This is a genomic window from Brevibacterium sp. LS14, assembly GCF_012027885.1.
In the GTDB taxonomy this organism is placed as follows: domain Bacteria; phylum Actinomycetota; class Actinomycetes; order Actinomycetales; family Brevibacteriaceae; genus Brevibacterium; species Brevibacterium casei.
Genome location: NZ_SJXG01000053.1, coordinates 1 through 115,343 on the forward strand (window position 1 = coordinate 1; position 115,343 = coordinate 115,343).

At 69.2% G+C, this 115,343-nt stretch carries 94 protein-coding genes and 1 pseudogene; 43 read left to right on the forward strand and 52 right to left on the reverse strand.

Annotated features, from left to right (window positions below; translation table 11 throughout):
- Together EZE58_RS11810 and EZE58_RS11815 are read left to right on the forward strand one after the other, a co-directional pair.
- A partial coding sequence (locus tag EZE58_RS11810; RefSeq protein WP_240941127.1) for an IS30 family transposase occupies nt 1–1,077 on the forward strand: 1,077 nt, incomplete at its 5' end.
- Nucleotides 1,078–1,095: 18 nt separating this feature from the next.
- Nucleotides 1,096–1,767 (forward strand): annotated as a pseudogene (locus EZE58_RS11815) (alanine:cation symporter family protein); the annotation flags it as partial.
- A 426-nt stretch (nt 1,768–2,193) separates the two neighbouring features.
- Here the strand turns inward: EZE58_RS11815 and fbaA are convergent.
- Both fbaA and EZE58_RS11825 read right to left on the reverse strand, forming a co-directional pair.
- Nucleotides 2,194–3,216 carry a class II fructose-bisphosphate aldolase gene (fbaA, locus tag EZE58_RS11820; RefSeq protein ID WP_009378811.1) on the reverse strand — a complete coding sequence of 341 codons (1,023 nt, stop codon included), beginning with the start codon at nt 3,214–3,216 and terminating at the stop codon, nt 2,194–2,196.
- A gap of 366 nt (nt 3,217–3,582) precedes the next feature.
- Complete coding sequence (locus EZE58_RS11825; RefSeq protein WP_167560620.1) at nt 3,583–5,577, reverse strand: BCCT family transporter; 1,995 nt, start codon at nt 5,575–5,577, stop codon at nt 3,583–3,585.
- A 121-nt stretch (nt 5,578–5,698) separates the two neighbouring features.
- Here EZE58_RS11825 and EZE58_RS11830 point away from each other — a divergent pair, with 121 nt between their 5' ends.
- The gene (locus tag EZE58_RS11830) at nt 5,699–7,018 is read left to right on the forward strand and encodes an MFS transporter (RefSeq protein ID WP_040341884.1); all 1,320 of its coding nucleotides are present in this window, start codon (nt 5,699–5,701) and stop codon (nt 7,016–7,018) included.
- 78 nt (nt 7,019–7,096) lie between these two features.
- Here the strand turns inward: EZE58_RS11830 and EZE58_RS11835 are convergent, their stop codons facing one another.
- Both EZE58_RS11835 and EZE58_RS11840 read right to left on the reverse strand, forming a co-directional pair.
- Nucleotides 7,097–7,585, reverse strand: coding sequence for an SRPBCC domain-containing protein (locus tag EZE58_RS11835; RefSeq protein WP_063249638.1), 489 nt, complete (start codon nt 7,583–7,585; stop codon nt 7,097–7,099).
- 71 nt (nt 7,586–7,656) lie between these two features.
- The gene (locus EZE58_RS11840; protein ID WP_063249636.1) at nt 7,657–7,998 is read right to left on the reverse strand and encodes a metalloregulator ArsR/SmtB family transcription factor; all 342 of its coding nucleotides are present in this window, start codon (nt 7,996–7,998) and stop codon (nt 7,657–7,659) included.
- A gap of 124 nt (nt 7,999–8,122) precedes the next feature.
- Between EZE58_RS11840 and EZE58_RS11845 the strand changes: the two genes are divergently transcribed.
- The 3 genes from EZE58_RS11845 to EZE58_RS11855 are packed head-to-tail and all read left to right on the forward strand — an operon-like array spanning nt 8,123 to nt 11,414.
- The gene (locus EZE58_RS11845) at nt 8,123–8,779 is read left to right on the forward strand and encodes a TetR/AcrR family transcriptional regulator (RefSeq protein WP_063249634.1); all 657 of its coding nucleotides are present in this window, start codon (nt 8,123–8,125) and stop codon (nt 8,777–8,779) included.
- Complete coding sequence (locus tag EZE58_RS11850; protein WP_063249632.1) at nt 8,776–9,711, forward strand: ABC transporter ATP-binding protein; 936 nt, start codon at nt 8,776–8,778, stop codon at nt 9,709–9,711. Before EZE58_RS11845 ends, EZE58_RS11850 begins: the two co-directional genes overlap by 4 nt.
- On the forward strand, nt 9,708–11,414 hold the full coding sequence (locus EZE58_RS11855) for an ABC transporter permease (protein ID WP_082834895.1): 1,707 nt from the start codon (nt 9,708–9,710) through the stop codon (nt 11,412–11,414). Before EZE58_RS11850 ends, EZE58_RS11855 begins: the two co-directional genes overlap by 4 nt.
- A 147-nt stretch (nt 11,415–11,561) precedes the next feature.
- On the opposite strand, the gene EZE58_RS11860 is transcribed toward EZE58_RS11855, so the two are convergent.
- Nucleotides 11,562–13,877, reverse strand: a complete 2,316-nt coding sequence (locus EZE58_RS11860) for a helix-turn-helix transcriptional regulator (protein ID WP_240941292.1) — start codon at nt 13,875–13,877, stop codon at nt 11,562–11,564.
- Between the two features lie 229 nt (nt 13,878–14,106).
- Between EZE58_RS11860 and EZE58_RS11865 the strand changes: the two genes are divergently transcribed.
- The 3 genes from EZE58_RS11865 to EZE58_RS11875 all read left to right on the forward strand — a co-directional run bounded on the left by EZE58_RS11865 (nt 14,107) and on the right by EZE58_RS11875 (nt 17,705).
- Nucleotides 14,107–15,309 carry a peptidoglycan bridge formation glycyltransferase FemA/FemB family protein gene (locus EZE58_RS11865; RefSeq protein ID WP_063249628.1) on the forward strand — a complete coding sequence of 401 codons (1,203 nt, stop codon included), beginning with the start codon at nt 14,107–14,109 and terminating at the stop codon, nt 15,307–15,309.
- 117 nt (nt 15,310–15,426) lie between these two features.
- Nucleotides 15,427–16,662 (forward strand): hypothetical protein, encoded by a 1,236-nt coding sequence (locus EZE58_RS11870; RefSeq protein ID WP_063249626.1) that lies wholly within the window; start codon nt 15,427–15,429, stop codon nt 16,660–16,662.
- Entirely contained in the window at nt 16,659–17,705 is a 1,047-nt protein-coding gene (locus tag EZE58_RS11875) for a polysaccharide pyruvyl transferase family protein (protein ID WP_063249624.1), read from the forward strand. The genes EZE58_RS11870 and EZE58_RS11875 overlap by 4 nt, the downstream gene beginning before the upstream one ends.
- Nucleotides 17,706–17,721: 16 nt before the next feature.
- On the opposite strand, the gene EZE58_RS11880 is transcribed toward EZE58_RS11875, so the two are convergent.
- The 13 genes from EZE58_RS11880 to EZE58_RS11940 form a co-directional block, all read right to left on the reverse strand.
- A complete protein-coding gene (locus EZE58_RS11880; RefSeq protein WP_063249622.1) occupies nt 17,722–18,819 on the reverse strand; it encodes an EpsG family protein in 1,098 nt (365 codons plus the stop codon).
- A gap of 3 nt (nt 18,820–18,822) precedes the next feature.
- Entirely contained in the window at nt 18,823–19,425 is a 603-nt protein-coding gene (locus EZE58_RS11885; protein ID WP_063249620.1) for a low molecular weight phosphatase family protein, read from the reverse strand.
- The gene (locus EZE58_RS11890) at nt 19,422–20,441 is read right to left on the reverse strand and encodes a glycosyltransferase (protein WP_082834894.1); all 1,020 of its coding nucleotides are present in this window, start codon (nt 20,439–20,441) and stop codon (nt 19,422–19,424) included. Before EZE58_RS11890 ends, EZE58_RS11885 begins: the two co-directional genes overlap by 4 nt.
- Entirely contained in the window at nt 20,438–21,502 is a 1,065-nt protein-coding gene (locus tag EZE58_RS11895; protein ID WP_063249618.1) for a glycosyltransferase, read from the reverse strand. The genes EZE58_RS11890 and EZE58_RS11895 overlap by 4 nt, the downstream gene beginning before the upstream one ends.
- Nucleotides 21,499–23,094: a polysaccharide biosynthesis tyrosine autokinase gene (locus tag EZE58_RS11900; RefSeq protein ID WP_063249616.1), complete on the reverse strand. Its 1,596-nt coding sequence runs from the start codon at nt 23,092–23,094 to the stop codon at nt 21,499–21,501. Before EZE58_RS11900 ends, EZE58_RS11895 begins: the two co-directional genes overlap by 4 nt.
- Before the next feature lie 136 nt (nt 23,095–23,230).
- Entirely contained in the window at nt 23,231–24,415 is a 1,185-nt protein-coding gene (locus EZE58_RS11905) for an aminotransferase class I/II-fold pyridoxal phosphate-dependent enzyme (RefSeq protein ID WP_063249615.1), read from the reverse strand.
- Nucleotides 24,412–25,452 carry a sugar transferase gene (locus EZE58_RS17590; protein WP_082834893.1) on the reverse strand — a complete coding sequence of 347 codons (1,041 nt, stop codon included), beginning with the start codon at nt 25,450–25,452 and terminating at the stop codon, nt 24,412–24,414. Before EZE58_RS17590 ends, EZE58_RS11905 begins: the two co-directional genes overlap by 4 nt.
- 1 nt (nt 25,453) lies before the next feature.
- On the reverse strand, nt 25,454–26,593 hold the full coding sequence (locus EZE58_RS11915; RefSeq protein ID WP_131248285.1) for a GNAT family N-acetyltransferase: 1,140 nt from the start codon (nt 26,591–26,593) through the stop codon (nt 25,454–25,456).
- A complete protein-coding gene (locus tag EZE58_RS11920) occupies nt 26,590–27,732 on the reverse strand; it encodes a GNAT family N-acetyltransferase (protein WP_063249612.1) in 1,143 nt (380 codons plus the stop codon). Before EZE58_RS11920 ends, EZE58_RS11915 begins: the two co-directional genes overlap by 4 nt.
- 16 nt (nt 27,733–27,748) lie before the next feature.
- A complete protein-coding gene (locus EZE58_RS11925) occupies nt 27,749–29,743 on the reverse strand; it encodes a nucleoside-diphosphate sugar epimerase/dehydratase (RefSeq protein WP_231882210.1) in 1,995 nt (664 codons plus the stop codon).
- 214 nt (nt 29,744–29,957) lie between these two features.
- On the reverse strand, nt 29,958–32,495 hold the full coding sequence (locus tag EZE58_RS17720) for a LuxR family transcriptional regulator (protein ID WP_167560624.1): 2,538 nt from the start codon (nt 32,493–32,495) through the stop codon (nt 29,958–29,960).
- Nucleotides 32,496–32,942: 447 nt separating this feature from the next.
- Nucleotides 32,943–35,501: a LuxR C-terminal-related transcriptional regulator gene (locus EZE58_RS11935; protein WP_009378780.1), complete on the reverse strand. Its 2,559-nt coding sequence runs from the start codon at nt 35,499–35,501 to the stop codon at nt 32,943–32,945.
- Complete coding sequence (locus EZE58_RS11940) at nt 35,494–38,019, reverse strand: LuxR C-terminal-related transcriptional regulator (protein ID WP_009378779.1); 2,526 nt, start codon at nt 38,017–38,019, stop codon at nt 35,494–35,496. The genes EZE58_RS11935 and EZE58_RS11940 overlap by 8 nt, the downstream gene beginning before the upstream one ends.
- 304 nt (nt 38,020–38,323) lie before the next feature.
- On the opposite strand from EZE58_RS11940, the gene EZE58_RS11945 reads away from it, so the two are divergent.
- Complete coding sequence (locus EZE58_RS11945) at nt 38,324–39,517, forward strand: acyl-CoA dehydrogenase family protein (protein ID WP_063249610.1); 1,194 nt, start codon at nt 38,324–38,326, stop codon at nt 39,515–39,517.
- 24 nt (nt 39,518–39,541) lie between these two features.
- Nucleotides 39,542–40,687, forward strand: a complete 1,146-nt coding sequence (locus tag EZE58_RS11950; protein WP_009378777.1) for an acyl-CoA dehydrogenase family protein — start codon at nt 39,542–39,544, stop codon at nt 40,685–40,687.
- A 245-nt stretch (nt 40,688–40,932) separates the two neighbouring features.
- Here EZE58_RS11950 and EZE58_RS11955 read toward each other — a convergent pair whose 3' ends face one another.
- From EZE58_RS11955 to EZE58_RS11985, 7 genes are all read right to left on the reverse strand, one after another.
- Nucleotides 40,933–41,565, reverse strand: coding sequence for a TrmH family RNA methyltransferase (locus EZE58_RS11955; protein ID WP_009378776.1), 633 nt, complete (start codon nt 41,563–41,565; stop codon nt 40,933–40,935).
- On the reverse strand, nt 41,562–43,322 hold the full coding sequence (locus tag EZE58_RS11960; protein ID WP_009378775.1) for an ABC transporter permease: 1,761 nt from the start codon (nt 43,320–43,322) through the stop codon (nt 41,562–41,564). Before EZE58_RS11960 ends, EZE58_RS11955 begins: the two co-directional genes overlap by 4 nt.
- Entirely contained in the window at nt 43,322–44,194 is an 873-nt protein-coding gene (locus EZE58_RS11965) for an ATP-binding cassette domain-containing protein (protein WP_009378774.1), read from the reverse strand. Before EZE58_RS11965 ends, EZE58_RS11960 begins: the two co-directional genes overlap by 1 nt.
- Nucleotides 44,195–44,347: 153 nt before the next feature.
- On the reverse strand, nt 44,348–44,917 hold the full coding sequence (pyrE, locus tag EZE58_RS11970) for an orotate phosphoribosyltransferase (RefSeq protein ID WP_009378772.1): 570 nt from the start codon (nt 44,915–44,917) through the stop codon (nt 44,348–44,350).
- A gap of 89 nt (nt 44,918–45,006) precedes the next feature.
- Nucleotides 45,007–45,726, reverse strand: coding sequence for a hypothetical protein (locus tag EZE58_RS11975; RefSeq protein WP_063249606.1), 720 nt, complete (start codon nt 45,724–45,726; stop codon nt 45,007–45,009).
- Nucleotides 45,716–46,195, reverse strand: a complete 480-nt coding sequence (locus EZE58_RS11980; protein ID WP_131248283.1) for a hypothetical protein — start codon at nt 46,193–46,195, stop codon at nt 45,716–45,718. Before EZE58_RS11980 ends, EZE58_RS11975 begins: the two co-directional genes overlap by 11 nt.
- Nucleotides 46,192–46,755, reverse strand: coding sequence for an RNA polymerase sigma factor (locus tag EZE58_RS11985; RefSeq protein ID WP_009378766.1), 564 nt, complete (start codon nt 46,753–46,755; stop codon nt 46,192–46,194). The genes EZE58_RS11980 and EZE58_RS11985 overlap by 4 nt, the downstream gene beginning before the upstream one ends.
- 209 nt (nt 46,756–46,964) lie before the next feature.
- Between EZE58_RS11985 and EZE58_RS11990 the strand changes: the two genes are divergently transcribed.
- The 5 genes from EZE58_RS11990 (at nt 46,965) to EZE58_RS12010 (ending at nt 49,240) form a co-directional block, all read left to right on the forward strand.
- Nucleotides 46,965–47,447, forward strand: a complete 483-nt coding sequence (locus EZE58_RS11990; protein ID WP_009378764.1) for an Asp23/Gls24 family envelope stress response protein — start codon at nt 46,965–46,967, stop codon at nt 47,445–47,447.
- A 77-nt stretch (nt 47,448–47,524) separates the two neighbouring features.
- The gene (locus tag EZE58_RS11995; protein ID WP_009378762.1) at nt 47,525–47,707 is read left to right on the forward strand and encodes a hypothetical protein; all 183 of its coding nucleotides are present in this window, start codon (nt 47,525–47,527) and stop codon (nt 47,705–47,707) included.
- A 5-nt stretch (nt 47,708–47,712) separates the two neighbouring features.
- The gene (locus EZE58_RS12000; protein WP_100227478.1) at nt 47,713–48,081 is read left to right on the forward strand and encodes an Asp23/Gls24 family envelope stress response protein; all 369 of its coding nucleotides are present in this window, start codon (nt 47,713–47,715) and stop codon (nt 48,079–48,081) included.
- Complete coding sequence (locus EZE58_RS12005; protein WP_063249604.1) at nt 48,078–48,644, forward strand: DUF6286 domain-containing protein; 567 nt, start codon at nt 48,078–48,080, stop codon at nt 48,642–48,644. The genes EZE58_RS12000 and EZE58_RS12005 overlap by 4 nt, the downstream gene beginning before the upstream one ends.
- The gene (locus EZE58_RS12010) at nt 48,644–49,240 is read left to right on the forward strand and encodes an alkaline shock response membrane anchor protein AmaP (protein ID WP_009378756.1); all 597 of its coding nucleotides are present in this window, start codon (nt 48,644–48,646) and stop codon (nt 49,238–49,240) included. The genes EZE58_RS12005 and EZE58_RS12010 overlap by 1 nt, the downstream gene beginning before the upstream one ends.
- 199 nt (nt 49,241–49,439) lie before the next feature.
- On the opposite strand, the gene EZE58_RS12015 is transcribed toward EZE58_RS12010, so the two are convergent.
- The 3 genes from EZE58_RS12015 to EZE58_RS12025 form a co-directional block, all read right to left on the reverse strand.
- Nucleotides 49,440–50,390 carry an alpha/beta hydrolase gene (locus tag EZE58_RS12015; protein ID WP_063249603.1) on the reverse strand — a complete coding sequence of 317 codons (951 nt, stop codon included), beginning with the start codon at nt 50,388–50,390 and terminating at the stop codon, nt 49,440–49,442.
- A 629-nt stretch (nt 50,391–51,019) separates the two neighbouring features.
- Entirely contained in the window at nt 51,020–51,895 is an 876-nt protein-coding gene (locus tag EZE58_RS12020; RefSeq protein WP_009378752.1) for an SDR family NAD(P)-dependent oxidoreductase, read from the reverse strand.
- Nucleotides 51,892–52,716 (reverse strand): thioesterase family protein, encoded by an 825-nt coding sequence (locus EZE58_RS12025; RefSeq protein WP_063249602.1) that lies wholly within the window; start codon nt 52,714–52,716, stop codon nt 51,892–51,894. Before EZE58_RS12025 ends, EZE58_RS12020 begins: the two co-directional genes overlap by 4 nt.
- 51 nt (nt 52,717–52,767) lie before the next feature.
- On the opposite strand from EZE58_RS12025, the gene EZE58_RS12030 reads away from it, so the two are divergent.
- From EZE58_RS12030 to EZE58_RS12055, 6 genes are all read left to right on the forward strand, one after another.
- Nucleotides 52,768–53,553, forward strand: a complete 786-nt coding sequence (locus EZE58_RS12030) for an exodeoxyribonuclease III (RefSeq protein ID WP_009378748.1) — start codon at nt 52,768–52,770, stop codon at nt 53,551–53,553.
- Nucleotides 53,554–53,645: 92 nt separating this feature from the next.
- Nucleotides 53,646–54,557, forward strand: coding sequence for a RelA/SpoT domain-containing protein (locus tag EZE58_RS12035; protein ID WP_063249692.1), 912 nt, complete (start codon nt 53,646–53,648; stop codon nt 54,555–54,557).
- Between the two features lie 93 nt (nt 54,558–54,650).
- Complete coding sequence (locus EZE58_RS12040) at nt 54,651–55,523, forward strand: DUF5926 family protein (RefSeq protein WP_063249600.1); 873 nt, start codon at nt 54,651–54,653, stop codon at nt 55,521–55,523.
- A gap of 63 nt (nt 55,524–55,586) precedes the next feature.
- Complete coding sequence (locus tag EZE58_RS12045; RefSeq protein ID WP_063249599.1) at nt 55,587–56,327, forward strand: glycosyltransferase family 2 protein; 741 nt, start codon at nt 55,587–55,589, stop codon at nt 56,325–56,327.
- Nucleotides 56,324–57,259 (forward strand): prephenate dehydratase, encoded by a 936-nt coding sequence (gene pheA, locus EZE58_RS12050; protein ID WP_063249598.1) that lies wholly within the window; start codon nt 56,324–56,326, stop codon nt 57,257–57,259. The genes EZE58_RS12045 and pheA overlap by 4 nt, the downstream gene beginning before the upstream one ends.
- Nucleotides 57,260–57,287: 28 nt before the next feature.
- Nucleotides 57,288–58,976, forward strand: a complete 1,689-nt coding sequence (locus tag EZE58_RS12055) for an FAD-binding dehydrogenase (RefSeq protein WP_063249596.1) — start codon at nt 57,288–57,290, stop codon at nt 58,974–58,976.
- A gap of 65 nt (nt 58,977–59,041) precedes the next feature.
- Here the strand turns inward: EZE58_RS12055 and EZE58_RS12060 are convergent, their stop codons facing one another.
- The gene (locus tag EZE58_RS12060) at nt 59,042–60,043 is read right to left on the reverse strand and encodes an NAD(P)-dependent oxidoreductase (protein ID WP_231882208.1); all 1,002 of its coding nucleotides are present in this window, start codon (nt 60,041–60,043) and stop codon (nt 59,042–59,044) included.
- Nucleotides 60,044–60,657: 614 nt separating this feature from the next.
- Here EZE58_RS12060 and clpB point away from each other — a divergent pair.
- Entirely contained in the window at nt 60,658–63,264 is a 2,607-nt protein-coding gene (gene clpB / locus EZE58_RS12065; protein WP_009378729.1) for an ATP-dependent chaperone ClpB, read from the forward strand.
- Between the two features lie 293 nt (nt 63,265–63,557).
- Here clpB and EZE58_RS12070 read toward each other — a convergent pair whose 3' ends face one another.
- The 3 genes from EZE58_RS12070 to EZE58_RS12080 form a co-directional block, all read right to left on the reverse strand.
- The gene (locus tag EZE58_RS12070; protein ID WP_231882206.1) at nt 63,558–64,775 is read right to left on the reverse strand and encodes an HTTM domain-containing protein; all 1,218 of its coding nucleotides are present in this window, start codon (nt 64,773–64,775) and stop codon (nt 63,558–63,560) included.
- Nucleotides 64,765–65,538 (reverse strand): DUF5819 family protein, encoded by a 774-nt coding sequence (locus EZE58_RS12075; RefSeq protein WP_063249591.1) that lies wholly within the window; start codon nt 65,536–65,538, stop codon nt 64,765–64,767. The genes EZE58_RS12070 and EZE58_RS12075 overlap by 11 nt, the downstream gene beginning before the upstream one ends.
- A 145-nt stretch (nt 65,539–65,683) precedes the next feature.
- Nucleotides 65,684–66,871, reverse strand: a complete 1,188-nt coding sequence (locus EZE58_RS12080) for a CoA transferase (RefSeq protein WP_009378725.1) — start codon at nt 66,869–66,871, stop codon at nt 65,684–65,686.
- A gap of 234 nt (nt 66,872–67,105) precedes the next feature.
- Here EZE58_RS12080 and EZE58_RS12085 point away from each other — a divergent pair, with 234 nt between their 5' ends.
- Both EZE58_RS12085 and EZE58_RS12090 read left to right on the forward strand, forming a co-directional pair.
- Complete coding sequence (locus EZE58_RS12085) at nt 67,106–68,125, forward strand: agmatine deiminase family protein (protein ID WP_009378724.1); 1,020 nt, start codon at nt 67,106–67,108, stop codon at nt 68,123–68,125.
- A 254-nt stretch (nt 68,126–68,379) separates the two neighbouring features.
- Nucleotides 68,380–69,042, forward strand: coding sequence for a hypothetical protein (locus tag EZE58_RS12090; protein WP_063249590.1), 663 nt, complete (start codon nt 68,380–68,382; stop codon nt 69,040–69,042).
- Between the two features lie 132 nt (nt 69,043–69,174).
- Here EZE58_RS12090 and cls read toward each other — a convergent pair whose 3' ends face one another.
- Complete coding sequence (gene cls / locus EZE58_RS12095; RefSeq protein WP_100227475.1) at nt 69,175–70,656, reverse strand: cardiolipin synthase; 1,482 nt, start codon at nt 70,654–70,656, stop codon at nt 69,175–69,177.
- 260 nt (nt 70,657–70,916) lie between these two features.
- Between cls and EZE58_RS12100 the strand changes: the two genes are divergently transcribed.
- Nucleotides 70,917–71,543: an NUDIX hydrolase gene (locus tag EZE58_RS12100; protein ID WP_063249588.1), complete on the forward strand. Its 627-nt coding sequence runs from the start codon at nt 70,917–70,919 to the stop codon at nt 71,541–71,543.
- A gap of 9 nt (nt 71,544–71,552) precedes the next feature.
- Here the strand turns inward: EZE58_RS12100 and EZE58_RS12105 are convergent, their stop codons facing one another.
- The 3 genes from EZE58_RS12105 to EZE58_RS12115 form a co-directional block, all read right to left on the reverse strand.
- Entirely contained in the window at nt 71,553–72,356 is an 804-nt protein-coding gene (locus EZE58_RS12105; RefSeq protein ID WP_063249587.1) for an enoyl-CoA hydratase-related protein, read from the reverse strand.
- 15 nt (nt 72,357–72,371) lie between these two features.
- Nucleotides 72,372–73,589: an MFS transporter gene (locus EZE58_RS12110; RefSeq protein WP_063249586.1), complete on the reverse strand. Its 1,218-nt coding sequence runs from the start codon at nt 73,587–73,589 to the stop codon at nt 72,372–72,374.
- Nucleotides 73,590–73,820: 231 nt separating this feature from the next.
- Nucleotides 73,821–75,884, reverse strand: coding sequence for an HNH endonuclease signature motif containing protein (locus tag EZE58_RS12115; protein WP_063249584.1), 2,064 nt, complete (start codon nt 75,882–75,884; stop codon nt 73,821–73,823).
- Nucleotides 75,885–76,351: 467 nt separating this feature from the next.
- Between EZE58_RS12115 and EZE58_RS12120 the strand changes: the two genes are divergently transcribed.
- Entirely contained in the window at nt 76,352–77,938 is a 1,587-nt protein-coding gene (locus EZE58_RS12120) for an FMN-binding glutamate synthase family protein (RefSeq protein ID WP_063249583.1), read from the forward strand.
- Between the two features lie 911 nt (nt 77,939–78,849).
- Here the strand turns inward: EZE58_RS12120 and EZE58_RS12125 are convergent.
- Both EZE58_RS12125 and EZE58_RS12130 read right to left on the reverse strand, forming a co-directional pair.
- Nucleotides 78,850–79,782, reverse strand: a complete 933-nt coding sequence (locus EZE58_RS12125; protein ID WP_009378709.1) for a MurR/RpiR family transcriptional regulator — start codon at nt 79,780–79,782, stop codon at nt 78,850–78,852.
- Between the two features lie 126 nt (nt 79,783–79,908).
- On the reverse strand, nt 79,909–80,712 hold the full coding sequence (locus EZE58_RS12130; protein WP_009378707.1) for a 3-oxoacyl-ACP reductase: 804 nt from the start codon (nt 80,710–80,712) through the stop codon (nt 79,909–79,911).
- Between the two features lie 144 nt (nt 80,713–80,856).
- On the opposite strand from EZE58_RS12130, the gene EZE58_RS12135 reads away from it, so the two are divergent.
- From EZE58_RS12135 to EZE58_RS12155, 5 genes are all read left to right on the forward strand, one after another.
- A complete protein-coding gene (locus tag EZE58_RS12135) occupies nt 80,857–81,858 on the forward strand; it encodes a hypothetical protein (RefSeq protein ID WP_009378706.1) in 1,002 nt (333 codons plus the stop codon).
- A 267-nt stretch (nt 81,859–82,125) separates the two neighbouring features.
- A complete protein-coding gene (locus EZE58_RS12140) occupies nt 82,126–83,154 on the forward strand; it encodes a 3-oxoacyl-ACP synthase III (RefSeq protein WP_009378705.1) in 1,029 nt (342 codons plus the stop codon).
- Nucleotides 83,155–83,162: 8 nt separating this feature from the next.
- Nucleotides 83,163–85,922, forward strand: a complete 2,760-nt coding sequence (locus EZE58_RS12145) for an alpha/beta fold hydrolase (RefSeq protein ID WP_009378703.1) — start codon at nt 83,163–83,165, stop codon at nt 85,920–85,922.
- A gap of 77 nt (nt 85,923–85,999) precedes the next feature.
- Nucleotides 86,000–86,968: an NAD-dependent epimerase/dehydratase family protein gene (locus tag EZE58_RS12150; protein WP_131248282.1), complete on the forward strand. Its 969-nt coding sequence runs from the start codon at nt 86,000–86,002 to the stop codon at nt 86,966–86,968.
- A 93-nt stretch (nt 86,969–87,061) separates the two neighbouring features.
- Entirely contained in the window at nt 87,062–87,622 is a 561-nt protein-coding gene (locus EZE58_RS12155) for an AAA family ATPase (protein WP_167560626.1), read from the forward strand.
- Nucleotides 87,623–87,806: 184 nt separating this feature from the next.
- Here EZE58_RS12155 and EZE58_RS12160 read toward each other — a convergent pair whose 3' ends face one another.
- Nucleotides 87,807–88,727, reverse strand: coding sequence for a hypothetical protein (locus EZE58_RS12160; protein WP_167560628.1), 921 nt, complete (start codon nt 88,725–88,727; stop codon nt 87,807–87,809).
- Between the two features lie 103 nt (nt 88,728–88,830).
- Here EZE58_RS12160 and EZE58_RS12165 point away from each other — a divergent pair, with 103 nt between their 5' ends.
- A complete protein-coding gene (locus EZE58_RS12165; protein WP_167560630.1) occupies nt 88,831–90,753 on the forward strand; it encodes an acetate--CoA ligase in 1,923 nt (640 codons plus the stop codon).
- Between the two features lie 123 nt (nt 90,754–90,876).
- On the opposite strand, the gene EZE58_RS12170 is transcribed toward EZE58_RS12165, so the two are convergent.
- Complete coding sequence (locus EZE58_RS12170) at nt 90,877–91,989, reverse strand: hypothetical protein (protein ID WP_063249574.1); 1,113 nt, start codon at nt 91,987–91,989, stop codon at nt 90,877–90,879.
- 85 nt (nt 91,990–92,074) lie between these two features.
- Between EZE58_RS12170 and EZE58_RS17475 the strand changes: the two genes are divergently transcribed.
- On the forward strand, nt 92,075–92,713 hold the full coding sequence (locus tag EZE58_RS17475; protein WP_167560632.1) for a MarR family winged helix-turn-helix transcriptional regulator: 639 nt from the start codon (nt 92,075–92,077) through the stop codon (nt 92,711–92,713).
- Between the two features lie 31 nt (nt 92,714–92,744).
- Here EZE58_RS17475 and EZE58_RS12180 read toward each other — a convergent pair whose 3' ends face one another.
- The 4 genes from EZE58_RS12180 to EZE58_RS12195 all read right to left on the reverse strand — a co-directional run bounded on the left by EZE58_RS12180 (nt 92,745) and on the right by EZE58_RS12195 (nt 97,002).
- Nucleotides 92,745–93,236, reverse strand: a complete 492-nt coding sequence (locus tag EZE58_RS12180) for an SRPBCC family protein (RefSeq protein WP_205772257.1) — start codon at nt 93,234–93,236, stop codon at nt 92,745–92,747.
- 95 nt (nt 93,237–93,331) lie between these two features.
- Entirely contained in the window at nt 93,332–94,801 is a 1,470-nt protein-coding gene (locus tag EZE58_RS12185) for an LssY C-terminal domain-containing protein (RefSeq protein WP_131248278.1), read from the reverse strand.
- 9 nt (nt 94,802–94,810) lie between these two features.
- On the reverse strand, nt 94,811–96,034 hold the full coding sequence (locus tag EZE58_RS12190; RefSeq protein WP_205772258.1) for a MerR family transcriptional regulator: 1,224 nt from the start codon (nt 96,032–96,034) through the stop codon (nt 94,811–94,813).
- A 260-nt stretch (nt 96,035–96,294) separates the two neighbouring features.
- Complete coding sequence (locus tag EZE58_RS12195) at nt 96,295–97,002, reverse strand: HEAT repeat domain-containing protein (RefSeq protein WP_227007222.1); 708 nt, start codon at nt 97,000–97,002, stop codon at nt 96,295–96,297.
- 220 nt (nt 97,003–97,222) lie between these two features.
- Here EZE58_RS12195 and EZE58_RS12200 point away from each other — a divergent pair, with 220 nt between their 5' ends.
- Nucleotides 97,223–97,849, forward strand: a complete 627-nt coding sequence (locus tag EZE58_RS12200; protein ID WP_101623409.1) for a GyrI-like domain-containing protein — start codon at nt 97,223–97,225, stop codon at nt 97,847–97,849.
- Between the two features lie 9 nt (nt 97,850–97,858).
- Here the strand turns inward: EZE58_RS12200 and EZE58_RS12205 are convergent, their stop codons facing one another.
- Nucleotides 97,859–98,074, reverse strand: a complete 216-nt coding sequence (locus tag EZE58_RS12205; RefSeq protein ID WP_101623408.1) for a hypothetical protein — start codon at nt 98,072–98,074, stop codon at nt 97,859–97,861.
- A 168-nt stretch (nt 98,075–98,242) separates the two neighbouring features.
- Here EZE58_RS12205 and EZE58_RS12210 point away from each other — a divergent pair, with 168 nt between their 5' ends.
- The 3 genes from EZE58_RS12210 to EZE58_RS12220 all read left to right on the forward strand — a co-directional run bounded on the left by EZE58_RS12210 (nt 98,243) and on the right by EZE58_RS12220 (nt 100,251).
- Complete coding sequence (locus EZE58_RS12210; protein ID WP_205772259.1) at nt 98,243–98,830, forward strand: peptidoglycan-binding protein; 588 nt, start codon at nt 98,243–98,245, stop codon at nt 98,828–98,830.
- 19 nt (nt 98,831–98,849) lie between these two features.
- Nucleotides 98,850–99,830 (forward strand): ABC transporter substrate-binding protein, encoded by a 981-nt coding sequence (locus EZE58_RS12215; RefSeq protein ID WP_167560636.1) that lies wholly within the window; start codon nt 98,850–98,852, stop codon nt 99,828–99,830.
- A 61-nt stretch (nt 99,831–99,891) separates the two neighbouring features.
- Nucleotides 99,892–100,251: a metalloregulator ArsR/SmtB family transcription factor gene (locus EZE58_RS12220; RefSeq protein WP_009378672.1), complete on the forward strand. Its 360-nt coding sequence runs from the start codon at nt 99,892–99,894 to the stop codon at nt 100,249–100,251.
- Nucleotides 100,252–100,373: 122 nt separating this feature from the next.
- On the opposite strand, the gene EZE58_RS12225 is transcribed toward EZE58_RS12220, so the two are convergent.
- Entirely contained in the window at nt 100,374–101,582 is a 1,209-nt protein-coding gene (locus EZE58_RS12225; protein ID WP_167560638.1) for an aminotransferase class I/II-fold pyridoxal phosphate-dependent enzyme, read from the reverse strand.
- A gap of 120 nt (nt 101,583–101,702) precedes the next feature.
- On the opposite strand from EZE58_RS12225, the gene EZE58_RS17235 reads away from it, so the two are divergent.
- A complete protein-coding gene (locus EZE58_RS17235) occupies nt 101,703–102,185 on the forward strand; it encodes a cupin domain-containing protein (protein ID WP_240941291.1) in 483 nt (160 codons plus the stop codon).
- Nucleotides 102,186–102,341: 156 nt separating this feature from the next.
- Here EZE58_RS17235 and EZE58_RS12235 read toward each other — a convergent pair whose 3' ends face one another.
- The gene (locus EZE58_RS12235; protein ID WP_231882202.1) at nt 102,342–103,772 is read right to left on the reverse strand and encodes a glutamate-cysteine ligase family protein; all 1,431 of its coding nucleotides are present in this window, start codon (nt 103,770–103,772) and stop codon (nt 102,342–102,344) included.
- A 185-nt stretch (nt 103,773–103,957) separates the two neighbouring features.
- On the opposite strand from EZE58_RS12235, the gene EZE58_RS12240 reads away from it, so the two are divergent.
- Nucleotides 103,958–105,130, forward strand: a complete 1,173-nt coding sequence (locus EZE58_RS12240) for a M20 family metallopeptidase (RefSeq protein WP_197464176.1) — start codon at nt 103,958–103,960, stop codon at nt 105,128–105,130.
- Between the two features lie 54 nt (nt 105,131–105,184).
- Here EZE58_RS12240 and EZE58_RS12245 read toward each other — a convergent pair whose 3' ends face one another.
- Nucleotides 105,185–106,129, reverse strand: coding sequence for an FkbM family methyltransferase (locus tag EZE58_RS12245; RefSeq protein ID WP_167560639.1), 945 nt, complete (start codon nt 106,127–106,129; stop codon nt 105,185–105,187).
- 134 nt (nt 106,130–106,263) lie between these two features.
- On the opposite strand from EZE58_RS12245, the gene menC reads away from it, so the two are divergent.
- Nucleotides 106,264–107,388 carry an o-succinylbenzoate synthase gene (gene menC, locus EZE58_RS12250; RefSeq protein WP_167560641.1) on the forward strand — a complete coding sequence of 375 codons (1,125 nt, stop codon included), beginning with the start codon at nt 106,264–106,266 and terminating at the stop codon, nt 107,386–107,388.
- A gap of 28 nt (nt 107,389–107,416) precedes the next feature.
- Here menC and EZE58_RS12255 read toward each other — a convergent pair whose 3' ends face one another.
- Nucleotides 107,417–109,048, reverse strand: coding sequence for a DASS family sodium-coupled anion symporter (locus EZE58_RS12255; protein WP_167560644.1), 1,632 nt, complete (start codon nt 109,046–109,048; stop codon nt 107,417–107,419).
- 88 nt (nt 109,049–109,136) lie between these two features.
- Here EZE58_RS12255 and EZE58_RS12260 point away from each other — a divergent pair, with 88 nt between their 5' ends.
- Nucleotides 109,137–110,039, forward strand: a complete 903-nt coding sequence (locus EZE58_RS12260; protein ID WP_009378647.1) for a LysR family transcriptional regulator — start codon at nt 109,137–109,139, stop codon at nt 110,037–110,039.
- Between the two features lie 243 nt (nt 110,040–110,282).
- The gene (locus EZE58_RS12265) at nt 110,283–111,401 is read left to right on the forward strand and encodes a tartrate dehydrogenase (RefSeq protein WP_009378646.1); all 1,119 of its coding nucleotides are present in this window, start codon (nt 110,283–110,285) and stop codon (nt 111,399–111,401) included.
- 93 nt (nt 111,402–111,494) lie between these two features.
- Here the strand turns inward: EZE58_RS12265 and EZE58_RS12270 are convergent, their stop codons facing one another.
- From EZE58_RS12270 to EZE58_RS12280, 3 genes are all read right to left on the reverse strand, one after another.
- Nucleotides 111,495–112,403, reverse strand: coding sequence for a cation diffusion facilitator family transporter (locus tag EZE58_RS12270; RefSeq protein ID WP_009378645.1), 909 nt, complete (start codon nt 112,401–112,403; stop codon nt 111,495–111,497).
- Between the two features lie 263 nt (nt 112,404–112,666).
- Entirely contained in the window at nt 112,667–114,589 is a 1,923-nt protein-coding gene (locus EZE58_RS12275; protein WP_009378644.1) for an SPFH domain-containing protein, read from the reverse strand.
- Nucleotides 114,590–114,775: 186 nt separating this feature from the next.
- On the reverse strand, nt 114,776–115,228 hold the full coding sequence (locus EZE58_RS12280; RefSeq protein WP_009378643.1) for a DUF3817 domain-containing protein: 453 nt from the start codon (nt 115,226–115,228) through the stop codon (nt 114,776–114,778).
- Nucleotides 115,229–115,343 lie beyond the last annotated feature (115 nt).

Sequence of the window (115,343 nt, forward strand, 5' to 3'; positions counted from 1 at the left end):
AACACTCCCGGTCGGCGGGGGTCTGATCGGTGGAGTGTGCAGATGGCGCGGGTGGGGTTGTCGTTCAGCGACAGGTCGGAGATCTCGGCGGCCTCGAAAGCGGGCTGGTCGGTGCGGAGGATCGCCCGTCACCTGGGGCGTTGCCCGTCGGTGATCTCGCGGGAGCTTCACCGGAACTCGACGAAGACCCGCGGCTACCAGGCCGTGACCGCAGACGTCAGAGCGCAGCGTCGGCGAGCTCGCCCGCAGCAGCGGAAGGTCGCGGGGGATCCGGTGCTGCAGGCGAGGGTGGACGCCGACCTGGCCGCGTCCTGGACGCCGAACGAGATAGCGGGCCGGTTGCGTCTGGAGGCGACAGACCCGACCGTTGAACGCATGGCGAACTCTCCTGACGCACGCGGCCGAACCGTCTCCGGTGAGGCTATCTACCAGTACATCTACGCAATCCCGAAGGGTGAGCTCGCCCGCAAGGGCATCTTCCTGCAGTCCAAGCGGACCAAGCGCCGACCACGTACGACCGGGCGGACGCGCGGTGGCCCAATCGTAGGTATGGTCCCGATCGCGGAGCGAGGTGAGGACGCCGCCCAGCGTCGGGTGCCGGGGCACTGGGAGGGTGACCTGATCATCGGGAAGAACGGCACCTCGTGCGCGGCGACGCTGGTGGAGCGGATGAGCGGGTTCACCGGGCTGCTGGCCCTGCCCTCGAAACACGCCGAGCCAACCGCTGACGCGGTCATCGAGTTTTTCAACGACCTGCCCGAGATGATGAAGGCATCGTTGGCGTGGGACCAGGGCAGCGAGATGGCCCAGCACGCGAAGGTCTCCCTGGCCACGGCGATGCCGGTCTACTTCGCCGATCCCCACTCGCCCTGGCAGAGGCCCAGCAACGAGAACACGAACCGGCTCTACCGGGAGTATCTGCCCAAGGGCACGGTGATCCCCGATCACCAGCCCTACCTCACCACCATCGCCGAGGAGATCAACAATCGACCCCGCCGCCGACTGGGCTATCTCACGCCCACCGAGGCATTCGCTCGACTGCTCGCCGGCGAGCCCCATGTTGCTTCGACGCCTTGACATCGCCCCCACGCCGCTGCCGCCGCCGAGGTGTCGCACCCGACCAAGCAGGGCCTCGTCCAGGCCGGCTCGGTCTACATCGACACGCTCTTCGTCTGCTCGGCCACGGCCTTCATGATCCTCTCGACCGGCATGTACCGGGTGCTCAGCCCCGAAGGCGAGATCATCGGCTCCGGTCGCGGGCAACTCGTCGAAGCCCTCGAGACCACCCCGGGCGAGGGCTGGCCGCAGTCGGGTCTCGACACGATGCTTCCGGGCATCGGGGCGAGCTTCATCGCGGTCTCGATCTTCCTCTTCGCGCTCACGACGATCGTCGCGTACTACTACATGGCGGAGACGAACCTCGTCTACCTGCTCGGCAAGCTGAAGAACCCGGTCTTCCTCACGATCGGCACCCGCGCTCTGCAGGTGCTCATCCTCATCGCCGTCGCCATCGGCGTGATGAACGACAACCCCAGCGATGCGTGGGCGCTCGGCGACATCGGCGTCGGCGCCATGGCATGGCTGAACATCGTCGGCATCCTCATCCTCCAGCAGCCGGCGTTCAAGTTGCTGCGCGACTTCGAGCGTCAGCAGAAGCTCGGACTCGATCCTGAGTTCGACCCCCAGGCCGTCGGCATCAAGAATGCGACGTTCTGGGAGGAGCGCTGGGCGAAGATGAAGGCCGGCGAGCACGTGCCGCAGGGCTGATGCACACCGTGCCGGGCGGTCGAGGCGACGATCCTCGGCCGCCCGGCACGGGCTGACCTGCCCCACAGAGCCAGCGAGGTCCGGGACAACGGCGTCCCGGACCTCGTGTCGTCTCCGCGGGCGTGGGTGTCACCCTGGTCGCACCACGCGGACGCAGCCGGTCACGCGAGCTCCGGTGGGCGACGTCCGGGCTGTGAGGCGAGTTGAGGACGCGCAGTGTCGATCTGCGAGGCAGGAATTGACACTGCGCGTCCTCGCCTCGACAGCCGCCGAACTCCCGCGGGCACATCGCCGCGACCACCCGCGCGAGAGCGTCCGAACGCCGACGGGCCCCGCACTGCTCATCTGCAGTGCGGGGCCCGTCCGAGTGTCCGATCACACCGGCGCAGCCTGGAGCTCACACGGTGACCACCAGGAGCGGAGTGCTCACTTCACGCTCGTGCCCGCCGAACCGAGGTTCTCGCAGGCCTCGACGACGCGTGCGGCCATGCCCGCCTCGGCGGCCTTGCCGTAGGAGCGCGGGTCGTACTCCTTCTTGTTGCCGACCTCGCCGTCGACCTTGAGCACGCCGTCGTAGTGACGGAACATGTGGTCGGCGACGGGGCGGGTGAACGCGTACTGGGTGTCGGTGTCGACATTCATCTTCACGACGCCGTGGCGGACCGCCTCGGCGATCTCCTCGGCGCTCGATCCCGAACCGCCGTGGAAGACGAGGTCGAAGGGCTTGTCCTTGCCGACCTCCTTGCCGACGGCGGCCTGGATCTCGCCGAGCAGCTCGGGACGGAGCTTGACGTTGCCGGGCTTGTAGACGCCGTGGACGTTGCCGAAGGTCAGCGCCGTGAGGTAGCGGCCCTTCTCCCCGGTGCCGAGCGCACGGACGGTCGCGAGTCCGTCCTCGACGGTCGTGTAGAGCTGCTCGTTGATCTCGTTCTCGACGCCGTCCTCCTCGCCGCCGACGACGCCGACCTCGATCTCGAGGATCGCGTGCGCGGCGGCTGCGAGCTCGAGGAGCTCCTCGGCGAGGACGAGGTTCTCATCGAGCGGCACGGCCGAACCGTCCCACATGTGCGACTGGAAGTAGGGTTCGCCACCGGACTTCACGCGCTCGGTCGAGGCGGCGAGGAGCGGCTTGACCCACGCTTCGACGGCGTCCTTGGGGGCGTGGTCGGTGTGGAGGGCGATGTTGACGTCGTAACTCTTGGCCACCTCGGTGGCGAAGGCGGAGAACGCGATCGCCCCGCGCACCCGGTCCTTGATCGTCGGGCCGGAGATGTACTCGGCGCCACCCGTCGAGAGCTGGACGATGCCGTCCGACCCCGCCTCGGCGAATCCGCGGATCGCGGCGTTGATCGTCTGCGAGGACGTGCAGTTGATCGCCGGGTAGGCGAAGCCCTGGGACTTCGCCCGGTCGATCATCTCGGCATACACGTCAGGGCTGGCAATGGGCATCTGGGCTCCTTGGTCGTAGCGATCGCGGTCAGGTGCCTCCAGCCTACTCGGTCACTCCCGCCGCGGTCACGACACGACCGCCCATCCCGTGCCTGGCCTTCCCCGGCTCTTCCCCGCCGAGGCGGTCGGCCCGACCAGCCGGGCCTTCCCGAGGAGGATCCGATTCGAAATCGGCGTCAGTATCGGACGGGATCCTCCTCGGGAACGGGGTCGCCGGCAGCGAGAGCGGGGTGCCGCCCCCGGGCGACCAGCCGGCACCGTCCGACCACCGACGCCCGCACCGCCGCCCGCAGACGCCGACACCGTCCGGCCACAGACTGACGGCCCCGTGACGAACCACGGGGCCGTCGTTGCTGCCGGAGCCGGCTACCTGTCCTTGCGGGAGTCGGAATCCTTGCGGGGGTTGAGCTTCCAGGCGGCGTCGCGAAGGCCCTTGCCCTCCTTGCCGTCCCGGCGCGCGGCGGCATCGCGGCCCGATCGACCATCGCGGCCTGCCCCGCCGTCGCGTCCTTCCCGAGCGGCCTTGTCGCGCTGGCGTTCGATGAGACCGCGGCTGCGCGTGATCTGGTAGTCGATGCGCTCGTCGACGATGTCGCCGAGGTACTGGTCGAAGTCATCGGCGAGGTGCTCGCCCACGGCCCGGTAAGCGGCGGCGCGCTCGATCGCAGCCGTGCGCTTCGCCTCCTTGCCGAACGCCTTGAGCGTCGAGACGCAGACGAGGATGAGCACGATACTGAACGGCAGCGCCGTGATGAGCGAGCCCGCCTGGAGGGCCGTGAGCCCACCGGCGGTGAGCAGCGCGATCGCGAGCGCGCCCTCGAGCAGAGCCCAAAGCACACGCGACCAGATCGGCGGATTCGGGTGACCACCCGAGGCGAGCATGTCGACGACGAGCGAACCCGAGTCCGAGGACGTGATGAAGAAGATCGCCACGAGGATGATCGCGATGACCGAGAGCACCGAACCGAGCGGCAGTCCGCCGAGGACGTCGAAGAGGACACGCTCGGCGACGACGCCCTCCTCGGGATCGACGAGGTCGCCCGCGCCGAAGAGCTGCCGGTAGATGCCGGCACCGCCCATGACGGAGAACCAGAAGAACCCGACGAGCGAGGGCACGAGGAGGACACCGGCGATGAACTCACGGACCGTGCGGCCACGCGAGATGCGGGCGATGAAGACGCCGACGAACGGTGCCCACGAGATCCACCAGCCCCAGTAGAAGAGGGTCCACGAGGCGTTCCATGCAGCGCCCTCCTCACCGGTGTAGGCGCCGATGTCGAAGGTCATGCCGAGCACATTGGCGAGGTAGACGCCGAGGGACTCGACGAAGTTCTGGAAGAGGAAGAGCGTGGGTCCGAGCACGAGCACGGTGACGAGCAGGAGGCCCGCCAGCGAGAGGTTGATGTTCGAGAGCCACTTGATGCCCGCGCCCACACCCGAGACCACGGAGAACGTGGCGAGCAGGGTGATGATGACGATGAGGATGACGAGGAAGAAGTTGTCGTACTCGCCGACGAGCCCGATGTGGGCGAGTCCCGCGGAGATCTGCTGCACGCCGAGGCCGAGCGAGGTGGCGATGCCGAAGACCGTGCCGAAGATCGCGATGATGTCGATGAGGTCGCCGGCCCAGCCCTTGACGTAGCGGCCGAGCAGGGGTTCGAGCGCCCAGCGGATGGACAGCGGTCGACCGCGACGGTGGATCGCATAGGCGAGCGCCATGCCGAGCACCGCGTAGAGCGCCCACGGGTGCAGTCCCCAGTGGACGAAGGTCTGGGCCATGCCCAGCTGCGCGTTCTCGACCTCGCCGCCGGGCCAGCCGGGCTTGCCTCCGGTGGTGGCGAAGGTGAGCGGTTCGGCGACGCCGTAGAAGACGAGGCCGATGCCCATGCCCGCGGCGAAGAGCATCGCGAACCAGGAGAGGATGCCGAACTCGGGTTCGTCCTCGTCCTTGCCGAGCTTGATCTTGCCGTACTTGGACACGCCGACGACGATCGCGAACGCGACGAAGGCTCCGACGACGAGCATGTAGTACCAGCCGAGGTCGGCGACGATCCACGACTGGATGCCGAGGATGGTCTCACCGGCACCGGTCGGGAAGACGATCGAGAGCACGGCGACGGCGACGATGACGATGAGCGCGGGCCAGAACACGCGCGGCGCGATCATCCCCTTGCCGATCTTCACGCCCTGTCGGCGCAGCTTCTCCGTGATCGCCTCGTCCGAGTCGTCCTCGCCGATGTGGAGCTTGTCGGGCAGGTGGAGTCTGACGGGATCGGGTGCGCCGAAGAGGTAGTGGTTCTGCTCGTCGTCACCCGGCGGAGTGCCCGCCGAATCTGTCGTGTCCGCCTGGGAATCAGTCATGGAGTCCTTCGTATCGGGTGCCTCTGAACGACTTACCACCTTGCCGTAATCCTGGGCAAACATCAACCGAATTCCCATGTGGCGGACATGAACCGACCGCTCGGTTCAGTACAGTGACGACATGCGCGCACACCCGAGATCCCCGTCCAGCTCACGCCGAAGCGTCTTCAGCTGGGCCCTGTGGGATTGGGGTTCGGCGTCGTTCAATGCCGTGATCATCACATTCGTCTTCACCCCCTATCTGACGAAGGCCGTGGCCTCGAGCGAGGAGGCCGGATCGACTGCGCTCGGGTGGTCGATGGCCGCCGCAGGCCTCGTCATCGCCCTCGTCGCCCCCGCCGTCGGCACCCGCGCCGATGCCGGGGGGCGCCACAAACTCTGGCTCGGCGTCCACACCGCGATCGTCGTCGCGACGATGTTCGGCCTCTTCTTCGTCCGCGACTCCCCCGCCTACCTGTGGCTGGGTCTCCTCCTCATCGCCGTGGGCAGCGTCTTCTTCGAGTTCGCCGAGGTGGCCTACAACGGCATCATGGTCCGCATCAGCACCCCGGAGAACGTCGGGAAGGTCTCCGGATTCGGCTGGGGCATGGGGTACGCGGGCGGACTCGTCCTCCTCGTCCTCCTCCTCGTCCTCGTCATCCAACCCGAGGTCGGACTCTTCGGCGCCACCGACGAGGGCGGGCTGCGCTACCGCGTCGTCGCCGCCCTCTCCGCGGCCTGGTTCGCGATCTTCGCGATCCCCGTCCTCATCACAGCACCCGGGGCGAAGGTCACGGGCACCTCGGCGGGGCACCCTGTCCGGGCGTTCATCGCCGACTACGCCTCCCTCGTCCGCCGCCTCGTGCGGATGTGGCGGACCGAGCATCAGACGCTGCGGTTCTTCATCGCCTCCGCGGTCTTCCGCGACGGGCTCGCCGCGATCTTCGCCTTCGCCGGGGTGCTCGCGGCCGGCAGCTACGGCTTCTCCGCCTCCGAGATCATCGTCCTCGGGGTCGCCGCCAACGTCGCTGCCGGGGCCGGTGCGATGATCGCCGGGTTCCTCGACGACCGGTTCGGTCCCAAACCCGTCATCATCGCAGGCCTCATCGTCATCATCGCAGGCGGCGTCCCCATCCTCTTCTCCGCCGAGGCCGGCGTGTTCTGGGTCTGCGCCCTCGTCCTCAGCTTCTGCGTCGGACCGGTGCAGTCCTCGTCGCGGTCGTTCCTCGCCCGCATCACCCCACCCGAGCGCGCGGGTGAGAACTTCGGCCTCTACGCAACGACCGGCCGGGCCGTGAGCTTCCTCGGCCCGGCCATGTTCGCCCTCTCGATCTCGATCCTCGGCTACCAGCGCGCGGGCACGCTCGGCATCATCGTCGTCCTCGTGCTCGGACTCCTCCTCATCATCCCCGCCCAGCCGGACGCCCCGCAGAGGTCGATGGCGGCGATGAGGGAGGACTGACCCCGCCGAGGCGGGCCCCCGTGCCCGTGGTCCGCTGACCGGGCGTCGGAATCGGCTGAACGGCCGGGGACCGGCTGATCAGCCGCGGGCGAGGAGGTCGTCGATCTGGCCGATCGCCTCCGTCGCGCCTTCGACCACGCCCATCTCGAGGACCGTGCGCAGGCCTTCGACGCTGTCGAAGACCGAGGTGCAGACGGCCTTCGTGCCGTCGCCGTCCGGGGTGAACGTGTAGGTGTTCGTGCTGCCGGGCAGGTTCTCGTCGATCGTGAAGGACTCGTCGGCGAACCAGTCCGTGAACTCGAAGCTGTGGGGCGCGTCGACGGCCGTGACCTCCCACAGCCCGTAGTACCTCTCCCCCTCGGGACTCGTCATGAAGTAGGTGACCCGACCACCGGGTTCGAGCGCGTGGTCGACGACGGTGGCGGGATAGGTCGGCGGTCCCCACACCCGCTCGAGCTGACGGGGGTCGGCGTAGACGTCCCAGACCCTCTCGGGCGGGGCGGCGAAGCGGGCGACCATCGTCAGGGTCTTCGTGTCCTCGTCGTGGCTGGTCTCTGTCACGGGCATGGCGTCTCCTCACTCCTGCGACCGTCTCGGTCGCCTCGACACCGACCCGGTCGGGTCGGCCTGTCCGGGGCTCACGCATCCTCGGCGAGGAGGGCGTCGATGCGCTCGACGCGGCCCCGCCATTGGACCTCGAGTTCGCCGAGGAGGTCGCGCACGGTCCGGATCGCACCGACGTCGGCACGGGTCACCTGCGACCTGCCCACGCGTTCCTTGGTCACCAGTCCCGCGCGCTCGAGCACGGCGACGTGCTTCTGGACCGCGGCGAAGCTCATGTCGTAGGACGACGCGAGCTCGGACACCGACAGCCCCTCGACCGCGACCCGGCGCACGATGTCGCGCCTGGTCCGGTCCGCCAGCGCCTGGAAGACCGCATCGGTGCGATCGTCGATGAGGGCGTCGGCGGAGACTGTCATGACCTCATCCTACAACCGAATGGTTGTACGTCAAGGCCCCGGCCGGGAGCGCGGGAGACTCGCCTGAGAAGAATTCACCGCGACCCTGTTGACAGCATCATTGAACATGCGTTTAATATTAAACATGCGTTCAACCAGCCCGCAGAAGGAGCCCGGCCGCTCCCCCAATTCGTCTCCCGAGACCGCGCAGAGGATCCTCGACGCGGCCGTCAGAGAGTTCGCCGCCCACGGGTTCGCGAAGACGACGGTGCGCGCGATCGCCGCGGCCGCCGGCGTCTCCCCCGGACTCGTCATCCACCACTTCGGATCGAAGGAGGGGCTGCGCACCGCGTGCGACGACCACGTCTTCGCGCTCATCACCGAGAAGAAGGCCGAGAACGCCCAGTACGCGGTGATGGCCATGCAGATGATGTTCGACGACCCGGTGATGACGACCGCCGTCGAATACCTCCTCAAATCGCTCCTCGACCCCAGCCCCCACGGTCAGCGCTACTTCGACCACTACGTCGACCTCGTCGAGTCCTATCTCGCCGACGGCTTCGCCGGCTACAGCTTCCGACGCAGCGACGACCCGCACGGCCAGGCGGCCACCCTCGCCGTCATGGCGCTCGCCCCGGCGATGCTCGCACAGCGCCTCGAGTCCAACCTCGGCACCGGGGACATCGCCGAGACGATGACCCGCATCGCCCCGCACCTGCTCGACCTCTACCAGAACGGCGTCCTCGACTCCGTTCCCGACCAGAACCCCGACACTCCGACCAAGGGAGATGACACACCATGACGATGACGACGACGACCGCGCGCGACCGCTCACCGGGCACCTCCTCGGCGGCCATCGAACTCGACCACGTGGTCAAGAGCTACGGACGCGTGCGCGCCCTCGACGGCCTCGACCTCACCGTCGACCGTGGCGAGGTCCACGGATTCCTCGGCCCCAACGGCGCCGGGAAGTCGACGACGATCCGGATCCTCCTCGGGATCCTCCGCCACGACCGCGGACGGGTCCGCCTCCTCGGCGAGGATCCGTGGTCGCAGGCCGTGTCGCTGCACCGGCGCCTCGCCTACGTTCCCGGCGATGTCGAACTCTGGCCGGGTCTGACCGGCGGGGAGGCGATCGACCTCTTCTCGCGGCTGCGCGGCGGGGTCGACGAGCGCCGGCGCGACGAGCTCATCGAGCGCTTCGACCTCGATCCCAGGAAGAAGGGGCGGACGTATTCGAAGGGCAACCGGCAGAAGGTCGCGCTCATCTCCGCGCTCGCCTCGAACGTCGAGCTCCTCCTCCTCGACGAGCCCACGGCGGGTCTCGACCCGCTCATGGAGGCCGTCTTCCAGGAGTGCATCCGGGAGGCGAAGGAGCAGGGACGCACCGTGCTCCTCTCGAGCCACATCCTCGCCCAGGTCGAGGCGCTCGCGGACCGGGTCTCGATCATCCGGGCGGGCAGGATCGTCGAGAGCGGTTCGCTCGCCGATCTCCGGCACCTCTCGCGCACGACGGTGACCGTGCAGGTCGTCAAGGACATCCCCGAGCTGACGAGGATGTCCGGCGTCCACGACCTCGTCCGCGAGGGACGCCAGCTGCACTTCAGCGCCGACACCGCGCAGCTGCCCGGCATCATGCGGGCACTCGGCGAACACGACATCGAGTCGCTCACGGCCACCCCGCCGACGCTCGAGCAGCTGCTGCTGCGCCACTACGGAACGGAGGAGTCATGACCACCACTCGTCTGCTCGCCGCCGACGACCCTCGTGCGGACAAGCGCACGCCCGCGCACCGCGACCATCCGGCCCACCGGGCCGAATCGGGGTCGAACCTCTCGGGCCTGGGCACGATGCTGCGCTTCATGCTCCGTCGTGACCGCCTCCGGCTTCCCCTGTGGGTGCTCGGTCTCACCGTGATGACCGCGTACTTCGCCAACGCCATCGCCGTCGTCCTCGAGGGCTCCTCCCTCGAGTCGATGATGGTCTTCGCGCAGAACCCCGTCATGGGCATCATCACCGGCCCCGGCTACGGCTTCGACGACATCACGGTGCCGCGGTTCGTCGTCGGCATGTACGGCGTCTTCCTCATGCTCGGCGCGGCCCTCATGGGGATCCTCACGATCTCCCGCCACACCCGCAGCGAAGAGCAGACGGGGCGTGCCGAGCTCATCCGCGCCAACGTCACCGGCCGGCACACGCAGCTCATCGCCGCCCTCGTCCTCGCGGTGCTCATGAGCGCTCTGACGAGCCTCGGCATGGCCGCGGCGTTCTACTTCTCGCAGGCCGAGCCGCGCCCGTTCTCCTCGGCGCTGCTCTTCGGCGTCAGCGTCGGCTCCGTCGGCGTCGTCTTCGCCGGGGTCGCGGCCGTGACCGCGCAGCTCTCCGCGTTCGCCCGGGCCTGTTCGGGTATCGCCGGGGCCGTCCTCGCCGCGTTCTTCATCGTCCGCGGCCTCGGCGACATGTCCGCCGTCCAGGACGGGGACCTCGACTGGCTGTCGTGGCTGTCCCCGCTCGGCTGGGCGCAGCAGACCGCGCCATTCACCCTCGACCGGTGGTGGCCGCTGTGGCTGAGCGCAGGATTCTTCGTCCTCCTCGTCGCCCTCGCGCTCACCCTCCAGTCGCGGCGCGACCTCGCCGCGGGCATCCTTCCCGATCGCCTCGGGCGGCCGGAGGCCTCGAAGGCGCTGAGCTCGCCGTTCGCCCTCGCCCTGCGCCTGCAGCGCTCGAGCCTCATCTGGTGGTCGGTCGGCATCCTCGCCATGGGCGTCGTCTTCGGCTCGTTCACCTCGCCGATGGCCGAGGGCGCCGAGGGCATGCCGCCGGAGATCCTCGCGATCATGGGCGGGGCCGACGGCATCGTCGACGGCTACCTCGGGTACATGGCGCTCTACTTCACGATCATCGTCGCCGTCTTCGCGATCCTCTCCGCCTCCGGGCTGCGGAGCGAGGAGCAGGCCTATCGCACCGAGCCCGTGCTCGCGACCGGCGTCAGCCGTCCCGGTTGGATGCTCGCGTGGGCGGCGGTGACCTTCCTCGGCTCGCTGCTGCTCATGGGCCTCGCCGGCCTCGGTGAGGGTGTCGGGGCCGCGGCCTCGACCGGCGACTGGGACCTCCTCTGGCCGTCGTTCGTCGGCCACGTCGCACAGACCCCGGCCGTGTGGGTGCTGCTCGGGATCGTCTACGCCCTCTACGGTCTCGCGCCGCGGCTGCAGGGCCTCGTGTGGGTCGTCTTCGCCCTCGGTGCCGTGCTCGCGCTCTTCGGCGGGATGCTCGACCTCGACGAGGCGATCCTCGACCTCTCGCTGTTCGTCCACATCGGCCAGTACCCCTCGGTCGATCTCGAACCGCTCGCGATGGCCTGGCTCACCGGGGCCGCCGTCATCCTCACAGTGATCGGGGCGGCGGGCTTCCGCCGCCGCAACCTCATCACGGCGTAGGACTGCGCCGAGCAGAGGCCACGTCAGCGCACGACCTGCCGCGGCACGGGAGTCACTCCCGCGCCGCGGCCGTCTCCGTTCCTGCGGGGTGACCTCGGCTCCCGCCGGGCGGACCGCAGCCGCTGCGAACAGGCGGACTGCCGCGGCTCAGCTCGGGGTGACGAATCCCAGCGAGCTCGCGCGAGCGACGACCTCGGCGCGACTCGAGACCCCGAACTTGCGGTAGAGAGCCGAGAGCCGATTCTTCACCGTTCCGGGCACCTGATGGAGCTCGGTCGAGATCTCCGCGATCGTCAGCCCGGACGCGAGCAGGGTGAGCAGCCGCGTCTCCGGGTCGCTCAGCTGCGGCATCGACGTCTCGCTCACGGTGATCGTCCCGACCTCCCGCAGCCGTGCGAAGAGGGCGTCGCGGGTCGCGAAGTCGCCGGAGAACGTCTCGAGCGCCCCGTCCCACGCAGGGTCGTCGGCGCTGAGGTCGAGGAGCCGGATCCGGTCGTGCCACGGGAGCAGGGCCAGGGGCAGCAGGGAGCTCACCCAGGCCGAGAGCCCGATCGCCGTGCGCAGCTCGGCCACCGCCTCGGCGTCGCGTCCCAGTCGGCTCAGGGCAGCCGCCTTGAGCGCAGCGAGGTCGGCACGGCCCGACGGCGTGAGCATCCGATGGTAGAACCACGTGTCGGCGAGCGCGATCGCGCTCTCGACGCGGCCGGCGACGAGTTCGACCCGCACGCTCTGGACGACGCGGATCGCGGAGTCGGCCGACATCTGGTCGAGTTCGACCTCCGCCCATCGCAACTGGCCGAGGGCGATGAAGATGAGGCTGCGGCTCGCGCAGAGCAGGTCCTTCTCCGTCTCCGAGGGGATCGGGAACTCACCGTGGGTCTCGACCTCGTCGTTGGCGAAGAGCAGCGCCGACTCCGTCGTCGCCGAGAGCACGGCGAGGATCCGCCCGAACACGGGGACGATGGCCTGCAGCCCCCAGCCCTGCGGGGCGGCGGCGAGGTCGTCGATGCTCCTCCGCGCCCCCTCGAGGTCGAGGCGGTCGAGGGCGCGCACCGCCGCGGCCGCGCTCCACGCCGGATGGACCATGTCGTCGACGAGTGTCGGAGGCTGTCCCGCGAGGCGGGCGAGAAGACGGTCGGCGCGTTCGTGGTCGGCGCCCGTGGCCGCGGCGAGCGCCGACCATGCGAGGGCCGCGGGGAGGAGGAAGTCCCCGTCGACGTGGCGGACGCTCGCCTGGCCCTCGACGTCGTGGAGGATCGACAGCGCCTTCGAGAGCCGACTGTCGTGGACGGCGCTGATCGCCGTGAGCAGGCGGATGGTCAGCTGGGCACGCCTGGCGCCCGGGCGCACCCTGGTGGAGAGCCCGAGCTCGACGGCCTCGGCATGCCGCCCGGCCGCCGCGAGCTCGGCTATGGCCCGGATCGTCTCGAGCGGCCCCGCCGCTTCACTCTCTGGCGCCGCGTGGCCGTCCGCCCGTGCCTCCCTGCTCTCCGCCTCACCGTCGGGGCGCACACCTCCCGCCGTCCCGGAGGAGACGAAGAGCTCCCGCATCCGCCCCTGCCGAGTCTCTGCGGCGACGGCCTCGCGCAGCTCCTCCTCCCTGATCGTCCCTTCGCCGACTCCCCCGCCGAGGCGGCCGAGGACGTCCTCGGCCAGCCGTGAGAGGAGTCCGAGCTCGGGTTCCGCACGCAGCGCCTCGGCGGGCAGTCCGGCGAAGGCCATGCACGCCGAGGCGGGGGTGAGGAGGAACATCGGCAGACCGATCGACTCCGAGAGGCGGACGAGGTCGTGCCAGAGTCCGGCCCGGCGGGCGAGGGTGAGGACGTCGGAGAGGATGGCCGGTTCGACCGCCTCGGCGCCTTCGAGATGGTCGTTGAGCACGGCGACGAGCCGGCTGATGAGGCCTTCCTCCGCCGTGGGAGCGACGTCGCGGCGGTAGGCGGCGGCGAGCAGCGACGGCACGCGGAGGTACCGTCTGCCGCCTGACTCCCCGTCGGCGACGATGACCCCGGCCATGCGCAGGCGCATGAGCACCCCCTCGGCGTCCCAGAGCTCCGTCTCGACGCCGGCGGGGACGGAGGTGAGCGCGAGCAGCGCGGTCTGCTCCGTGAACGAGCTCAGGTGCGCGAGCACTCTCGCAACCCAGACATCGGCCGTGCTCAGCTCGAGCGCCGGGGCGGGAGCGAGCGAGGCGACGTAGTCGGCGAAGCTGCGGGAGCTGAGGTCGACGGCGAAGTCCGCACCGGCAGCCGCTTCGACGGCGGTGCGCCCGAGGACGAGGTCGCCGCCGCTGGCGGAGAGGAGCTCGGCGGCGAACTCCTGGTCGGCGACGCCGAGGGCGTCGGCGAAGTCCGCAGTCGTCCGGTCGGACCCTTCGTCCTGACCGGAGTCGGCAATCGAGACCATCTTCTCCAGACCTCCACCTCGGCGGGGCGAACCAGTGTCGCGCACATCGACGTACATCACGGTCCCTCTCTCCGATCCACAGCACGGACGAGGGCATGCGTCCCCGTCGCGGCTCCGGACCGATCGCTTACCGACCCGGAGCAGTGGAATCATTCTCGGGCAGGCACACGTGCGCGGACGGCGCTTCCGCGACAGCCTGCGGGAAGCCGTCAGGGTTGTGCGGGTCGGCGAAAGGCGGGTGCCCGGGCGTAGAAGCGGCCTCTCAGCCGGCCGTACGCTGAAGACCATGCACACCGTTCGCACGATCCGCCCTGACGAGTTCCGCGGATTCCTCGATCGCACCGACGGCGCCAGCTACCAGCAGACCTCGGAATGGAGCCGGGTCCGCAGCGCCGACTGGGACCACGAACTCGTCGGCTGGTTCGACTCCGGGAACCAGCCGGTCGCCGCCGCCGTCATCCGGTACCGTCGCCTGCCCGGGGTCGATCTGCGCTTCGCCTACATCCCGCAGGGACCGCTCATCGACTGGTCTGCACCGGAGGCTCTCGACCTCCTCACCGCTCTCGAGGCCCATCTGCGCACCCGGCGCGTCTTCGGCCTGCGCATCTCCCCCGCCCTGACCCTGCGGCGGTGGGACGCCGAGACCGTGCGGGCCGGCGCCGCCGACCCGGGGATCACCCGGTTCTCCCAGCTGCCGCCCGACGACGTCTCCCGGAGCGCGCTCGATCTCGCGGCCGCGCTGCGGGAGGCCGGATGGCGTGAGGTCATCGACGACGCCGAGGCGGACGCCAGCCAGCCGCACCTGAACTTCCACCTCCGCCTCGACGGGCTCACCGAGGAGGCCGTGCAGGCAAGGATGACGAAGGCCTGGCGGAAGAACATCCGCCGGTCGGCGCGGGAGGGGGTCGAGGTGACCCCGGGAGGGCGCGACGACCTCGGCGACGTCCACCGTCTCTTCGTCGAAACGGCCGAGCGGAACGGGTTCGCCCCGCAGCCGCGCAGCCACATCGATGCGATCTGGGAGGCGATGAGCCGGGACTTCCCCGGCGGCTTCGCCCTCGACATCGCCCGCCACGAGGGCACCGCGATCGCCGCGAACGCCACGGCGCGCATCGGGCGGCGGGTGCAGGGCGTGCTCGCGGCGACGAGCGCGGCGAAGCCGGAGACGCGTGCGTCGAACGCCGCCTACTGGACGATCATCCGCCGCGCCATCGCCGACGGGGCTGAGATCCTCGACCTCGGCGGGGTCGAGGACACCCTTGACGAGGACGATCACGCCACCGGTCTCATCCGCTTCAAAGCCGGGATGGGCGCCGACGCCCACGAATGCCTCGGTGTCTGGGACCGTCCGCTGCAGCCGCTCGTCTACGCCGCCTTCGCCCGGCTGCTGCCTCTGCGCGCCCGCCTCCAGGCGCGCCCATGGACGTGGTCGATTCCGACTCCGATCCGCACAGGTGCCGCCGCGGGCGGTCGGAGGTCGGCCGGATGACAGCCGATCCGACGAGCGTATCCGCAGGCAGGGTGCGGGTTTCCGCAACCGGGTCATCGCCGTGCCCGGCGACGAGCGACTTCGGAGGGGAGGGACATGGCCGGTAGGCGCGGATCCATGCTCCTCGTGACCGTGGGCAACATCATGGTCGCCACGGCGCAGTGGTACCTCATCTGGCTCTTCGCCAGGCACGCGGGCCCCCAGGCCGTCGGCGTGTACTCGTCGCTCGTCGCCTTCATGACTCCTCTGTTCGTCATCGCCCAACTGGGTCTGCGGAATCTCTACATCACCCTGCAGACGAGCGTGCGATGGCCGGTCTACCTCGCAGTGCGCACCGCGGGGATGGTCATCGCGAGCGGTCTCGCCGCAGTCGTCCTCTTCGCAGTCGTACCCGAGACCGCGTGGGTGATCGGCACGGCGGTTCTCGTCATCAAGATCGCGAACTCGATCGCCGACCTGTATTTCGCTCGACTCCAGCGCGCCGAACGCCTCCGGACCTTCGGTGTCCTCCTCATCGTCGATGCTCTCGCCACCGCCGCCGTGACGACGGTGATCATGGCTCTGGGGAGTTCGGTCGAAGTCGCCGTCGCCGCGGCGGCTGTAGTCGCCCTTGCCGGTGCGGCGGCGACGGTCCTGCTCGGGCGCCGGCTGACCGCTGCCGTCGACGACACCGGAGGGACGCCGTTGAGCGACGAGTTCCGCTGCATGCTCCGACACGGATCGCCGCTGGCGCTGTCCCAGGGAATCCAATCGATCCTCACGTATCTGCCGATCGCCATCGTCGGCTGGCTCGGCACCACCGCGGACATCGGCGTCTACTCGAGCGCGGCGTACCTCGTCACCTTCGCCAACCTCCTCGGCGCCTCGGTGCAGATCACCCTCCTCGCGGACTTCCGCCGTCGGTTCGAGGCATCGGGCCCTGCCCTGCTCCGTCAGTCGATCCGCCGGAACAGCGTCGTGTCGATGGCCGTCCTCGCACCCCTGGTCGGCCTCGCCGTCGTCATCGGGCCGCAGCTCCTCGCCCTCGTCTACGGGCCCACCTTCGACATCAGCCGCCTCTCGGTGCTCTTCCTCTCACTCGCCGCAGTGATCGTACTGCCGACCTATCTCCTCTCCTCGCTCCACCTCGTGCTCAACCGGTACTGGGTGATGACGATCGTCGGGGCGGGGTCGATCGTCGTCGTCGCGGCGGCTGGTGCCGCCGGAGGGGCCCTCGGGCTCGGTCCCGTCGAAGCCGGAAGCCTGGCAGTACTCGTCGGTGCGACCGCCAGGTACGTCGGCGCCGACGCCCTCTCGCGCCCCGAGCCGTTCGCTCAGGCACCGACGCTCAGACAGAGAGCGGGGATGTCATGACACGCGTCGATGCGCCGGCCAGGGTTCAGCTCCTCGGCTACTTCGGGTGGGGGAACTTCGGCGATGACCTCTTCCGGGAGACCTGCGTGGATCGGGCCTCACTGATGTGGCCCGACAGCAGAGTGCGAGTGTTCGAGGGCCGGCGGGCGAACCTGTCGGAGCCCTCGCCGGCCTCCCGCGTCCGCCGACTGCGCACCGCCGTGCACGGGGCTGTGTGGTCCGATGCCTTCGCCTACTGCGGAGGATCCGTCTTCTCCGACCTCTCGGGCACCGCAGCACTGCGCTCCCGCTTCTTCCCCCGCCATTCCTTCGAGGCGCTGGGGGTGTCGGTCGGTCCGTTCTCCTCGCCCGTCGACGGCCGAGACGTGGTTCGCGCCCTGCGCGGATTCGACAGGGTCGTCGTTCGCGACGAGGAATCGCTGCAGCGACTCGACGGCCGCGCGGAGTTCGGCGGCGACCTCGCAGCCCTCAACCGCCGGTTCGCTCCCGGACGGGGACGGACCGGTCGAACCCAGGAGGGGCGCATCACGATCTGTCCCTCCAGAGCCGCGAACGTGCCGGCTGCCGACCTCGCTGAGGACGTGGCCACAGCGCTCGGCGCGCACGACGGCGAGATCACCGTGCTCGCGCTCAACTCCCACCCCCGCCTCGGCGATCTCGACGCCGCGAATGCCGTCGCCGCGCGCCTGCGCGCCAAGGGAGCGCAGGTCCGCGTCCTCGACTACGGCGACATCGGGATCGAAGGGGTCATCGCCGTGCTCAGGTCATCCGCCCTGGTCTGGACTCAGCGCCTGCACGGAGCGATCGCCGCGTACCTCCTCGGAGTCCCCTTCGCGATCGTCGACCACCACGAGAAGTGCGGTGCGTTCGCCCGCGACATCGGGCTCAGCGACGGCTTCCTCGTCTCGGGCTTCGCCGAGCTCTCGCCGACCCTCGCCGTCGCCGACCACGGTCCCGAACAAGGCCGCGCAGCGGTGTGGAGTCGGACGCCGGCCGAGTACCGCGAGCGCGCGCTGCGCACCTACACACGCGCCGACGGGTGAGAGGTCGCGGAGGCGATCAGCGGTTGAGCAGGGTCCCGAACGATCCGAAGTAGAGTGCCCAGGCTCCGAAGGCGACGAGGAGTGCGAGGCTGAGCACCGTGTGGAACCGCCCCGTGTACCTGAGGACGGGCACCGATACGAGGACGGGGATGAGCGACCACGAGAACGCCGCCAGCCGGTCGCTGAAGTAGACGAAACCCAGCGCGAGGAAGTAGCAGTTGAGGAGGATGAAGGCGTTGAGCAGCTTCGGATACCACTCCGGAAGATGGGCCAGGCGCCTCTTCACGGCGGCGTAGGCAACGAACAGCGGCCCTGCGCTCAGGAGCCAGAAGATGGGCCGGTTCGTGCCGCCGGAATACGACCGCGCGAGCTCGGAGTCGGAGTAGACCTCGATCTGTTCGATGCCCGAGCCCAGAGGACCGGCCAGGCGGGCGTTGAGGCCCGTGAAGTAGGCGATGCTGAAGATCACCCACGCCCCGAGGAGGATGTCCGTGCGCAGGCGCACCAGCCTGACCACGAGGATGACGATCGCAGGCGCGATGGCCGACCAGTGGAAGAGGAGACCGAGTCCGAGGACGACGAGGATCCAGACGACCCTGGCATTGCGGAGGACGAGCGCCAGACCGAGGAAGAGGAACGAGATCGACAGGCCCTGACGGACGAGGAAGCTCGAATAGTCGAGGAAGAATCCGAAGCACACGGTCACGTAGAGGACGACGGCCGTCTGCCACCCGGACCCGAGGATCATCCACAGGGCGATCGTGAGCATGATCGCACAGAAGGCGGCGACGATGAGGAAGTACACGTCCGCGTCATGGGTGAAGGAGCCGATGAGCCAGTTCACGAGCAGAAACGCTGGCTCCCTCCCGTCGGTCACCGTGGTGTCGAAGACCTCTCCGGGTTCGGCGAAGCTCATCGTCTCGAACTCGGCGGCATAGCGGGTCTTGTCGACGACGTCGTAGTTCGCCGGGGCCGCAGCGAGAACGATGATCGTCGCCAGCGAGGCCACCGGAAACACGGCATTGCTCCAATGCCGGAACTTCGAGCCCTCCCCGACGAGACAGAAGCCGACGATCCACAGGGTCACGAGCCCGAACCACGAGACGAGGAACATCGCTCACGCCCCGATCCGGCCGAGGCGGCGTTCCCACTCGATGAGAGTGGTGATCGCCGGCAGCATCTCGTCGAGCATGGTCTGGTGGACGGCCTCGGACCGGCCGATGGGATCGACGACGTCGTCGTCTCCTCCGTCCCCGGGAGCCCGCCGCCGGTAGCGCTGGGCGAGGGCGGCGACGGACTGCCATCGCTCGATCGGCGAGGAGCTGTCCTCGGGCGGCACGAGGGGAAGGATGCGGGCGAACTCTCTGAGGGTGAACGTGCGCTTGAGCGCACCGGGGGCCATCTGGACGACCATCGACCGCTGCGCCCGCTCCATCGTGAGGACGAGGTCGGCGTCGCGGATGTGCCGCGGGTCGAGTCGTTCGGCCCGGAAACCCTCAAGGGTGAACCCGTGCCGGTCGGCGATCCGTGCGATCTCCGGGGGCACGGTGTCATCGGCCATCGCGTTCGTACCGGCGCTCGAGACCGCGAACTGCATCGGCGCGATCTGGTCGAGGCCGCGCTGGAGGAGCTGCTCGACCAACGGCGATCGGCAGATGTTGCCCGTGCACACGGCAAGGATGCGGAACGGTGCGACGTCGATCTCCCAGCTGCCCGTCATCGCAGGCCGCCCACGAGCCCGGTGACGCGGTACATCGTCCGGTAGCCGAGGAGGTTGTAGGCGGAGCTGAGCAGACGCCTGCCCGCGCCCAGGCCGCGCACCCTGACCGAGGGCACCTGCACCCGATACCTCTTCGCGACCGCCAGTCTCTGGTCACGGGGGATCTCGCAGTCGGGGCGATGGAGGTCGCGCATGCACGAGAAGACGTTCTTGGCCCTGATGAATTCGACCGCCGCGATGATGTCGGGGGAGGCCGTGCTCTGCGCCCACTCCTCGAGGCGACGACCGACCTCGGTGAGATCGGCGAACTTGTCCGGCAGATACCGCGCCGTGGCCGAACCGGCGCTGTTCCGGCGGTACCAGTGGCCGAGGATCGGCACCGTGCGCACCACCTCGGCGCGGTCGATGCACGCGAGGTTGAAGAGGAGGTCCTCGCCCATCCTGATGCCGTCGACGAAACGCACGGCTCCCGCCTCGATGACCGTGCGGCGGTAGGCCTTGTCCCAGACGGCGTTCGCCGACTCATCGGCGATCATCTGCGCCACGGTGTGCTCGTCGAGGCGCACGTCGCTGCTCTCGGACAGACTCGCCCGGAGTCGGAGGTCAGTGGTCCGCGTCCCCGCTGCCGCGCCGAGCGCCGGGTCGTCACTCGAGGCGAAGCAGACGATGTCGGCGTCGTCGGCACCGGCGCGGACGACGGCGTCGAAGAGCAGCGGGTCGACGAGCTGATCGTCGGCGTCGAGGAAGACGACCCAGTCGCCTGTCGCCTCCTCGATTCCGCGGTTGCGGGCTGCGGAGACCCCCTGGTTGGGCTGGTGCAGGGCGCGGATCCGGGCATCCGCCTCGGCGAGGTCGTCGATGAGCGCTCCCGAGGAGTCGGTCGAACCGTCGTCGACGAGGATGAGCTCGAAGCTGCAGTAGCGCTGGGCGAGCACCGATGCGACCGTCGACCGCAGATTCGACGCCCCGTTGTAGACGGGGACGATGACCGAGACCATGGCCTCCCTGCCCGTCATCGCACACCCTGACCTGCGGTGCGCCGGTCGGTGAGCCCTTCGAGGAAGGAGCGCACGGCGTCGCCGGTGAGACGGTAGTCGAGGTCGGCCCGATCGAAGTCGAGCGGGGCCGTCATCCGGCCCGAGGCCCAGTCGGCGTGGACGGCGGCGGCGAGCGCACCGGCGTCGCCGTCGGCGGCGAGCACCGCCTCGGGGACGTCCCGGACGCCTTTGACGTCGAAGGCGTACGCGCGCCGCCCCACGGCGACGGCTTCGAGCATGACCCGCGGCAGACCCTCCCACGCGGAGGTGTGGAGGAGGCCATGGCTGTGGGTGAGCGCATCGACCACGGTATCGGGCCCGTCCGCGGTGACGCGTCCGCTGAGTCCGAGCCGCCGGATGCGTTCACGGGTCGCCGACCGCAGGTCGCCGTCTCCGATCATCCGCAGATGCACGTCGACCCCCCGGGACTCCAACCCGAGCACGACGTCGAGGGCGAGGTGCGGACGCTTCCGGGCACTGAACTCCCCGATCCACACGAGTTCGAGTCGGTCGTCCGCGGACTGCGGCAGCGGCTCACCGGAGCGGTACCTCTCGAGGTCGAGGCCGACGCCCGAGCGCAGGCGCAGCAGCCGCTGGGGGTCGAACCGCTGCCCGAACCAGGCATGGTCGTCGGAGTTGATGGCGATGACCCCGGCGGTGCGGCGCAGCAGGGCCCGCTCGACCTGCTGCCACACCCGGTCGCCGAGTTCGGTGCCGGTGTTCCAGTGCAGACCGTGGCAGAAGTAGACGACGGGGACCTCGAGTCGGGCGGTGCGCACCAGCGCCGAGGCGGTCGCCGAGTTGGTCACGACGACGTCGAGGCGTTCGCTGCGAACCCATCTGCGCAGTCCTGCCCACGCGGTCACGGCGCCCGGGCCGGGGCGCCTGCCGAGACCGGAGATGACGACGCTGTCCCCGTCCGCGGTCGGCGTCCCCGCGGCGACGGACACCGAATGCCCTGCGGCCGTCCACGTCTCGATGATCTCGGGGAAGAACGAATCGACCATGTGTCCGACGCTGGCGAGCAGGCCGATCCTCACGACAGCCTTCTTCCCTGCGCGAGGCTCTCGCGCCTCGTCAGGGCGTCGGAGTGGCCGAATCGTGCGGGTTCGGTCGCGTCCTCGGGAAGCGGCCACACGGTCGGGACCGTGGGTCCCGAACCCCGCCGGGGCCGGAGACGATCGGCGGTCGCCTCCGAACCGTCGACGGTGAGGTCGGAGCCTCCGTCGTCGTCGGGCAGAGGTGAGCCGGAGCCGCGGCGGTGCCGCGGCGGCACATCCTGGGACCTGCTCGAGTAGACCTGGTAGTAGCCGCTCGTCTCCGCCGACGACCTCGGCACCCGGTTGAGGACGAGGTTGACCGGAACGTCGAGCACATCGAGACTGCGCAGGGCCTCCTGCAGTTCGCTGATCCTGACCTCTCCGACGCTGGCGACGAGGAGGACCCTGCCGACGTACTTGGAGAGTGTGAGGGAGTCGGCCACGGGAAGGAGCGGCGGGCCGTCGAGGATGACGAAGTCGAACTCGCCGCTCAGGCGGGTGATGAGCGTGCCCATCGCACGCGAGTCGAGGAGCTCTGCGGGATTCGGCGGCATCATGCCGGCGGTGAGGACGTAGAGCTCGTCCTGGCCCCAGGGCTGGAGGAGTTCGGAGACGTCGGCGGACCCGAGCAGGGCGGTGGTCAGGCCCGCGGAGTTCTCGAGTCCGAGCTTGTCGGCCACCGTGGGCTGCCGGAGGTCGACGTCGACGAGGGCGACCCGACTGCCCGCCTGGGCGAGGGAGATGGCGAGGTTGATGCTCGTCGACGACTTGCCCTCCTGGGCCTTGGCCGAGGTGATGAGCACCGCCGGGTTCGTGTCGTCGACCTGGGCGAATCCGAGGTTGGTCCGCAGCCGCCGGAACGCCTCCCCGCGAGCGTTGTCGAGGCCCATGTCGCTGATGAGGGGCTCCTCGGCGATCCGTGCGTCGGCGGGGATCGCGGCGAGCACCGGCGCCGAGGTGATCGGTTCGAGGTCCTCCTTGGCCCGCAGGCGGCCGTCGAGGTTCGTCCGCAGCAGCGCGATGCCGAGCCCGACGGCGAGACCGACGGGCAGTCCGAGTCCGACGCACATCCACAGCGGCAGGCCGTCCGCCTGCGCTGCCGGCACCGCAGGGTTGGAGACCCGCAGCTGGATCTGACCCGTCCCGTCATCGCCCTGGTTCTCGACGTCGTCGATGACCGTGACGAGGCTCTCGGCCACGGCATCGGAGAGTTCGGCGGCGTCCTGCGGCGTGGCCGCTGTCGCCTCGACGGTGATGAGCACCGTGCGCGGGTCGCTGAACGCCGTCACCTGGGAGTCGAGCTCCTCGGGGGTGACGCCGAGGTCGAGTCGGTCGATGACCGGTTCGAGGACGGGGCGGGACCCCGCCATGTCGACATAGGTCTGGATCCGCTCGAGGATGAAGTTCGACGCCATCTGCATCTGATACGGGTCGCCGGACGTCGAGACCGACGCGAACATCTCGGTCTGCGAGGTGTAGGTCGTCGGTCTGAGCAGGGCGTAGGCGAGGCCGGCTGCTCCTCCGAGGAGGGTCACGATGATGATGAGGGCGACGTTGCGCCTCATGATGCGAAGGAATTCCTTGAGTCTCATGTCTCGTTCCACTCGGGTCGGCGACTGCGGATCGGGATCGCAGCGCGGGTGGGGCGTGGTGACTGCCTTCGTTCCAGGCTAGGCACGCGGACCCGGTCGGCACCGCCGACCGGTCCTGAGGGTACGGGCTGCCGCATCACCGGTGCGGCCCTCCGCAGAGGACCTCGGCGATGACGGAGAGGACCCGATCGAGTTGGCTCGGGCTCAGCGCGGAGCCGCTGGGCAGGGTGAGGCCGGTCGCGTAGAGGGCCTCCGCGGTCTCTCCGCCGTGCATGACGCAGCCTGTGAACACCGGCTGGAGGTGCATCGGCTTCCACAGCGGGCGGGTCTCGATGTCATGGTCGGCCAGCCGCTTGCCCAGCTCCTCGGCGCTGAAGCCGGTGACCTCGTCGTCGATGAGCACGGCGGTCAGCCACGCGTTGTCCGGGTGCGGATTGTCCGCACCGAAGAGCGCGATGCCCTCGGTCCCTGCGAAGAGCTCGAGGTAGGCGGCCCGGTTCGCCTGCCTGCGGACGATCATCGATTCGAGACGGGTGAGCTGGGCCCTGCCGATGGCGGCGAGGAGGTTGCTCAGACGGTAGTTGAACCCGACCTCGGTGTGCTCGTAGTGGGCCACCGGCTGCCGCGCCTGGGCGGAGAGGTAGGACGCGTACGCGGCGAGGTCGCCGTCGTCGGTGAGCAGCGCTCCTCCACCTGAGGTCGTCATGATCTTGTTGCCGTTGAAGGACACCGCTGCCGCCTGTCCCATGCTCGCCGTCGCCCGACCGGAGTGGAGCGAGCCCAGCGATTCGGCGGCGTCGACGAGGACGGGGACGCCGAACTCCGCGGCGATCGGCAGGATCCGGTCGTAGTCGGCGGGCCGTCCGAGCAGGTCGACGGGGACGACGGCGGCGGGCAGGCGTCCCCGGCCGGCGGCTGTGCGGAGGGCGTCGTGGAGCAGCGCCGGGTCCATGTTCCCGTCGGATCGGCAGTCGATGAACTCCGGTTCCGCCCCGCAGTAGGTGATCGCGTTCGCCGTCGCGGCGAACGTCATCGTCGAGGTCAGCACCCGGTCGCCCGGTCGGACCCCGAGACCGAGGAGTCCGAGGTGGAGGGCCGCGGTTCCCGACGACAGTCCCACCGCGTGCCGGACGCCGACGGTGGCGGCGAGCTCCGCTTCGAAGGCCGTGAGATCGGGCCCTGTGGGAGCGATCCACCCGCTGCGGAAGGCGCTGAGCAGGTACTCCTCCTCGAGTGCTCCCACGTCGGGGGTGGACAGCGGGATCCGCCCGATCTCGGGTGTCCGGGTCTCGGTGGTCGATTCGGCATCGGAGATCGTCATGACGCCATCCTCAGTTCGGTGGTCGGGTGGGTTTCGGTCCGCAGTGCGCAGCAGAGGTATTCCTCGCCCGCGCGTGCGGGCGACGCGGGGTGCGGAAGCGGCACGGTCCCGCGCGGGTCGGTGATGGGCCGGAAGCCGGAGGCGAGGTAGAGGTGGGGCGCGCCGGCGGCCGTCGAAGCGGGGCAGAAGGCATAGTCGGCGTCGGTCGCCCGGACCCGGTTGAGCAGCAGACGCAGCACTTCGCGGCACAGCGACTCGTGCTCATCGTCCTCGAGCGCGGAATGAGTCGGATCGGGGAGGAAGCGGATGATCCGAGCCGCGTCGCCGGTGCCGACCATCTCGCACAGGCCGACGCGTTCGCCGCTTCGGGTCCGCGCCATCCACTGGGTGAGCTCCCGGGTGCGGGCGATCTGCTCGAACTCGATGAGGTCCGAGCGCATGCTGCCTCCGAAGCTGATCATCGTCGCACTCCCGGGATGGCTGACACCGTCGCGGCGGAAGACCGTGAGCACGGTGCGCACGAGGATCCGCAGATCGGTGCGCAGGCTCATCGTCTCGACGTACTCGACGTCGAGGTCGAACCGCTCGTCCCAGGACAGTGCGTTGCGGCCGCTGACCTGGGCGAGTCCGCTCAGTCCGCCGCGGACGGCGTGCCGTCGGGACTGTTCGGGCGTGTAGAGGGGGAGGTACTCGGTCGTCAGGGGTCGGGGTCCGATGAGGCTCATGTCCCCGACGAGGATGTTCCACAGGCTCGGCAGCTCGTCGAGGCTCGTCGCCCGGATGAAGCGACCGAGAGCCGTGAGTCGAGCCGAGTCGTCCGTCCATCCGCGTCCCGGGTCGAGCGGCCGCATGCTGCGGAACTTCTTCAGGCGGAAGATCCGGTTGCCCTCGGTGACCCGCTCCTGGGTGAAGATCACCGGCGCGCCGTGGGCGACGAGGACGAGACCGGCGACGACGGCGATGACGGGAGCGAGGACGAGGAGCCCGAAGGCCGCTCCGGTGACGTCGATGGCGCGTTTGAGATGAGGGTAGGCCATCTCAGGACCTCGCCTCAGCGGTCTGCCTGACAACCGGTTCCGTCGGGCTCAGCGCCTCGGCACCGCGCCGGTAGGCGGGGAAGAAGTCGCTCGCCTCGTCGAAGTCGAGTCCGTTCGCCGCCAGGCGGCGCCGGTGGGCCTCCAGCAGCTCCTCGTAGCGGCCCGGTGAGAGGATGCGTTCGCCCGTGAAGTAGTCGTACTGCCCATCGAGGGCGAAGCCGCGCTTGTAGCGTTCGAGGCTGTCCTCGGCGGTGACGCCGCCGCCGAGGACGTACCGACGTCGACCCTGCGCCTGGAGCCACTTCATCGACTCCATCTTCACGAGGTCGTTGGGCCGCACGCCGAGCGCCGCCGCCTCGGTGCCGCCGAGGAAGTAGTATCCGTCCTCCCTGCCGAAGAGCAGGAGGTCGACGGAGACGAGGCGGCCTTCGTGCTGGGCGTAGACGTAGGCGAACTGGCCCGGCAGCGCTGCGTGGATCCCCTCGAAGAACGGGCGCTCGAAGCGGTACCAGTCCGCGCTGTCGCGCCTCTCCATGGTCTCGGTGTAGATCCGCACGAAGTCGTCGACGAACTCGCCTTCGGTGTCGATGACCGTGGTGACGCCCTCGCGCAGGGCGCGGCGGACGTTGCTGCGGACCTTCGGGGCGACCTTCTGACCGAGGTCGTCGGCAGGGACGCTGAGGTCGCGGACGTAGTTCGTCTGGCGCCTGCGCGTCGTGCCCTGGTAGGGCAGCATCGTCTCGGTGAAGAGGGTGAGCCGTGAGAACTCGCTGACGACGGAGTTCTCGTCCGCCCAGAGATCGAACATGCGCCAGAACTGCGCGGAGGCCCCGTCGATGTCGCTGATGCCCCAGTGCAGCGGTCCCCCGTAGCCGTAGGGCGAGATGATGTCGAACATCCGTTCGCCGCCCGCCGCTGCCGTGAGCTCCGCATCGATCTCGCGGAGGAAGAAGGGGTAGAGGACGTATCCGTCGCCGACGGTCATGACCGCGGCGGCGAGCTGTCCGCCCCCGGCGCGCAGCAGTGAGCAGACGTCCGGGTGGGCGAAGGGATGTCGCTCCGCCGAGGCGGACCAGAGTCCGATCCATTCCTCCCGGTCCGTCGCCGCCTCGGCCCAGAGGACCTTCCACTGCGCATTCATGCCGACACCTCCGTCGTCCGGCTCTCGGTCTCTCCCTGGTGCGTGCAGCTGTGCTGCGCGGATCGATAGACGGGGAAGAAGCTGTCCGTGGTGTGCGGGCAGCTCAGCTCCGAATAGCGCGCCGGATCGATGACCTGCTGCGCCGTGCGATAGCGTCGGCGCCCGGATTTGGCCATCGACAGCTTGTAGCGCAGGAGGCTGTCGTCCTCGGTGTTCGTCACTCCGCCGGTGAGCACGTAGTCGGCGACTCCACGGGACTGGGCGTAGAGGAACGCCTGCATGACGAGGTAGCTGTTCGCTCCCGACCGCAGGCCCTGCGCATCGGAGGCGCCGAGGAGCGCATAGGCGATGTCGTTGCAGAAGAGGATGAATTCGACCGAGGTCGCTCTGCCGTCCTCAAGCGCGTAGATGTAGGCGAAGCTGCCGGCGAACTCACGATGGAGCATCGCGAAGTAGTCACGGTCGAGGTAGAACCGCTCATCGGCGCCGTTGCGGTCCAGGGTCTCGCGGTGCAGCCGGAGGAAGTCCTCGAGCCGCTCTCCGCTCTCGTCGACGACCACCTGGATTCCGGAGGACTCCGCCTTCCGCAGGGTTCTCCGATAGCTCTTCGAGGCGTCGGCGAGAAGCTCGTCGATGGTGCGGCCCTCGAGGCTCTTCACCGCGTGCGGAGCCTGCTCGATGTGGTCTCCCGGGTAGCCGAGCGAGGAGTCCGCGAGCGGATTCTCCCGATGGAACTCGGTGACGACCCCCTTGTCGAGGGCCCAGTGGCGGAACCGCCGCCAGAACCGATCACTGACCTCGGCGGTGTCCGCCCGATGGCCCAAGCTCAGCAGAGGACCCCCGTAGAGCAGCGGCGCGGCGACGTCGTAGCACTCGCTCGTCACCGGCCGTCCGCAGGCATCGTGGGTGACCTCGCGCAGGAGGAAGGCATAGAGGACGTGGGAGCCGGAGCGGTCGTCGAAGACGGCGGCCAACGGCGTCTCCCCCTCAGCGGCGAGGGTCGCCAGGTAGTCGGGGTGGGAGAAGGCGTCGCCGGCGGCACAGCGGTGCCAGGCGTCCAGCCACGTCTCGTAGCCGTGGGTCGAATCGGTGCCGACGATGTGGAAGGCGGTGTCGGCGAGGTCGTCGTCGATGTGCATGGTGTCCTCACTCGGGTCAGACGGCATTGGGTTCACCCACGAAGCGTCGGCGGACGGCTTCGAGGAGTTCTCGGGTGTCATCGTTCGCTTCGGGCAGACCCTTCTCAGTGGCATCTCCCGCATCTTCGCTCTCAGAGCGCACGCTCACGGACGCAAGCACCGGGGACTGCGTCGGCTCCGCCTCGGTCGGCCGTTCGAGTCCGGTGGTGCAGGTCTGGGCGCAGAAGAGGTCGATGACCTCTCGTGATGCCGACTGCCCCGGCAGGATCCGGTGGTCGAGCGCGGGAGCCTCGACGCGGCTGATCCGCTCGTGGACCCGCACGACCGCACCCTCGTAGTCGCCGAAGAGCTCCTCGTCGAGCTTCTCGCCCTCACGCAGTCCGGTGTAGATGATGTCGGCAGAGCGGTCGGACATGGCGACGAGGCTGCGGGCGATGTCGTCGATGCGCACGGGTTCGCCCATGTCGAGGACCATGATGGTGCCGTCCTCCCCGATCGCAGCGGCCTGGAGGACGAGCTGGCAGGCTTCGGGGATGGTCATGAAGAACCGTCGGACCTCGGGATCGGTCACGGTCACGGGACCGCCTCGGCGGATCTGCTCCTGGAACGAGTGGAGCACGGACCCGCGGGAGCCGAGCACATTGCCGAACCGCACGGACAGGTACGTTCCGGCCGATCGCGCTGCGAAGCCGCTGACCAGCTGCTCGGCCACCCGCTTGCTGCGTCCGAGCTCGCTCGTCGGCGCCGCCGCCTTGTCCGTGGAGATGTTGACGAAGGTCTCGACCTCGGCCGCCGCTGCGGCCTCGAGGACGTTGAGCGTCCCGTGGACGTTGGTCTTCCACGCCTCCTGCGGGAACCGCTGGAGCATCGGCAGGTGCTTGAGGGCCGCGGCGTGGAAGACGATCTGCGGTCTCGTCGCGGCGAAGATCCGGTCGAGGGCCTCCCGGTCCCGGATGTCGGCGAGCACGGTGTTCGGCGAGGTGAGGAGCGCAGAGCCGAAGAGGGTGAGCTCGACCCCGTGGAGCGCGGACTCATCGCGATCGAGGAGGATGAGGGACTCGGGTCCCAGCGAGGACAGCTGCCGGCACAGTTCGCTGCCGATCGAACCGCCCGCACCGGTGACGAGGACGCGCCGTCCGGCGATCGTCTCCGCGATCTCGGTGAGATCGGTGTGGATGGGACTGCGGCCGATGAGGTCCTCGACCCTGAGGTCGCGGATGTCGGCGATCTGCACCCGACGGTCGACGAGTTCGGCCAGCGGCGGGATGGTGCGCAGCCAGCGGCCGGTCATCTGCAGGCTGTTGCGGCACGCGTGGAGGAAGCGCGCATCGGAGTCGGCGATCGCGACGATGACGCCGGAGACGTTGAGCCAGTCGACCACCTCGGCGATGTCGTCGCTCGTGCCCCGCACCCGCACCCCGTGGATGCTCAGGTGCCGTTTGCGCGGATCGTCGTCGATGAGGCCGACGGGCAGGTACGCGCCCTGCGGATCCGAGAGCATCTGCCGGATGAGGGATTCCGCGGCGTCGCCGGCACCGACGACGAGTACCCTCTCCCCCTGCCGGGGCCGCGTCGCGAACTGGTGCACCCAGCGGATGACGTAGCGGGTGCCCGACATGAGGATGAGGGCGGCGAAGACGAAGAGGAGGACGAACGGCGCGTCACCGGCGGTGACGAGCATGAGGGCGCACGCAACCGCGAGGCAGACGAGGACGAGCCCGCCGAACTCGGAGAAGCTGCCGTAATGGTAGCGGCGCCGGTAGAGGCCGAGGCTGAGTCCGACGAGCAGCTGCAGGGCCAGGGCCACGGCGAGGACCATCCCGACGGTCGGCCCGCTGATCCACTCGAAGCCGAGGACCAGCCACGCCAGCCCTCCGGCGAGGACCCAGGCGGAGGCGTCGAAGACGATCTGCAGCCAGGTCTTGTTCTCCCAGATCACCATCGCCAGTCGTGACGACCGACTTCCCGAGAGCGCTCCAGGCGCCGGATCGGGGTGTTCGGATGCTGTCATTGCGAACTCCAATGCACTATGGGACTTGCGGTGCGCTCTCGCCCTCGGGCGGCGTTCTCGCTGCGGCCGGCTGAAGTCGGCGGCAGCGGAACCGTGCCTCTCGGGGGATTCGCGATCGCCTCCACGCTATGGCGGTGTCCGCGCCGCGAACCCGATGCGGGAGCGGTTCTGCGGGCATCCGCGCGGGCTGTGCGGACTGCCGCCAGTCGGGTGCTCAGACGGCGGCGAGCCTGGGATTGCCGGCGAGGAGGGAGACGAGTTCGGTCCGCGACCCCACTCCGAGCTTCCGGTAGGCGGCCGTGAGACGGAGCTCGACGGTGCGCAGGGAGACGAAGACCCGGCCGGCGATGTCCTTGTTCTTCAGCCCCGCCCTGACGAGTTCGACGACCTTGAGCTCCTCCTCGCTGAGCTCGGCGAGCTGCGGGTGGACCGGGGGTTCGGAGGGAGCCGGCGCAGGCGGACCCGGCGACTGCGCGGAGCCCTCGACCCCGAGCTCGGTGAGGATCGCCTCGGCGGCGAGGAACTGCTCCCGGGCACGGGAATCGGACCCGAGCTGCTGCAGGCGCCTGCCGAAGGCGGTGTGGGTGAGCGCCTTCTCGTAGAGGGAGTCCTGGGCGCCCCACGACCGCAGCGCGAGGTTGAAGAGCTCGTTGCCCTTGTCCCCGGAGGCGAGGAGGGCCTCGCCCCGGCGCAGGGCGAGTTCCGCCCACCGCGAGGGACAGCGTTCGACCCGCTTGCGCAGCTGCTGGACGAGGAGTGCCGCGTGCTCTCTGCGTCCGATCTCGACGAGGGCCTCGATGAGGTCGGCTTCGTGGCGGCGGACGTTGGGATTGACCTCGTTCGCGGAGAGTTCGTCGCATCGCCGCAGATGGCGCACGGCCTCAGCGGGGTAGCCCATCCGCAGCAGGCAGCTTCCCTGCAGGGCGTTGAGCTCGGCGAGCAGGCGGCGGTTCTCCGACGTCGTCGCCAGGGCGGCGAGCCGCTCCTCGACGGGTTCGGCGTCGCATGCGGCACCGTGCATGAGCAGCGCCCATGTCCGGAGGACGAGGACCCGGTCAGGCCGCACGTCGGGCAGGGTGACGCTGTCTGCGACGACGGCGCGGATGAGTTCGTCGGCCAGCCGCAGGCGGCCCGCACGCACAGCGGTCTCGGCCTGCAGGCAGCGCGCCTGCAGACGCCAGATCGTTCCGTCCCCGCTGCTGCGACGGAGGAGGGAGAGCGCGGCCTGGGCCGAGTCGAAGTGCTCGGTGAGCATGAGCCCCGAGGCGACCGCGAGGACGAACTCGGGGTCGAGGTCGTCACCGTCGTGGTCGCGCAGGGCCGTGAAGCTCCGCACCGCCGACCGGTCCGTGCCGCGGGCGCTCTCGAGCCGGATCGTCGCCGCCTCGAGCAGCCGGTGCCCGTCCTCGCCGAGGTGGTCGACGGCCCCGCGCGCCTCGCGCAGCAGCTCTTCGGCCTCCGCGTATTCGCCGCGTTCGCAGCGGCACATGCTCAGGGTGAGCTGGAGGCGGGCGACCTCGGCGGGAGCCTCGGCGCGTTCCCTCTTCGACCAGCTGTTGATGAGGTGGGAGGGCAGGGTCTGGCGCTGGGCGAAGGCGATCCGGATGCCCAGCGTCCGTGCGCGGACCGCGAGCGCGGGCGAATCCGACTGGCCGGCGATGCGCACATAGCGGCTCGCGAAGACGAACTCGCCGCGCTCGTAGAGCTGCCATGCGATGTCGATGAGGGCCGGTGCCAGGGACTCGTCGTCGGTGCTCACCCGCATCGCCCGCTCGACGAACTCGATTCCGGCCGGGCCGGTCCCCTCGGTGATGAGCGTCCTGCCGTCGTCGATGAGCGTCGGCGCCGTCTGCTCGGTCGGCCGCGCGAAGGACGCATGCCAGTGCTCGAGGCGCGGGTCGATGCCTGCGGAGTCCTCGGCGAGCTGCTCGTGGCCGGCGATGCGCTCGCTCGACCCCATCGACTGGTGGGCCCAGGCGCGGACGAGGTGGTTGGTGATGCGCAGGTGCGGGCCGCGCCTTTCGATGATGTCGCGGGTCTCGAGGTCGTCGACGATCTCCCACAGACCCGGGATCCGAGCGGCGAGGGGTCCCCACAGCGCTGCCGGTGCCAGGGACAGCTGTCGGAGCAGGGTGATCGTCTGCGGGCCGGGGCTTCCGAGGACGTCGCGGAGGATCGATGCCCCGGTGTCGCCGAGGCGCACAGGGATGGTCAGCGGACCGTCACCGAGCCGCTCCCGTCGGTTCATCTCCGTGACGATGCTCTCGAGCGCGAGCGGACGTCCGCACGCGGTGGCCGCGGCGAGGTGCGCCGCCTCGGGGGCGAGCCGGCCCTCGCAGAGGTCCTGGGCCGCGGCGACGAGCTCGTCGCGGCTGAACTCCCGGAGTTCGACGGTGGGGATGAGCGAGAGGGGTCCGTCGTCGGGAAGGGAGGTCGCGGAGACGGCGAAGTTCGCGCACCCGGACTGCGCGCGCCTGAGCATCTGGCCGAGGACCGCCTGGGACGGTCCGTCCATCCGGTCGGCTCCGGCGACGACGATGAGCGCGTCGTCGGCGATTCCGGCTCCGCGCAGCGCCGACTGGGCGGCATCGGCGATGTCCTCGCCGCGGTCGTGCGCGAGGTCGGCGACCGAGGTGCGGCTGTCGATCGCCCCGAGCGAGGTGAGGAGGATGTCGATTCCGGAGCAGTCGCTGCCCGGCTCGGAGTGGCTGAAGTGGACGCGCAGGACCGGTCCCGACCATTCTGCCTCCACCTCTCGGAGGAGAGAGGCCTTGCCGAGGCCGGTCCGGCCGACGACCGCAGCGGCGCGATGACGCTCCAGGAGCGTCCGCAGCCGTGCGAGTTCGCCCGGCCTGCTCGATCGCGATGTGCGCGGATCGGCTTCGTCGGGTCGGCTCCGCTGCGGCGGGACCGACGCGTGGGGATGGGATGACTGGGGATTCTGGGGATATGCGGGGATGTGCATGCACCCCATCTTCGTGAGCCGTCCCACCGGTCACCAGGTGGTCATTACGGGATAATTCTCGGCGGATACTCGAATGTGCCCGCCGGTTGCCGGAATGTCACTACTCGATCACTCGCTGATGACGATTGCGTGACAGCCGGTGACTACTCGAATTCCCTGCGTGTCGTTCTCTCCTACTCGATCGTGCGGTGGCGGCCGGCCCGTTGATCTGCGATTTCGCGTCTGTCCGCTGGCTCATCCCGGCCGGTCGGTCCGCAGGCGGCTGAGCGCCTCGGCCACCTCCGACCGGGAGGTGATGTCGAGCTTGCGGTACATCCGGTAGGTGTGGCCCTCGACGGTGCGCACCGCGACGCCGAGCTCCTCGGCGATCTCCGCGTTCGACAGGCCGGCGACGATGAGCCGGGAGATCTGCCGCTCCCGATTCGTCAGCTCGACGGCCTCCTCCTGGACGCGGTGGGGGTGCGTCGGGGGCTCTTCACGCCAGGATTCGGCGATCTCGCGGCAGCGCTCGGCGAGGTCGGGTCCGATCCCGCCGAGGTCGTCGGCGAGCGCCGTGAGCGCCTCAGGGTCCTCATTCCGCAGGGCTGCCCCAAGCGATCCGAGGCGCCACCGGTCCCTCTCGCCGGCAGCGGCGGCGAGCGCGAGGATCGCCTCGGCGTCGTAGAGGCCGAAGTGGCGCAGCAGCTCGAGCCGCAGCCGCATCGCGAGCGCGAACTCCTCTTCGGCCTCGGCCTCCGCGAGCACCTCGGCGAGGGCGTCGAGGTAGGACTGCTCTCCCGTGAGCACGGCGCGCGCGACGAGCCGCAGGCCTCGCGCACGGCCGCCCTCGAGGTAGACGTTGGCCACGGGCAGGCGGACGAAGCGCGCATCGAAGTCGTCGGCCGCTTCGGCGTTGCCGCTCATCATCGCCGAATACTCGGCCTGGGCGAGGGCGAAGGCCATGAACTGCTGCTGGTTCCAGTACTCGAAGGCCTCGACCGCGGCGGCCGCACGTCGGGCGGACTCGGCCCACCGCCCCTCCTGGCCGAGGATGCGGGCGAGCACGAGGTCGCGCGGCCCGCTCGAGGCGGCGAGGAACGCGAGGTCCTGGCTGCGCACCTCGCTCAGCCCGTCCCTCACCTCGTTCCGCCTGCCGGCCTGGAGCATCGCCCACGTGCGGAAGCAGTCGAGCATGATCAGCGGCGTGCCGATGGTCGTCATCTTCGCCTCGGTCTCCTCGAGGAGGTCGAGCACATCCTCTCCGCGGCCGCGTTCGAGCTCCTTCGAGGCGAAGGCGATCGCGATGCTCACCCGCAGGGTCTCCGGCACCTCCTCGGTCGTCATCCACCGGGCGTCGACGACGTCGTCACCGGACAGGCGCGCCCACGTGAGCCGGCTGACCCGGTCGAGGATGACGCGGGTGAGGTCGATCTGCGCGAGGACCTCGGCGTCCCCGTCCGCGGCGGCCGCGATCCGGTCGAGTGCGGTGAGGAAGTCGTCGACGGACAGCGAGGGGGATTCGCGTCCGACGTCCCGGAAGATCCACACGATGAAGGCCTCGAGGACGAGGAACGGGGTCTGCGCCCGACGCACCGTCCTGGCGAGGATGTCGAGGCCGACGGGGACGAGGTTGACGTCGCAGTAGAGGCGACCGAGGTCGAAGAGCTCCTGCGGGTCCATCGCCTCGAACGGCACCCCGCGGAGGATCCGCAGCGCCCGATGCCATTCGCCGAGGGCGATCGCTATCCGGGCCGCGTCGATCGAATCCCGCAGGGAGATCCTCGCCCCGCAGCTCAGGCCCCAGTCGGCGCGGAGCATCCGCGAGCGCTGGGAGGGCGTGCCGGGGGCGGATTCGACGAGTTCGAACATCCGGCGGCTGCGTCCGACGGGAACGGTCACCCGGATCGTCTCCGTCGAATGGGATTCGAGGGCGACGTAGACGGGCGAGCCCCGCGACTCGAGCCCGATGACCCCGGCGGCGACGAGGTCGTCGGCGGCCTCCCCGTAGCCGGCGCTGAGCATGAGCTCGACCTCGACCTCGCCGGCGAGGACGACGAGTTCGAGCGCGCCCCGCTGCTCATCGCTGTAGCGGGCGAGGTGGTAGGAGATGACGTCGCGGACCCGCTCGTCGTAGGCGATGTCGAGTCCGTCGAGCAGCCACACCCCGTGCCGGAGGCGGAACCGGTTCCACTGCCGGGCGTACCTGAGCAGTTCGAGGACCCGGACCGGGACCCCCATGGTGAGGAACATCGTCGCGTCGATGACTCCCCGTGACACCACCCCGCCGAGGTGGTGCTCGAGCATCGCCGTGACATCGTCCTCGTGGAGCGGGTCGAGGAGGACGTGGTGGAGGAGGCCGTCGGCGACGAGCTCCCGGAAGTGCGGGGAGCGGCCGTCGACCGCAGGCTGGACGGTCACGGCGATGCGGATCTCCCCGTCGGTGGCGAGCTGGCTGAGCACGCTCACGCTCGCGTCGTCGAGGTGGTGGGCGTCGTCGACGAAGACGACGGGCGGCTCGTCGCCGGCCGTGAGCATGGTGACGACGCGGTTGAGCAGCGTCCCCTCGTCGTCGGCGAGGTCGACGGCGAGGCCGAAGGCGCCGAACGGACTCTCGGCGAGCACGCGGTCCCCGCGCACCCAGAGCTCGCGGCCGCCGCGTTCGGCGTGGACGAGCTCGATGAGGCTCGTCTTCCCCGCCCCGGTGTCGCCTTCGATGACGACTCCGGCGGCTCCCGTTCCGACGAGGGCTGCGGCGATCTCGGCGAGTTCGCCGTCACGACCGAAGCAGTCCCGGCGATCCCGCGCCTCAGACATGGACCCTGCCCCACGTGGAGACGAGTTCGCGCAGCTCGCGTCGGTTGGCCACCTGCAGACGGCGGTAGATCCGGCTCAGGTGCCATTCGATGGTGCGCGCCGAGAGATGGTGGAGCTCCCCGAGCTCGTGGCTGCTCGCCCCCGCCATGACCCCGTCGACGAGCTTGCGCTCGAAGTCGGAGAGGACGGTGTGGAACCGCGACCCCGTGGCACCCGAGCGCACCGTGCGCGTGCTGTTGCCGATGAGGATCCTCGCCTCCTTGACCGCCGAGCGGTCGCCGACCTCGACGGCCCGCTTCTGCGCGAGCTTCGCGAAGTCCGAGGAGGTGAGGTACGAACCGAATTCGAGGGACGCGCGTGCGGCCTCGATGAGCGCATCGGCGTCTCCGACGAGGACGCCCTCGGCCACGGTCCGGGCGAGCCGCCCGATGGCACCGTCGATCTCACCTCCCAGGACGGCGAGGCTGTGGCCGGCGGATCCCTGACCGAGGCGAGCGGCCTCGATGAAGGCGAACGCGGCCATCGTCGCCGCGCCGTGCTCGGCGATCGAGGTGCCGAGGGCATGGAGGCGGTCGGCCGCCTCGGCGGGATGGGCGAGCGCGAGCGCCTGCAGGTCGAAGAGGCGCGCTTCGGCCTCCGCCCACCACGAGTAGCGGTCCGCCCGCTCCTCGTCCCACGTCGCCTCCCGCAGCCGCTGCGGATCCGAGGGCCGGCCGAGTAGCGCATCCGCGTAGCGCTTGGCCGCGCGTCCCACCCCGGTGAGATCGATGAGATCGGTCTCCTGGGCCGGTTCGAGCACGGCCTGCAGGGTCGACTGGGCTCGCGCGGGATGGCCGGTGCGCAGGTCGACCAGCGCCCCGGCGAGTTCGAACATCCGGTCCCCCGACCGGGCCTCGCGCACCGATCGCCGCGCCCCGGCCCAGTCCCCGGACAGGTAGCGGGAGACGAAGATCTGCGGTGCCGCGTCCTCGAGCTCGTAGCTGGTCAGGCCGGGCAGGGAGAACATCAGCTCGGCCTGGTCGATGCAGCGGATCCCGTCGACCACCCGGCCCTGCAGGACGAGGACGAGACCGAGGATCGCGCAGGCCCGCAGCCGATGCCGGTTGAGGCACTCGTGGTCGTGGAAGACCTCGGAGGCGAGGCAGCGGGCCTCGTCGAGGCGGCCTCCCCGCAGGGCGAAGCGGGCGCGGGTGACGTCGACGCGGCCCGTGTCGGCCGGGGTGCTCAGGAGGTCGCGCACCCATTCGACGCGCAGCTCCTCCGGAGCGTTGGGATCGGTGAGGCGATAGTCCATGCACAGGAGCCGGGAGAGGTACTGGGGGTCGGCGTCCTCATCGGCGTCGGCGAGCAGACGGGCGAAGGTCTGCTCCGCCTCGGCGATCCCCCCTCTTCCTTTGTCCGCGCGCACGAGTTCGAGGAGCACACGGTCGGTCTCCCACCCGGAGGCGACGATGAGGTCGGCCGCGTCGGAGTACCGCCCCTCGGCGTTGGCATCGCCGACGGCGGCGAAGATCCGGTCCTCCGGCTGCCCGACGCCGAGGGACAGACCCCAGCGCAGGTACCCGAAGAGGGCACGGCCCTCGAGGTCGTCGAGGTCGACGACATCGGCGAGGAGCCGGAACAGTCTGAGGCTGTGGGAGGGCATGACATGGGCTTTGAGGGTCTCGGCGATGACCGGCTCGGCGAGGTGGACCCCGGCGCCCGGGCCGCGCTCCATGACGACGAGGCCGATGTCGGCCAGGGCGTCGATCTCCCCCGGCGAGCAGAGGAGGGCGAGGCTGTCGTAGGGGACCTCGCCGACCATGGCGACGACCTCGAGGACGGGCCGGAGGCCGCTGGGGACGTTCCACAGGATGCGCTCGTGCGCGCTCGACTGATCGGCGCCGAAGATCACCTGGTTGAGCAGGCGCGGGTTGCCGCCGGTGTCGCGCAGGAGCTCGGCCGCCGAGCGGGTCGGGGCTCCGGCCGATTCGACGAGCGCGGCGATCGCGCTCTCGTCGAGTCCGGTGAGGTCGATGCGCACAAGCGATCCGCCCAGCCACAGCTTCGCGAGGAGATCGACCGGCGGCCGGATGGATTCGGCGCCGGCGACGAGGCGGATGCGACGGGCATCGGCGAGGCGGCAGAGGACGGCCAGCGAGGTGGTGTCGATGAGGTTGCTGTTGTCGAGCTGGACGATGGGCACTGTGTCCTCGCTCGCCGCCGCGAAGGCGCGGGCGAGGGTCGACAGCGCCGCCCCGGGTGCGATCTCGCGGTGGGCGCCGGCCTGGGAGAGGAGGATCTCGAGGACGCCGAGCTCGCGGTCGCGCAGCAGCTCGGAACCGCGCAGGCGATGCACCGTGGTGTCGGACTCGAGATGGTCGAGTGCCCGATTCATCACGGTGGTGCGTCCGATGCCCGCGGCGCCGACGACGAGACACCCGCAGCGGTCGGGGTCGACGAGCGCGTGCCGCACCGCCGAGACCTCGTCTGCGTAGCCGAAAGCGCGACCCTGCGGGGATGGGACCGTAACCGACATGTGCGCTTCTTTCGGTGTCGCCGCAGTCCTGCCCGCGGATCGCGCGGACAGCACACGGCTGTCTGCCTCGCGGATGCTCGAGCGGATCCTCCGGGTACGGCGCTCGGAGGTTCGGACTCGCAGGCCGTCGGGAGGGGACCACTGACCACCGCGAAGCTGGGGATGTGGGGACACTGTAACCGCATATCCCGCTCCCCGCAATCGACCCGTCCGCCTGTCGACCACCTCGGTGAGCTACTTGTGGGACACTTCACGCGAACGTAGTATGGACAGAAACTTACTGAACGATCTATCAGGAGCACTCATGGACACCCTTCTGAGCGCAGAGGAGCGCGAGTTCGCGCAGCAGATGCGTCAGTTCTATCGCACGGAGATCCCCGAAGAGCTCCGTTTCAAGGTCGCCACCGGCCAGGAGCTGTCCAAAGAGGACATGGTGACCTCGCAGCGGATCCTCAACGCCAACGGGTACGCCGTGCCCCACTGGCCGCTCGAGTGGGGCGGTCAGGACTGGACCCCGGTCCAGCGCCACATCTGGCTCGAGGAGATGCAGCTCGCCTGCGTACCCTCGCCGCTGCCCTTCAACGTCTCCATGGTCGGGCCGGTCATCGCGAACTTCGGCTCGCAGGAGCTCAAGGAGCGGTTCCTCCCGGCCACGGCGAACATCGACATCTGGTGGTCGCAGGGGTTCTCCGAACCCAACGCCGGATCCGACCTCGCCTCCCTGGCCACCTCGGCGGTGAGGTCCGGGGACAAGTACATCGTCAACGGACAGAAGACGTGGACGACGCTGGGCCAGTACGGGGACTGGATCTTCATGCTCGTGCGCACCGATGCGAACGTGAAGAAGCAGGCGGGGATCTCGTTCCTCCTCATCGACATGAAGTCCCCCGGCGTCACCGTGCGCCCGATCCAGCTCATCGACGGCGGCCATGAGGTCAACGAGGTCTTCTTCGACAACGTCGAGGTGCCGGTGGACAACCTCGTCGGCGAGGAGAACAAGGGGTGGACGTACGCGAAGTTCCTCCTCGGCAACGAACGCACCGGGATCGCCCGGATCGGCGCCTCGAAGGTCAACCTCGCCCGTGCCAAGGCGTACGCGGCGGTGACGAAGACGGCCACCGGCACCCTCCTCGACGACCCGCTGTTCTCGGCGCGCCTGACCCGGCTCGAAGCCGAGCTCACCGCGCTCGAGATGACCCAGCTGCGGATCCTCTCGACGCAGGCCGCCGGCTCGGACAAGCCGGATCCGCGGTCCTCGGTGCTCAAGCTCAAGGGCTCGCAGCTGCAGGAGGACATCAGCGAGATCCTCGTCGACGTGCTCGGACCGCAGGGTCTCGACTTCGTCACCGACCGGGTCCAGGGCGAGGGGCTGACCGACCTGCCGCTCGGCGCCGTCGACGCCCTGCCCGCATACTTCAACACCCGCAAGGTCACCATCTACGGCGGTTCGTCCGAGGTGCAGCGCGGAATCATCTCGAAGGCTCTGCTCGGGCTCTGAGCCCGGCGAAGGAAGTGGACATCCATGGATCTTGAACTCAACGACATCCAGCAGGAGCTCGCGAGCACCCTGGGCAAGTACCTGCGCACCGAATACGATGCGGCCGCCCGCGAGGCGATCCTCAAGAGCGACGAGGGCATCTCGCGCGAGAAGTGGCAGCAGTTCGCGGAGATGGGCCTGCTCGGCCTCACCGTGCCCGAGAGCTTCGGCGGTGCGGAGATGACCTTCGCCGAGGTGGCTGTGGTCCTCGAGGCCTTCGGCCGTTCGCTCGTGCTCGAGCCCTTCGTCGCGACCGCGGTCCTCGGCACCAATGCGCTGCTGCTCGCCGGCAGCGAGGAGCAGAAGCAGGCGATCCTGCCCGGCGTGTGCGAGGGCGAGACCTTCCTCGCCGTCGCCGCCCTCGAGCCGGGGCAGCGCTACGCTCTCGCCCAGCCGACGACGACGGCGACCGCCGACGGTGACGGAGTGCGCCTGACCGGGGAGAAGAACGGTGTGCTCGGCGGCGATGTCGCCGACCACTTCGTCGTCACCGCGGTCGAGAACGGCGAGCTCGGCCTCTTCCTCGTCGCCGCCGACGCGCAGGGGCTCACACGTGTGACCCATCGCCAGGCCGACGGGCTCGGCAGCGCGAGCGTGCGCTTCGACGGCACTCCCGCCCAGCGCCTCGACGCCGGCGACGCCCATGCCGTGCTCTCGGAGGTCTTCGACATCGCCAACGCCGCGCTCATGGCCGAGGCCGTCGGCGCGATGGAGGCGTCGCTGACGATGACGGCCGAGTACCTCAAGACCCGCGAGCAGTTCGGGGCGCCGATCGGTGCCAACCAGGCGCTCCAGCATCGCGCCGCGGACCTCTACGCGGACCTCGAGTACGCCCGCAGCATGGCGCTCTTCGCCCGTCTCGCCGTCACCGCCGAGGCGGAGGGCGCGGAGAAGGATCGCCACCGCGACGTCATCGCCGCGAAGATCATCATCGACTCGACCGCGCGCCACATCAGCCAGGAGTCGATCCAGATGCACGGCGGCATCGGCATGACGATGGAGTACCCGATCGGGCACTACGCGAAGCGCCTCACCGTGATCTCGAAGACCTTCGACGACGCGGACTCGCTCACCGCCGAGCTCGCATCGATCGGCGGTCTCATCGAACCCCACGCCGCCGACCTGTCCTGAGGAGGGCGGCCTGGTGAGTCTCGGCGGAAGGGCAACCGCCCGGTGAGTCACAGCGGGATCAAGGACGCTCAGTGTCGATTCTGAGCTTGCGAATCGACACTGAGCGTCCTTTTTCTGCGTGCTGCCGCGCTACCCGACCGGCTGGTCGAAGACGTGGCGGCGATGTCCGCGTGCTAGCGGCCGCCCGCGTGCCGCCAGCACTCCGCCCGCACCCGCCTCGCGGGCGTGCCAGAGTCCGTGCCGAGCTACCCGATCGGCTGCTCGAAGACGTGGCGGCGGATCCACGCGTGCATGGTGATTGCCGCTGCGGCCGCGGCATTCATCGACCGCGTCGAACCGTACTGGGCGATCGAGAGCACCGCCGAGCTCGCCTGATGCGCCTCCTCGCTCAGCCCCGGCCCCTCCTGGCCGAAGAGCAGCAGGCACCGCTGCGGCAGCTCGAACGTCTCGAGCGGCACCGAGTCCGGGAAGTTGTCGATGCCGATGAGCGGCACGTCGTTCTCGACGCACCATTGGAGCAGGTCGTCGACGCTGGGATGGTGGATGACGTGCTGGTACCTGTCCGTGACCATCGCCCCGCGCCGGTTCCAGCGCCGCCGCCCGACGATGTGCACGGCCGCGGCATTGAACGCGTTCGCCGTGCGCACGACCGAGCCGATGTTGAGGTCGTGCTGCCAGTTCTCGACACCGACGTGGAACCCGTGCCGCACCGTGTCGAGGTCGGCGACGATGGCATCGTGGCGCCAGTAGCGGTACTTGTCGACGACATTGCGCCGGTCCCCGTCGCGCAGCAGCTCCGGATCGTACTCCTCACCGACAGGCCAGGGGCCGGTCCACGGACCGACCCCCACCTGCTGCTGCTCGAGACCGTCGGTCACTTCGCGTCGGAGTCCTTCCCGGAGTCCATCGCGTCGTCCGTGGCCTTCGTCGTGCGGGTGCCCTTCGCCGAGGCGGTGGTGCCCGCAGCCTTCGTCGCGCCGGCCGTCTTCGTCGTCGTGACCTCCTCGGTCTCCGAGACGGTCACGACCTCGTCAGCGTCCGCGTCGTCCGAATCTGCGTCGGCGTCGGCGTCCTTCGTCGCCGTGGCCGTCTTTGCCGCACCCTTCGCCGAGGCGGTCGACGCCTTCGCATCGGCGTCCTCCTCGGAGTCGGAGGCGGCGGCGACCTTCTTCGCGCGCTTGCTCATCTTCACGGTCTTGCCCCCGCGGCCTCCGCCGGAGAGGACCGAGCGGACGTAGGCACCGCCGGCGACCGCGTGGAGGATGAGGGCGAGGACTGCGGCGATCGCTGCGGCGACGAGGCCCTCCCACCACTCGGGCTGGGCCGAGAAGAAGCGGCCCGCGATGCCCAGCGGCGAGGTGAACGGAGTCCAGGAGAGCACCCGGCCGACCGTTCCGCTCGCGCCGACGATGACCGGGGCCATCGCGCCGCCCACGGTGAGGATGCCGATGATCGTGAGCACGATGCTGCGGGCGCGATCGCTCGTCAGGGTCGAGGCCCACACGAGGAGGGCGAAGATCGCCCACGCGGTGAAGAAGAGGGTGAGGGCGAACCATCCGAGTCCGGGCAGCATCGCGAAGGCGATCGACGTCCTGCCCGAGATCGAGAGTCCGAGCTCGAGGACGACGGCTGCGACGAGGAGGTGGATGACGACGAGCGTGAGCATGCCCGTAATCCGACCCGAGGCGGCCGCGCGCGGCGGAATCGTCGCCGCGATGATCTCGGTGATCCGGTTCCGCTTCTCCAAACGCAGGTTCTGGTAGAGCGCGGTGCCGAGGGTGCCGATGACGAGGAGCGAGAAGACGACCATGCCCCACAGCAGCGGAGTGGCGATGTCCTCGGCGACGGCCGGGGTCTGCAGGAGGGTCGCCTCGGTCTGCGGGGCGAGCTTCTCGAGCAGCGCGGTCGGCTGCTTGTCGAGGGCGATGATCGTCGGCTGCGTCTGACCCGTCGGGTCCTGGATGAACGCGGCGTCGACCTCACCATCGCGGACGAGCTGCTCGGCCGCCTGGGCATCGGCGACGTCGGTGATCTTCACACCGAGCTGCTGTTCGTACATCGCCGCCTGCTCGCCGACGCCGACCATGGCCATGCTCGGCGTGCCCGAGTCGACCTGGGCTTCGCGGACGATGCCGCTGATGATCACGGCGAGGATGCCGAGGATGACGACGGCGACGGTGACGAGGAAGAACGGCGAGCGCATGACGGTCGAGCTCTCGCGGTTCGACACCAGCCACGACGCCTGACGCCGGCCGACGTCGACGAACTCGGAGACGAGTCCCGTCTCGGGCAGGTCCTCAGGGTTCGGCCGGTCCTCGGCGAGTTCGAAGGGGACCTCATCGAGTCCGGCCGTCGCATCCGCCTCGGTGTCGGCCGTCTTCTTGGAGGCCGCAGAGGTGGAGGTGCCCGCCTTGGCAGCCGACGCCTTGGAGGCAGCCGACTTCGACGTCGAGGTCGTCGAGTCGGAGTCGGCCGACTCGGTGCCGGTAGTGCCCATGTCGAGGTCGTCGAGGCTCTTGGGGGCCGTGCCCTTCGAGGTCGTCGGCTCCGTTCCGGAGGCGGCCTTGCCGGATGCCCTCGACGTCGTCGTGTCCTTGGCGTTCTCCGCGTCCTGCGCGTCGTCCTTGCGTGCCATCACAGGGCCTCCTTGTACTGCTCGGCCAATGTCGGGCGGATGCGTTCGAAGCTCTCGACTCGTTCGAGCCTCGCCACGGTCGCGGCGGCCGAGCCGGGATCGTTCGCGCGGAAGGTGATGACGGTGTCGATGACCTCGATCTCGGTGATCCCCGACCGTCCTGACAGGGTCTTCGCGGCCGCCTCAGCGTTAGCGAGGGCGACACGGTAGCGGTGCTCGCCGAGGAGGTCGTCGACGCTGCCGGAGGCGGTGACCCTGCCCTGGCTGAGCGCGACGATGTCGTCGGCGTGCTTCTCTGCGGCCTCCCAGTCGTCGGTGGCGAGGATGACGGGGACCCCCGAGGACGCGTGGGCGCGCAGGAGGGACATGACGAGTTCGGTCGACTTCGCGTCGAGGCCGGCGAAGGCATCGTCGATGACGACGACGTCGGGGTCGGCGGCCAGGGTGGCGGCGATGTCGACGCGGGCGATCTCGGCGCCGCTGAGGTTCTTCAGCGGAGCGTAGCCGCGGTCGGCGAGCTCGAGGCGCGAGAGCAGGGTGAGGGCGTTGCGCTCGGCCGCACCGAGGGTGATGCCGTGGAGACGGGCGAGGTAGACGATCTGGTCGATGACCCGCATGTTCGGGTAGCCGCCGCGCTCACCGGGCAGGTAGCCGAAGTTCTGCCGGTCGCCAAAGTCGAGCTCGTGGCCCTCGACTTCGACGGTGCCCTCATCGGGGCTGATGAGACCCATGATCACACGCACGAGTTCGGTGCGTCCTGCCGATCGGGTGCCGACGACGGCGGTGATCCGACCTGCCTCGGCGGTGAAGCTCACCTCGTCCAGATATGTTCGCTTCCCCTTGCGGAGGGAGACCTCGTTGAGTGTGAGCACACGTCATCCTTACGTTCGTCCGTAGGCGGCCGCGCGGAACCGCGGCCCCGTGAGAGTTTCTCATCTATCGTGGTGAATCGCCCACGGCGATTCAAACCGGGGCAGGGATTTCGACGGAATTGACAGTCGAGTCCCAGCTCATGATCGCCCCCGTCACTCCAGGCCGAGGTCCTTCGTCGACAGCGCCGTGAGGTAGGGGATCCCCGCCTCGGCTTCGACCTTCTCCTTCGCCCCCGTGTCACGGTCCATGACCACGGCCACGGCGACCACCTCGGCGCCGGCCTCCCGCAGCGCCTCGACGGCGGTGAGGACGGATCCGCCCGTCGTCGAGGTGTCCTCGACGGCGATGACGCGCTTGCCGGCGACGTCAGGACCTTCGACGCGGCGGGACATGCCGTGCTTCTTCGCCTCCTTGCGGACGACGAATGCGTCGACGGGGGTCCCGCGCAGCACCGAGCGGTGCATGACCGCGGTGCCGACCGGGTCGGCGCCCATCGTCAGCCCGCCGATCGCGTCGATGCCCTCGAGCAGCCCTTCGGCCTCGAGGAGGTCGAGGAGGACGTCGCCGATGAGCGGCGCCGAGCGATGGTCGAGCGTGACCCGGCGCAGGTCGAGGTAGTAGTCGGCCTCGCGGCCGGAGGACAGGGTGACTCGGCCGCGGACCACGGCGAGTTCGTCGATGAGGCCGAGCAGCTGTCGGCGCGTGTCTGCGGGGTCGGTCATGACCCCAGTCTACGTGGCCCTCCGGTCCGGCCCTGACCCCGCCGAGGCGGGTCGACCCTGCCGCGGCGACATCCGCCTCGGCGCGCGACTCAGTGCGAGTCGTCGCGGCTGATCACCCTGAGGTCGACCTCGACGGGCTCGCCGACCTCGCGGTCGACGACCGAGAAGATCTCGTCGACGATCGCGGCGACCGAGCGCGAATCGTCGAAGTGGGCGTCGATGCGCACTCGGTAGCCGTCGGAGGACTCGGTGAGGTCGATGCCCATGGGTTCACCGCCGGTGCGCCGCAGCACCCGCGCAGTGGCGCTGGCGACGAGATCCTTCATGCCCGGTGCGAGTGAGGCCACTCCCCCGATGCCGGCGATCTCGTTCGCGAGTTGCTGCGCAGTGCGCGTGAGCGGGCCGCCCTCCGTTGGATCCGCGTCGCCGTCGCTCCCGGCCGCTGCGACGTCGGTGGAAGAGTCGGTGCCGGCAGGCAGCTCGGGTTCGCCAGCAGGGTCGGTCCCGGCGGGAAGCTCCGGCTCAGGTGCCGCGTCGGCCCCGGCGGGAAGCGCCGGCTCCGCGCCGGTGCGTCCGGCGCTGCTGCCGGTGCCGACCCGGCGGTCGTCCCCGCCGGGTTTGGGCGAGGTCGCAGTCCTCGGCACGTCAACCGGGCTGGTGTCGCCGGTGCGCCCGGCCGCGGTCGGTGCGTGACCCGGCAACGGCGCTGAGGGCGTGTCCGGATGCGACTCGGGCGGGTGCGGGGCAACGATGGGGTCCTCGTGCCGAACCTCGAGCGGAGTCGGCGTCTCATGCGGGTCATTCGACATAGGCATCCTCGACTTCGATATCGATCCGTGCTGCCGGCACTCCGAGCTCGCGTACGAGCGCCTCGGAGACGGCCGTCCTGATGAGATCCGCGGCGGCGACGAAGCGGACGTCCGCGCGCATGGTCACGGTCAGTCGCACCTCGGCGGCGCTGCCTGCCGGTTCCCCGGACGGGGCGATGCCGACGCTGCGGGAGCGGATCCCGTCGACCGAGTCGACGGCATCGCGGACGATCGTCCGCACCGCCGCCGAGGCGATCGAGTACTCGTGCCCCGCATCCGTGCGCAGCTTCGTCGACGGACCCCGGTAGAGGTCGTTGCGGACGAGCTGGAGGATCCGTTCGCGGATCCCGGCGGTCTGCTCGGAGTCGGGGACGTAGTGGCCCATGTAGTCGTCGATGACGTCGCGCAGCTCGGCGTCGAGGTCGGGAGCGGCGCGCTCGTCCTCGGCCCGCCTGCGATCATCACTCATGTCCATCCCTTCATCCCTTCGACGATGGCGGCTCGGGCCCGATGGATCCGGCCGCGCACACTGCCTTCGGTGATGCCCAAGGTGTCGGCCACCTCAGCGTAGCTGAGCCCTTCCATCTGATGGAGGACCCACGTGATGCGCTGCTCGGTGGACAGCGTCGAGAACACCTCGGCGAAGCGCTCGAGCGCGCTGCGGGCCTCGACCCGCTTCTCCACCGAGGCCCGATCGTCGGCGTGGACGCCCATGTCCTCGGGGTCGACCGGATCGGCGGGCCGGGAGACCCGCTTGCGCAGGACGTCGGTGCACCGGTTCGACGCCATCCGATAGACCCACGTGCCGAATGCCTCGGGGGAAGCGAGCGCATTGAGGGACTTCCACGCCTGCACGAGCGTGTCCTGGACGACGTCCTCGGCGTCCTGCCTGTCCCCGAGTGTGCGCATCGCGAAGCGCAGCAGTCTGACCTCGTACCGGTCGACGAGGGCGGCGAAGGCGTCGACATCGCCTTCACGGGCCCGCACGACGAGGGTCACGACGTCGAATCGATCATCACCTCTTGCCATGTCTCAGATCATAGGCGAGCCTCCGACCTGGGAACATGCCTTGCCGGATATTCGGAGGAAAGTTCACCGAATCGAGACTCCGCGGCCGCCGGTGCGCGCACAGGTTTCGGGCGATGCGGAGAAATTCTTGCGATTCGTGCGTGAGGATTCGCCACCGGCTGCGTCTGTACCTATGTCAGCACCTCCGACACGAAAAGGAATGAACAATCATGCCTGAGACCAACGCTCCCTCCACCACCAAGACCGCTGGTTCGACCGCTTCGGCCGGCGCCGACGTCAACAGCCCCCTGGTCACCGACAAGGGCAACACGACCATCGCTGAGAACGTCGTCGCCAAGCTCGCCGGCATCGCGGCGCGCGAGGTCCCCGGCGTCTTCGGTATGGGCAACGCCGCTCGTCGCGCCTTCGACACCCTCACCGACCGGATCCCCGGCTCGCAGACGAACGTCTCGGGCGGAGTCTCCGTGGAGAAGGGCGAGAAGCAGACCGCGATCGATCTCACGATCGTCGTCGAGTACGGCACCTCGATCGTCGACGTCGCCGAGGCGATCCGTCGCAACGTCATCCGCGCCGTCGAGCAGGGCACCGGACTCCAGGTCGTCGAGGTCAACATCGACGTCACCGACGTCCACCTCCCCGACGAGGACAACGACGATCAGAAGAAGTCGGACGATCAGAACAACCTCTCCTGACACACCCACCCCTCGCTGACGCCCCCGAGGCGAGCACTCGCCTCGGGGAGCGCAGCGACAGCCCCGGAAGGACAGCCATGTCGAAAACTTACGTAGGACTGCTTGTCGGACTCACCCTCGGCATCGTCGCGTACTTCGGAGGATTCGTCGCATTCCTCGTCGTCGCGATCTGCGGTGGGCTCGGCCTCACCATCGGTCTCGTCCTCGACGGTCGACTCGACCTCGGAGCCCTGAGCTCGCGTTCGACGACGCGGAGGTGATCGGCGTGGCTGCATCACGCGGTAGCCTCACGATCGCGGACAGAGTCGTCGAGAAGACGGCCTCCGAGATCCTCAAGGGCATCCCCGGAGTCGGCGGCACCACCTCGGGCTTCCTCGGCATCGGCGGCAATGACAGCCTCGACGCCCGTCCGAGCGTGTCGGTGACCCTCTCCGGCCGCAGCTGCGTCCTCGACGTCCGGCTCGGCCTCCGCTATCCGCTCCCGATCTCCCAGACGACCGAATCGGTGCGTGAGACCCTGCGCACCGAAGTCGAATCGCTCACGGGGGTCGCTGTCCGCCAGGTCGACATCGACGTGACCTGGCTCCGGCCCGAAGGTACGGGCCGCTCAGCCGAAGTGAGGAGTCTGGCATGAGTGCACAGCTTCTGCGCGCCCGCCCCGCGCGGGTCGTGCCATCCGTCATCGTCGCCGTGGTCCTTCTGCTCATCGCAGTGGCCCTGGGGTGGGCGGGCATCGCCGCGATCGCGCAGGCGAACTCCGCGGACGCCTCTCTGGAGACGGTTCTGCCCGGCATCGCCGGCGCCGAATCTCTCCAGTGGGCCACCCCCGCGGTGATCGCTGCGGGCATCGTGCTCGGCCTCATCGGCCTGGTGCTCGTCATCCTCGCGATCTCGCCGGGAGCCCGCCGCATCCTCGGCCTGCAGGCCCCTGCAGCCGAGCACGTCGAGCGCCTCGAGGTCGCCATGCCGACGTCGGCGCTCTCCGACCTCGCCGCCTCGGCTGCGGATGCCGTCGACGGGGTCGCCCGGGTGCGCGCCTCATCGAACACCCGCTCGTCGATCGTCACGTTCACCACCCCGGTGCGTGACACCGCCGAGATCCGCAGCGAGGTCGCCGATTCGGTCTCGCGTCGGCTGAGCTCGATCGATTTCGTCCGGCAACCGAGCGTGCGCGTGCACGCGGTCAGGAGGCAGTGATGCGACGCATGGCAGCAGGCGCGAACCGGACCGGTCTGTTCATCATCGGACTCATCCTCCTCCTCGGCGGAGCGTTCGTCGCCCTCTTCGGGCTCGGGCTCCTGGCCGGCATCCTGCCCGGCCTCGATCCTTCGGCGAGTCTCGCCCCGATCGCGGACAAGTTCGCGCTCCCGTTCTCAGCGATCGTCGCCGTCGTCATCGCGGTGGTGCTCGCGATCATCGGAATCTGGTGGCTGTCGTTGCAGATCCCGCGCAAGGACGCGGCGAAGCCGCTGCGCCTCCAGCAGGACGCTCGCACCGGCATCACCTCGGTGACAGCGGCAGTCGTCGCCGAGGCGGTCTCCGACGACCTCGAGGCCACCGACGGCGTCGAGGACTCCCAGGTCATCCTCCGCGGCACCGCGAAGCGACCGGAGCTCATCGTGCACGTCGACGTCGACGAACGCGCGGACATCGATGCCGTCGTCGCCGACATCGCCCACCGGGTCGCCGGCAATGCCAGCCGAGCGCTCGGAGTGCCGATCGCGGCGATGGGACTCGAGATCGGCATCGCCCGGTCGTCGAATCGGAAGCAGCGCGAGGTCACCCTCGCATAGGCCGCCGAACGATGACATGACGGAGCGGCGCCCCCTCAGCGGAGGGGGCGCCGCTCCGTCGTCGTGCGTCACTGCCGCGAGGACGGTCCGATCCGGCTCCGCCCGGCACCGTCCGGGGCACTCAGCCCACGGCCGCGCGGTCGAGTCCCCACGCCTCGGCGCCGGGCTGCGCTCGAACACGCGCGTGGACGGCTGAACCTCAGGGCAGCGGCCGCGCCGCGGTGACCTCGTCGAAGAACTCGATGACGACGGCGAAGACCTCGTCGCGGACGTCGGGTTCGTTGTGGACTTCGTGCCGGACCCCTGCCCACAGCCGAGTCGTCACGGCCGGATGGCCCGCCGCGACGAGATCGTCGGCGACGCTGCGGACACCCTCTCCCCAGTCGCCGACGGGATCCTCCTCCCCGGCGATGAGGAGCACCGGCACCTCGTGGGGGACGCGGGAGGCCCAGCCGGCTCCGTCGACCCGCTCGTAGAGTGCGGCGAAGGAGGCGGCGAAGCCCGCGGTGACGGGACGCTGCCCGAGGTTGAGCGGATCGGAGACGTAGTCGGCGAGGACGGCGGGCGATCCCGAGACCCAGTCGATCGGCGTCGCGTCGGAGCCGTACCGTCGGTTGAGGGGACCGAGCATGAGCGCGAGCGCGCCCGAGTCGACGGCGCCGGCGCCCTCGTCGTGGATCTGTGCGAGAGCGTGATCGCGGCCCTCTGCGATTCCGAGCATCCCGGCCGGGGTGCCGCAGAGCACCGCCCCGGCCACGTCGCCGCAGCACTCGGCGAGGTAGGCCCGCATGATCATCGACCCCCAGCTGTGGCCGAAGACGAGGAAGGGCACGTCGGGGACGATGGCCCGCGCCCGGAGGGCGAGTTCGGCCTCGTCGGAGACGAAGACCCCGGGGTCGGCACCACCGGAGTCACCCCAGGAGTCATTGGCCACCGCTGTGGTGCCGTGCCCGAGATGGTCGTCGAGCGCGACCGCGTAGCCGGCGTCGAGGAGCGCCGAGACGAGCGGCAGGTAACGACGCGCATGTTCGCCGAACCCGTGGACGATCTGGACGAGTCCCCGCGGCCTCTCCGCCACCGGCGTGTGCACCCAGGCGCGCACGTCGTCGCGGCCGTTGCTCGAGGGGAACGTGAGATCGAAGACGGCCATAGGGGTGCCTCTCAGTCGGCGCGATGCGGATGCGTGATCAAACTCACACCAGCCTACCGGCGAGATTGCGCAGATCGGGTGCTTCGACGGCACTTTTCGCGAGTGCCGGACCCGCACCGCCGAGGTGGCATCGAAGACCTCTCGACCACCCTCCTGCGGTCGGATCGGCGACCGTCTCGACGGTCTACCGATCCGGCGCGTCAATGACTGTCGTGGTGACTTCGGATGACGGAGATGATGACCGGGGAATGACTGCCGGCATCGATCGGAAAGCGCGCAATCCCTGATCAATACTGATCAGAAGGGCCTCCGACTGAACAGTGTTCGGCACCGCATGTCACCAGAATGAGCGAATGATGGTGAATGACAAAGACCCCGGGGCGCGTAATCGCGTCATCCCGGGGTCCTCGCAGCACTCCCCTCGAGTACCCGGACGCATCCCCATACGTCCGTTATGTCCACCCGATCCCCACCGGGCGGACATCACAATTCCACCACACCTTCCGCACAGTTGTAAAGGTTGATCTCACACTTATTTGCTCTCATTGAATGAGAGAATCAGTGTTTCGTCAGCGAGAACCCGCAGATGAGAGGGCTGGTCGAGATCATTCAAGCCTCAACTTCCCTCGTTATTCAGGGCCGAAAAACTTCTCGGATGTCGATACCGTCAGGCCCTGCCCGTCTTCGCTCTCCCCTCCCCTGTCGCGTCCGTGCTGCCGGTCGAAGGCGAAGCCCGCAGAGCCGCGGCGGATGAGCCCCCGCGGAAGGAAGCGGGCGAGCCCCGCTGCCAGCCGGTACTGCGCCCCAGGGACCGAGACGACCCTGCCGCGTCGGGCATCGCGCAGGGATGTGCGCACGACGTCATCGACGCTCAGCCAGATCCACCCCGGTCCCGGTCGGCGTGCGCCGAGGCGTTCGTGGAACTCCGTGTGGACGAATCCGGGCAGCACCGCAGTGACCGTCACCGGGGTGTCACGCAGCTCCCCGGCGAGCGCCTCGGTGAAGACGAGACTCGACGCCTTCGACGCGGCGTACTGGCCCATCGTCGTCAGCGCGGCAAGGGAGGAGACGGTGATGATGCCTCCGCGTCCGCGTTCGCGCATCCCGGCCGCTGCGGCCAGGGAGAGGTCGCGCACGGCTGCCTGGAGCACGGTGTCGAGGGCCGCGACGTCTGCGGGATCCGAGTCGAGGAGTCCCTCAAGCAGTCCGTAGCCCGCGTTGTTGATCAGCACATCGATGCGCCGGGTCCCGATGAGGTCGACGAGGCGGCCGATGTCCTCAGGATTTGAGAGGTCGGCGGGGACCACCTCGGCGCGGATGCCGAACTCGGACTCCGCCTCCCCGGCGACCTGCCGCAGACGCTCAGCACTGCGGGCGACGAGGACGAGATCGAAGCCGTCGGCGGCGAGCGCACGGGCGTAGCCGCGGCCGAGGCCGGCGCTCGCCCCGGTGACGAGCGCCCGGGGTCGGGATCGGCTCGCCCCGGTGACGAGCGCCGTGGTCATCGCGCGCCCTGGCCCATCCGCACGGTCAGCGACTGGGCGGCGGTGCCGATCGGCCCGTCGACGTCGCTGAGCACGCTCGCCGTCTCCCCCACCCCGGTCGGCCCGAAGGCGACCCGGGTCTCGAGGCCGACCCAGCCGGGTGTCGGAGTGCGGATGAGGTGGATGGTGAGGTCGACGTTGGGGAAGAAGGTCGTGCGCGGGTCGACGCGCACGGCGAGCCCGTTGGCGGTGTCGACGTACTTGACGAGCGCCGCGGCCGGCGGGTCGACCTCACCGTCGACGAGCGGGAGGTCGGAGGTGATCCAGCTGCGGGCGCGCCCGGGACGCGCGTCATCGGCCTGCCGTCCCCGCAGAGAGGCGATGTAGCCGCCGCCCCACCGCTCGCTCAGCCCCTGCTCGGGCATGTCCTCCGGAGCGGGCAGCGGGGTCCATTCGTCGCCTGCCACCGCCGAGGTGTCGCTTCCGAGCAGCCGCCACACCCGCGCCCGGATGCTCACCCTCTCACCGTGGCGCATCGTCGCCTCGACGAGTTCGATGGTCCGCCCGGGGCGGACGACGTCGACGTCGACGGTGAACTCTCCGGAGTGGATGACGCCGAGGACGTCGAAGCTCACCCGCGAGACGATTTTGTCACTCGGCAGGCGGCGTTCCACCTCGGCGAGGACGAGCCCGGAGGCGGGAGCGAGATGCTGCTCGCCCGGCTGCCAGGCACCCTGACTGTGCAGGGTCGAGGCGAACCGGTCCTCCCCGAGGCGGACGTAGTAGGAGTCGGGCACGGTCGCACCGTCGTGGCCGAGGTGCTGGTTGGAGGCATCAGGCATGCCGTCAGACTATCGGGTGCCTGACGAGCGAACACCGTCTAGGGTGGAGGGGTGAGAATCGCAACGTGGAACGTCAACTCGATCCGTGCCCGTGCCGAGCGGATCGGCGCGTGGCTCGACCGCTCCGACGCCGATGTGCTCGCGATCCAGGAGCTCAAGTGCCGGGACGACCAGTTCCCCCGGGAGGTCTTCGACTCCCGCGGCTACGAGGTCGCCTTCCATGGACTCAACCAGTGGAACGGGGTCGCGATCGCCTCCCGAGTCGGCCTCGAGGACCCGCAGATCGGCTTCGCCGGCATGCCCGCCTACAACGACGCCGACGAGGCGCGGGCGATCTCTGCCACGTGTGGAGGGGTCCGGGTCCATTCCCTCTACGTCCCCAACGGCCGTGAGCTCGGCCATCCCCACCTCGACTACAAGCTCGAGTGGTACCGGGCGCTGACCTCGGTCGTCGCCGATCGACTCGCCGCGGACCCGGAGGAGAAGCTCGTCCTCTGCGGTGACTTCAACGTCGCCCCGCTCGACGAGGACGTCTGGGACATGGCCGCCTTCGAAGGCGCCACCCACGTCTCCCCACCGGAGCGGCAGGCCTTCTCCGACCTCCTCGGCGCCGGCCTGACCGAGGTCACCCGCCAATTCACCCCCGGCCCCGGCGTCTACACGTACTGGGACTACCAGCAGCTGCGCTTCCCGAAGAAGCAGGGCATGCGCATCGACTTCGAACTCGCCTCGCAGGCGCTCGCCGCCACAGCCTCGGCGGCGATGATCGACCGCGAGGAGCGCAAGGGCAAGGGAGCCTCCGACCACGCCCCGGTCATCGTCGACTTCGACCTCTGAGCGACCGGGCACAGCTTCGGACCAAAGCCGACGAAAGCATGGACATCGCCCCTCTCATCTGGTGAAGTTGGAGCAGGAGGAAGGTGACGACGATGTCAGCAACAGTCCGTGAGCTTGTCGGAGAGGCCTACGAGCGGCGTGAGTCCACGTGGAGGGCAGCGCTCGAGACGGTCGAGGATTGGGTCGACGCGGCACGGGCGAGATCACCCCAGCTCACCGAGGACCGGATGCAGGTGGTTCCGGGCCGGATCAAGGACCCCCTGCGCACGGGCGAGAAGCTGCGGCGCAAGCTCGCCGATGCCAACGATGAGATCCATGAGGCCGTCGAGGTCGAGAACCAGGTCATCGACGTCGTCGGGGCCCGCGCCGTGTGCCGCACGGAACGCGAGCAGTCGGTCCTCTGGGACATCCTCACCGACCCGAACGACGATTCCGCGCTCACCATCGCCGAGGTGCGCGACTACTCCGCGCACCCGAAGCCGTCCGGCTACCGCGGCCGCCACCTCATCGTCGAAGTCCCCTTCGACTCCGAACCCTCCGTCCTCGTCGAACTCCAGATCCGCACGATCCTCCAGGACGCGTGGTGCGTGCTCTCCGAGGAGCACCTGTTCAAACCCGGCCAGGTTCTCACTTCGGACTCGCAGCAGGAGCGGCTCTCCCTCGTCCTCGCCGGCCTCTTCGCTCAGGCGGACTCCGTGGCCGGATTCATCGCCGACGACGTCGGGGCCTCCCTCGGTCTCGGCAACTCCGCACCGCCGCGGACGATGACCGACCCCGCCGAGGAGGATCCCTCGATCGAGGTGACGATCCGCGAGCTCAACCACTCCTACGTCCTCGCCGCCGACGAGGTGGGCCGCCACGGCATCATCCGCTTCGAGACGCTCGGCCTCACCCCCGACAACCCCGACCGCGCGGGACTGCCCTCGCCTGGGGACACCCTGCGGGTGCGGATGGACGAGTCCCACTCGACCCGGTACTTCATCCCCGTCTCCGGGGAGGGCTGAGCCGCCACCTCGGCGAGGGCTGAGCCACCGCCTCGGCGAGGTCCGGATCGGCGTGCACGGTGCGGTCGTGGGCACCGACTAGACTTGCGTCCCATGGGAAAGAAGTCGAAGCGCTCCAAGGAAGACCTCATCGCCAAGCGGCTGGCCCGCGCTCAGGCCACGGCGTTCGTCGCCCGCCCCTTCGAGGGGCTGCCGTTCGAAGCCGACCTCATCTGCCTCCGCGAGCTCGTCCCCGCCGCCACCGCGCAGGTGCGCCTGAGCGAGGAGTACGGCGGCCACGAAGTGACGATCGCCTCCCTGCTGCCTGCCGCATGGCAGGCCTGGCACCGGGAGGACGGCGCGCTCTACGCCGGCATGCAGGTCCCCGTGTCCTCGACCGATGCCTCCCGCGACGTGGCCCGCGGCATCCTCGCCGCCGCCGAGGCGGCCCCCGGCACGACGATCGAGGCGACGACCGAACCCGGTGAGGGTCCGAAGCTCCAGGACATCCTCGACACCGACCACCCGTTCTCCGTCCGCGTCCTCGAGACCTTCGAGTACTGGGACCTGCCCGGCGACGACGACGAGGTGGCCGCCGCCCTCGAACAGGCGAACGATTCGATCACCCCGACCGAGAAGCTCGCCTCCGTTGACTCCGCGTACTGGACGGAGATGTCGGGCCGCACCTACGTGCGCTGGGCCCGCAGCGAAGGTGAGGACGCCGTCGTCGACGCTCTCGCCAGGCTCGCTGCCGAGGGCGGCAACGACCTCGGCGGTCCCGGCACCTTCCTCGGCTACTTCCGCGCGCACGGGATCATCATCCCCGTCTGGGAGCTCGAGTTCGGCACGCAGGCCGATGACGTCGAGGAGCCGATCGCGGAATTCGCCGCCCGCCTCGACGCAGCGCTGAGCTCCGAGGAGCCGCTGAGCACGGAGGCCCGCCGGCTCCGCTCGGGCATCGTCGCCCGCCAGCTCACCATCCACTGACCGCCGCCCGCCTGCAGCCCGGGGCCACCGCCTCGGCGAGGGGATGAAGGAGAGGAACCGTCCTTGCCCGAGCACCAGACACCGAGCGGAATCGCCGCCGTCATCCCCGCCATGGACGAGGCGGAGCGGATCGCAGCGACCGTCGCGAGCACGAAGCTCATCCCCGGCGTCGACATCGTCATGGTCGTCGACGACGGATCGAGCGATGACACCGGCACCGTCGCCCGGCGGGCCGGCGCCGAAGTCGTCACCCACCGGAAGAACAAGGGCAAGGCCGCGGCGATGATGACCGGGGCGTTCGCGATCCGCAATCGCGAGATCTCCGAGGCCGCTCCCGGGCAGCCCCCGCAGCACCGCGCTCTGCTCTTCATCGACGGCGACCTCGAGGACTCCGCGGTCAACACCGCACCGCTCGCGGCCCCCGTGCTCGCCGGCGAGGCCGATATGACGATCGCGATCCTCCCCGCCCAGAAGCGCAAGGGCGGGGGCTTCGGCTTCGTCGTCGGGCTCGCGAAGAAGGGCATCGCCGAACTCTCAGGATTCGAGGCGACCCAGCCGCTCTCGGGCATGCGGTGCCTGAGCCGGGAGGCCTTCGATGCGGCCCTGCCGTTCGCCGCCGGTTGGGGGGTGGAGACGGCGATGACGATCGACGTCGTCAACGCGGGCCTGCGCGTCGAGGAGGTCGAATGCGACCTCCACCACCGGGTCACCGGCCGCGACCTCAAGGCTCAGCTCCACCGCGCAGCCCAGTACCGCGACGTCGCCCGGGCCCTGCTGGCGCGTCGACTGAAGGGCCGGAAGTGAGGTACGCGTACCTCGGCCCCGAAGCGACGTTCACCGAGGCGGCGCTGCTGCGCTACCTCGACGCCCACGACCTGCGGGAGCAGGCGACGACCCAGCCGATGCGCGGTGCCGCGGCCGCCCTCGACGCCGTCCTCGACGGCGACTGCCTCGCCGCGGTCGTCCCGATCGAGAACTCCGTCGAGGGCGGGGTGCCGGCGACGATCGATGCGCTCACCGAGCACGGCGACCTCCAGATCATCGCCGAGGTCGTCGTGCCCGTCCGCTTCGTCCTCGCCGTGCGTCCGGGCACCGCCGCCTCGGCGATCACCTCGTTCGGCACCCACCCGCACGGGGAGGCCCAGGTGCGCGGCTACATGGCCGAGCACTACCCCGACGCCGTCTACATCCCGACGTCGTCGACGGCCGCCGCCGCCCGCGACCTCGCGGGCGACGCCGCCGACCACGTCGCCGCGGTGTGTCCGGCGCTCGCTGCCGAACGCTACGGCCTCGAGGTCATCGCCACCGACATCGGGGACCGCCAGGACGCGGTCACCCGCTTCGTCGTCGTCACCCTGCCCGGTCGGATCCCCGCGCAGACCGGGGCGGACAAGACGACACTGGTGGCGGCCCTGCGCTCCGACCGGCCCGGTGCCCTCCTCGAACTCCTCGAGCAGTTCTCGACCCGCGGGATCACGATGTCGCGGATCGAGTCACGCCCCACCGGTGACCGGCTCGGCCTCTACCAGTTCTCCATCGACCTCCTCGGCCACATCAGGGAGGCCAGGGTCTCCGACGCCCTCGTCGGGGTCCACCGGGTCGCGATGAGCGTGAAGTTCCTCGGCAGCTACCCGAGTGCCGACGCCACCCGTCCGATCATCGATCCGACGACGACGGACTCCGCGTTCGCCGAGGCGACCGCGTGGCTGACCGGAGTCCTCGACCGCGACGACTGATCCCACCCCTGCGACGAAGGAGTCGACGATGGACACCGCCCCTGCCGGCACCGGCACGCCCCCTGCCCCCGACGCGATCATCGTCGGGGCGGGACTGGCCGGCCTCGTCGCCGCCTTTGAGCTCACCCGTGCGGGCAGGAGCGTCCTCATCGTCGACCAGGAGAACCGGGCCTGCCTCGGCGGGCAGGCGTTCTGGTCCCTCGGCGGGCTCTTCCTCGTCGACTCCCCCGAACAGCGTCGCCTGGGAGTGCGGGACTCCCTCGACCTCGCCCGCTCCGACTGGGCCGCCTCGGCGGGGTTCGACCGGGAGGAGGACCGCTGGCCGCGGAAGTGGGCCGATGCCTACCTCGACTTCGCAGCCGGGGAGAAGCGGGACTACCTCCACGGCCTCGGGCTGCGGCTGACCCCGATCGTCGGGTGGGCCGAACGCGGCGGCACAGACCCCACCGACCACGGGAACTCCGTGCCCCGCTTCCACCTCACGTGGGGCACCGGTCCCGAGGTCGTGCGGATCTTCCGGGAGCCCGTCGAAGCCGCCGAGGCGGCCGGCCGGGTCGACTTCCGCTTCCGTCACCGGGTCGATGAGCTGCTCACCGACGACCGCGGCGTCGTCGGCGTGCGCGGACGGGTGCTCGCACCGAGCCCGACGGCGCGCGGGATCGCCTCGAACCGGGAGGAGGTCGACGACTTCGAGTTCCGTGCCCCGGCCGTCATCGTCACCAGCGGCGGGATCGGGCACAGCTTCGAGACGATGCGCAGGTTCTGGCCGACCGAGCGCCTCGGCCCGTTCCCCGACCGGATGCTCGCGGGCGTGCCCGCCCATGTCGACGGGCGGATGCTCGGCATCGCCGAGGCGGCGGGGGCGAGTCTGATCAACCGGGACCGGATCTGGGCGTACACCGAGGGCATCGAGAACTGGAACCCGATCTGGCCGGGCCACGGGATCCGCATCATCCCCGGCCCCTCCTCGCTGTGGTTCGACGCCGCCGGGCAGCGTCTGCCCGCCCCGAACTACCCGGGATTCGACACGAACCGGACGATGGCCGCGATCCTGAGCACCAGGCACGACTACTCGTGGTTCGTCCTCAACGCCTCGATCATCCGCAAGGAGTTCGCGCTCTCGGGCTCCGAGCAGAACCCCGACCTCACGCTCAAGGACATCCGGGTCACCCTCGACCGCGTGCGCTCCTCCGATGCTCCCGCCCCCGTCGAGGCGTTCACCCGGTTCGGGTCCGACTTCGTCGTCGCCGAGACCACCGAGGAGCTCGTCGCGGGGATGAATGCCCGCTCCCGGGGCCCGGTCATCGACCACGATGACCTCGTCGCGCAGATCGCAGCCCGGGACCGGGAGATCGGGGACGCCGACCCCCGGGATCCGCAGGTGCAGGCGATCCACCGGGCCCGGCGCTACCTCGGCGATCGGATCGTGCGGGTCCAGCGCCCGCATGCGATCCTCGACCCCGCGCACGGACCGCTCATCGCCGTCCGGTTGGGAATCCTCTCGCGCAAGACCCTCGGCGGGCTCGAGACGGACCTCGACGCCCAGGTCCTCGACTCCGGCGGTGAGCCGATCCCGGGTCTCTTCGCCGCCGGTGAGGTCGCCGGGTTCGGCGGCGGCGGAATGCACGGGTACAACGCGCTCGAGGGGACGTTCCTCGGCGGGTGCATCTTCTCGGGACTCCGCGCCGGTCGTGCCGTGGCCGCACGGCCGCGGTAGGGCTTCGGCGGCCTCAGGCTGGATGACAGTGTGCGGCTCAGGCGGCGGGGCCGGGAGGCGTCGGCTCAGGCGGCGGGGCCGGGGTTCTCCGCGTCGGGAGCGGTCGCCTCGGCGCCCGAGACGGGTCCGGCGGGGCGCTGGAGGCGCGACGGGGTGAGGTACTGGGTCGTCGAGATCCCGAGCACCCGCTGCTGGCGGGTGAGGTTGTACGTGCGGTCGTGCTGGAGGTATTCGACGAGGAACAGCCGGGCGCTGTCTCCGCGCCGGAACAGCGACTTCACCTTGAGTCCCACCTTCGCGGCCACGAGCGCCTTGTCCTTGGCGATCGCCTCGATGACGACGGGGTCGTAGCCCATGCGGGCGAAATGTGTGGCCACCGCGTCCTTGAGGCGGTAGGGGATCGGGTCGCCGATGTTGAACGGCCCCGAGGCCTTGGGCACGTCGAGACACGCGAGTGCGGCCCGGACGAGGTTGTCGATCGCCGTCAGGGTCATTTTCTGCCGACCGCCGCCGGGCAGGGTGAGGACCCCTTTGCGTGCGAAGCAGCGCAGGCTGGGCATGAACATCGTCTCGTTCGGGCCGTAGACGGCGGCGGGGCGGAGGATCGCGGCGTCGGGACGGATGCGGGTGACCAGCTGCTCGGCGAGCACATGGGTCTTCGCGTAGTCGTCGTGGTACTCGCTCGGGTCCTTCGGACCCGCTTCCTCCCAGAGGTCGGTGTGCGGGGCCGTCGGTGAGTAGACGGTCGTCGAGGACAGGTGAACGATCCTCGCGTCCTCGAAGGCGTCGAGGACGTTGCGGGTGCCGGTGACACGCACGTCGTAGAAGTCGTCGTAGGCTGCGGTGACGTCGTGGATGCCGGCACAGTGGAAGACGGCGGTGACCTTCTTCGCCAGAGAGCGGATCGGGGCCGGCGCCTCCTGCCGGATGTCCCATTCGTGGAAGTTCACGCCCGGGATCTGCGGATCCCGTCGGCACAGGGCGTAGACCGGTTCATCACGGGTCGCCAGGGCACGGGCGATGGCACCGCCGATGAAGCCGCTCGCCCCGGTCACCACTATCGCCACGGCCGCTCCTCGCTCTTTCCCGCTCTCACCGATCCCGGGTGCGCGCATCCCCCTGCGGCATGTCGAGCATGGCCGGATCGGCATCGGTCAGGGGGAGTCCGCTGCACACGGAACACTGCCTTGCCTAAGGCAACTGTAACCGACCACACGGACTCGGCCGCGTCGGGCCCGCAGAAATCGTTCCCCACAAGACCTCATCGTGAGAATACAATTGCCTCAGCTGTAACCGCCCTTGTCCCCAGTCGCCTGGAATCAGGAGCCGCCGATGACGCCGCCGCACACGACCATCGGCCACGGGGCTGCGACGAAGGCCGCCGGGATCCACGCGCGGCCCGGACCACCGCGCCGGCACCCTCTCTCCCCCTCCGCCCTCACCGCCCAGCCGGACGTTGCCTTCACCGCCCGGCCGGGCCCCGCCATCACCGCCCAACCTGGCGCCGCCATCTCCGCCCGGGCGGACCCCGCGACCATCCACCGCCTCGGCGTCGAGGCGGTGGTGCAACCCTGATCTCGGCGACAATTCCCCCTCGAAAACCAAAGTTGAGTGGAATAGACTCAACTTTTGAGGTGTTGGAACGAAGAGAAGTCACACACACCAGTTGAAGGAGATGCGCATGGACGCACAGATGACGACCAAGTCACGAGAGGCGCTGCAGGCGGCGGTCAACGACGTCGTCGCGCGCCACAACAACCAGATCGAACCGGCCCACCTCGTCGCGGCGCTGCTCGAGCAGCCGGATTCCCTCGCCTCGAACCTGCTGGCCAAGGTCGGTGCCGACCGCCAGTCTGTTCTCACCGCCGTCGACGCCGTGATCGGCGGATTCCCCACAGTCAGCGGTCAGTCCGTCTCGCAGCCGAGCCTCTCGCGCGCCGGCCTCGAGATGATGAACCTCGCCCAGGAGGAGATGACGGCGCTCGGCGACCAGTACGTCTCCACCGAGCACCTCCTGCTCGCGGCAGCCGCGATGCACGACGGCTCGGGCGATGCCCTGCGCAGCAACGGCGCGAGCCGCGATGCGCTGCTCGCCGCCCTGCCGGAGCTGCGCGGCGGCAAGAAGGTCACCTCGGAGAACCCCGAGGACACGATGCAGTCGCTCGAGAAGTTCGGCATCGACCTCACCGCAGCCGCCCGCGAAGGCAAGCTCGACCCGGTCATCGGCCGTGACAAGGAGGTGCGCCGGGTCATCCAGGTGCTCTCGCGCCGGACGAAGAACAACCCCGTCCTCATCGGCGAGCCCGGCGTCGGCAAGACCGCCGTCGTCGAGGGCCTCGCCCAGCGCATCGTCGCCGGCGACGTGCCCGAGTCCCTGCGGGACAAGACGCTCATCAGCCTCGACCTCTCGGCCATGGTGGCCGGAGCGAAGTACCGCGGTGAGTTCGAGGAGCGCCTCAAGGCGGTCCTCGAGGAGATCAAGAACGCCGACGGCCAGATCATCACGTTCATCGACGAGCTCCACACGATCGTCGGGGCCGGAGCCGGCGGGGACTCCTCGATGGATGCCGGCAACATGCTCAAGCCGATGCTCGCCCGCGGCGAGCTGCGGCTCATCGGCGCGACCACGCTCGATGAGTACCGCGAGAACATCGAGAAGGACCCGGCGCTCGAACGCCGCTTCCAGCAGGTGTTCGTCGGCGAACCGAGCGTCGAAGACACCATCGCGATCCTCCGCGGACTCAAGGAGCGCTACGAAGCGCACCACAAGGTCTCGATCAACGACGGCGCCCTCGTCGCCGCAGCCGGCCTGTCGAACCGGTACATCACCGGCAGGCAGCTGCCGGACAAGGCGATCGACCTCGTCGACGAAGCGGCATCACGGCTGCGCATGGAGATCGACTCGGCTCCGGCGGAGATCGACGAGCTGCGCCGTGCCGTCGACCGCCTGAAGATGGAGGAGATGGCCCTGTCGAAGGAGACCGACTCCGCCTCCCAGGAGCGGCTGAGCAACCTGCGCGCCGACCTCGCGGACAAAGAGGAGAACCTCCGCGGCCTCGAGGCGACGTGGGAGTCCCAGCGGGCCGGCCTCAACCGGGTCGGCGAGCTGAAGACGAAGCTCGACGAACTGCGCTCGCAGGCAGAGAAGGCCCAGCGCGACACGGACCTCGAGACGGCGTCGCGTCTGCTCTACGGGGAGATCCCCGCGGTGCAGAAGGAGATCGCCGAGGCCGAGGCCGAGGAGGCAGAGGCCGACGCCGGCCAGACCAGCGATCCGATGGTCAGCGACAAGGTCACGGCCAACGACATCGCCGAGGTGGTGGCGTCGTGGACGGGCATCCCCGCCGGACGCCTCATGCAGGGCGAGGTCGAGAAGCTGCTCGGGGCGGAGAACGAGCTCGGCAAGCGCCTCATCGGGCAGAAGGATGCCGTTGCCGCGGTCTCCGATGCGATCCGCCGCTCCCGGGCCGGGGTCTCCGATCCCGACCGGCCGACCGGGTCGTTCCTCTTCCTCGGACCGACCGGCGTCGGCAAGACGGAGCTTGCGAAATCACTCGCGGACTTCCTCTTCGACGACGAGAAGGCCCTCATCCGCATCGACATGAGCGAGTACGGGGAGAAGCACACGGTCTCCCGCCTCGTCGGTGCTCCCCCGGGATACGTCGGCTACGACGAGGGCGGTCAGCTCACCGAGGCGGTGCGTCGGCGTCCGTACTCCGTCGTCCTCCTCGACGAGGTGGAGAAGGCGCATCCGAGCGTCTTCGACATCCTCCTCCAGGTCCTCGACGACGGTCGTCTCACGGATGGTCAGGGCCGCACGGTCGACTTCCGGAACACGATCCTCATCCTCACCTCGAACCTCGGTTCCCAGTTCCTCGTCGATCAGGCGATGACGGCGCAGGAGCAGAAGGATGCGGTCATGGACGTCGTCGCCTCGGCGTTCAAGCCCGAGTTCCTCAACCGGCTCGACGACATCGTGCTCTTCGACGCGCTGAGCAACGACGAGCTCACCTCGATCGTCGACCTGCAGATCAAGAGCATGGACAAGCGCCTCGCGGATCGTCGGATCACCCTCGACGTGACCCAGGAGGCCAAGGACTGGCTCGCGCTCGAAGGCTACGATCCGGCCTACGGTGCGAGGCCTCTGCGCCGTCTCGTCCAGCGCGAGATCGGGGACAAGCTGGCGCGGAAGATGCTTGCCGGCGACATCCAGGACGGGGACACGGTCCTCGTCACGATGCCCGAGCACGCCGACACGACGGGTCTGGAGCTCCAGGCCAAGCAGTGAGGCATCCGGGCTGAGCGGCCGACTGCTCATCAAGCCGACTGCTCATCCGGCAGACTGCTCATCCGAAGGAGGGGCGACCATCATGGTCGCCCCTCCTTCAGTGTGTCCGGGGACGTGAGCGGCTCGGGTGAGTGCGTGTCGAGGGCCGGCAGGTGGGGCGAGCACGAGCCCGACCGAGACGGGTGCCTCGTGAGACGCGTGCCTGCCTGCGGCGGGTGCCTCCCCGAGGCGGATCCGGTGCGAAATCCGGCCTGCATTCGCACCGGATCCTCCTCCGGGAGCGCCGTGGCCGGTCAGTCGGTGGCGCGATCGGCCTTCGAAGCGGCGTCGGGCCGCGGCGCCTCGGGAACCTGATCCCGACTCGTCCCAGCGCTGTCGGCACCGCCCGTCCCCGCACCGCCGGCACCGCCCGCACCGTCGGCGGCCCCACTGCCGACCCCAGCACGAGCACCAGCCCCAGCACCGACCCCGGCGGAAACGGACTCGCGTGCGGCACCGTCGGCTTGCGCGGCACCTCCGCGGGTCGAGGACCACCAGCGGCGGAGGAATGCGCTGAATCGTTCGAAGCTGCGATCTTTGATGAAGATCGCGTCGACGGCGATCATCGTCAGAGAGAACCACGGCAGGCCCATGAGCAGCGCGATGCCGAGGTGGAAGGAGAGGATGCCGACGAGCGCGATCGCCCGCGTCCACCGGTTGAAGAGCATGAACGGGAACGCGCTCTGGAAGAGGATCGACCCCCACGAGATGACGACGACTCCCGGCCCCCATGCGGTGACGAGGTCGGAGAGCACGGGCCAGGTGCCGAACTGCTGGGTCTGGAGCGGATTGTAGACGGCGAAGCCGTGCTGCCATGCGGTGCCGCCCGCCTTGTAGAGGGCACCGGACATGTAGATCGCGCACACCTGGAAGGCGAGGACGACGATCGCGAGGTTGTTGGCCATGATGAGGTACCACGGTCCGTCCTCGGGTCCGAGGTCGGTCCCGTGCCTCCGGCGCCTGCGCGCATCGAGCGACCAGCGCCTGGTCGTGTCGGCGAAGAGGAGGGCGATGAGGAACATCCGGTACGCGTTGTCGCCCTGGTCGCCGGCGCTGTCGTTGAGTTCGATGAAGCTCACCCAGAGGATGAGGTAGAACGGCAGGATGATGCGCGTGCGCCACCCGAGGATGACGGTGACGGCGAGGATCGCCAGCCCGATGATCATCGCCGTGTAGAGCGGCGGGTTCGTCACCGCCCGGTGGAAGAGGGAGAAGAGCCAGATGTTCGGGAAGTCGCTCTTCGGCTGGGCGATCTCCCCGTTCCACGCCGCTCCGACTCCGAAGGCGTAGTTGCGGGCCGCGAAGTTCGTCAGCAGCAGCCCGAGCCCCGTGATCCCCATGAGGATGCGGGTGACCGCGAGCCCGTAGGTCGCGTGGTAGCGGCCGGTGAGCAGCTCCTCGAGGCGGTTCCAGCCGCGTCCGAGTGCCGCGACGACCCGCGCGGAGACCGTCATGTCCTTCTCACTGCTCACTGACGCACCTCACTGTGTCCGAGGCGCAGAAGTACTGCGCGAACTCCTCGTTCGACTGGTTCTCGGCGAACGACAGGGCCCTCCAGCCGACGGGCACCGGCTGGATCGCGGGTCGCTCTGCGTCCTTGTCGTTGCGTTTGGCGAAGGGCACGACATTCTGCCGGGCGGCCTGGTACTGCACCCGCTGGACGTCCTCTCCCCAGACGGCGAGCGCGACTTGTGTCGCGTACCGGGTGGCGACCTCTTCGTCCTCGAGGTAGCTCGAGACCGCACCGTCGGGGTCGTCGTACTCCGACAGCTTGGCCTCGAGACGATCGACGGAGTCGTCGCCCTTGAAGTAGTCGAGCGCGACGATCGACTTGTGGTCGTCGCTGAGCTCCTCCCACGACCCCTTGAGGTCCGAGGCCACCCCGATCGCGAGACCGGCCGAGCGCGGAGGGAAGAGCTTGTACGTCGAATGGTCGAGTTCGACATCGGTGGCGCGGACCCAGTCGGTCGTCTCCTCGCCGCCGTCGGGGGTGGAGACGACGGCACGGACATCGAAGTAGTAGTCGCCGTTGATCGGCTCGGGGGCGAAGACGCTCCACGACTGCCCCCACATCGGGATCATGTACTTCGAGAGGAGGTCCCCGGGGATGACCTCGCGCAGGGCCGAGGACGGAGCGATCCAGAGGAAGGTGGCGAACAGGTGGAATCCGGTCAGCGCCATGGCGATGACCATGATCGTCCGCTTGAGCGCGGGATGAGTCTTCTTCTCGTCCATCTCAGTTCCGGGTCGTCGGCAACAGGTTCGGTTGTGCGATCGCCGTCCGGGCGCGACTCTGCGCCCTCCGATTCAGGAATCGCACAGACTCCAGGCTACTCGAGTTCGCCCGATACGCACCGGCCGATCACCGTGGAAGGACGGCTCAGCCGCGCAGCCACTCCTTGACGAGATCGGTGCTCTGCCCCAGCGTCGGCGGGGCGAGATCGTAGCTCGGCGGGGTCTGCGAGAGCCGGATCGGGTTGGCCACGGTGGGGATGACCCGCTCCCCCGCCCCCGCGTCGGCGACGGGGTCGAGGCCGAGCCGGGCGGCCAACTCGACGCCCTGAGCGATCGTGTTGATCGGCGCGCACGGCAGCCCGGCCGCCGTCAGCGTCTCGAACCACTCCTGGTTCGTGCGCTCCGCGAGTGCTGAGACGAGGAGGGGCTCGAGTTCGCTGCGGTTCTCGTTGCGGTTCGCGGCCCGGGCGAAGCGGTCGTCGGCGGCCCATTCGGGGTGGCCGAGCACCTCGGCGAGGCGGGCGAACTGGGCGTCGTTGCCGATCGCGATGATGATCTGGCCCTGCTTCGTCGGCATCGGCTGGTACGGGTAGAGGCTGGGATGGGCGTTGCCCATCGCCCGCGGGGTGACCCCGCCGGCGACGTAGGCCGAGGTCTGGTTCGCCAGACCCGAGAGCGCCGAGGAGAGCAGGTTCGTCTCGACGAGCTGGCCCTGCCCCGTGTTCTGCCGGTGGACGAGGGCGGCGAGGATCCCGACGGTCGTGTGCAGTCCGGTGAACACGTCGACGATCGCGACACCGGCTTTGACCGGGCCCGATTCCTCGGTGCCGGTGACGCTCATGAAACCTGAGAGCCCTTGGATGAGCAGGTCGTAGCCGGGCTGCGGGTTGTCCCGGCCGAAGCCGGTGACCGAGGCGTAGACGACGCCCGGGTTCTCCGCGCTCACCGTCTCGTAGTCGAGGCCGTACTTCGCCAGCCCTCCGGCCTTGAAGTTCTCGACGAGGACGTCGGCCCGCCGAGCGAGCTCCTGGGCGAGCGCGAGGTCCTCGGGATCCTTGAAGTCGAGGACGACGGAGTGCTTGTTCCGGTTCGCCGTGAGGAAGTACGTCGCATCCTCCCCTCGCCGAGGCGGTGCCCAGTGCCGGGTGTCGTCGCCAGTCCTGCCCTCGACCTTGACGACCGTGGCGCCGAGGTCGGCGAGCATCATCGTCGCGTACGGTCCGGCCAGCACGCGGGAGAAGTCGGCGACGAGGACCCCGGACAGAGGTCCGGTCCCGCTCCGCGCGAAGAGCTCCTCGGCGCCCTCTGTGCTCCCGTGATCCTCGGCGTCCACCTGTGACTCCCTTCGGTGCGGGAGGCAGCGGACCTCGCTGCCCGCTGCGGCCCGCACGTCCATCGTGTGATCTCTCTGACGTCCTGCCTCCCCCGACTATACGGAAGGTCGCGGCCTTCCTGCGGTGCGGAATCCGTTGCCCCGGCGCGCCCGCGGCTCGTTACACTCAGGAGCACGACCAGCACCGGTCCCCGCCGCTCTGCGGGGATCCCAGCACCACCGAAGGGGCAGACGATGACGTTCCACATGCCGGCGGAGACCGCCGCCCACGACCGCATCTGGATGGCGTTCCCGTCCTCCGGCTACGCCTTGGGCGCCTCGGAGGAGGACGCCGAGGCGGCGCGGAGCACGTGGGCGGCCGTGGCGAAGGCGGCCAGCGAGTTCACCCCGGTCACCGTCGTCGTCTCCCCGGACCAGGTCGACCACGCCCGCCGCCACCTCGGCGAGGGCATCGACATCGTCACCGCCCAACTCGACGATGCGTGGATGCGCGACATCGGTCCGACCTTCGTCGTCGACGACGAGGGCCGGCTCGCCGCCGTCGACTGGGTGTTCAACGGCTGGGGCGGACAGGACTGGGCGAAGTGGGACAACGATGAGCACATCGGCCGCTTCGTCGCCGAGCAGGTCGACGTTCCCGTCGTCTCCTCGACGCTGCGCAACGAGGGCGGCGGGATCCACGTCGACGGGCAGGGCACGGTGCTCGCCACCCGCAGCGTCCAGCTCGATCCGGGCCGCAACCCCGGCCTCACCGAGGCCGACGTCGAAGCCGAGTTCGCTCGCACGATCGGGGCGAAGAAGGTCATCTGGCTCGAGCGCGGCCTCCACCGGGACAATCAGACCTTCGGAACCCGCGGGCATGTCGACATCGTCGCGACGATGCCGAGCCCCGGCGTCGTCCTCGTCCACGACCAGCGCAATCCCGAGCATCCCGACCATGCGCTCAGCGAAGAGGTCAAGGCCCTGTTCGCGAACGAGACGACCGCCGATGGGCGGCCCTTCGAAGTCGTCCCGATCCCGGCGCCGGAGATCCTCAAGGACGACGAGGGCTGGGTCGACTACTCCTACGTCAACCACCTCGTCACGAACGGCGGGGTCATCGCGTGCACGTTCGACGACCCGATGGACGCCGAGGCGAAGGCGATCCTCGAGACCGTCTACCCCGGTCGCACCGTCGTCGGCGTCGACGCCCGCGAGCTCTACGCCCGCGGCGGTGGGATCCACTGCATCACTCAGCAGCAGCCGAGCCTCTGAGTAGCCGGAGGGCTGAGGACCCGGCAGACTGAGAACCCGGACGTTCGCGCCGTCCGGGCGGTTCGGTGCCGAGTCTGAGGCGGGCCAGACACGTCCGTGCGGCACCGAGATTCCGATCAGGTGACTTGCCGACGGCGAATTCGTCGGGAGGTGTCGTCGAACATCACCGTTCGCCCAGAATCTCGGTATAGGGTGGTGTCCCAGGACACATTCCGTCCCTCACAGCAGTCGACGCAGCAGAGGAGAGCACGACCATGAAGAAGCGATTGATTCTCCTGGCCGGATTGGGAGTCGGGTACATCCTCGGCTCACGCACCGGCCGTCAGAGCTACGAGAAGCTCAAGGCACAGCTGCAGGAGCTGTGGACCGACCCGAAGGTCCAGGAGACCGTGGAGAAGGCCAACCAGTCGATCCGCGAGAAGGCTCCTGCTGTCGCCGATGCCGTCCAGACGGCCACCGACAAGGTCACCGCCGCCGCGCAGGAGCTCGACGGCGACGAGGATGCGAACGCCACGCAGGGCACCGGGCCGCGGTCGACCGGGTCCGGGCCGGCCTCGACCGGGTCCGCGACGGGTTCCGGTTCGACCGGTTCTGCGACGAGCGCGGGACCGAACCGGTCAGCAGCAGGCTCGACCGGTGCGGCAGCGTCGCGTTCGACGACGGGTCCCGGTTCGACCGGTTCGACGGCGGGTCCCGGTTCGACCAGTTCGACGACGGGCCCCGGTTCGACCGGTTCTAAGACGGGTCCCGGTTCGACCGCGGGCTCGGGACCGGCGACCGGCGCATCGCGGGCAGGGACACCCACGCCCACCCCGGGCCCCAAGCCGACTCCGACGCCGAAGCGGGCCGAGGACGTCATCACCGACCCCTCACGGTCGATCGAGGACGAAGGGCCGGCCGCCTCGGCGAATCGCTGAGTCCCCACCGCCGCTGACAGCGCCCGCCCCCGAACGGGGCGGGCGCTGTCGTCGTCCAGGGCAGTGCCGGCCGCAGGACCGACCGCACCGCATTCGGTGAGGACACGCCCGTCGGTGAGTGTCCGCCGACCCTCAGAGCAGGGAGCTCGTCAGCCGCGCGACGTTCTCCGCGTACTTTCGTCGCAGGGGCCGCCTGCTCCATTCCTCGGCATCGAGCTCGACGGAGTTCGGGGCGTACTCCTCGGCCTCGAGCGCGTACATCCGGGATGTGAACTCCCGATCGACGATGAACATCGTCACCTCGAGGTTCATCGCGAACGACCGCTCGTCCATGTTCGAGGACCCGACGATCGAGACGTCGTCGTCGATGAGGAGGAACTTCGAATGGAGCACCGTCGGGGCGTGGTACATGAAGATCCGCACCCCCGCGCGCACGAGTTCCTCGTAGTACGACTGCTGTGCGCGGTGCGTGAGCCAGTGGTCGCTCGTCTCCCCGACGTAGAGGCGGACGTCGACGCCTGAGCGCGACTCGGTGGTCAGCGCATGGAGGAGCGATTCGTCGGGCACGAAATACGGGGAGCAGACGACGACGGTGCGGTTGGCGTTGTAGATGAGGTGGTTGAACAGCCGCAGGTTGTTCTCGTCGTCGAAGCCCGGCCCCGACGGCACCACCTGGGCGAGCGCTCCCCCGCGCTGAGGCGCCCGCAGCTCGAGCCGGGCCGCCTCCTCGAAGAGTTCGTCCGTCTCCGAGTACCAGTCGGTGGTGAACACCGCATCGAGTTCGTCGACGACGGGACCCGTGCACTCGAGCATGAGGTCCTTCCACTGGAAGCCCTTGCGCAGGTTGCGGGCCTTGTTGTACGAGCGGTCGATGATGTTCTGCGACCCGGTGAAGGCGACGGTGCCGTCGACGACGAGGATCTTGCGGTGGTTGCGCAGGTCAGGGCGCTGGTATTCGCCCCTCCACGGGCGGATGGGCAGGGCGCGGCGCCACGGGATCCCCGAGGAGTCGAGACGTTTGACGAGTTCAGAGTACCCGGGATAGCCGATCGACCCGAGGTGGTCGATGAGGATCCGCACCCGCACCCCGCGCGCGTGGGCGGCGAGCAGCGATTCGAAGAGCCGCCTCGTCGTGTCGTCGATGGCGACGATGTAGAACTCGAAGTGGACGAACGAGCGCGCGGCATCGACAGCATCGGCCATCGCATCCATGCACTCGTGGTTGTCCGTGTGGAGTTCGAACGCGTTCCCGTGCGTCATCGGCAGCGCGCCGAGGTCGAAGTTGAGCAGGGCGGAGGTGAGGAGGGGTTCGGAGAGGTGGCCGTGGTCGCCGATGATCGCCTGGTCGTTCGTCTCCTCGCGGATGATGTCGTTGACGAGCGCCTGCTTGTCCCGCCTGCGCTTGGGCAGCTTCGACGAGCCGAGGAGGAGGAAGACGAGGAGACCGATGTAGGGGATGAAGAAGATCGCGAGCAGCCAGCCCAGAGCCACAGACGGTCGGCGGTTGTGCGGCAGCCACCCGAGCGCGACGAGGCGGATGACCAGATCGACCAGGATCAGGGTGATGATCAGCCAGCCCGGCCAGCCCTGATCGATCGCGAAGAGGGGATAGATCTCCACGCCGCTCGCTTTCGTCCCTCCGGCCCTCCGCGGGTGTCGGAGCCGGGATACCGCTGTTCGTCCTCATCGTATCGCGCCCGGCCACACCCGGTGTCGGGCCCCGCCGGGTCCGTCGGCGCGGGAGGATCAGCCGCCGAGGCGATGCCCAACATGTCCGCCTTGCTCCTTCGCCGTGGCGGTGCCCCTCGCACCCTCGCCGAGGCGGTTCCGCGATAATGGGGGAACCCGTCCGACCGCTGTGCGAAGGTGTCCTCATGAGCTTCGATCCGACCGCCGTCCCCATCCGCCCGGCCGTGAGCGTGATCATGGTCCGCGACGGCGACTCCGGGCTCGAGGCCTTCGTCCAGCACCGGGTGACGACGATGGACTTCGCCGCCGGCGTCGTCGTCTTCCCCGGCGGGCGCGTCGACCCCGTCGACCGGCAGGGGGCTGAGAGCATCGAGGTCGACGATCCCGACCTCCACCTCGAGGCGTGGAGTGATTCGACGATCGCCGAGGCGGCCGACGGCTGGCGGGTCCTCCTCGCCACCGCTGTGCGCGAGGTCGCCGAGGAGACCGGCGCCGTGCTCGACCCGGCACTGCTGCGGCCATGGGCGAACTGGGTGACCCCGCTCGGGCAGCCCAAGCGCTTCGACACCTACTTCTACGTCGTCTCCGCCGACGCCGCTCCGCGCCACCTCACAACGGAGGCGCATCGGAGCGAGTGGCTGCCCGTCGCGGCGATCCTCGCCTCAGCGGAGGCGGGAGAGCTCGAGCTCATGCGCCCCACCTTCGTACTGCTCCGCGAGCTCGCCCAGCTCGGTTCCGTCGAGGCAGTGACCGCAGGGCCTCGGAGCATCGAGGTCGTCCGCCCCGAGCATCCGGGGCACAGCGACGACTGAGACCGGCGCTCAGCCTCGTGAGGCGCGCAGCTGGGCGAGTCGGGCCTCGACGACCTGGCGCTGCTCGTCGGAGCCGAGGAGTTCGGAGAGCGCCTCCTGCTCGGCGTCGAGTCCGACCTCCAGCGGTGCTGCGTAGGAGAGGTCGACGAGGCGCTTCGACCACACGAGCGAGGCGCGGGACTTCCCGGCGATGTCGGCGGCGAGGTCGAGAGCGCGGGCGACGGGGTCGTCGGCGAGCTCCTCGACGAGTCCGATCCGCTGCGCTTCGACTCCGCCGATCGCCTCACCGGTGACGATGAGCTTCTTCGCCATGCCCGGTCCGACGAAGCGCGGCAGCAGCTGGGTGCCGCCCATGTCGGGGATGATGCCCCACTTGATCTCCATGAGCGAGAACTGCGAGTCGGGGCTCGCCACCCGAATGTCGGCTCCGAGCGCGATCTGCATGCCGCCGCCGAGGGCGGGACCGAGGACCGCGGCGATGACGGGGACCTCGACGAGCGACCACACGTGCACGGCCTTCTGGGCGAGCGCGCGGGCCGCGCCGAGCCGGTCCCCGACGTCGACGACGCCGGCACCCGCCTCGGCGATCCGGGCCATCTCGGTGAGATCGAGGCCCGCGCTGAAGGCCCGCCCCCGACCGGAGAGGACGACAGCCCTGACCTCGGGATCCGCAGAGAGCCCGAGACCGACCTCGACGAGGTCCTCGAACACCTCCCGGGTGAGCGAATTGAGCTTCTCGGCACGGTCGATCTCGACGTGGGCGACGCCGTCCCTGCTCGTGCAGACGACGGTGCCGTGGGCGGTCTGGGGCATCGGTGCTCCTCGCGTTCAGTGGCGTTTCCTGAACCCTATAACGACGATGACTGCCACGAGCGAGGTCACGCACATGCCGACGACACCCGGCCACGCGAAGTCGGTGAAGAGGACGGCCGACAGCCATGCTCCGAGGCTCGTGCCGAGGTAGTAGACGGTGAGGTAGATGGCCGCCGAGCGCGTCGTATCGACCCCGGGTCGGGCGGCGCTGGCTGCCGCCGAGGCGCCGGTGTGGCCGAGGAAGAATCCGCCGGTGAGCAGCGACATGCCCAGGATGATGACGGGCAGGGAGTCGACGAGGGTCAGGCCTGCGCCGACGATCGCAGTGACCATGCCGACGAGGGTGAGCCGGGTGCGGGTGAAGCGCTGAGCGAGACGACCGTAGTACGTCGTGACGACGGTGCCGACGAGGTAGATGAGGAAGAAGAGGGCGACCGCGCCCTCGCTCAGGTGCCAGGGCTCACGCTGCAGGCGGGAGCCGAGCATGGTGAACGATCCCCCGAAGACGATCATGCAGAGGAAGCCGGTGAGGTAGATCCGCCAGAGTCCGTTCCCGAGCGGGATCGGGGAGCGCCGAGGAGGCCGGGCCCCATCATCGGCGCCGGGAACGGTCGCGGCTGCCGGGTCGGGGACGGCGTGCTGGCGCACAGGCGCTGTGAGGTCGCGGCGCAGCAGCCACACGACGATGAGGCCGAGGACGAGCGAGACGGCGGCGGTGAAGGCGAGCCCGCCGTGCCAGCCGAGGACTTCGGCGGCGAGTCCAGTGAGGAGGCGGGAGCTCAGACCGCCGATCGTGTTGCCGGCGATGTAGACCCCGATCGCCCCGGGCAGCACGGCCGGAGGTAGGCGCAGCGAGAGGTAGGCCATCGCGGTGGCCGGGACCGAGGCGATCGCCACCCCCTGGAGGAAGCGGACGGCGATGAGGAGCTCGGGATTCGGCATGAACGGCAGGACGAGGGCGAGCGCGGCGGCGAGGATGACGCCGCCGGCGATCTGCCGCGCATGCCCGATGCGGGATGCGAGCAGGGAGAACGGGATGAGGAAGCAGGCCATGGCGACGTTCGTCGCTGAGACGGTGAGGCTTGCGGTGGGGGCGTCGATCCCGTAGGCCTCGCGGATCGCGGGGATGAGCCCCTGCGTCTCGTAGAGGACGAGGAACACCGCGACACCGGCGAGGAAGACGGCGACGACCGTGCGCCGGTCGCTCGTCGGATTCGGCTCCCCAGTGCTCATGCTCGTCACGCTATGCCCGCACCGGTGCCGAGCTCAAACCGTTCCGTGCCTCGAACAGCGCTCCTTGCTCTGTCGTGGCGGCCGGCAGTGGGGATGCTCGGTCATGGTGTTGGGGACACCCGGTCGTGGTGGTCGGGCCCAGTGGTCGGCCCCGCAGACAGTCGGCGCCGCAGACGGACGACCCCAGCAGTCGGCGCTCGTCACGTTCAGGGGGCGAAGACCGTGTCGGGTTCACGTGTCGAAGAGGGTGTCGATGATCTGCTTGGCGATGAATCTCGCGTGAAGGATGGGTTGTCGCGCCGGGTCGATCGACGCAGGTGGCACCCACGCCGGTCGTCCATCGGTGAGCATGATCGCGTGCCAGTCGGATTTGTCGATGAGGTGGTGGTGGGCGCCGCATGCGAGCGTGAGGTTGTTGATGTCTGTGCGACCCTCCTCCGCCCACGGGACGATGTGGTGCACTTCGCACCACCCCGGTGGGGAGTCGCATCCGGGGAACGAACACCCCTGATCACGGGCGGTGATGATCGCCGTCTGCTTCTCGTCGGCGAAGCGCTTCTCGGTGGCGACCTGCACGGTCGTCGCCTGATCACTCATGAGGTGGAAGAAGACTCGTCCATTGAGCCCCGACGCGGTGAGTTCCTCGATGGGCACGGGGTTCTCGGTTCCCGTCCGACCCGAACCGGTGTTCGCGGCGAGGTCTTCGGCCTTAGCCGTCACGACGAGGGAGTACCGTGCGCCCGACGTGGGTCGGGTCATTTCGATCTTGCCGATCAGAGTGGCGAAGCGTTCGTAGATCCACCGGCGCACGGTCGGCTGGGCGTCAAGGGTGCTGATCTGGGTGCCGTCCTCACGGACTCCGTAGGCACCGGACGTCTCGCCCTCACAGGGCCGTCCGCTTCCGTCCAATGCGGCACCGCTGCCGTCCTGCGCGAACATCGGGGCATCATGGCGCTGCCCCGAGAGCACCGCGTCGAGTACCGCGAAGGCGTCGTCGTCGACGTCGCTGCCCGTACCGCAGTCGCCAGCGACCCCGCCTCCTAGTCCAGCACTGTCGGCATTGCCAGGACTCGATGAGTATGGCCTGCCAGGGCTCGATGAGTCTGGCCCCACCGAGGTCGATGCGGCAGCGCCACCTCTGCGGCACGATTCGATCCTCGAGGTGAGAAGACCGTTGAGGAGTCCTCCGGTGATCGGGTCGAGACGGCCGGTCAGATCCCAGTCACCGTTGCGTCGGGCCCTGAGGTGGACCGAATAGTCCGCTCGGTCCCGCGACTGCGACGGCTCCTGTCCGTCGGGGTCGATGATGTCGAGCATCCGCTGGAAGATCTCCCTGATGTCCGAGACGCGGACCCTTCTCGCCTCGCTGACGAGTTTCGCTTCGGTCTCCTCGCGCAGTTCGGCACTCACCCATGGCGGCAGACGCTTCATGCACTCGGCGATGACCGAGGCCTGTCCTTCGGAGAGGGTGCCGTCGTGCAGTCCGCTCGCGGTCGCCGGGTTGAGGGGCGGCATCGCCTGGCCGGTGATGTCGACACGGCCGCCGAAGTTCCGTGCGAGTTCGGTGCGACGGTTCGCTTCCGCCCCTGTCAGACCGAGCCGGTTCTGGATGAGGGACTTCGTCGTCTTCGCCCCGAAGTCGGTGGGAGTTCCGACGCGTTCGAAGACGGCCAGGGTCACTGCGAACAGCGACCTGTTGACCCGGTCGAGGGCTTCGAGGGCGTCGGTGAGCATCACTGCCTCCTCCGGGCCCATGGGCCGTTCGAAGGACCGCAGCTCATCGTTGAGCGTGGTCAGACCCGTGATCCCGTCGAGCACCTCTGGCGCGAACCGCGAGAGCGCCGACCATTCCTCGTCGCTGAGCATCGAATGTCGGCTCAGCCGACGAGTGTCCGGCATCATCGCCTCCGGCGAAGGTGTGTCCGCAGCCAGTGCTGACGTCACGTCTCCGTCGTGCGGGCGGTGGCCGGGAGCCTCCTCGGCAGACCCCGCCTGCCCGAAACTCTCGTCCGCATGGGGATCGAACGGCACATCGCCATCACGTTCCGGCTCATCACAATCCGATACACCGGGCACGCCGGGGATCTCGTCGAATCGGTCGGCGAGGCTGTGGCCGGTGAGATCGAACCCGGCATCGCGGAGCTGGTCGAACAGCGACGACTGACCGCTCGCGCTGCCGCGATGCGCATTCTTCGCCGAATTTCCGCCCACACCCTTCGCCGGCTTCCCGCCGCGGCGCGATCCGGCGGAACGACTGTCGTCGCCGGGGTGCTGCCTGTCCGGGGTGAGCGTCATGACTCCTGATCCGCCTGCCAACGTCTGTGTTGTTGCCTCCGAGTCTACTCCTTGAATGTGATGCAGACAATAGTCTGTTCCCAATTTATTCGATAGTTTTTGTCTGATGAATTCATTCACTCATCGATTCCTGATCACGGTCGCCCGCCCCGGCGTCTCCCCCGGTCACAGCCCCTACCGGCCATACGGCCGACCGTCCCTCATCCGTTCGACAGCGCACGGACTGCCGCAGAGCCGGCCCCGCTGACACTCTTCCCCTTCCTCGCCTCACCGCCGGCCCGTCGGGGGCCGTGAATTCCCCGAGTCCACAGGAACTCAGGGCGACCTTTCCTGAAATCACCGCCTCGGCGGTCTAGGCTCGGATGCGGACACATCAGCGGTACCCGGTCGGACGGCCGTCGTCACCGACGACGAACCGAGCGGTCCGCGGGACCGACAAGTTTCGAAGCACAGCCGAAGGAGACGCAATGGCAGGTCAGCTTCCCATAGTCCGCCTGGTCACCGGAGAGACGACAGGACAGCGGGTGGCCCGCGTCGCCGCTGCCGCCTCGGCGATCGGGCTCGGTGCCCTCGCAGCATGGGACCTGACGCAGAAGAAGCACGCGATCCTGCGCAACTACCCGATCGCCGGACACGCACGCTTCCTCCTCGAATCCATCCGTCCCGAGATCCAGCAGTACTTCATCGAACGGAACTGGGACGGCCGCCCCTTCAGCCGCGACACCCGGACGACGATCTACGAGCGGTCGAAGGGCATCCACTCCGAGCACGCCTTCGGCACCGAGCGCGACGTCGCCCGCACCGGGTACGAAGCGCTCATGCACACGAACGCGCCGATCCCCAACTCCCCGGCACCGCCGCGGATCCGGGTGGGCGGAAAGGACTGCACCCAGCCGTATGAGATCTCCCTGCTCAACGTCTCGGCGATGAGCTTCGGATCGCTCAGCGACAACGCCGTGCGTGCGCTCAACAAGGGCGCGGCGATGGGCGGCTTCGCGCAGGACACGGGCGAGGGGTCGATCTCTCCGTACCACCGCGAGTTCGGCGGCGACCTCATCTGGGAGCTCGGCACCGGGTACTTCGGTGCCCGCACCCCCGACGGCGACTTCGACCCCGACAAGTTCGCGGCCAAGGCGCAGGACCCGCAGGTGAAGATGGTCTCGCTCAAGCTCTCCCAGGGGGCGAAGCCCGGCATCGGCGGCGTGCTCCCGGGGGCGAAGGTGACCGAGGAGATCGCGACGATCCGCGACGTGCCCGTGGGCCAGGACTGCATCAGTCCCCCGAATCATCGCGTCTTCTCCACCCCGATCGAGCTTCTCGAATTCATCGCGAAGATGCGCGATCTCTCGGGCGGCAAGCCTGCCGGCTTCAAGCTCTGCGTCGGCTCGCGCACCGAATTCCTCGGGATCTGCAAAGCGATGATCGAAACCGGGATCACCCCGGACTTCATCATCGTCGACGGCTCCGAGGGCGGCACGGGAGCGGCTCCGCTCGAGTTCGAGGACCATGTCGGCCTTCCGCTCACGCAGGGGCTGATGATCGTCCACAACGCGCTCGTCGGTGCGGGGCTGCGCAACGAGATCAAGGTGGGTGCCTCGGGGAAGATCGCGAGCGGTTCCGACATCGTCAAGCGCCTCATCCAGGGCGCGGACTTCACAAACTCGGCGCGGGCGATGATGATGGCAGTCGGATGCATCCAGGCGCAGACGTGCCACACCGGCAAGTGCCCGGTCGGCGTTGCGACGCAGGACGCCCGGCGGGCGCGGGCGATCTACGTCCCGGACAAGGCCGAGCGCGTGCGCAACTACCATGACGGCACGGTCGCCGAGGCGACCCGCCTCATGGCGTCGATGGGGGCCGCCCATCCCAGCGAACTCGAACCGACGATGCTGCGCCGCAACCTCTCCCCATCCGAATCGTGGTCGTACGCGCGCCTCTACGACTGGCTCGAACCCGGCGAACTCCTCCGCGATACGCCGCCCGAGGACTGGGCGGCGGACTGGGCCGCCGCACGCGCCGACACGTTCCGCATCTCGCGCGGACACAGTCGCTGACCATGGCGCACTCGGTGCCCGTCTCTTCGGCGCGGGCGGAGCGCTTCCTCGCCTCGACCGACGCGGGCTGAAACGGCAACGGCGCCTGACAATCGCCCTTTGTTCCTCGCCGCTCACCTGCGGTGATGAGAATTCATCCGGTAAGCCCCGAAAAAATCCCAAAACTGGGGTTACATTCGGTCGTCCATGCCATAGTCTGGAATGAAAATTCCATACTCACAAGCGACTGTCGCCGACGTCTCGGACGCGGTCACCTTCGTGATCGCAGGCCTGTGCCACCGTCGTCGATGCGCTGATCCTTGGTTGCCCCTCACTGCCGGGATCGGCTTCGGAGTCCTGTGAGACTCCCATCGCCGGCCAGTCCGATCGCCGTTGCCCGCAGCGTTGACCCTCGCGTTGCCGGAATCCCCCGACAGGCGGAGCGTTCCCTCGACAGGGAGCGCTCCCCTGCCCGACAGTTCGTCTTGTGGCAGCATTCCCGAGAACGGATCCCCATGCACCGCACCCATCCCGGAAACGACGCTCTCCGAACAAGTGTCGAGAGCCGCCGACGGACGACGATGTCAACCGTCCCCGCCCTCACTCACCAGACTCAGTATCGCGATCCCCGGCTCACCGTCGGAGTCACCGATGGATGAGAAGGGAAAACGAATCGTGTCCCCCATCGATGCGACCGGCGCGGGAGCCTCCGGGCCCGCAGGTCCGCACACCGGCATCCGTTCCGCCCAGGACGGAACATCGCCGTTCCTCCCCCAGACCTCGCCGCCGCGACATCCGACCGGCGGCTCCGTTGGCTCCGGTGACGGCCCTCCGAGTTGGGTCGTCGCAGCCACCGGATTCCCCACCGTGCCGTTCCGGCACCGGCACCACCCCGGTCCGCGGCGCTGAGCCGCCTGCAAGGCGCCGCCTGATCACAGGCGGTCGATGTTGCCCCGCAGCCGCAGTCGCACCGGGTCGATGCGAGCGAGCCGGTCCACACTCTCCTGCCCGAGCTCAGCGGCGACGAGTTCGCACACCGCTTCGACGAGAGCGAGCATCGGCGCGAGGGTGTCGGCGGGTCCTGACGCTCTGACATCGGCGGTGAGCACGTGATCGGCGAGCGCCGCCGCAGGTGAGAGCCAGAGGTCGGTGAAGACCACCGTCGTCAGTCCCATCTCCTTTCCGATCCTCACCACCTCGGCGATCATCGGCTCATAGCGGCGGACATCGAAGACGACGAGGAGGTCTCCTCGTCGGAGGTCGACGAGTTCGGTCGCGGCCAACAGCGGACTCGACGACAGCCTGGTGACACCGGGCCTCAAGGGCGCGAGCTGCGCGTGGAAGATGTCGGCGACGTACCCTGTGTAGGAGGCGCCGACGAGGGCCATGGTCCGCTTCGGCTGAGCGAAGAGTGTGACGGCGCGATCGAATTCGTCGCCGATGACGGAGTCGAAGGTCTCATCGATCCCCGCGTGATACCCGCGCCTGGCGGCCTCGAAGACAGGTTCGTCATCCGCCCTGCTGACCTCGGCCTGGGAGAGGTTCGACTCCTCGCGTTCGCGCATCTCGACTTTGAGCGCGTCCTGGAGCCCCCGATACCCGTCGAAGCCCAACGTCCGGGCGAAGCGCACCACCGAGGGCGCACTCACGCCGGCCGAGTACGCGAGGTCGGCGATCGGTTCGAGCCCGGCAAGCGGATAGGAGGCGAGCAGCGCGCGGGCGATCTTCTTCTCTGCGGGGGTGAGCTCAGGCATCACCGTGCGCAGCGTGACCGCGAGACTCGACGTGCCGGTCGACTCGCGTGTCGGGGCTCTCCGGTCCGCGGCGCCTCCCCCGTCGGAGGCCTGTCCGCGCCCGTCCACCATCGCTCCGCCTCCCGGGTGCCGCCATTGGGTCTGGTCCTGTCGCCGCAATGACACGATCTGCCCAGGTCACCGCGAATGATATCGCTCCAGCATAGCGATTCCCGCCGTCGCGGGCACCGCCGCCGCTCACCGCATGACGTAGCCGTTGTCGACGATGAGGTTCTGTCCGGTCACCGCGCGCGAGTCCGGGGAGGCGAAGAAGATCACCGCCGAGGCGAACTCCTCCGGGGTCGTCACATGCCCGAGCGCCGAGGCCGCAGCGACCTCATCGAAGACGCCCTCAGGGGTGGCCGCCGATGCGTCGGTCGTGCGCAGAAGGCCGCCGGAGAGCATGTTGACGCGCACACCTGCGGGCCCGAGGTCACGGGCGAAGGTCCGGGTCAGCGAGAGCAGAGCGGCCTTGGCGGCGGTGTAGTCGTGATAGGGGACGACGGGATGCTGGACGAGGTTGGTGCCGATGTTGATCACGCGCCCGGACCCGATCTCCCGGAAGCCGTGCATAGCCGCCTGAATCGTGTTCATCGCCGCCCCGACGGTCCCCCGGAACTGTTCCGAGAGGTCGTCGTAGTCGATCTCATCGGCGGGCTGACGCTCCTCGCCGTTGAAGGAGTAGTCGAGCAGCGCACTGTTGACGACTGTCGAGACGGGCATGCCGAACTCCTCCTGCGCCGTCTCGAACATCGCGTCGACCGCTCGATCATCGGTGACGTCGGCCTCGACTGCCGCCGCGCGACCACCACGGGCCCGGATCGCCTCGGCGAGCTCCTCTGCCGCGTCGGCCGAGTACCGGTAGTTGATGACGAGTCCTGATCCGGCGTGGGCGAAGGCCTTGGCGATCGCCGCGCCGAGCCCGCGGCCGGCGCCCGTGACGAGGACGAGCTGCTGGTCGAGCGGCATGGCCGCGGTGGTGAAGGCTTGGGCGTTGCTCATCGGGATTCTCCTTCGAATGCCGGGCGCTGGGATCCCTCTCAGCTTACCCATGCCGACGGGGTCGAGCGGCGATGGTCGGCGGGCCGGTGAGGGAGCCAATAGAATAGACAAGATCACTGTTGTCCATTCGGCAAGGAAGTCCCTATGAGCGAGATCGGCGCCAACATCTCCATCGGAGTCCTCGCGGCCATCGTCGTCATCCTCATCTACCTGCTGGCGGCCAAGGTCGGGAAGTGGCAGCCCGCCCCGGAACACCGCGGACCAGGAGGCCAGGGATACGGACAGCCGGGCTACCCCGAGCAGGGCAGCCCGCGAGGCTACGGCCAGCCGCCGCGCCGTCGGGACGTCCGCGGCTACAGCGCCGACGAAGCCGAGACCCGGGTGATGCCGACCGCAGACGCCGACGAGAAGGCCACGACGGCCGAACTCGCCCAGAACATCGCCTACTCGGGGCAGATGATCGCCCAGAACCGGCGCGCGGCCACCTCCTCGTCGGGCGACACGCTCGCGGTGTTCACCTACATCCTCGGTGCCGCGCTCCTCGCCGCGATCGCCTTCGTCTTCTTCAACAACCTGCTCCTGCCGGCCACCGTCGGTGCCCTCGTCGGGGCGATCGTCTGCGTCGCGCTGGCGGCGACGTACACGATCAAGTCCCTGGACTTCTGGCCGGACAATTCGACGATCACGATCATCAACCTCGGCGTGGCCCTTGCTGCCGCCCTCGTCATGTACATCGGCGCCTCCCGGACCGAACGCGACCGGATGACGCTCAACTCGATCATGGACTCCTTCGACCCGCTGCCGATGAGCGAAGGGTTCTCGGGATTCGCCGCGGCCGTCGGCGACCGCGTCGTGAGGTTCTTCACCGACTACGGCTTCCTCGGCTTCGTCTTCCTCCTCTTCATGGCCGTCGGCTGCATCATCGTCGTCACCCTCGCCGCGAAGTCCCTCATCGACGTCATGGACTGGCGGATCTTCGCCCAGTTCGGCCGCAACGTCACCGACCGTCCGATGGCGTATTCGCGGGCCGAACGGTTCCAGGCCTCGAAGGTCTCGCACACCGTGACCTCGATCGTCCTCGCCGGCATCGCCGTGCTCTGCGCGACCGGGCTCGCCTACGACGGATTCACATGGTTCACCCGCTGACCCCGGCACACGCGCCCGAGGTCCCGGCACAGGCGTCCGGGGTCCCAGCACACGCGCCCGGGGTCCCGGCACAGGCACCCGGTGGCGAGGTCGGCCGCACCTGCTCCCGCGATCTCGGTCCCCCGGGTTCCCGGCGCTGAGAACGATCTCAGCAACCGCGCGCTAGGATAGTCCCCGGACTTCCTCCGCCCGACAGCGCCCACCCCGCGCGGGAAGGCGGCCAAGGCAGACGTCGACGAACGACCCGAAAAGGGATGAGAACCTCAATTGGCGAACGGCAACGCAACTTTCCGGCACTCGAACGTGGCGCTTCTCGGTCTGGCCGAGATCGTCGCCCCGAATGAAGTGACCTCCCACGAATTCGACGAGCGCCTCGCCGATACCCTCACAACCCTCGGCCTGCCCACGGGTCTCCTCCAGCGCGTGGCCGGTGTCGAGGCCCGCCGCAACTGGGACCAGCCGAGCGACTTCGTCGCCGGTGCCGTCGCCGCCGGCGGCAAGGCGCTGGCCGAGGCTGGAGTCGAACCGTCGGCGATCGGCCTCATGGTCAACACCTCGGTGACCCGCGAGCACCTCGAGCCGTCCGTGGCCGTCGGCGTCCACGCCGGGATCGGGCTGGGCCCGCACGCGATGAACTTCGACATCGCCAACGCGTGCCTCGGGTTCGTCAACGGCATGACCCTGGCCGCGAACATGATCGACGCCGGCCAGATCGACTACGCTCTCGTCGTCGCCGGCGAGGACGCCTCCCGCGTGCAGGAGGCGACCCTGCGCCGCCTCACCCGCTCGGGCATCACCCGGGAGGAGTACCTCAACGAGTTCGCCTCCCTCACCCTCGGCTCCGGAGCCTCCGCCGCCGTCCTCGGACCCGCGGACAGGCACCCGGAGGGCCACCGCATCCTCGGCGGGATCACCCGGGCGGCCACGCAGCACCATGAGCTGTGCGTCGGTGACCACAACGGGATGTTCACCGACACGAAGGGCCTGCTGGCCGGAGGGATGGAGCTCGTCGTCGCCGCATGGGAGGAGGCGCACGAGAACGGCTGGGACTGGCGGAACATGGACCGCTACGTCATGCACCAGGTCTCCGACGTCCACACGAACTCGATCACCCGAGCCGCCGGCCTCGACCCGGAACGGATCCCCGTGACCTACCCGGAGCTCGGCAATGTCGGCCCTGCGTCCCTGCCGATCACGCTCAGCCGGGAGGTCGAGACGCTCCAGCGCGGAGACCGGATCCTCTGCATGGGCGTGGGATCGGGGCTCAACACCGCCATGACCGAGATCGAGTGGTAGAGGAATCCATGAGGCACCCTGCACGGCCGGCAACGACTCCCCCGACGCTGCCCGAGTGGGATCCCGCGTGGTCCCGGATCGTCACGGCGCAGACCGCTGACGGCCCCCACGACTTCCACGTCCTCGACACGCTTGCGTCCCTGCAGGCCGAGGGCATCGAACCCGAGGGCACGATCCTCGCCCTCCACGGCAATCCGACATGGTCATACCTGTGGCGTCGGCTCGCCGCGGTCAGCCTCGCCTCCGCCGCCGACGGGGGACGTGCGTGGCGGATCATCGCCCCCGACCAGCTCGACATGGGCTTCTCCGAACGGCTGCCGCACGATGGTCTGCCGACCCCTCACGGCGCCGAGGTGCGTCGGATCTCCCAGCGCATCGCCGACTTCGACGCCGTCGTCACTCCTCTCCTCGCCGAGGCGGGGACAGGCCATCCCGTCGTCACCCTCGGCCATGACTGGGGCGGGGTCCTCTCGCTCGGCTGGGCGGCGCGGAACCGCGACCGGGTCGACGCCGCGATCAGCCTCAACACCGCCGTCCACCAGCCGGAGGACGCACCGATCCCCGCACCCCTGCGTGCGACCTTGGCAGGTCCGATGCTGCCGACGGCGACCGTGCTCACCGATGGGTTCCTCCGGGTGACGCTGCGCCTCGGCGACCTCTCCCCCGAGGTCCGCGCCGGCTTCCGCGCCCCGTACGAGTCCGCGGCCCAGCGGCATGGGATCGGCGGCTTCGTCGCCGACATCCCCGTCGACGAACGGCACCCCTCCTACGATGAGCTCCAGCGCATCGGTGCCGACATCGCCGCCTTCGACCGTCCGGCGCTGCTCGTCTGGGGGCCGAAGGACCCGGTCTTCCTCGAACGCTATCTGCGGGATCTGCGCGGGCGCCTGCCGCACGCTGATATCCACCGCTTCGAACTCGGCTCCCATCTCGTCGGCGAGGACTGGGACGTGCCGGGCACCGTCCTCGAATGGCTCGACGCGCAGTTCCCGACGACCACTGCCGTCGCGGACAATGAGGCGAGCGCCGCGGACAATGGGTCGAGCGTCGCGGACAATGGGGCGAGCGCCGCCCCCGGGTCGACCGCCTCGGCGCCGGTCGGCACATCCTCAGCCACAACCCGCCCGGTCACCGCGATCCTCGACGCCCGCCGCGACGACGAGGCGATCGCCTCGGTCGACTTCTCGAAGGACCCTGCCCAGCAGATCTCCTGGCGCCACCTCTGGCACGTCACCACCGCGATCGCCCACGGCCTGCGCGACCTCGGCGTGCAGCCCGGCGACCGGGTCTCGATGCTCGTCCCGCCCGGCAACAACCTCACCGCCGCCCTCTACGCGTGCCTGAAGATCGGCGCGGTCGCCGTCGTCGCCGATGCCGGCCTCGGTCCGGCGGGGATGACCCGGGCGGTCACCTCGGCGGACCCGCAGTGGATCATCGGCGAGCTGCCCGGTCTCGGGCTCGCCCGCGCGTTCGGCTGGCCGGGACGCCGGATCTCGGTCTCCCCGCTCGGGAAGGTCCAGCGGAGGGTCTTCGGCACCGAGACGAGCCTCACCGAACTCTCCCGCACCCCGATCTTCGGGGACCTGCCCACCCCCGGGCCCGACGCCGATGCCGCGGTCCTCTTCACCTCCGGGTCGACGGGTCCGGCGAAGGGCGTGCGGTACACGCACGGGGACATCGCAGCCCTCGCCGAGGTGCTCACCCGGGTCTTCGACGTCCGCGAGGGCACCGGGCTCGTCGCCGGCTTCCCGCCCTTCGCCCTGCTCGGACCCGCCATCGGGGCCACCTCGGTGACCCCGGACATGTCCGTGACGAAGCCGAAGACGCTCACGGCCACGGCCATCGCCGACGCGATCATCGCCGGGAACGCGACGATGGTCTTCGCCTCACCCGCCGCGTACCGGAATGTCGCCCGAACCGCCGGTGAGCTCGACGATGCCCAGCGGGCGGCGTGCGCGGGCGTCGACCTCGTCCTCTCCGCCGGGGCGCCGGTGCCGCTTGAGCTCATGGAGTCGATCGCCGAGGTGTTCCCGAATGCGTCGATCCACTCGCCGTACGGGATGACTGAGGGTCTGCTCCTCACCGACATCGACGCGGCCGGGGTGGCTGCGGCCGAGGCCGGATCCGACCTCGGCGTCTGTGTCGGCACCCCGATCGACGGAGTGACGCTGGCGCTCGCGCCGATCGACGAGTCGGGGTTCGCCTCCGACGATCTGCTCACGGGCGCACAGGCGCAGGGTCGCCTCGGCGAGTTCGTCGTCAGTGCCGCGCATCTGCGCTCGGGGTACGACAATCTCTGGCGCACGACCGCGCACGCGGGGCGGGACCGCCTCGGCGGGAAGGACTGGCACCGGACGAACGACATCGGGCACATCGACGATGCGGGCCGGATCTGGCTCGAGGGCCGCCTCCAGCACGTCATCACGACACCGCAGGGACCGGTCGGTCCTGGCGGACTCGAGGCCCTCATCGACACGGACGGTCAGGTCACCCGCAGTGCCGTCGTCGGTGTCGGTCCGATCGGGACTGAGGCGCTCGTCGCCGTCCTCGACGCCGAGGGCACGGACCTGCGTCCCGGGCTCGCTCCGCTCGAGCTCACCGCACGGCTGCGCGAGCTCGTCGCTGGGACGGGGGCCGATCTCGCCGCCGTGCTCGTCGCTCCGAGCTTCCCGACCGACATCCGCCACAACTCGAAGATCGACCGGACCCGGCTCGCGCAGTGGGCGGAGCGGGTGCTCGCAGGTGAGGGCGTGCCCCGGCGCGTCTGAGGCTCAGCCGCCGGCCGCCGGCCGTCGCCCGACACCCGATCCCGAACCGTCCTCCCGAACCGACTGAGGAGACCACCATGCAGATCACCGTCACCGGCGCCTCGGGCCTGCTCGGGTCCTCCGTCGCCCGCGCGCTCGTCGCCGACGGTCATGCCGTGACCACCCTGCAGCGGCGTCCGTCCGGAGTCGACGGCGCCCGAGACGTCCTCGGGTCGGTGACCGATCCGGCGGCCGTCGCCGAGGCGGTCGCGGGCGCCGAGGCGATCGTCCACCTCGCGGCGAAGGTGTCGATGATGGGCGATGCCTCCGAGTTCGAGGCCGTCAACATCGGGGGCACGGCCACACTCGTCGAAGCCGCCCGCGCCGCCGGGGTCCCTCGGCTCGTCCACATCTCCTCGCCGTCGGTCGCCCACACGGGGGCCTCGATCGTGGGCGACGGTGCGGGTCCGGCATCGCCGGAGCACGCTCGCGGTGAGTACGCGCGGACGAAGGCCGCAGGCGAACACATCGCGCTCGAGGCCGACTCCCCCGCTTTCCGCGTCCTCGTCCTCCGCCCCCACCTCATGTGGGGACCGGGCGACACACAGCTGACGGAGCGGGTCATCGACCGCGCGAGAGCGGGCCGGATGCCTGTTCTCGGGTCGGGGGCAGCACTCGTCGACACGCTCTTCGTCGACAACGCCGTCGAGGCGATCGTCGCGGCCGTCGCCGCCGTCGATGAGCACCACGGGGAGGCACTCGTCGTCACGAACGGCCAGCCGCGTCCGATCGGCGAGCTCATGTCGCGGATCGCGATCGCCGGTGGGGCCGCGGAGCCGACGCTGCGGATTCCGGTCGGACCGGCTCTGGCCGCAGGGTCCGTCGTCGAGCGGGTGTGGGCCCTCGGAGAGCACGACGACGAGCCGCCGCTGACACGCTTCCTCGCCGAGCAGCTCTCGACCGCGCACTGGTTCGACCAGCGCAGGACGCAGGAGGTGCTCTCATGGCGCCCGCGCATCAGCATCGAAGAGGGGCTGAAGGTCCTCGCGGAGCACTACGCGGGCTGAGCTCCGCTCTCGCGCACGCTGCGGTCCGGTGCGACGGCTGTGCCCTCCCGCACAGTGCGGCAGTTGCTCAGGTTGTTCCCGCACAATGGGCCCATGACCGCGACACGGTCGTCTCCGGTCGTCCTGCTCGCAGGCGTCCCCGGGGCCGGCAAGACCGAAACCCTCAAGGAGATCCGGAGTCACGCCCCGTGGCTGCGGATCTCGGACCCGGAGTCGGTCCGTGATGTCCTGCGCCGGGTGCTGCCGTGGCTGCCGTACCCGGTGGCGCGGCCCTTCGTCCACACCATCGCTCACTTCGCGGCCCTGTTCCGTCTCCTCCGCCGAGGTGACCGCCCCCTCATCGTCCATGACCCGGGGACCCGCCGGTGGAGTCGGCGGCTGCTGCTGTGGCTCGCGCATCTGCGCGGGCGTCCCGCCGAGGCGGTCTTCATCGACGTCGACCGCGATGACGCTCTGGCCGGTCAGGAGCGTCGCGGGCGGATCGTGCGCGGACCGGCCTTCGACCGGCACTGGCGGCGGTGGACTCAGCTGCGCTCACGGATGGTCGCCGGTGAGCAGCCGGGACCGGGCGAGACGTGGGCCCGGATCGTCCTCACCACCCGCGACCGGGCCGTCGACGATGTGCTCGCCCTCATCGACCACGCCCCGCACTAGCGCCCGCGATTCTCTGGTCACTCCGCCGTGGCCCCCGCGATTCTCTGGTCACTCCACCGTGGTGCGGGTGCCCGAATCGGCTCAGCCGCCTCGGCGGAGTGACCAGTCAATCAGTAGGAGACTCGGTGCGGTGACCAGGGAATCAGGTTGGGACGACCACGGTCCTCACCGCAGCGAGCGCACCTCACCGTGACGAGCGCGTGTCTCCATCGGTGCCTCCGTCGGAGGCTGCCTCCGAGGCGGACGAAGCATTCCTCTCATCGTCGAGCACGTCGACAGACATGCCGGGCTGACCGACCGGCGGGGACTCGAGGGAGGAGCCCTGCGCCGAATCGTCCCGGTTGTCGTCGGTGACCGCGCTGTCCTCCCGCTCGCGTTCGCGCTCGGCGGCCTCCCGCGCGTGATCGGGTTCGATGTCGTCGACCGTCTCGGCGTCGGCCTCGGCGCGCTCCGCCTCCTTCGCCTCGGCCGCCCGCTTCACAGCGGTGTCCGGAGCCTGCTCGGTGCCGGACCGATCGGCGGGACCAGCGTCATCGCCGACCTCACCGAGCCGTGCTTCCGGCACCGGTGGCGCTGCGGTGCCCGGGGTCTCGGAAGCCGTTCGGCTCGGATCCGATCCTGTGCTTGATCGATCAGGCCCGGCGCTCGGCTTCTCGTCGTCACCGGAGGTCACGCTCTCCGCGTTCGACTCCTCGGCCCCGGCGGGCGGTGCGTCCGAAGCCCCGGCGGCGGAAGAGGTCTCCGCGGCGTCCGAAGCCCCGGAGGCGGAGGTCGTCGCGTCGTCCGAAGCCCCGCTCGAGGACGGGGCCCCCGCGGACTCGGACGAGCTGTCGTCCCTGACCCCCGCCTCGGCGGCGAGGCGGGCGCGTCGATCCGCACGGGCCTGCGCGCGTTCCTCGTCGCTCATCCTCGGTGCTCCCGGGATGCCTTCGCGCTGGCTGGGACGCACGGTCTCCCAGATGAGGAGGATGATGACCATCGTGATGCCGACGATGCCACCCATGGACAGCGAGTTCCACGGTCTCGGCAGTGAGAAGATGCCGGTGAAGGCGTTGACGACGAAGAGGGCGACGATACCGACGATGAGAGCGATCAGATAGCGCATCCTCCCATTGTGCCCGTCGATGGGAGCGAATGCCGGGAGCCGGAGGTAACGGTTGGGCACCCCCACCTCGGCGAAGCAATGTGCCATGCGTCACAATGGGACCATGAATGCGATCTCCCGCCCCACCTACGACGATGTCATCGCAGAGATCTCCGCCGACCCCGGCGAGTACTGGCTCGAGCAGGCCAGGACGCTCATCGACTGGGTGAAGGAGCCGACGAGGGCCGTCGACGACTCCACCGCACCGATCTACCGGTGGTTCCCCGACGGCGAACTCAACGTCTGCTTCAACGCCCTCGACCGTCACGTCGCAGCCGGCCGCGGCGACCAGGCCGCCCTCATCTACGACTCCCCCGTCACGGACACCGTCCGCACGATCACCTACGCGGAGCTCCTCGACGAGGTCTCGCGCTTCGCCCGTGCCCTGTCCGACCGCGGCGTGGGCAAAGGCGACCGCGTCGTCATCTACCTGCCGATGATCCCCGAGGCGGCCGTCGCGATGCTCGCGTGCGCGCGGATCGGGGCCATCCACTCCGTCGTCTTCGGCGGCTTCGCCCCAGCCGAACTCGCCGTGCGCATCGACGACACCGCCCCGAAGGCCGTGATCTCCACCTCGGCGGGGGTCGAACGCGGACGGATCCTCGAGTACAAGCCGATGCTCGACGAGGCGATCGACCTGGCGGAGTCGAAGCCCGAGTTCACCGTCATCGTCCAACGCGACGAGCACCGGTGCGAGCTCGGCGAGACCGACCTCGATTACGCCGAGCTCCTCGCCGCCACCTCCGAGGGCATCGACCCGGTGACGGTGAAGTCGACCGACGAACTCTACGTCCTCTACACCTCGGGCACGACGGGCAAGCCGAAGGGCATCGTCCGCGACTCCGGCGGCTATGCGGTGGCCCTGGCCTACTCGATGCCGCACATCTTCGGCCTCGAGCCCGGGGACACGATGTTCACGGCCTCCGACGTCGGCTGGGTCGTCGGGCACTCCTACATCGTCTACGGGCCGCTGCTCGCCGGCGTCACCTCGGTGTTCTTCGAGGGCAAGCCGATCGGCACCCCGGATGCGGGCACGTTCTTCCGGATCATCGCCGACCACGGGGTCAACGTCCACTTCACCGCGCCGACCGCGATGCGCGTCATCCGCAAGGAGGATCCCGACGGCAGGCTCATCGGCCAGTACGACCTGTCCTCGCTGCGGGCCTCGTTCCTCGCCGGGGAGCGCCTCGACCCCGACACGTACGAGTGGACGACCCGGATCCTCGCCGAGGCGACCGGCCGCGACATCCCCGTCGTCGACAACTGGTGGCAGACCGAGACCGGCTGGCCGATCGCGGCCAACCCGCTCGGCCTCACGCGCTTCCCCCTCAAGGCGGGATCCCCGACGAAGCCGGTGCCCGGCTACGACATCAAGATCGTCGACCCCGGCGGCGCCCCGGTTCCCGCCGGCCAGGAGGGTCTCATCGTCATGAAGCTGCCGCTGCCGCCGGGGACGATGGCGACCGTGTGGGGCGATGACTCCCGCTTCGTCTCCTCGTATCTCTCGGCCTTCGACGGCTACTACCTCACCGGCGACTCCGGCTACCTCGACGAGGACGGCTACGTCTACGTCATGGGACGCACCGACGACGTCATCAATGTCGCCGGCCACCGGCTCTCAACCGGGGTGATGGAGGCGGTCATCGCCTCCCATCCGGCCGTCACCGAGGCGGCCGTCATCGGCGTCCACGACGAGACGAAGGGTCAGAGCCCGCGTGCCCTCGTCGTGCTCGGCGACTCCGCCGAGGCGGTCGATCCCGAGGAGATCGCCGCAGAGCTCGTGGCGATGGTGCGGAAGGAGATCGGTCCGGTCGCCGCGTTCAGACAGGTCGACATCGTCTCGGCGCTGCCGAAGACGCGTTCGGGGAAGATCCTGCGCAAGACGATGCGCGAGATCGCCGACGGCGCCGAGAACCCGGCCGTGCCGTCGACGATCGAGGACCGATCTGTGCTCGACGCCCTCGAGGACGTGCTCCGGCGCGGGTGAGGATCTGGCGACCGGATGACAATGAGCCCGCCGGGTGACTCCCAGCGGGCTCCTGGGCGGACGCTCGTCGGGCCGGGCGCGGCGGCAGGCCTCCGTCGATCTCCCACCGCCGCGTGATCGCCGTCAGTCCCGGGACTTCCTGCCCTGCTCGAACCCGGCGGCGAAACCGCGCTCGTAGGCCTCCTCGCGTCCCCGAGCGCCGGAGTCGGAGCCGCGCATCCATTGGGCGAAGAACTCACGCGGGTCGGGGTCGAAACCGCTGCGCGGATCGAATCCCCACCGGCCGCGCCGGCCGCGGCCCCGAGGCCCGAAGCCGTCGCGCGACCCGTAGCCTTCGCGCGACTCCCGGTCGCCGCGGCGGCCGAAACGGCCGTCCGTGTCGCGCTCCCCGCCTCGGCGGGACCAGCCGCGCCCGTGCCCGAACGCGGTGCGCGGATCGAAGTCGTCATCGTCGGCTGAGACGTGATCGCGGTGCTCGCCGTCACGGTCTCCCGGGTATGCGCGCGGTTCGGACCCGTGGGGACCGAAGCGGCCAGGACCGAAGCCGCGGTCACGCCCGAATCGGCGCATCCGCTCCTTGAACGCGCGGCGGCTCTCCTCGTCGCCTCCGAGTGCGTCGATGAGCTTCGTCAGCGTGGCGTTGACGGATTCGATCTCCTCCTCGGTGAGGATGTCGTCGATCTTCGCGCTCACTCGATCCCGCAGCTCCCGCATGCGGTTGCGCAGCTCCTCGTCGGACGCCCGGTCGGCGGGGTCCTCATCGGTCCACGCGCCGTCGTCGACGACCTCGTCGTCATTGCGACGGCCGTACCCGCGCAGATCACGCGGGTCGATGCCCGCGTCATCGAGAGCTCCGAAGAACTCCCTGCGCAGCGACCGACCGGCCTGCCTGAGCAGGTGGGCCAGGTGCGGGGCATCGTCGCTGACTTCGTGGTCGAGCGGCCGATCCTCGTGGTCGAGCGGCCGGTCCTCGTGGTCGAGCGGCCGGTCCTCGGACGTCGCCTCCCCGTCGGAGGGAATCGGATCCGCACCGTCCTCCGGCGCGGACGAGCGGCCGAATCGGACGGATCCATCGGTCGCCTCTGCTCCGTCGCCGGCTCCCTCCCGTCCGCCGTCACCGGCGGTCGCCGATGACGAGTCCTCGGGTGTCGCGGGCGACGAGCTTTCACTCGTGTCGTCATGGAGGTCGTCGCGGCGGTCGTCATGGTCATTCTCGTTGTGGTCGTGGGTGGTCATGTCATCTCCTTTAGTTGTCATCTGACATGTATATGCATAATGACATGCACCCTGAAACATGTCAACAGACATGTAAAATCGAGGCATGACGACAGACAGCTCCACGGAGAAGATCGCCGAGGCGCTCACCCGCCTCCAATGGCGACGGGGCTTCCGCGGTCTCTCCGGCCACGGACGACACGGCGACCACGGCGGGGGCCCGAATCCGTTCGGCGGCCCCAATCCCTTCAGCGGGGACGGCCCCTTCGGAGGACTCTTCGGCGAAGGAGGCCCGTTCGGCAAGGACGGCCCCTTCGGCGGGGACCGCGCCTCCGGTCGCGACGGAGACCACGGCCACCCAGGCCGCGACGAGTGGCGGGAATGGTCGCGCCGCCTCGGCGGCCGCCTCGGGGGACGTGCACAGCTGCGCCTCCTCATCGCCCTCGCCCAGGTCGGGCACGCGATCGGGGTGAGCGCCCTCGGGGAGGCGATCGGCGTCGATCAGCCGCGCGCGTCGCGTCTCGTCTCCCAGGGAGTGGAGCTCGACCTCGTGCGACGCGAAGCCGATCCCGATGATGCGCGGCGCACGCTCATCGCCCTCACCGAGAAGGGGCGGGCGATCGCCGACCGCTTCCTCGGTGCGCAGAGGGAGAGCGTCGATGTCGCGCTCGACTCGTTCACCGACAAGGAGCGCGAGATGCTCGCTGACCTCCTCACCCGCCTCGCCGACGCCTGGCCGAGGTGAGAGACCCCGACGGGGCGTTGAGCTCTCGGGTTCAGCCTTCGGCGAGAGCCTTGAGACGCTCCATCGATGCGAGCAGCGTCTCCACGGTCGTCGACTGGGCCCGCGGAAGGCGTTTGGGATCGCGCAGCCGCGTCCAATCGTAGGTCTGGCGCACGAGCACAGACTCGTCCCCGGCGGCCTCGATCTCCCAGATCCACGTGTGCCCGAGCGGAGGCTGACCGACCTCCGAGGGCATCCACACAATGCGGCGGCCCTCGACGAAGTCGACGACGTGGTTCTCGCGCTCGACGCCCTTCGTCAGCGTCGTCACGAACGATCCGCCCGCCTCGGTGACCCGTTGGCCCGAGGCAGCGGACCCGAGGTTGTCGTTTCCGTCCCACTCCGGCTGCCTGGCCGGGTCGGCGATGAGTTCGAAGACCTCGGCAGCAGGGGCGTCGACGGTGATCTCGGCGCTGACGACCTTGAGTGCGGGGTCGATCGCATCGAAGACCGCTGCATCGTCGGATCGGTTGGGGTCGGTCATCTCGGTTCCTTTCGGCCGGCGGCGCGGAATCTGCGCCCTGCCGTCAGACTACCCCGACCTCCGCCGAGGCGGTCCGGGCGTCGGCTCCAGAGCGCTCAGTCCTCGATGGCTCGGTCCTGGCGATCGGCGCGGGCGGCCGCGGTGCTGAATCGGGTGAAGAGCCTCGAGGAGTCGCTCGAGAGCGAGAGGAGCACGCCGACCTGAAGGGCGACGGTGATGAGCGAGTACATGTTCGTCGCGATGCTCCGATCCCCTGTGAGGTAGTTCGTGAACGAGATGACGACGGAGATCGTCGAGAGGGTGAGGATCCACAGTCTGGCCCGGTTGCTGCCGCGGAAGACCGAGATGGAGGCGATCACCTGGATGACGCCGATGATGAGGCTCAGTCCGACGAGGACGCCGGCGACGATCCGGGTGACGACCTCGGTCTCGGACGCTGTCACCTCGACGCCGACTCCGGCGACATCCGCCCGCAGGCGATCCCAGTCGAGGAGGATGCTGAGCACGTCGGTGGCCTGGAAGATGAGGAGGACGAGCACTAGGCCCGCGCCGATGAGCGTCTGCAGGGGTCGCCTGCTCCACAGGGTGCGGGCAAGGGCCGAGACCGAGTGGGCGTCCTGGTCGATCTGCGTGGCGTCGAGGGCGAGGTCGAGCCGTTCGGGGTAGTCCTCGGCATCGGTGGTCACCCTGCCGACGTCGACGATCGGCAGGTCACCGTCGGTGATGATCGCGTCGCCGCCGCCGTTGCGCGAGTGGTAGCCGGTCGAGAAGTCCCTGACGACGTCGACGCTGATCTCAGGGTCCGCCTCGGTGACGGTCCTGACGATGTAGTCGCGTTCGATGTCGGTGTTCTCCTCGATCTTGTGGGTGACCTGGAGGGTGAAGAGGGAGAGTCCGACGCTCTTGTCGTAGGTTCCTGCGGCGAGCCAGTCGGCCTGCAGTCCGCCCGGCAGCAGCCAACCCGACGGGCACTTCCAGAAGCGGACGTGATGGCGCTGCCCCGGATCGCCGTCGACTTCCTGCTGGTAGGCGAAGTCCTGCCGCCGACCGAAGAGCATGAGCGGGGAGACCGGCGCCTCGGGGTAGCTCGACCTCGCCACGGTCGACCGGATGATCCCCCACGTCGATGCCGCCGTGATGTCGTCGGCGAGCGTCCACCCTGCCGCCTTCATCGCGTGATGGATCTGCGCCTCCTCGCCCCGCCACGCGAGGTTGACCGGATCGCCGAGGAGTCCGTCTGAGGTCCGGGTCCGGCCGATGAAGTAGTTGGGGACGTAGATCTGGGAGAGGATGCGGTGCAGGCGCGGCAGCGCGAGGTAGGAGACGACCGCCCAGAGCACGAGCAGGGTGAGGACCTGCCACCACCCGAGGGAGAAGCCCTTGAGGAGGATGAGGAGGGCGAGGAAGAGGGAGGCGACGCCGCCGAAGAGGAAGAAGAAGTAGTCGAGGATGCCGGTGACGGTGAAGTGGTGTCGGCGGAACACGAAGGACTGCCGGCGGCGGTTGGGTCCGCGCTCGGGGGCCTGGCCGGGAGGGGGATCCGCGGAGTGGGCCTGGGGATTCATGGGTCAAGTCTAGCGATGTCGGCCGGTCTCGGCGCTGGTCCTTCTCCGTCGCCGCAGGGCCGCCTTCGCGGTCTCCGCGATCTCCTGCTCCGCATCATGGGTGAGTCCGGTGAGCAGGGCCTCGGCCTGAGGGTCCGGGATCTCGATGAGCACCTGGAGGACCCGGAAGCGCACATGGGCATCGGACGAACGCAGGCGCTCCCGCAGCGCAGCCATGATCGAGGCGCCGACGGAATCGCCGGTCGGTTCGCCAGTGTCCTCGCCGGTCGCCGCCCCTGCCCCGTCGACGACCGGAACCTCCACGCCGTCGACCGGAACCTCCACGCCGTCGACCGGAACCTCCACGCCGTCGACCGGAACCTCCACCTCGTCGCGGGACGGCGCATTCGCACCTCCTGCCGGGGGCACCTCTGCGAAGTAGCTGGCGAGCGCCTCGGCTGCGTCGATGTCCTTCTCATCGCTCATCGCGACCTCGAGGAGGATGGGCACCGCGACCGGATCCCGCATGTCCCCGAGCGCGAGCGCGGCGACCGTCCTCACCTCTAGGTCATCGTCGTCCAGCGCCTCCTGCATGGGAACCGCCACCGCAGTCGCGACCGCGACGTCATCCGCCGAGGCGGTCCTGCGGATCTCGTCGAGCGCGCGGATCGCGTTGCGCCTGACGGCGGGTTCGGCGGAGCGGAGTCCCGTGGAGAGCGGCACGACGGCGTCGGTGCCGACCTGGGCGAGCGCCCACCGCATCGCGCCGGCCGCATTCGGCACGGCTTCGTCGAGCACGGCGCGGGAGAGCGACTCGACGGGCACGCCGCCGTCGACGCCGCTGCCGAGAGCGGCCTTGTGGCGCTGGATGACGTCACGCGACTCGAGGGAGCGCATGAGGTCGATCGCCCCGAGCAGGCTCTCCCCGTCGGTGTAGCCCAGTCGCCGGATCTCCTCGAGGCGGTCGAGCAGTCTCCGCTCGGTCTCGATCCGCTCGTGTGCAGCCGCGATGAGGTCGGTGACGAGCGCCGAGGCGTCGAATCCCGGTTCGGCGAGGAGGCGGCCGACCTCGGGCAGAGACAGGCCCAGCCTGCGCAGACCTTCGATGTGGAAGATCCGGCCGATGTCGCTCGGCGAGTACTCGCGGTACCCGTTCGACCCCCGGGCACTCGGGGTGACGAGGCCCAGAGTCTCATAGTGGCGCAGCATGCGCGCGCTCACGCCGGACCGGCGCGAGACCTCTCCGATGCGCATCGCCACCTCGCTCTCCGCGCAGAATCCCGGTCCGCGGCTCCGGTGTCCGCCCCGGCTCACGCGGACGTCGCCACTCTCTCGGTCGTCGCGCTATGGTTTCGCGAGAGCACACAGCACTCTACTCGCTGGGCCATGACGGTCAGTGTCCTGTGCCCGACGGTTCGGAGGAAGGAGTCCGAGGCATCGGCCATGCGTCACGGTGGTCGAGCTTGCCCCTCTCGACCACCACGCGCATCCGACCGACCCTTCCCAAAACCGGTTCAGGCCGATGCCTCGGACCCCAGTGCGACCACGCGCTTGGCCTCGTCCATGGCGTGGGCGAAGCCGGCGTCGGGGTCATGGAACATCGCCACTGTCGCCAGAGCGTGTGTCCGCACTGTTTCTTCCTCTGCCTCCACCCTGCCATCGACCACTGACACGACTTCGTCGCCGAGGGCGACGAGTGCCCGGCTGAGGCTCTTCTGCATCTCGACATCACCACGCCCCAGCTGCGTGACCAGGGACGATGCAAGATCTCGGTGTCGGTCTCCCGGCACCAGCCGAACCGCGGCCCTCCACGCACTGCGGGCCGCCTCGGCGTCGGCATGGGCGATGAACCGCAGACCCGACACGGACGGGTCGAGGGCGACCCAGCCACGCGGGTCCCCGATCTTCGACAGCGAATGCAGGGCCTGGCTCTGGGCCTGAACGGAATCGGACTCGAGCTCGGCGAGGAGGCGGGGCACGACGAGGTCGGCGGGCAATCGGGTGAGCGCCCAGGTGAGCATGTCGCGGACGAAGAAGTCCGGTTCCGTCCGGCTGCGTTCGATGAGGACGTCGAGGTGGTCGGGGTCGGCGTGCGTTCCGATCGTCATCGCGGCCTGCAGTCGCTGCTGCGCACTGCCCAGCCGCAGAGCGCGGGCCACATCCTGCACTCCTGTCTCAAGGGATGCTCCTGCACGTCCGTCCTGCGGATGGTTCTCTGTCATGGTGTCCGCCTCCTTCACCTCCCAGTGAAGACCTTGACAGCGTGTCAAGGTCAAGGACGGCGGGGGAACTCGGCTCCGAGTCGGTCTACACTCGGACTCAGCGGCACCCCGTCGCCCGAGCGGACACCGTGGACCCCCGCGGACACCGTGAACCCGCGGGGACACAGAACAGGCGACCCGCTCCCCCGAATCGAGCAGGACACGGCTGAGGAGAGAACCCGTGGACAAGATCGATCTCAAGAAGACCCTGCCCGGCTACCGAGCGAAACGGGGGACGTTCGCGACGGTCGACGTTCCACCGATGAACTACCTCATGATCGACGGCCATGGCGATCCCAACACCTCGCCGGAGTTCACCTCGGCGGTCGCATCGCTCTATCCGCTCGCCTTCACGCTGAAGTTCCTCAGCAAACGGGAAATCGAGCGCGACTACGTCGTCCCGCCCCTCGAAGGCCTGTGGTGGGCCGAGGACATGAGCTCCTTCACGACGGCCCGGAACAAGGCCGACTGGGACTTCACCCTCATGCTCGCCGTCCCCGAGTGGCTCGACGGAACCCACGTCACCCGGGCCGCCGAGGCGGTCGCCGCCAAAGCCGATCCCCCGCGTCTCGGTGACGTCCGGTTCGAGACCCTGGTCGAGGGAACCGTCATCCAGACCCTCCACATCGGACCCTTCGACGCCGAGGCCGAGGTGCTCGCGCACATGCACGAGTCCGTCATCCCCGAATCGGGATACGTCTGGACGGGGCGCCACCACGAGATCTACCTCAGCGACTCCCGCCGGACGGCACCGGAGAGGATGCGGACGATCCTCCGGCAGCCGGTGGAGCCGGTACAGCCTCGGTGAGGCGCGGGCTCAGTCTCCGTACGTCCATCCTCCGGTCACCGCGCTCGGCGAAGGCTGCACCGTCTGCACCGATGCCGGAGGGTTGCTCACCTCGGCGCCGGAGTTCACCCCCGTGGACACGACGACGACAAAGAACACGACGGCGACGACGATGAGCATGACGAGGAACGCGACCCCAGCGACGAGGAGGCGGGCAAGCGGAGTGAGACGACGACCGTAGGGCATGTCCAGAGCCTACGGCGAGAACTCCGACTCCGGCGCCGCTGCCGCGTGGCAGTTCGGCAACACCGGGTGCCCGGTCAGCCCGGCTCCCACCGCGCCGTGATCGTTCTGTGACAAAAAGCATGGCGTGGTCACATTGACCCTTAAGTTTGTTGCATTATCGTTATATTCATGCCTCGACAGACACGACACCGCAGGGGACCCCGGTCCGTGCTCGTCGGTGCCCTGATCGGTCTCGGGGCAGCGGTCGCAGCACTGGCGATCGGTGCGGTCGTCATCCTCAATTCGCCCGTGTCCTTCGGCTCGACGACGATCAGGCAGATGCAGATGGCCTCGGTGAACCAGCTCAACCAGCAGCAGATCGACAACGCCCGCCTCATCATCGCCGTCGGACGCGGCGGCGGATTCGACGACGAAGCGATCCGGATCGCGCTCATGACCGCGCTCCAGGAGTCCTCGCTGCGCAACATCTCCCACGGCGACCGGGATTCCGTCGGCCTGTTCCAGCAGCGCCCCTCGCAGGGATGGGGCGATCCGTCCGAACTCACCGACCCGGTGTTCGCGACGAAGTCCTTCTACGGCATCAATCCCGAGATCGAGAATCCCGGGCTCAACCAGATCGAGAACTGGGATTCGATGACTCCGACGGAAGCCGCTCAGGCCGTGCAGCGTTCGGCGTATCCGAACGCGTACGGGCAGTGGGAGTCGCTCGCCGACGATCTCATCGGCAGTCAGGACGACGTGGAAGCGCTCCACTGACAGGCGCTACACTTCCCTGGTGAAGTTCACCAGCCCCCTCCCCATCACTGCCCTTTCAGCCGCCGCGGTCATCGGACTCGGCGGCTGCTCCGTGCTCCCGTCCTCCGCCGGAGCGCCCGACGGTCCCTTCCCGCAGACGATCGACTCGCCCTACGGGACGACGACGATCGAGGACGCACCGACGAAGATCGCGGTGGCCAGTCCGACCGACCTCGACATCGCGCTCGCGCTCGGTGCCGAACCGGTCATCGCCCCGGCAACCGGCGGCGATGACGAGTTCAGCCCGTGGGTGCAGTCCGCGCTCGAGGACTCAGGCGCCGAGGCGCCGCAGACCTACGACGGCACCGACGGCCCTGACATCGCCGCGATCACGCAGGCCGAGCCCGATGTCATCCTCGCCACCGGCCTCGAGGACGCGGGCGACCACTTCGACGACCTCTCCGAGATCGCGCCCGTCGTCGCCGCGGCACCCGACGCGACCTGGACGGACCGGACGGCAGCGGTGGCCACCGCCCTCGACACAGCCGACAAGGCCAAGCAGGTCGTCGGCGACATCACCACCGAGGCCGAGGACATCGCCGGTCGGCATCTCGAGTTCGAGGACACGACGTACACGGTCGCCGATGTGCAGAAATCGTCGATCGACTACCTCTCCTATGACGGCAGCGACGACAGCTTCTTCAGCGGACTCGGTCTCCTGCCCGCCTCGGCGGCATCGTCGTACTCGGCGGAGGAGCACTCGGTGAAGAAGGCGAAGGTCGACGACCTCGACGCCGATGTCCTCCTCATCCACTTCCCGGACACGGGCAAGGGGCTGCTCGACGAGTCCGACCTCGCCGACCCGTTCTACCGCGAGGTCAAGGTCATCCGCGGCAAGCACTACGCCGTCCTCAGCGACGACGAGTTCGCGGCCCTGACGAACCTCTCACCGCTGAGCTATCCGTGGCTGCTCGACGAGCTCCCCGACGCCATCGGCAAGGCCGAGCAGGGCGAGGCCTGAGCCCGACGTGTCGGTCCGGACGATTTGCCGAGCGCGAAGCCTGTTCCGGTAATCTCTATCCATGGCTGACTCTCCAGAATCCGTCCCGGTCAACGCCGCCGTCGAACAGCTGCTGCGCAATCCCGAGGACAATCTCGACGCCATCTCCGAGACAGCCGACCTCTTCAAGGCCCTCGCGACCCCGTCGCGGCTGAAGATGCTCCTCGTCCTCGCCCACGGCGAGGCGACGGTCACGCACATCGTCGATTCGACCGGGCTGTCCCAGCCGCTCGTGTCCCAGCATCTGAAGTTCCTCCGCGGTCTCCACCTCGTCGGGGTCAACCGGATCGGCCGGGAAGCGTACTACTCGCTCAAGGACGACCACGTCGCCCACATCATCCTCGACGCGCTCGCGCACACCGTCGAGGGACACGAGCACTGACGCGCTGACCCGGCGCACCAGTGATCCCACCCGGGGCGCTGACCCGGCGAACCAGTGATCCCACCTGGGGCGAGCGCCGCGCGCACGCCCGCCTTCCCGAATTTCCCGCGGCGGCGGAGACGTCACTTCATGTACTCGAGCACCCGGTCGAGCGCCTCGGCGGTGCGATCCGCTCCCACGGCCAGGGACAGTCGCACCGAGCGCCAGCCGTCCACGGAATCGAAGTCGTCACCGGGGGCGAAGGCGACTCCGGTCGCCTCGAGGAGGTCCTCGCACCACTGCGTGGCCGTGGCGAACCGGCCGCCCGAGCGCTCGAGGATGTCATCGATGCGCGCATACATGTAGAACGCACCGTCGGGCGGGGCCATGTCGGTGAACCCGAGCTCCGCGGTCGCGTCGAGGACGTGGTCACGGGCGTGGGCGAAGGACGCGACGTTCGCCTCGCATTCGGCGTAGGACTCCGGGTCGAACGCGGCGACCGCGGCGTACTGGGCGGGCACGGGCGCGCAGAGGGCGAGGTTGCCGGTGACGTTGCGGGCGGCCGTCGTCAGCCGCTCGGGCAGGATCGCCCACCCCAGCCGCCACCCCGTCATCGCCCAGTACTTCGAGAACGACGAGATGACGATGGCTTCGTCGTCGTGGGCGAGCGCTGTCTCCCCGCGGGTGCCGATGTAGCTGATGCCGTGGTAGATCTCGTCCGAGATCACCTGCACCCCGTGGTCGCGGCACCAGGAGATGAGCTCGCCGAGGTGGTCGGCCCCGATCATCGTCCCCGTCGGATTCGCCGGGGATGCGAGCATGAGGCCCTTGAGCGGGGCCTCGGCGTGCGCCTGCTCGAGGAGGTCGAGCGTCGGTTGGAAGCCGTGCTCGGCCCCGCAGTCGAGTTCGACGATGTCGGCGCCGAGGGCGGCGAGGATGTTCTTGTACGCGCCGTACCCGGGTCTGGCGACGGCCACTCGGTCGCCGACGTCGAAGCAGGTGAGGAACACCGTCTGGAAGGCACCCGAGGAACCGGTGGTGACCTGGATGCGGTCGATGGGGATGTCGACGCCGTACCAGTCGCGGTAGTGGGAGGCGATCGCCTCACGGAGTTCGGGGATGCCGAAGACCGCGGAGTAGCCGAGATTGGTCCCGTCGGTGAGGATCTCGGCGGCGCGACGCTTGACCGGAGACGGCGCACCCTGGGTCGGTTCGCCCAGGCACATCGCGATCGCGTCCCGACCGGCCCGCTGCATCGCCTGGACCTTGCCGACGATGTTCATCGCCGCGAACGGGCGGACGAGACCCGCCCGGTCGGAGACGTGCAGGCTGCGGGTGTCGTCGACGGTCATCGTCGGCTCCCTTCCTCGAGTGGCGGTTGAGCTCTCGGCGTGCCCGCAGTCGTAGTCAGCGGGTTTCGCATAGTGCACATGCTAGCTGTCGTGTGCCGGAGGGGCTTAGGGTGAGGGCGGATGGGCACGACCCTCCGCACACGACGACACGACTTCGACGGCGAAGGAGCAGGGACGATGAGCACGGAGAGCACAGGAGCGGAGACGAGCCGTGCGGTCGGGGGCGTCGGCGGCGCGGGCGGTGATGCGGGTGTTGGCGCCGGCGACACCGGGGCTGGCAGTGGCGCGGGCGACACCGGGGCTGGCAGTGGTGCCGGCGACACCGGGGCGACCGGCGAGGTGCAGCTCGACAACGGGATCTTCCGAGTGACGCGGTGGACGATCGAACCCGGCGGTGTCATCCCCATGCACCGGCACAAGCACGAGTACGTCGTCGTCCCTATGGTCACCGACACCATGCACGTGCGGAACTCCGACGGCACAGAACTCACCGCCGAACTCCAGGCAGGGGTCTCCTACACCCGTCCCGCTGGGTCGGAGCACGAGGTCTCGAACCCCGACGGCGAGGATGCCGTCATCTTCGTCGAGGTCGAGCGGCTGTAGGGGCTTACGGCGCAGGGGTGTGCGGTCATCGACCGGCGCTGACGCGCGTGTCGAGGACGCGCAGTGTCGATTCGGCACGCGGAAATCGACACTGCGCGTCCTCAAGTCGGTTGGGCACCGGCGGCGCGTGCCAGCCCGCGCACGCCATCCGCCCACTCAGGCAGGGACGTCCCACGTGTGGACAGGACGGCCGCTCGCCTGGTTCTCGAGGTAGGCATCCATCATTGCTTTGAGCCCCTCACGGCGCTCCGGCGAGTCCGGTCGGCTTCCCGGGGCGAGGTGGTCGAGCATGCGCAGCTGCCACGTCGCACCGTTCGCCCTGCCCGAGGCCCGGCCCTCGATGATCGACATGTACTCCTCGATGACGTCCTTGTCGATGTTGAGCCGTCGCAGTCCGCGCCGGGCCTGCGGGATGAGGACGTCGATGACGAGGTCGGAGACGGCGATGTGCCCGATCTTCGGCCACGTCACCCGGGCCCTGATCCCGTCCTTCGCACACGCGAAGAAGTTCTCCTCCGCCTCGGCGAAGGACATCCGGGACCACACGGGACGGTTCTCGCCGACGAGGAACTCGGCGAGCCCGTAGTAGAAGGCGGCGTCGGCGACCATGTCGACGGGCGTTGGGCCCGCCGGCAGCAGCCGGTTCTCGACCCGGATGTGCGCGCCGTTGTCACCGGCATCGTAGATCGGCCGGTTCCAGCGCCACACGGTGCCGTTGTGGAGATTGAGCTCGAAGAGCTTCGGGGCGTCGGCGTCGCTGAACTCGACGAAGTCCTTGATCTCGGGCAGCAGGGGCGGGAAGTAGCGGACGTTCTCCTCGAAGAGGTCGAAGACGCTCGTGATCCACCGCTCCCCGAACCACACGCGCGGGCGCACGCCCTGCGTGACGAGTTCGGGTGTGCGGGTGTCGATCGACTGGGTGAAGACCGGGATCCGTGACTCGTGCCAGAGCTTGTGGCCGACGAAGAGCGGCGAGTTCGCGCTCACCGCGACCTGGGCGGCGGCGATCGCCTGGGAGGCGTTCCACGCCTCGGCGAACTTGTTCGGCGCGACCTGGAGGTGAAGCTGCATCGACGTGCACGAGGATTCGGGGGCGATGTCGGCGAACTCCTGCCGGTAGGTCTCGCGACCGTCGAGTTCGATCTTGACGAACTCACCGCGGGCGTCGATGACCGAGTTCGACAGAGCCTCGTAGCGGTTCTCCTCCGTCATCCACGGGTCCTCTTTGAGGAACTGCGTCGTCAGCGTCGGAAGAGTGCCGATCGAGGCGATTCTGAGCCCCTTGTCGGCAGCGGCCCTCTGAGCCTTCGCGAGCCGATCGGCGACCCCGGCTTCGAGGGTCTTGAGTCCGCGCCCGGCGACCTGGAGGACCGGGTGGTTGAGTTCGAGGTTGAACCCGCCGATCTCGGACTGGTACTCGTCGTCGAGGTCGCCGAGGACGTCCTTGTTGCGCAAGCTCGGCTGGTTGTCCTCGTCGATGAGGTTGAGTTCGAGCTCGAGCCCGATCGTGCCGGCCGACTTGAACTCGGCATGCCGGAGGTAGGTGTCGAAGAGCTCGAGATTCTCCGCAAGCTTCTCGCGGTACAAGGTCCGCTCTTCCGGTGTGTACCGTTTCGAACTCACTGCCTCACCCATGCCTCAAGCAAACCACACACGACGGGAGTTATGAGGGGCCAGGTCCCGACTTTCTCACAGCCGACCTTTCCCCCACGTGTCCATGGCGATGCGGACGCAAGCGGTGCCCCGCACGCGCGAGCCGTAGAATCGGCGACATGTCGACCTCTGTGAATTCGCCCACTCAGCCCTCTGACCTCGTCCGCGACTCCGAGGAGCGCCTCCCGGCGATGCTCGCCGACCTCGCTCGCGTCATCGGCATCGAAACGCCGTCCTCGGACAAGGCTGCCGTCGCCCGCGGGGCGAGCGACTTCGCCGACCTCCTCCGTGAGCGCCTCGGCGCCGAGGCGGAGCTGCTCACCGTCGACGGCGTCACCCATGTGCGCCTGCGCTTCGGAGACGGGCCGCCGCGCGTCGTCCTCCTCAATCATCAGGACACGGTGTGGCCCCACGGGACGATCGAACGCCTCCCCTTCTCGACCGAGAACGGGGTGGTCCGCGGTCCCGGCAGCTTCGACATGCTCACCGGGGCGATCATGAGCGTCCACGCGGTCGCAATCCTCGCCGACCGCCTCGGCGAGGGCAGGCTGGAAGGACTGTCGATCCTCATCACCGGTGATGAGGAGGTCGGGTCCGTGAGCTCCTCCGATCTCATCCGCGCCGAGGCGGCCGAGGCGAATGCCGTCTTCGTCATGGAGGCGAGCGCCGACGGTGCGCTCAAACTCGAACGCAAGGGGACCGGGATCTACACCCTCGTCTTCCGGGGCCGGGCATCCCATGCCGGGCTCGAACCCGAGAAGGGCGTCAACGCGGGCATGGCGCTCGCGCTCACCCTGCCGCTCGTCGCCGGCCTCTCCGACGCCGAAGCCGGAACGACGGTCGTGCCGACGACGATCACCGCCGGCACGACCTCGAACACCGTCCCCGCCGAGGCGCGCGTGAGTGTCGATGTCCGTGCCCGGACCGCGGCCGAACTCGAGCGCGTCGACTCGGCGATCCGCGCCCTCGCCGCCGAACCGACGCTCGAGGGGTCGACGACCGAGGTCATCGGCGGCATCAACCGCCCGCCCTTCGAACCCGAGGCGTCGGCGGCACTCTTCGACCGAGCAACCGTGCTCGCCTCCGAGCTCGGAATCGCCGCCCCGCGCGGGGTCGCGGTGGGCGGCGCCTCGGACGGGAACTTCACTGCCGGCGACGGGATCCCCACACTCGACGGCCTCGGCGCGGTCGGGGACGGTGCGCACGCCGAACACGAGCACGCGGTCATCGCCGAGATCGCTCCGCGCACCGCTCTGCTCGCAGCACTCATCGCCGATCAGCTGGCGAAGTAGGCGACCCGCGCGCTTCTTGAGTGCCGCTGGGCGCTCGTGTGCGCCGGTGGGATCTCACTCCACGGGGAATCCCTCGGCCCGCAGGTCGGCGGGCGACTTCGTCGTCAGCAGCCAGTCCCGGAGGCGGGGATCGGGCACGATGCGTCGCCGGTGGATGAGACGGTCGCTGCCGACGAGATAGAAGCGGTAGCCGAACTCGTCGAGGACGGCCATGAGTTCGGCCGGCTTCGCCCGGTCCTCGAGGACCTCGCAGAGGATGTCCGGGCGCAGCACCGCGAGGAAGTCCCGGCCGTACCTGAGGACGTCGTTCTCCGCGCCTTCGACGTCGATCTTCATCGTCACCCGGGTCGTCCCCTCGGGCAGCTGCGGCAGGAGTTCGTCGAGAGAGGTGAAGCGCACCTCGACGCCGTCGGCGAAGTCCATGCTCGCGGCGTAGAACGACGGCAGCGCCGATCCCCCGTCCCCGGTGGGCACGCGCATCGTCGTGCCCGGTGCGCCGACGCCCGTCGGGTGGACGGTCACCCTCTCGCCGAGGTGGTTGCGCGCGATGTTCTTCTCCAGCCCGGCCACGACGGCGGGGATGATCTCGAAGGAGTGGGCGACGGCGGTGGGGTTGGCGGCGAGGACGGCCATCGTGAAGACCCCGGTGTAGGCGCCGATGTCGACGAACACCTCGGCGTCGCGGCTGAGGTCGACCATGAGGTCGAGGGCGAAGGCATCCTCGGGTTCGGTGCGCCGGCCCTTCCCCCAGTAGAACTCCTTGGCGATCTCGCAGCGGAAGGGATCGACGAGGACGAAGGAGGCTCCGCCGGCACGACCGGTCACCTCGGTGAGTCCGATCGGGGCGGGCAGCCGACCGATCCGGATGCCGGCGATGTGCGGGGCGACCGCGCGCATGAGCGGGTGGAGCAGCGGCTGTGCGAGGGCCGCCTTGACGGGGAGTTTGAGCCCGAACCATGACTGCTTGCGTGCGGTGAGACTCCGCAGGTAGTCGTTCACGGTGGGCCCCTCTTCGTCGTGTGCCCTCTTCGCCCCACCGTACCAATCCACGGCCCGGGGCACTACCGCCTCAGTGCCGGGGCATAAGGTGGTGACGATCACCTTTCCCTTTTGCGAAGCAGGAGCCGCGGCCGATGAAGCTCACGTCGATCACCCTTCACCAGGTGTCCATTCCCCTCGTCACCCCGTTCGAGACCTCGTTCATGCGGGAGACGGAGAAGGACTGCTACCTCGTCGAAGCGCGGTTCGACACCCCTCAGGGCGAGATCACCGGGTGGGGCGAATCGGTCGCGATGATCTCCCCGCTCTACTCCTCCGAGTACGTCGCCGCGGGCATCGACGTCACCCGGCGGTGGCTGGCCCCGATCCTCTTCGCCGTCGACGACCTCACGGCCGAGACGGTCGGCTGGCACCTGCGGCATGTCATCGGGCATCCGATGGCGAAGTCCGCGCTCGAGATGGCCGTCATCGACGCGCAGCTCCAGCTCACCGGCCAGTCGTTCAAGTCCTACCTCGGCGGGGTCGTCGACTCCGTGCCCTCAGGGGTGTCGGTCGGCATCCAGGACTCCGTCGAGGAGACGGTCAGGGTCATCGGCGGCTACCTCGACGAGGGTTATGCGCGGATCAAGCTGAAGATCAAGCCGGGCAAGGACATCGCCACGGTCGCCGCGGTCCGTCAGGCCTTCGGCGACGACTTCGGGTTCCAGGTCGACGCGAACGCCGCGTACACGCTCGTCGATGCCTCCCACCTGCGCCGTCTCGACGACTACGGCCTCCTCCTCATCGAACAGCCCCTCGGTGAGGCCGACATCCGCCAGCATGCGGAGCTCGCGAAGCTCATGGAGACCCCGATGTGCCTCGATGAGTCGATCGTCTCCGCCGAGGCGGCCGCCGACGCGATCGCGCTCGGGGCAGCGGCCGTCATCAACATCAAACCCGGCCGGGTGGGCGGCTACATCGAGGCCAAGCGCATCCACGACCTCGCCGCGGCCAACGGCGTGGCCGTGTGGCATGGCGGGATGGTCGAGACCGGGCTCGGGCGCGCGGCCAACGCCGCCTTGGCCTCGCTGCCGGGCTTCACCCTGCCCGGTGACATCTCCGGGTCGAATCGCTTCTTCCATGAGGACATCACGGAGGAGATCGTCATGCGCGACGGCCGCGTCGACGTCCCCGACACCGTCGGCTTCGGGGTGACGATCGACCCGGCGAAGCTCGAGAAGTTCCGCACCGAGTCGATCGAGATCCTCCCGGAGGGGTGAGGGACGGGCACGCCCGCCGCTGGGGCGCCTACTGTCCGAGCCCGACGACGCTGATCATGATCGGGGCAAGGACGATGATGAGGATCGCACCGGCGATGTCGAAGGTGAAGCCGGTCCTGATCATCGTCGTGATCGGCACGGCCCCGGTGCCGTAGACGATCGCGTTCTGCGGTGTCGAGACCGGAAGCATGAACCCGAACGAGGCGGCGAAGGTCGCGGCCATCGCCGGCACGAACGGGTCGATGCCCGCGGCCTGGCACAGCGGGATGACGATCGGCACGATGACGGCGGCGGCTGCGGTGTTCGAGGTCGTCTCCGAGATGAGGATCGCGAGGATGACGGAGACGATGGTGATGGTGAGCATGCTCGTCACCCCCAGAGTGTCCGCGAAGCCGGTGCCGATGGTCTCGGCCAGTCCCGTGTCGGCGAGGAGCGAACCGAAGATGATGCCGCAGCCGAAGAGGATGATCGTGCCCCAGTCGATCTTCGCCGCCTGACTCCACGTCAGGGTCGGTTCGCGCCGCTTCCAGTCGACGGGGAGGATGAAGAGCAGGGAGGCTCCGATGACCGCGACGATGCCCTCGTCGAGGCGGGAGTCGAGGAACTCGTAGACCGCTGAGTCGGTGCCGGCGAAGAGTGCGGCGAACGCGGGCAGCAGCCAGAGCAGGACCGTGAGGCCGAAGGCGAAGAGGGCGTTCTTCTCCGCCCGGGAGACCGGACCGAGCTCGGCCAGCTCCTTATTCACGTACTCCTCGACGCCCTCGATCTTCCGGATCTCCGGCTTGTTGAGAAGGAGGAGGACGATGGCGAGGACGATGAACATCGCCACGCAGATCGGCAGGGCGACCGCCATCCACTGCCCGAAGGAGATCTTCTCCCCCGTGGCCTCCTCGATGAGGCCGCGGCCGATGAGGTTCGGAGGCGACCCGACTGGGGTGAGCAGACCGCCGACGCTCGCGCCGTAGGCGAGCATGAGCAGCAGGGCGGCCCCCACGCGCAGCCGCAGCGGATCGAAGTCGGGCTTGACGATGCCGCGGGACTGGAGGAGTTCGGCGATGACAGCGAGGATGCCGAGGGCTGTGGGCATGAGCATCGCGACCGTCGCCGTGTTCGACACGAACGCGGAGAGCACACAGGTGATGAGGCCGAAGGCGATGATCACCCGGTACACGGACTTCCCGACGCCCGGCAGGGAGAGGACACTGAGCGCGAGACGCTGCGCGATGCCGTGTTGGAGCATCGCCTGGGCGAGGATGAAGGCGCCGATGAATGTGAAGATCGTCGACGAGCCGAAGGGACCGACCGCATCGGCGGCGGGAACGATCCCGAGCACGACGACGACCCCGACGCCGAGCAGACCACCGATGGGAATCGGCACCGGTTCGGTGATCCAGAGGACGATGACGCCGAGAAGGACGGCGGCGAGCATGTGCTGCTGATACGTGAGGTCGAGGGGAAGGAGCGCGAAGACGATGGCGATCGCCGGAGCGAGGATGAAACCTGACGTCATCCGGGCCCGCTCGAACCTCTCCTCCCGGGGAGAGAGCTTCTGCTCACTGAGGCTGCGGAAGGTCTTGCCGCCCAGCAGCGCGTCGCGCACATCGGTCATGGGAGTCGACGGGCCGCCATCGCCCCGTGCCTGCGAGATATCCACCGTCATCGGTCCTTTCATCGCTTTCGAACCAGCGTGACCGAGCCCCGCGGATTAGTCCAAGGCCTGTTTGCGATGAGACCAATAGCATATGCCTATGGATATCCGCCAGCTGCGCCAGTTCCTCGCCGTCGTCGACACCGGAAGCTTCACGAAGGCCGCGGAGGCGATGCTCGTCGCCCAGCCCTCCCTGTCCCAGACGATCAAGGGGCTCGAACGCGAGCTCGGCGTCTCGCTCTTCAACCGCATCGGCCGCACGGTGAGTCTGAGTGAAGCCGGACGCGAGTTCGAAGGTCCCGCCCGGCTCGCCGTCCGCGACCTCGACGCCGCGAAGGCACACATCGACCGTCTCCGCGGGCTCCAGTCCGGCCGGATCGAGATCGCGGCGATGCCGTCGCCGAGCATCGAACCGCTCACCGCGCTCATGGCGTCATTCGCCACCTCTCACCCGCAGATCGCCTTCGCCGTCGACGGCACCTTCACCGTCGATGAGACGATCGATGCCGTCCGCCACGGCCGCGTGGAGATCGGCTTCCCCGGCAGTCGCGGTCCGCTGCGTCTCACCGACCTCGACGTCCTCCCGGTCTCCGCCCAACCCCTCATGCTCGCCCGCAGACGTGAGCCCGGAGCACCCCGGGACACCCCGGTCGATCCGCGGACCCTGACAGGGACCCGCTTCGTCGTCTCCCACTCCGGGTCGCTCATGCGCGCCTACGTCGATGAACTCATCGCCGACGGCGTCGGCATCGAGATCACCGCCGAGGTGGCGCACCGCACCTCGATCATCCCGCTCGTCCGAGCCGGCGTCGGCACAGCCGTCCTCCCCTCCGCCTGGCAGGCGTTCGCCGGGGCCGACGTCGAACTCGTCCCCCTCCTCGGCGCACCGTCGCTGCACGTCTCCGCGATCTCCCGCCCCGAGGGCCTCACCCCGGCCGCCGCCGCCTTCCTCACAGCGACCGCGAAGGTCGCCGCCTCCGCCGGGACGACGCAGCCGACGTGAATCGCGGCCGGACGGTGCGCACACCGCGGGCCCGGAGCGCGCCCTGCGGGCCCGGACCCGCCCCTGACGGCCCGGACCGGCCCCTCACGGTCGGCGCTGACGTCGGGCCGCCTCGGCGGGGTCGAAGGCAGAAGGTCGACTCATAGGCAGAGCCAATGGATACGATCGCGAACGGGTCTTGGACTTATGCGCCGTCTCCGCGCTCAATGGAAGGAGCCCGACCGCACCCGAACGAGGACAGCCATGACCGACACCCAGACATTCTCCATCGCCTCCATCCCCGGTGACGGCATCGGCGGCGAGGTCGTCGCCGCGGGACTGCGCGTCCTCGACACCGTCGCGAAGCTCTCCGATGGGGACATCGCCTTCGATGTCACCGAGTACCCGTGGAGTTCGGCCTACTACCTCGAGCACGGCACCTACATCCCCGAGGGCGGGCTCGAGGATCTGCGGAAGCACGATGCGATCTACTTCGGGGCGGTCGGCTCGGCTGATGTCCCCGACCACACGAGCCTGTGGGGACTGCGCCTGGCCATCACCCAGCCCTTCGACCAGTGGGCGAACATCCGCCCGGTCACCTTCCTCCCGGGCGTCGAATCGCCGTTGCGCAAAGCCGACGACACCGACCTCGACTGGATCGTCGTGCGAGAGAACAGCGAAGGCGAGTATGCGGGCATGGGCGGTCGCAACCTCAGCGGCCGCGGCCCGGGCAACGAGGTCGCCCTGCAGACGAGCCTCCACACCGAGAAGGGCACCGAGCGGATCATCCGCTTCGCCTTCGACCTCGCCCGCACGCGAGCGGTGAAGAAGGTCTCGTCGGTGACGAAGTCGAACGCCCAGCAGTACGGCATGGTCCTCTGGGACGAGGTCTTCGCGCGCGTCGCCGCCGACTATCCCGATGTCGAGACCGAGAGCGTCCTCGTCGACGCGATGAGCGCGAAGTTCGTCCTCCACCCCGAGCAGCTCTCCGTCGTCGTCGCCTCCAACCTCCATGCCGACATCCTCTCCGACCTCGGCTCCGCCCTCGCCGGCAGCCTCGGCCTGGCCGCGAGCGCGAACCTCAACCCCGAGAAGCGCTTCCCCTCGATGTTCGAACCCGTCCATGGGTCTGCCCCGGACATCGCGGGCCTGGGAGTGTCCAATCCGATCGGGGCGATCTCGTCGGCAGCGCTCATGCTCGACGACTTCGGCCTGCATCAGGAGGCCGACGAGGTCCGGCGCGCCATCGAGAACGTCACTGCCGCGGGCATCCTTCCCCGCGACCTCGGGGGCGAGTCGAACACGATCGAGATGACGGAGGCGATCGTCGCCCAGCTCGAAGCCCTCCACGCCGAGGCGGCCGTGCCCGAACCCTCACACTGAGAGTCCGCCCGGAGGGGTGAGGGAGAGATGACGCCCGCCGTCGCGTTACATTTCGCGGCGGCGGGCGTCGTCTTCGGACCCCGGCGGCACCCCTCAGCTGTGGGTCTGCTTCTCCACGGCGGCGTCCTTCGCACGATCGAACTGGAACGTCGAGTGCTCGATGGAGATGTTGAAGTGCTTCGCCACGCAGTCCTGGAGGTCGGCGAGGATCTTCGGAGCGTGCCCGTCGTAGAAGCACTCGTCGGCGAGCACGACGTGCGCAGTGAGCACCGGAAGGTTCGAGTCGATCCGCGTGACGTGGAGGTCGTGGACCTCTTCGACGTGGTCGACGTCCTCGATGTGCTTCCTGACATCGTCGAGATCGAGCTGCTTGGGGGCGGACTCGAGCAGGATCGACCCGGTCTCACGGAGGATCGCGAAGGCGCGCGGAACGATGAGCGCGGCGATGAAGAGGGCCGCGACGGCATCGGCCCGCGTCCAGTCGAAGAGCCAGATCGAGACCGCGGCGACGATGACGCCGACCGAGCCGAGCGCATCGGCGATGACCTCGAGGAACGCCGCTCTGAGGTTGAGTGATGAGTTCTTCGAGGAGGTGAGGATGAGGATCGAGACGACGTTGCCGGCCAGACCGACGACACCGAAGATGAGCAGTTCGGGCCCCGGCACCTCCGGCGGCGCGAAGAACCGGCGCACACCCTCGATGAGGCTGTAGATGCCGAGGCCGAGGAGCAGCGTCGCCTGCGCTCCGGCGGCGAGCACCTCGGCGCGCTTGAAGCCCCAGGTCTTCTGCCCCTTCGGCGGCCGGGCCACCAGCGTCGCCGCGAAGAGCGCGATGCCGAGCCCGATGAGGTCGACGGAGTTGTGCCCGGTGTCGACGAGGAGCGCGAGCGACCCCGTCCAGATCGAGCCGAAGACCTGGAAGGCGAAGATCACCAGGACGATGCAGAACACGACGGCCAGGCGCTTGCGCGACCCGGTCTCGTGTGAGTGGTCGTGTGACATGAGGACTCCTTTCGAAGTCACATTAACATATGCGTATGTATTTATAAATTGCGAAGCGCTGTCCGTTGTGTGCCGCTCATCACCCTGGGCTCACGGCCCCGACCGCGTCCGGGAGGCCAGTTCGCCTCCTGCCCCACGCCATGCCCGAAGCACAGAGCGCCCCCGAGGCGGATCCGGTTCGATAATCGCGTGATTGTCGAACCGGATGCTCCTCGGGGGCGCATGGCTGGGGCCGAATCGGCCGGACTGCGGCAGGCCGCCGGCTACTCGCCGCCGGGCTCGTCGTCGGAGTCATCGTCCGTCCCCGAAGGGCCGGACTCCGAACGGTCGGTGCCGCCAGCACCGGTCCCGCCGGTCGAATCCGCGCTGCCCGTGCCGGTGCCCGGGCCGCTCGTGCCAGTGCCAGGGCCTCCGGCGCCCGCCCCTCCGGCTCCTCCGGCACCTCTGCCGTCGCGGCGGCGCAGCGCCTCGTCGATGTAGGCCTGGACGTCGATGCCGGTGGCACGCTTGACCTCGTCGCCGATGTGCTGGATGTCGATTCCGCCGTCCGCGTCGAGGAAGTCAGCCGGGTCGAAGCCCGCCCACTGACCGCCGTCGCGCTGACCAGCGTCGCGCCGGCCGCCGCGCGGACGACGGCCACCGGGCGCACCTCCGCGGCGACCGCTGCGATCGGCACCCCCACCTCGGCGGGGGCCGGCTGCACCATCGACGTCAGCCAGCCGACCCTCGATCACCTGACCGCCGGACCCTGAACCCGAACCGGATCCTCCGCCGGGCCCCGAACCGGACCCGCCGTCGGACCCCGCACCTGGGCCCGAACCGGCTCCGTCATCCCCGTCGGGGTTCTGCGCCCGATCGACGAGGTCGGTGAGGTCGATGCCGGTCGTGCCGCGCACGACCTCGAGGACCTGCGCGAGGTTGTTCGACACGGAGTTCGCGAGCTTCGACTCGCCATCGGTCGAGACGATCGAGAGGTCCTTGATGTTCGAGTACGGAGCGACGAGCTCGCCGGCGATGTCGGGAAGCACCTCGAGGACCTTCGAGAGCACGGCCGCGTCGTTGAACTTCTTGTACGCCTCGGCCTGGGCTTCGAGTGCCCGCGCCTCGGCCTCACCGCGCGCCTTGATCGCATCGGCCTCAGCCTGGCCTTCGAGGCGGATCGCCTCCGCTTCCTTCGACCGGCGGTGGAGTTCGGCCGCCGCCTCGGCGCGGCCCTGGGCCTCGATCTCGTAGGCCCGGGCGTCGGCCGCGGCCTGCTGCCGGTAGCGTTCGGCGTCGGCGGGCCTGCGGACCTCGGCGTCGAGCTGCTCGGCGCGCAGCTCCGCGGCTTCCTTCGCGACGACGCGGTCGCGTTCGAGCAGCTTCTGCTTCTCGGCCGCGGCCGCGAGCGGGCCGGCGTTGTCGGCCGTCGCCTGCCGCTGATCGGCCTCTTCCTTCAGGGCGGCACGGCGCAGCGCGAGCTGCTGCTGCTGTTCGGCGATCGCCTGGTCGGTCAGCGCCTGCTGCTTCTGCGTCTCCTCGTTCTGCTGCGCCTCCTCGACGGCGGCGGCACGGGAGGCGTTCGCCTCGGCGATGGCGGCGTTCTTCGCGACCTCGGCGGCCTGCGGACGACCCCAGTCGCGCAGGTAGCTGCCCTCGTCCTCGACCGCGGAGATCTGGAAGGTGTCGATGACGAGACCCTGGTTGTTCATCGAGTGCGCGGACTCCTCCTGCACCTGAGCGGCGAAGGAGGCGCGGTCCTGGATGATCTGCTCGACGGTGAGCGTGCCGACGACCGCGCGCAGGGTGCCCGAGAGGATCTCCTTCGAGTAGTGGTCGATCTGGTCCTGCTGGTCGAGGAAGCGCTGTGCGGCCTTGCGCACGTCATCGTCGGTGCCCCCGACCTTGACCTGAGCGACACCGCGCAGCTTGAGGGCGATGCCGTTCTTCGAGATGCCGTCGATCTCGACGGAGATCTGCCGCGAGGACAGGGAGAGGATGAACGCCTTCTGCACGATCGGATAGACGACAGCGCGCCCGCCGATGATGATCCGCCCCGACCCCGACGCTCCCGAGGCGTTGCGACCGGTGATGATGAGCGCCTCGGACGGGGAGGCGATCTTGTACGACCGGAGGATGACGACGAGTGCGATGAGCACGATGACGATGATGGCGCCGATGCCGACGACGCCGAGCATGAGGTCCATGAGCGGGCCTTCCGTTCCTCGTAAGGGATGCGATGAGGGCGGCCCGGTCGGCCGCCCCATGCTCACCACCCTATCGGAGGGGCTCAGTGTTGCCCAGGGTCATCCTTCCGATGATCCCAGGTGAGAGCCTCGCCGAGGCGGGGCTCAGTGTCCGCGATGCTCAGTGAGCGCGGGGCTCGGTCCGGCTCACTTCCCGGGAGGTCCGACGACGAGGAGACCGGCGAAGACGACGATGACGACGACGAGGCCGATGCCCGCTGCCAGCCCCGGGGAGCGGATCGCCCACGCGCACAGCTTCTCCAGTGGTCCGCGGGGTGCGCGCCCCTCACGTCCGAGACCCCACCCGCCGTCGAGCGCGCCCGCCCGGTTCGAGGCGATCTCGAACGGGATCGTCGCGAACGGGATGACGGCCGAGACGAGCCCCATGAGGAGACGGCCGATGCCCCACTTCTGCGAGACGCCGACGAGGATGACGACGACGACGAAGCAGAGGAAGACGAACCCGTGGATCCCGCCTCCGATGCGCACGCCGACCTCGGTGGTCTTCGTGACGTATTTGAGGAACATGCCGAAGAGGAGGAGCGCCCACGTGATGGCTTCGGCCACGGCGAAGAAATTGAAGAGCTTCTTGGGAGTCACGGGAACCCATTGTGCCGGGCGAAGCTGAATGCGTCCTGCAGGAGAGGCGATTCTGTGGGCATGAACACCTCGGTCAGCGCCGCAGACACGAACACGCGGGCCGGCGAACTTGTCC

What these genes read in the sequence shown, in the direction of transcription:
- EZE58_RS12220 (WP_009378672.1), top strand. Translation starts at nt 99,892, where the DNA reads ATGGCTGACTCTCCAGAATCCGTCCCGGTCAACGCCGCCGTCGAACAG.
- EZE58_RS11975 (WP_063249606.1), bottom strand. Translation starts at nt 45,726, where the DNA reads ATGTCGAATGACCCGCATGAGACGCCGACTCCGCTCGAGGTTCGGCAC.
- EZE58_RS12240 (WP_197464176.1), top strand. Translation starts at nt 103,958, where the DNA reads ATGTCGACCTCTGTGAATTCGCCCACTCAGCCCTCTGACCTCGTCCGC.
- EZE58_RS11830 (WP_040341884.1), top strand. Translation starts at nt 5,699, where the DNA reads ATGCGCGCACACCCGAGATCCCCGTCCAGCTCACGCCGAAGCGTCTTC.
- EZE58_RS12020 (WP_009378752.1), bottom strand. Translation starts at nt 51,895, where the DNA reads ATGACCACGGCGCTCGTCACCGGGGCGAGCCGATCCCGACCCCGGGCG.
- EZE58_RS12150 (WP_131248282.1), top strand. Translation starts at nt 86,000, where the DNA reads ATGCAGATCACCGTCACCGGCGCCTCGGGCCTGCTCGGGTCCTCCGTC.
- EZE58_RS11980 (WP_131248283.1), bottom strand. Translation starts at nt 46,195, where the DNA reads ATGAGTGATGATCGCAGGCGGGCCGAGGACGAGCGCGCCGCTCCCGAC.
- EZE58_RS12135 (WP_009378706.1), top strand. Translation starts at nt 80,857, where the DNA reads ATGAGCGAGATCGGCGCCAACATCTCCATCGGAGTCCTCGCGGCCATC.
- EZE58_RS12125 (WP_009378709.1), bottom strand. Translation starts at nt 79,782, where the DNA reads ATGGTGGACGGGCGCGGACAGGCCTCCGACGGGGGAGGCGCCGCGGAC.
- EZE58_RS11855 (WP_082834895.1), top strand. Translation starts at nt 9,708, where the DNA reads ATGACCACCACTCGTCTGCTCGCCGCCGACGACCCTCGTGCGGACAAG.
- EZE58_RS11925 (WP_231882210.1), bottom strand. Translation starts at nt 29,743, where the DNA reads ATGACAGCATCCGAACACCCCGATCCGGCGCCTGGAGCGCTCTCGGGA.
- EZE58_RS11920 (WP_063249612.1), bottom strand. Translation starts at nt 27,732, where the DNA reads ATGCACATCGACGACGACCTCGCCGACACCGCCTTCCACATCGTCGGC.
- EZE58_RS12195 (WP_227007222.1), bottom strand. Translation starts at nt 97,002, where the DNA reads ATGACAGAGAACCATCCGCAGGACGGACGTGCAGGAGCATCCCTTGAG.
- EZE58_RS11835 (WP_063249638.1), bottom strand. Translation starts at nt 7,585, where the DNA reads ATGCCCGTGACAGAGACCAGCCACGACGAGGACACGAAGACCCTGACG.
- EZE58_RS12255 (WP_167560644.1), bottom strand. Translation starts at nt 109,048, where the DNA reads ATGACGGTGGATATCTCGCAGGCACGGGGCGATGGCGGCCCGTCGACT.
- EZE58_RS12075 (WP_063249591.1), bottom strand. Translation starts at nt 65,538, where the DNA reads ATGGACGAGAAGAAGACTCATCCCGCGCTCAAGCGGACGATCATGGTC.
- EZE58_RS12110 (WP_063249586.1), bottom strand. Translation starts at nt 73,589, where the DNA reads ATGAGCACTGGGGAGCCGAATCCGACGAGCGACCGGCGCACGGTCGTC.
- EZE58_RS17590 (WP_082834893.1), bottom strand. Translation starts at nt 25,452, where the DNA reads ATGGCCTACCCTCATCTCAAACGCGCCATCGACGTCACCGGAGCGGCC.
- EZE58_RS11935 (WP_009378780.1), bottom strand. Translation starts at nt 35,501, where the DNA reads ATGTCTGAGGCGCGGGATCGCCGGGACTGCTTCGGTCGTGACGGCGAA.
- EZE58_RS12160 (WP_167560628.1), bottom strand. Translation starts at nt 88,727, where the DNA reads ATGCGCTATCTGATCGCTCTCATCGTCGGTATCGTCGCCCTCTTCGTC.
- EZE58_RS11995 (WP_009378762.1), top strand. Translation starts at nt 47,525, where the DNA reads ATGTCGAAAACTTACGTAGGACTGCTTGTCGGACTCACCCTCGGCATC.
- EZE58_RS11825 (WP_167560620.1), bottom strand. Translation starts at nt 5,577, where the DNA reads ATGACTGATTCCCAGGCGGACACGACAGATTCGGCGGGCACTCCGCCG.
- EZE58_RS11960 (WP_009378775.1), bottom strand. Translation starts at nt 43,322, where the DNA reads ATGGCACGCAAGGACGACGCGCAGGACGCGGAGAACGCCAAGGACACG.
- menC (WP_167560641.1), top strand. Translation starts at nt 106,264, where the DNA reads ATGAAGCTCACGTCGATCACCCTTCACCAGGTGTCCATTCCCCTCGTC.
- EZE58_RS12130 (WP_009378707.1), bottom strand. Translation starts at nt 80,712, where the DNA reads ATGAGCAACGCCCAAGCCTTCACCACCGCGGCCATGCCGCTCGACCAG.
- EZE58_RS12180 (WP_205772257.1), bottom strand. Translation starts at nt 93,236, where the DNA reads ATGACCGACCCCAACCGATCCGACGATGCAGCGGTCTTCGATGCGATC.
- EZE58_RS12145 (WP_009378703.1), top strand. Translation starts at nt 83,163, where the DNA reads ATGAGGCACCCTGCACGGCCGGCAACGACTCCCCCGACGCTGCCCGAG.
- EZE58_RS11880 (WP_063249622.1), bottom strand. Translation starts at nt 18,819, where the DNA reads ATGTTCCTCGTCTCGTGGTTCGGGCTCGTGACCCTGTGGATCGTCGGC.
- EZE58_RS11850 (WP_063249632.1), top strand. Translation starts at nt 8,776, where the DNA reads ATGACGATGACGACGACGACCGCGCGCGACCGCTCACCGGGCACCTCC.
- EZE58_RS11950 (WP_009378777.1), top strand. Translation starts at nt 39,542, where the DNA reads ATGGATCTTGAACTCAACGACATCCAGCAGGAGCTCGCGAGCACCCTG.
- EZE58_RS11885 (WP_063249620.1), bottom strand. Translation starts at nt 19,425, where the DNA reads ATGACGGGCAGCTGGGAGATCGACGTCGCACCGTTCCGCATCCTTGCC.
- EZE58_RS12165 (WP_167560630.1), top strand. Translation starts at nt 88,831, where the DNA reads ATGAATGCGATCTCCCGCCCCACCTACGACGATGTCATCGCAGAGATC.
- EZE58_RS12205 (WP_101623408.1), bottom strand. Translation starts at nt 98,074, where the DNA reads ATGCCCTACGGTCGTCGTCTCACTCCGCTTGCCCGCCTCCTCGTCGCT.
- EZE58_RS11990 (WP_009378764.1), top strand. Translation starts at nt 46,965, where the DNA reads ATGCCTGAGACCAACGCTCCCTCCACCACCAAGACCGCTGGTTCGACC.
- EZE58_RS12010 (WP_009378756.1), top strand. Translation starts at nt 48,644, where the DNA reads ATGCGACGCATGGCAGCAGGCGCGAACCGGACCGGTCTGTTCATCATC.
- EZE58_RS17235 (WP_240941291.1), top strand. Translation starts at nt 101,703, where the DNA reads ATGGGCACGACCCTCCGCACACGACGACACGACTTCGACGGCGAAGGA.
- EZE58_RS11890 (WP_082834894.1), bottom strand. Translation starts at nt 20,441, where the DNA reads ATGACGGGCAGGGAGGCCATGGTCTCGGTCATCGTCCCCGTCTACAAC.
- EZE58_RS11915 (WP_131248285.1), bottom strand. Translation starts at nt 26,593, where the DNA reads ATGAATGCGCAGTGGAAGGTCCTCTGGGCCGAGGCGGCGACGGACCGG.
- EZE58_RS11940 (WP_009378779.1), bottom strand. Translation starts at nt 38,019, where the DNA reads ATGTCGGTTACGGTCCCATCCCCGCAGGGTCGCGCTTTCGGCTACGCA.
- EZE58_RS12155 (WP_167560626.1), top strand. Translation starts at nt 87,062, where the DNA reads ATGACCGCGACACGGTCGTCTCCGGTCGTCCTGCTCGCAGGCGTCCCC.
- EZE58_RS11845 (WP_063249634.1), top strand. Translation starts at nt 8,123, where the DNA reads ATGCGTTCAACCAGCCCGCAGAAGGAGCCCGGCCGCTCCCCCAATTCG.
- pyrE (WP_009378772.1), bottom strand. Translation starts at nt 44,917, where the DNA reads ATGACCGACCCCGCAGACACGCGCCGACAGCTGCTCGGCCTCATCGAC.
- EZE58_RS12260 (WP_009378647.1), top strand. Translation starts at nt 109,137, where the DNA reads ATGGATATCCGCCAGCTGCGCCAGTTCCTCGCCGTCGTCGACACCGGA.
- EZE58_RS12055 (WP_063249596.1), top strand. Translation starts at nt 57,288, where the DNA reads ATGGACACCGCCCCTGCCGGCACCGGCACGCCCCCTGCCCCCGACGCG.
- EZE58_RS11900 (WP_063249616.1), bottom strand. Translation starts at nt 23,094, where the DNA reads ATGAGACTCAAGGAATTCCTTCGCATCATGAGGCGCAACGTCGCCCTC.
- EZE58_RS12015 (WP_063249603.1), bottom strand. Translation starts at nt 50,390, where the DNA reads ATGGCCGTCTTCGATCTCACGTTCCCCTCGAGCAACGGCCGCGACGAC.
- clpB (WP_009378729.1), top strand. Translation starts at nt 60,658, where the DNA reads ATGGACGCACAGATGACGACCAAGTCACGAGAGGCGCTGCAGGCGGCG.
- EZE58_RS12190 (WP_205772258.1), bottom strand. Translation starts at nt 96,034, where the DNA reads ATGCGCATCGGAGAGGTCTCGCGCCGGTCCGGCGTGAGCGCGCGCATG.
- EZE58_RS12025 (WP_063249602.1), bottom strand. Translation starts at nt 52,716, where the DNA reads ATGCCTGATGCCTCCAACCAGCACCTCGGCCACGACGGTGCGACCGTG.
- EZE58_RS17475 (WP_167560632.1), top strand. Translation starts at nt 92,075, where the DNA reads ATGACGACAGACAGCTCCACGGAGAAGATCGCCGAGGCGCTCACCCGC.
- EZE58_RS12225 (WP_167560638.1), bottom strand. Translation starts at nt 101,582, where the DNA reads ATGACCGTCGACGACACCCGCAGCCTGCACGTCTCCGACCGGGCGGGT.
- EZE58_RS11840 (WP_063249636.1), bottom strand. Translation starts at nt 7,998, where the DNA reads ATGACAGTCTCCGCCGACGCCCTCATCGACGATCGCACCGATGCGGTC.
- EZE58_RS12040 (WP_063249600.1), top strand. Translation starts at nt 54,651, where the DNA reads ATGGGAAAGAAGTCGAAGCGCTCCAAGGAAGACCTCATCGCCAAGCGG.
- EZE58_RS11905 (WP_063249615.1), bottom strand. Translation starts at nt 24,415, where the DNA reads ATGACGATCTCCGATGCCGAATCGACCACCGAGACCCGGACACCCGAG.
- EZE58_RS12085 (WP_009378724.1), top strand. Translation starts at nt 67,106, where the DNA reads ATGACGTTCCACATGCCGGCGGAGACCGCCGCCCACGACCGCATCTGG.
- EZE58_RS11985 (WP_009378766.1), bottom strand. Translation starts at nt 46,755, where the DNA reads ATGGCAAGAGGTGATGATCGATTCGACGTCGTGACCCTCGTCGTGCGG.
- EZE58_RS11875 (WP_063249624.1), top strand. Translation starts at nt 16,659, where the DNA reads ATGACACGCGTCGATGCGCCGGCCAGGGTTCAGCTCCTCGGCTACTTC.
- EZE58_RS12265 (WP_009378646.1), top strand. Translation starts at nt 110,283, where the DNA reads ATGACCGACACCCAGACATTCTCCATCGCCTCCATCCCCGGTGACGGC.
- EZE58_RS12105 (WP_063249587.1), bottom strand. Translation starts at nt 72,356, where the DNA reads ATGCCCCAGACCGCCCACGGCACCGTCGTCTGCACGAGCAGGGACGGC.
- EZE58_RS11870 (WP_063249626.1), top strand. Translation starts at nt 15,427, where the DNA reads ATGCTCCTCGTGACCGTGGGCAACATCATGGTCGCCACGGCGCAGTGG.
- EZE58_RS12270 (WP_009378645.1), bottom strand. Translation starts at nt 112,403, where the DNA reads ATGTCACACGACCACTCACACGAGACCGGGTCGCGCAAGCGCCTGGCC.
- EZE58_RS12185 (WP_131248278.1), bottom strand. Translation starts at nt 94,801, where the DNA reads ATGAATCCCCAGGCCCACTCCGCGGATCCCCCTCCCGGCCAGGCCCCC.
- EZE58_RS12090 (WP_063249590.1), top strand. Translation starts at nt 68,380, where the DNA reads ATGAAGAAGCGATTGATTCTCCTGGCCGGATTGGGAGTCGGGTACATC.
- EZE58_RS11865 (WP_063249628.1), top strand. Translation starts at nt 14,107, where the DNA reads ATGCACACCGTTCGCACGATCCGCCCTGACGAGTTCCGCGGATTCCTC.
- EZE58_RS11945 (WP_063249610.1), top strand. Translation starts at nt 38,324, where the DNA reads ATGGACACCCTTCTGAGCGCAGAGGAGCGCGAGTTCGCGCAGCAGATG.
- EZE58_RS12035 (WP_063249692.1), top strand. Translation starts at nt 53,646, where the DNA reads ATGTCAGCAACAGTCCGTGAGCTTGTCGGAGAGGCCTACGAGCGGCGT.
- EZE58_RS12005 (WP_063249604.1), top strand. Translation starts at nt 48,078, where the DNA reads ATGAGTGCACAGCTTCTGCGCGCCCGCCCCGCGCGGGTCGTGCCATCC.
- EZE58_RS12170 (WP_063249574.1), bottom strand. Translation starts at nt 91,989, where the DNA reads ATGACCACCCACGACCACAACGAGAATGACCATGACGACCGCCGCGAC.
- fbaA (WP_009378811.1), bottom strand. Translation starts at nt 3,216, where the DNA reads ATGCCCATTGCCAGCCCTGACGTGTATGCCGAGATGATCGACCGGGCG.
- EZE58_RS12275 (WP_009378644.1), bottom strand. Translation starts at nt 114,589, where the DNA reads ATGGACCTCATGCTCGGCGTCGTCGGCATCGGCGCCATCATCGTCATC.
- EZE58_RS11860 (WP_240941292.1), bottom strand. Translation starts at nt 13,877, where the DNA reads ATGTACGTCGATGTGCGCGACACTGGTTCGCCCCGCCGAGGTGGAGGT.
- EZE58_RS12100 (WP_063249588.1), top strand. Translation starts at nt 70,917, where the DNA reads ATGAGCTTCGATCCGACCGCCGTCCCCATCCGCCCGGCCGTGAGCGTG.
- EZE58_RS12115 (WP_063249584.1), bottom strand. Translation starts at nt 75,884, where the DNA reads ATGACGCTCACCCCGGACAGGCAGCACCCCGGCGACGACAGTCGTTCC.
- EZE58_RS12120 (WP_063249583.1), top strand. Translation starts at nt 76,352, where the DNA reads ATGGCAGGTCAGCTTCCCATAGTCCGCCTGGTCACCGGAGAGACGACA.
- EZE58_RS12210 (WP_205772259.1), top strand. Translation starts at nt 98,243, where the DNA reads ATGCCTCGACAGACACGACACCGCAGGGGACCCCGGTCCGTGCTCGTC.